This is a genomic window from Glycomyces lechevalierae (assembly GCF_027622945.1).
Classification (GTDB): domain Bacteria; phylum Actinomycetota; class Actinomycetes; order Mycobacteriales; family Micromonosporaceae; genus Glycomyces; species Glycomyces rutgersensis.
This window is the reverse complement of record NZ_JAPZVQ010000002.1, coordinates 41,214-141,839: the sequence shown is the minus strand read 5'-3', so window position 1 is coordinate 141,839 and position 100,626 is coordinate 41,214. Positions and strand designations below refer to the sequence as shown.

The 100,626-nt window shown below is 70.0% G+C and carries 80 protein-coding genes, 2 tRNA genes, 1 other RNA gene, 1 pseudogene and 1 riboswitch; of the genes and pseudogenes, 51 read left to right on the top strand and 33 right to left on the bottom strand.

What is annotated here, in order from left to right; genetic code table 11:
• Window positions 1–99: 99 nt before the first annotated feature.
• Window positions 100–2,157 carry a cellulase family glycosylhydrolase gene (locus tag O2L01_RS04270; protein WP_270120618.1) on the bottom strand — a complete coding sequence of 686 codons (2,058 nt, stop codon included), beginning with the start codon at window positions 2,155–2,157 and terminating at the stop codon, window positions 100–102.
• A 343-nt stretch (window positions 2,158–2,500) separates the two neighbouring features.
• Complete coding sequence (locus tag O2L01_RS04265; RefSeq protein ID WP_270120617.1) at window positions 2,501–3,757, bottom strand: DUF418 domain-containing protein; 1,257 nt, start codon at window positions 3,755–3,757, stop codon at window positions 2,501–2,503.
• A gap of 228 nt (window positions 3,758–3,985) precedes the next feature.
• Here O2L01_RS04265 and O2L01_RS04260 point away from each other — a divergent pair, with 228 nt between their 5' ends.
• From O2L01_RS04260 to O2L01_RS04245, 4 genes are all read left to right on the top strand, one after another.
• Window positions 3,986–4,672, top strand: coding sequence for a response regulator (locus O2L01_RS04260; RefSeq protein ID WP_270120616.1), 687 nt, complete (start codon window positions 3,986–3,988; stop codon window positions 4,670–4,672).
• Window positions 4,669–5,808, top strand: coding sequence for a sensor histidine kinase (locus O2L01_RS04255; protein WP_270120615.1), 1,140 nt, complete (start codon window positions 4,669–4,671; stop codon window positions 5,806–5,808). Before O2L01_RS04260 ends, O2L01_RS04255 begins: the two co-directional genes overlap by 4 nt.
• 297 nt (window positions 5,809–6,105) lie before the next feature.
• Window positions 6,106–6,816 carry a TetR/AcrR family transcriptional regulator gene (locus O2L01_RS04250; protein ID WP_270120614.1) on the top strand — a complete coding sequence of 237 codons (711 nt, stop codon included), beginning with the start codon at window positions 6,106–6,108 and terminating at the stop codon, window positions 6,814–6,816.
• Between the two features lie 127 nt (window positions 6,817–6,943).
• Entirely contained in the window at window positions 6,944–8,176 is a 1,233-nt protein-coding gene (locus tag O2L01_RS04245; RefSeq protein WP_270120613.1) for an alpha/beta hydrolase, read from the top strand.
• A 134-nt stretch (window positions 8,177–8,310) separates the two neighbouring features.
• Here the strand turns inward: O2L01_RS04245 and O2L01_RS04240 are convergent, their stop codons facing one another.
• Entirely contained in the window at window positions 8,311–9,195 is an 885-nt protein-coding gene (locus O2L01_RS04240; protein WP_270120612.1) for an aldo/keto reductase, read from the bottom strand.
• Window positions 9,192–9,464, bottom strand: coding sequence for a carboxymuconolactone decarboxylase family protein (locus O2L01_RS04235; RefSeq protein ID WP_270120611.1), 273 nt, complete (start codon window positions 9,462–9,464; stop codon window positions 9,192–9,194). The genes O2L01_RS04240 and O2L01_RS04235 overlap by 4 nt, the downstream gene beginning before the upstream one ends.
• A gap of 458 nt (window positions 9,465–9,922) precedes the next feature.
• Between O2L01_RS04235 and O2L01_RS04230 the strand changes: the two genes are divergently transcribed.
• Complete coding sequence (locus O2L01_RS04230; RefSeq protein WP_270120610.1) at window positions 9,923–11,218, top strand: alpha/beta hydrolase family protein; 1,296 nt, start codon at window positions 9,923–9,925, stop codon at window positions 11,216–11,218.
• A gap of 215 nt (window positions 11,219–11,433) precedes the next feature.
• Window positions 11,434–13,119 carry a serine/threonine-protein kinase gene (locus tag O2L01_RS04225; protein WP_270120609.1) on the top strand — a complete coding sequence of 562 codons (1,686 nt, stop codon included), beginning with the start codon at window positions 11,434–11,436 and terminating at the stop codon, window positions 13,117–13,119.
• Between the two features lie 46 nt (window positions 13,120–13,165).
• Here the strand turns inward: O2L01_RS04225 and O2L01_RS04220 are convergent, their stop codons facing one another.
• Both O2L01_RS04220 and O2L01_RS04215 read right to left on the bottom strand, forming a co-directional pair.
• The gene (locus tag O2L01_RS04220) at window positions 13,166–13,672 is read right to left on the bottom strand and encodes a hypothetical protein (protein WP_270120608.1); all 507 of its coding nucleotides are present in this window, start codon (window positions 13,670–13,672) and stop codon (window positions 13,166–13,168) included.
• Window positions 13,673–13,993: 321 nt separating this feature from the next.
• Window positions 13,994–15,403, bottom strand: a complete 1,410-nt coding sequence (locus O2L01_RS04215; RefSeq protein WP_270120607.1) for an MFS transporter — start codon at window positions 15,401–15,403, stop codon at window positions 13,994–13,996.
• Window positions 15,404–15,463: 60 nt separating this feature from the next.
• Here O2L01_RS04215 and O2L01_RS04210 point away from each other — a divergent pair, with 60 nt between their 5' ends.
• Window positions 15,464–16,111: a TetR/AcrR family transcriptional regulator gene (locus O2L01_RS04210; RefSeq protein WP_270120606.1), complete on the top strand. Its 648-nt coding sequence runs from the start codon at window positions 15,464–15,466 to the stop codon at window positions 16,109–16,111.
• A 3-nt stretch (window positions 16,112–16,114) separates the two neighbouring features.
• On the opposite strand, the gene O2L01_RS04205 is transcribed toward O2L01_RS04210, so the two are convergent.
• Window positions 16,115–18,886, bottom strand: coding sequence for an AfsR/SARP family transcriptional regulator (locus O2L01_RS04205; protein ID WP_270120605.1), 2,772 nt, complete (start codon window positions 18,884–18,886; stop codon window positions 16,115–16,117).
• 213 nt (window positions 18,887–19,099) lie between these two features.
• On the opposite strand from O2L01_RS04205, the gene O2L01_RS04200 reads away from it, so the two are divergent.
• The 5 genes from O2L01_RS04200 to O2L01_RS04180 all read left to right on the top strand — a co-directional run bounded on the left by O2L01_RS04200 (window position 19,100) and on the right by O2L01_RS04180 (window position 24,138).
• Window positions 19,100–19,729, top strand: coding sequence for a hypothetical protein (locus O2L01_RS04200; RefSeq protein ID WP_270120604.1), 630 nt, complete (start codon window positions 19,100–19,102; stop codon window positions 19,727–19,729).
• Between the two features lie 9 nt (window positions 19,730–19,738).
• Entirely contained in the window at window positions 19,739–20,506 is a 768-nt protein-coding gene (locus O2L01_RS04195; protein WP_270120603.1) for a P-loop NTPase family protein, read from the top strand.
• A 38-nt stretch (window positions 20,507–20,544) separates the two neighbouring features.
• Window positions 20,545–21,009 (top strand): hypothetical protein, encoded by a 465-nt coding sequence (locus O2L01_RS04190; protein WP_270120602.1) that lies wholly within the window; start codon window positions 20,545–20,547, stop codon window positions 21,007–21,009.
• 178 nt (window positions 21,010–21,187) lie between these two features.
• Complete coding sequence (locus tag O2L01_RS04185) at window positions 21,188–22,744, top strand: pectate lyase family protein (RefSeq protein WP_270120601.1); 1,557 nt, start codon at window positions 21,188–21,190, stop codon at window positions 22,742–22,744.
• 152 nt (window positions 22,745–22,896) lie between these two features.
• Window positions 22,897–24,138, top strand: a complete 1,242-nt coding sequence (locus O2L01_RS04180; protein WP_270120600.1) for a DUF2786 domain-containing protein — start codon at window positions 22,897–22,899, stop codon at window positions 24,136–24,138.
• Window positions 24,139–24,195: 57 nt separating this feature from the next.
• Here O2L01_RS04180 and O2L01_RS04175 read toward each other — a convergent pair whose 3' ends face one another.
• The 5 genes from O2L01_RS04175 to O2L01_RS04155 all read right to left on the bottom strand — a co-directional run bounded on the left by O2L01_RS04175 (window position 24,196) and on the right by O2L01_RS04155 (window position 29,726).
• Window positions 24,196–24,570 (bottom strand): hypothetical protein, encoded by a 375-nt coding sequence (locus tag O2L01_RS04175; protein WP_270120599.1) that lies wholly within the window; start codon window positions 24,568–24,570, stop codon window positions 24,196–24,198.
• A gap of 290 nt (window positions 24,571–24,860) precedes the next feature.
• Window positions 24,861–25,772, bottom strand: coding sequence for a carbohydrate ABC transporter permease (locus tag O2L01_RS04170; RefSeq protein WP_270120598.1), 912 nt, complete (start codon window positions 25,770–25,772; stop codon window positions 24,861–24,863).
• Window positions 25,772–26,755 carry an ABC transporter permease gene (locus tag O2L01_RS04165; RefSeq protein WP_270120597.1) on the bottom strand — a complete coding sequence of 328 codons (984 nt, stop codon included), beginning with the start codon at window positions 26,753–26,755 and terminating at the stop codon, window positions 25,772–25,774. The genes O2L01_RS04170 and O2L01_RS04165 overlap by 1 nt, the downstream gene beginning before the upstream one ends.
• Window positions 26,752–28,413: a twin-arginine translocation signal domain-containing protein gene (locus O2L01_RS04160; protein ID WP_270120596.1), complete on the bottom strand. Its 1,662-nt coding sequence runs from the start codon at window positions 28,411–28,413 to the stop codon at window positions 26,752–26,754. The genes O2L01_RS04165 and O2L01_RS04160 overlap by 4 nt, the downstream gene beginning before the upstream one ends.
• 305 nt (window positions 28,414–28,718) lie before the next feature.
• Window positions 28,719–29,726: a hydroxyacid dehydrogenase gene (locus O2L01_RS04155; protein ID WP_270120595.1), complete on the bottom strand. Its 1,008-nt coding sequence runs from the start codon at window positions 29,724–29,726 to the stop codon at window positions 28,719–28,721.
• Between the two features lie 369 nt (window positions 29,727–30,095).
• Between O2L01_RS04155 and O2L01_RS04150 the strand changes: the two genes are divergently transcribed.
• Together O2L01_RS04150 and O2L01_RS04145 are read left to right on the top strand one after the other, a co-directional pair.
• Window positions 30,096–33,566, top strand: a complete 3,471-nt coding sequence (locus tag O2L01_RS04150) for a putative Ig domain-containing protein (protein ID WP_270120594.1) — start codon at window positions 30,096–30,098, stop codon at window positions 33,564–33,566.
• A gap of 477 nt (window positions 33,567–34,043) precedes the next feature.
• Window positions 34,044–34,514, top strand: coding sequence for a low temperature requirement protein A (locus tag O2L01_RS04145; protein WP_270120593.1), 471 nt, complete (start codon window positions 34,044–34,046; stop codon window positions 34,512–34,514).
• Here the strand turns inward: O2L01_RS04145 and O2L01_RS04140 are convergent.
• Window positions 34,511–34,981 carry a GNAT family N-acetyltransferase gene (locus O2L01_RS04140; protein ID WP_270120592.1) on the bottom strand — a complete coding sequence of 157 codons (471 nt, stop codon included), beginning with the start codon at window positions 34,979–34,981 and terminating at the stop codon, window positions 34,511–34,513. The two genes, O2L01_RS04145 and O2L01_RS04140, sit on opposite strands and share 4 nt — an antisense overlap.
• Window positions 34,982–35,067: 86 nt before the next feature.
• On the opposite strand from O2L01_RS04140, the gene O2L01_RS04135 reads away from it, so the two are divergent.
• Window positions 35,068–36,750, top strand: coding sequence for a hypothetical protein (locus O2L01_RS04135; RefSeq protein WP_270120590.1), 1,683 nt, complete (start codon window positions 35,068–35,070; stop codon window positions 36,748–36,750).
• A 9-nt stretch (window positions 36,751–36,759) separates the two neighbouring features.
• Here O2L01_RS04135 and O2L01_RS04130 read toward each other — a convergent pair whose 3' ends face one another.
• The gene (locus O2L01_RS04130; RefSeq protein WP_270120589.1) at window positions 36,760–38,298 is read right to left on the bottom strand and encodes a peptide MFS transporter; all 1,539 of its coding nucleotides are present in this window, start codon (window positions 38,296–38,298) and stop codon (window positions 36,760–36,762) included.
• Window positions 38,299–38,473: 175 nt separating this feature from the next.
• Here O2L01_RS04130 and O2L01_RS04125 point away from each other — a divergent pair, with 175 nt between their 5' ends.
• The 6 genes from O2L01_RS04125 (at window position 38,474) to O2L01_RS04100 (ending at window position 47,351) form a co-directional block, all read left to right on the top strand.
• Complete coding sequence (locus tag O2L01_RS04125; protein ID WP_270120588.1) at window positions 38,474–39,412, top strand: hypothetical protein; 939 nt, start codon at window positions 38,474–38,476, stop codon at window positions 39,410–39,412.
• Window positions 39,413–39,670: 258 nt separating this feature from the next.
• Window positions 39,671–41,296, top strand: coding sequence for a chaperonin GroEL (gene groL, locus O2L01_RS04120; RefSeq protein ID WP_208498747.1), 1,626 nt, complete (start codon window positions 39,671–39,673; stop codon window positions 41,294–41,296).
• Between the two features lie 373 nt (window positions 41,297–41,669).
• Window positions 41,670–43,559 carry a right-handed parallel beta-helix repeat-containing protein gene (locus O2L01_RS04115; protein ID WP_270120587.1) on the top strand — a complete coding sequence of 630 codons (1,890 nt, stop codon included), beginning with the start codon at window positions 41,670–41,672 and terminating at the stop codon, window positions 43,557–43,559.
• 24 nt (window positions 43,560–43,583) lie between these two features.
• On the top strand, window positions 43,584–43,784 hold the full coding sequence (locus O2L01_RS04110) for a hypothetical protein (RefSeq protein ID WP_270120585.1): 201 nt from the start codon (window positions 43,584–43,586) through the stop codon (window positions 43,782–43,784).
• An 88-nt stretch (window positions 43,785–43,872) separates the two neighbouring features.
• Window positions 43,873–46,167, top strand: a complete 2,295-nt coding sequence (locus O2L01_RS04105) for an AAA family ATPase (RefSeq protein ID WP_270120584.1) — start codon at window positions 43,873–43,875, stop codon at window positions 46,165–46,167.
• Window positions 46,168–46,298: 131 nt separating this feature from the next.
• On the top strand, window positions 46,299–47,351 hold the full coding sequence (locus tag O2L01_RS04100; RefSeq protein ID WP_270120583.1) for a glycosyltransferase: 1,053 nt from the start codon (window positions 46,299–46,301) through the stop codon (window positions 47,349–47,351).
• Here O2L01_RS04100 and O2L01_RS04095 read toward each other — a convergent pair.
• From O2L01_RS04095 to O2L01_RS04065, 7 genes are all read right to left on the bottom strand, one after another.
• Window positions 47,348–48,370: a GNAT family N-acetyltransferase gene (locus O2L01_RS04095; RefSeq protein WP_270120582.1), complete on the bottom strand. Its 1,023-nt coding sequence runs from the start codon at window positions 48,368–48,370 to the stop codon at window positions 47,348–47,350. The genes O2L01_RS04100 and O2L01_RS04095 overlap by 4 nt on opposite strands.
• Window positions 48,371–48,769: 399 nt before the next feature.
• Window positions 48,770–50,032, bottom strand: coding sequence for a threonine synthase (gene thrC, locus O2L01_RS04090; protein ID WP_270120581.1), 1,263 nt, complete (start codon window positions 50,030–50,032; stop codon window positions 48,770–48,772).
• Window positions 50,033–50,046: 14 nt separating this feature from the next.
• Window positions 50,047–50,163, bottom strand: a riboswitch (SAM riboswitch).
• 163 nt (window positions 50,164–50,326) lie between these two features.
• The gene (folP, locus tag O2L01_RS04085) at window positions 50,327–51,124 is read right to left on the bottom strand and encodes a dihydropteroate synthase (protein WP_344469317.1); all 798 of its coding nucleotides are present in this window, start codon (window positions 51,122–51,124) and stop codon (window positions 50,327–50,329) included.
• A 95-nt stretch (window positions 51,125–51,219) separates the two neighbouring features.
• Window positions 51,220–52,323, bottom strand: a complete 1,104-nt coding sequence (locus O2L01_RS04080) for a hypothetical protein (protein WP_270120579.1) — start codon at window positions 52,321–52,323, stop codon at window positions 51,220–51,222.
• Window positions 52,324–52,376: 53 nt separating this feature from the next.
• On the bottom strand, window positions 52,377–53,267 hold the full coding sequence (locus O2L01_RS04075) for an HAD family hydrolase (RefSeq protein WP_270120578.1): 891 nt from the start codon (window positions 53,265–53,267) through the stop codon (window positions 52,377–52,379).
• Window positions 53,268–53,538: 271 nt separating this feature from the next.
• Window positions 53,539–54,618, bottom strand: a complete 1,080-nt coding sequence (locus O2L01_RS04070; RefSeq protein WP_270120577.1) for a DUF5667 domain-containing protein — start codon at window positions 54,616–54,618, stop codon at window positions 53,539–53,541.
• Window positions 54,619–55,039: 421 nt separating this feature from the next.
• The gene (locus O2L01_RS04065; protein WP_374727668.1) at window positions 55,040–55,834 is read right to left on the bottom strand and encodes an ECF subfamily RNA polymerase sigma factor, BldN family; all 795 of its coding nucleotides are present in this window, start codon (window positions 55,832–55,834) and stop codon (window positions 55,040–55,042) included.
• Window positions 55,835–56,219: 385 nt separating this feature from the next.
• On the opposite strand from O2L01_RS04065, the gene O2L01_RS04060 reads away from it, so the two are divergent.
• The 8 genes from O2L01_RS04060 (at window position 56,220) to O2L01_RS04025 (ending at window position 63,208) form a co-directional block, all read left to right on the top strand.
• Complete coding sequence (locus tag O2L01_RS04060) at window positions 56,220–56,450, top strand: glutaredoxin family protein (RefSeq protein WP_374727669.1); 231 nt, start codon at window positions 56,220–56,222, stop codon at window positions 56,448–56,450.
• A gap of 283 nt (window positions 56,451–56,733) precedes the next feature.
• Entirely contained in the window at window positions 56,734–57,465 is a 732-nt protein-coding gene (locus O2L01_RS04055; protein WP_270120574.1) for a redox-sensing transcriptional repressor Rex, read from the top strand.
• A 45-nt stretch (window positions 57,466–57,510) separates the two neighbouring features.
• Window positions 57,511–58,914: a glutamyl-tRNA reductase gene (locus O2L01_RS04050; RefSeq protein WP_270120573.1), complete on the top strand. Its 1,404-nt coding sequence runs from the start codon at window positions 57,511–57,513 to the stop codon at window positions 58,912–58,914.
• A 14-nt stretch (window positions 58,915–58,928) separates the two neighbouring features.
• The gene (hemC, locus tag O2L01_RS04045) at window positions 58,929–59,909 is read left to right on the top strand and encodes a hydroxymethylbilane synthase (RefSeq protein ID WP_270120572.1); all 981 of its coding nucleotides are present in this window, start codon (window positions 58,929–58,931) and stop codon (window positions 59,907–59,909) included.
• A complete protein-coding gene (locus O2L01_RS04040) occupies window positions 59,906–61,486 on the top strand; it encodes a bifunctional uroporphyrinogen-III C-methyltransferase/uroporphyrinogen-III synthase (RefSeq protein WP_270120571.1) in 1,581 nt (526 codons plus the stop codon). The genes hemC and O2L01_RS04040 overlap by 4 nt, the downstream gene beginning before the upstream one ends.
• Window positions 61,487–61,517: 31 nt before the next feature.
• On the top strand, window positions 61,518–62,504 hold the full coding sequence (hemB, locus tag O2L01_RS04035; protein WP_270120570.1) for a porphobilinogen synthase: 987 nt from the start codon (window positions 61,518–61,520) through the stop codon (window positions 62,502–62,504).
• A 39-nt stretch (window positions 62,505–62,543) separates the two neighbouring features.
• Window positions 62,544–62,798, top strand: coding sequence for a hypothetical protein (locus O2L01_RS04030; RefSeq protein ID WP_270120569.1), 255 nt, complete (start codon window positions 62,544–62,546; stop codon window positions 62,796–62,798).
• Window positions 62,795–63,208: a type II toxin-antitoxin system VapC family toxin gene (locus O2L01_RS04025; RefSeq protein WP_270120568.1), complete on the top strand. Its 414-nt coding sequence runs from the start codon at window positions 62,795–62,797 to the stop codon at window positions 63,206–63,208. Before O2L01_RS04030 ends, O2L01_RS04025 begins: the two co-directional genes overlap by 4 nt.
• On the opposite strand, the gene O2L01_RS04020 is transcribed toward O2L01_RS04025, so the two are convergent.
• Together O2L01_RS04020 and O2L01_RS04015 are read right to left on the bottom strand one after the other, a co-directional pair.
• Complete coding sequence (locus O2L01_RS04020) at window positions 63,205–63,372, bottom strand: FitA-like ribbon-helix-helix domain-containing protein (protein ID WP_270120567.1); 168 nt, start codon at window positions 63,370–63,372, stop codon at window positions 63,205–63,207. The genes O2L01_RS04025 and O2L01_RS04020 overlap by 4 nt on opposite strands.
• A 59-nt stretch (window positions 63,373–63,431) precedes the next feature.
• A complete protein-coding gene (locus tag O2L01_RS04015) occupies window positions 63,432–64,499 on the bottom strand; it encodes a UDP-N-acetylmuramate dehydrogenase (RefSeq protein WP_270120566.1) in 1,068 nt (355 codons plus the stop codon).
• 47 nt (window positions 64,500–64,546) lie between these two features.
• Here O2L01_RS04015 and O2L01_RS04010 point away from each other — a divergent pair, with 47 nt between their 5' ends.
• The 7 genes and pseudogenes from O2L01_RS04010 to O2L01_RS03980 form a co-directional block, all read left to right on the top strand.
• A complete protein-coding gene (locus O2L01_RS04010) occupies window positions 64,547–65,293 on the top strand; it encodes a hypothetical protein (RefSeq protein WP_270120565.1) in 747 nt (248 codons plus the stop codon).
• A gap of 229 nt (window positions 65,294–65,522) precedes the next feature.
• Window positions 65,523–66,617, top strand: a complete 1,095-nt coding sequence (locus O2L01_RS04005; protein ID WP_270120564.1) for an ABC transporter ATP-binding protein — start codon at window positions 65,523–65,525, stop codon at window positions 66,615–66,617.
• Window positions 66,618–66,764: 147 nt separating this feature from the next.
• Window positions 66,765–67,958 carry an AmmeMemoRadiSam system radical SAM enzyme gene (gene amrS, locus O2L01_RS04000; RefSeq protein WP_374727639.1) on the top strand — a complete coding sequence of 398 codons (1,194 nt, stop codon included), beginning with the start codon at window positions 66,765–66,767 and terminating at the stop codon, window positions 67,956–67,958.
• A gap of 23 nt (window positions 67,959–67,981) precedes the next feature.
• Window positions 67,982–68,788: an AmmeMemoRadiSam system protein B gene (gene amrB, locus O2L01_RS03995; RefSeq protein ID WP_270120562.1), complete on the top strand. Its 807-nt coding sequence runs from the start codon at window positions 67,982–67,984 to the stop codon at window positions 68,786–68,788.
• 138 nt (window positions 68,789–68,926) lie between these two features.
• Window positions 68,927–70,381, top strand: coding sequence for a lysine--tRNA ligase (lysS, locus tag O2L01_RS03990; RefSeq protein ID WP_344469322.1), 1,455 nt, complete (start codon window positions 68,927–68,929; stop codon window positions 70,379–70,381).
• A gap of 250 nt (window positions 70,382–70,631) precedes the next feature.
• The gene (locus tag O2L01_RS03985; protein ID WP_205326125.1) at window positions 70,632–70,988 is read left to right on the top strand and encodes a histone-like nucleoid-structuring protein Lsr2; all 357 of its coding nucleotides are present in this window, start codon (window positions 70,632–70,634) and stop codon (window positions 70,986–70,988) included.
• A 424-nt stretch (window positions 70,989–71,412) separates the two neighbouring features.
• Window positions 71,413–73,923, top strand: a pseudogene (locus O2L01_RS03980) (ATP-dependent Clp protease ATP-binding subunit); the annotation flags it as partial.
• Window positions 73,924–74,183: 260 nt separating this feature from the next.
• Here the strand turns inward: O2L01_RS03980 and O2L01_RS03975 are convergent.
• Window positions 74,184–74,271, bottom strand: a tRNA-Ser gene (locus tag O2L01_RS03975).
• A gap of 116 nt (window positions 74,272–74,387) precedes the next feature.
• On the opposite strand from O2L01_RS03975, the gene ffs reads away from it, so the two are divergent.
• An RNA gene (ffs, locus tag O2L01_RS03970) (signal recognition particle sRNA small type) lies at window positions 74,388–74,481 on the top strand.
• Window positions 74,479–74,551: transfer RNA gene (locus O2L01_RS03965), tRNA-Thr, on the top strand. The genes ffs and O2L01_RS03965 overlap by 3 nt, the downstream gene beginning before the upstream one ends.
• Window positions 74,552–74,599: 48 nt before the next feature.
• On the opposite strand, the gene O2L01_RS03960 is transcribed toward O2L01_RS03965, so the two are convergent.
• Together O2L01_RS03960 and O2L01_RS03955 are read right to left on the bottom strand one after the other, a co-directional pair.
• Complete coding sequence (locus O2L01_RS03960; protein WP_270120559.1) at window positions 74,600–75,769, bottom strand: sensor histidine kinase; 1,170 nt, start codon at window positions 75,767–75,769, stop codon at window positions 74,600–74,602.
• Window positions 75,766–76,422 (bottom strand): response regulator transcription factor, encoded by a 657-nt coding sequence (locus O2L01_RS03955; RefSeq protein WP_270120558.1) that lies wholly within the window; start codon window positions 76,420–76,422, stop codon window positions 75,766–75,768. Before O2L01_RS03955 ends, O2L01_RS03960 begins: the two co-directional genes overlap by 4 nt.
• A 129-nt stretch (window positions 76,423–76,551) precedes the next feature.
• On the opposite strand from O2L01_RS03955, the gene O2L01_RS03950 reads away from it, so the two are divergent.
• The 4 genes from O2L01_RS03950 to O2L01_RS03935 all read left to right on the top strand — a co-directional run bounded on the left by O2L01_RS03950 (window position 76,552) and on the right by O2L01_RS03935 (window position 80,433).
• A complete protein-coding gene (locus O2L01_RS03950) occupies window positions 76,552–77,124 on the top strand; it encodes a hypothetical protein (RefSeq protein ID WP_270120556.1) in 573 nt (190 codons plus the stop codon).
• A complete protein-coding gene (locus tag O2L01_RS03945; RefSeq protein ID WP_270120554.1) occupies window positions 77,124–78,212 on the top strand; it encodes a peptidoglycan-binding domain-containing protein in 1,089 nt (362 codons plus the stop codon). Before O2L01_RS03950 ends, O2L01_RS03945 begins: the two co-directional genes overlap by 1 nt.
• Complete coding sequence (locus O2L01_RS03940; protein WP_270120553.1) at window positions 78,209–78,913, top strand: ABC transporter ATP-binding protein; 705 nt, start codon at window positions 78,209–78,211, stop codon at window positions 78,911–78,913. The genes O2L01_RS03945 and O2L01_RS03940 overlap by 4 nt, the downstream gene beginning before the upstream one ends.
• A gap of 347 nt (window positions 78,914–79,260) precedes the next feature.
• The gene (locus tag O2L01_RS03935; RefSeq protein ID WP_344469263.1) at window positions 79,261–80,433 is read left to right on the top strand and encodes an ABC transporter permease; all 1,173 of its coding nucleotides are present in this window, start codon (window positions 79,261–79,263) and stop codon (window positions 80,431–80,433) included.
• A gap of 79 nt (window positions 80,434–80,512) precedes the next feature.
• Here the strand turns inward: O2L01_RS03935 and O2L01_RS03930 are convergent, their stop codons facing one another.
• Window positions 80,513–82,000, bottom strand: a complete 1,488-nt coding sequence (locus O2L01_RS03930) for an RICIN domain-containing protein (RefSeq protein ID WP_270120550.1) — start codon at window positions 81,998–82,000, stop codon at window positions 80,513–80,515.
• A gap of 238 nt (window positions 82,001–82,238) precedes the next feature.
• Here O2L01_RS03930 and O2L01_RS03925 point away from each other — a divergent pair, with 238 nt between their 5' ends.
• The 8 genes from O2L01_RS03925 to O2L01_RS03890 all read left to right on the top strand — a co-directional run bounded on the left by O2L01_RS03925 (window position 82,239) and on the right by O2L01_RS03890 (window position 91,871).
• Entirely contained in the window at window positions 82,239–84,299 is a 2,061-nt protein-coding gene (locus O2L01_RS03925) for a DNA polymerase III subunit gamma and tau (RefSeq protein ID WP_270120548.1), read from the top strand.
• Window positions 84,300–84,684: 385 nt separating this feature from the next.
• Complete coding sequence (locus O2L01_RS03920; RefSeq protein ID WP_344469324.1) at window positions 84,685–85,023, top strand: YbaB/EbfC family nucleoid-associated protein; 339 nt, start codon at window positions 84,685–84,687, stop codon at window positions 85,021–85,023.
• Between the two features lie 103 nt (window positions 85,024–85,126).
• A complete protein-coding gene (gene recR, locus O2L01_RS03915; RefSeq protein WP_270120545.1) occupies window positions 85,127–85,723 on the top strand; it encodes a recombination mediator RecR in 597 nt (198 codons plus the stop codon).
• A 287-nt stretch (window positions 85,724–86,010) separates the two neighbouring features.
• Window positions 86,011–87,753: an ABC transporter substrate-binding protein gene (locus tag O2L01_RS03910; RefSeq protein ID WP_374727640.1), complete on the top strand. Its 1,743-nt coding sequence runs from the start codon at window positions 86,011–86,013 to the stop codon at window positions 87,751–87,753.
• Window positions 87,754–87,773: 20 nt separating this feature from the next.
• Complete coding sequence (locus O2L01_RS03905) at window positions 87,774–88,781, top strand: ABC transporter permease (RefSeq protein ID WP_270120542.1); 1,008 nt, start codon at window positions 87,774–87,776, stop codon at window positions 88,779–88,781.
• A complete protein-coding gene (locus tag O2L01_RS03900) occupies window positions 88,778–89,740 on the top strand; it encodes an ABC transporter permease (RefSeq protein WP_270120541.1) in 963 nt (320 codons plus the stop codon). The genes O2L01_RS03905 and O2L01_RS03900 overlap by 4 nt, the downstream gene beginning before the upstream one ends.
• On the top strand, window positions 89,740–90,816 hold the full coding sequence (locus O2L01_RS03895) for an ABC transporter ATP-binding protein (protein ID WP_270120540.1): 1,077 nt from the start codon (window positions 89,740–89,742) through the stop codon (window positions 90,814–90,816). Before O2L01_RS03900 ends, O2L01_RS03895 begins: the two co-directional genes overlap by 1 nt.
• Window positions 90,813–91,871, top strand: a complete 1,059-nt coding sequence (locus O2L01_RS03890; RefSeq protein WP_270120539.1) for an ABC transporter ATP-binding protein — start codon at window positions 90,813–90,815, stop codon at window positions 91,869–91,871. The genes O2L01_RS03895 and O2L01_RS03890 overlap by 4 nt, the downstream gene beginning before the upstream one ends.
• A 182-nt stretch (window positions 91,872–92,053) precedes the next feature.
• On the opposite strand, the gene O2L01_RS03885 is transcribed toward O2L01_RS03890, so the two are convergent.
• Window positions 92,054–93,988, bottom strand: coding sequence for a serine/threonine-protein kinase (locus tag O2L01_RS03885; protein ID WP_270120538.1), 1,935 nt, complete (start codon window positions 93,986–93,988; stop codon window positions 92,054–92,056).
• Window positions 93,989–94,082: 94 nt separating this feature from the next.
• Entirely contained in the window at window positions 94,083–95,324 is a 1,242-nt protein-coding gene (locus tag O2L01_RS03880; protein WP_270120537.1) for a metal-dependent hydrolase family protein, read from the bottom strand.
• A gap of 179 nt (window positions 95,325–95,503) precedes the next feature.
• Here O2L01_RS03880 and O2L01_RS03875 point away from each other — a divergent pair, with 179 nt between their 5' ends.
• Window positions 95,504–96,481: a phage baseplate protein gene (locus O2L01_RS03875; RefSeq protein ID WP_270120536.1), complete on the top strand. Its 978-nt coding sequence runs from the start codon at window positions 95,504–95,506 to the stop codon at window positions 96,479–96,481.
• 13 nt (window positions 96,482–96,494) lie between these two features.
• On the opposite strand, the gene O2L01_RS03870 is transcribed toward O2L01_RS03875, so the two are convergent.
• From O2L01_RS03870 to O2L01_RS03855, 4 genes are all read right to left on the bottom strand, one after another.
• Window positions 96,495–97,217: a ComEA family DNA-binding protein gene (locus tag O2L01_RS03870; RefSeq protein ID WP_270120535.1), complete on the bottom strand. Its 723-nt coding sequence runs from the start codon at window positions 97,215–97,217 to the stop codon at window positions 96,495–96,497.
• Window positions 97,218–97,364: 147 nt separating this feature from the next.
• Window positions 97,365–98,252: a succinate--CoA ligase subunit alpha gene (gene sucD, locus O2L01_RS03865; RefSeq protein ID WP_270120534.1), complete on the bottom strand. Its 888-nt coding sequence runs from the start codon at window positions 98,250–98,252 to the stop codon at window positions 97,365–97,367.
• 4 nt (window positions 98,253–98,256) lie between these two features.
• Window positions 98,257–99,435, bottom strand: a complete 1,179-nt coding sequence (sucC, locus tag O2L01_RS03860; protein ID WP_270120533.1) for an ADP-forming succinate--CoA ligase subunit beta — start codon at window positions 99,433–99,435, stop codon at window positions 98,257–98,259.
• 648 nt (window positions 99,436–100,083) lie between these two features.
• Window positions 100,084–100,524 carry a cobalamin B12-binding domain-containing protein gene (locus O2L01_RS03855; RefSeq protein ID WP_270120532.1) on the bottom strand — a complete coding sequence of 147 codons (441 nt, stop codon included), beginning with the start codon at window positions 100,522–100,524 and terminating at the stop codon, window positions 100,084–100,086.
• Window positions 100,525–100,626 lie beyond the last annotated feature (102 nt).

The following is a 100,626-nucleotide window of genomic DNA, read 5'->3' as shown; positions in this document are numbered from 1 at the left end:
CCCCCTGCCCCCCCCCCCCCCCCCCCCCCCCCCCGCCCCCCGGGGGGGGGCGCCCCCCCCCCCCCCCCCCGGCCCCCCCCCCCCGCTCCGCTCAGGCGTCTAGGAGGCCGTTCCGGTCACGGTCGAACCGTTCTTGGTGACCGTGTAGACGACCGACTCGCCGCCCCAGAAGTGGTACGTGATCGTGACGGGTTCGCCGTCCCTGATCGCGTTCACGAACGAGGTCGGGACGGTGATCGTGCCGCCGTCGTAGTTCGGCAGCCAGCTCACATTGGACTCCTGGTACGGGGTCCAGGAGGCGGGGCCGGCGTTGGAGCCGTCGGCGTAGTGGGCCTCCATCTGCTCGATGTGGTCGCCGTTGAACTGCGTCGGGATGACGAGCGAGTTCGTCCCGGTCGCGTCCGAGAGCACGGCCTGGTCGAAGGTGATGACGTTGATGCGCCACGGGACGCCCGCGGAGAAGCGGGCCTCGATGGTGGCGTTGGTGCCGTACGCCCGGTCGCCCGCGAGGCGGGTGAGGGTAGCGGCCTTGAAGGTCAGCGTGTCGCCCGAGAGCGTGTAGTCGGTGCCCTCGACGAGCTGCGTGTTCCCGTCCCACAGGCCCTCGAACTCGAGGCCGTTGCGGTCCAGCGTCTGCGACACGTCGCCGATGGTGCCGGCCTTCTCGAGGTAGATCCGGTCGAACGAGGTCGCACCTGAGCGAGTCGTCCAGCTGGAGGAGATCCGGTCGAAGAGGTACTGGTCGTGCCACTCCAGGGTGTTGCGGTTGAGGAACTGGATCGCGTCCCAGATCATCGTCGTGAAGTGGTACTCACGGGCCTGGAACTGCAGGTCCTCGAAGAACTTCAGCATCTCCCCGTACTCGACCACCTCGGGACCGGTTACGCCGTAGTTCAGGATCGCCCACTCGCCCACGATGACCGGGATGCCGTTCGCCACGAAGGTGTCGTGCGTCCGCTGGAAGGCGCCCGCAAGGTCCGCCTGGGACTGCTCCTCGTAGGTCGGGAACCCGGCGACGTTCACGGAGAACGGCCAGAAACCGTAGTAGTGGATGGTCGCGGCGACCATGTCGTCGTTCAGGCTGTCGATCATGGCCTTGACGGGGTCCAGGCGCTCCTGCGCGGCGTTGGTGTTGAGCGTCGGCAGCACCAGGAGACGGTCGGCGTTGTTCCCGCCCGAGGCGCGGACGATGTCGTAGAAGGCTCGGTTGAGCTCTTCGTTGTAAGGGTCGCCCGCGTCGCCTTCCTTGCCCACGAACTGGGGTTCGTTGTTGCTCTCGAACGACAGGCCGTCAGGGTAGTCCTTGAACCGCTCGGCGATCTGCGTCCACATCGCCTCGAACTTGGCCATGACGTTGTCGTGGTCGTTGGGCAGCTCGTCGAGCCACATCCACGAGTCGTGGTGGAGGTTGATCATGACCTGGAGGTCGTTCTCCAGGGCCCAGTCGACGACCTGCGCGACGCGCTCCATGCGCTCGGGCGCGATCGTGTAGTCCGGTGCCGGGCCGGTGAACTCGTCCCAGGTCACGGGCAGGCGGATCGAGTTGTAGCCCTCGGCCTTGTAGGTCTGGAGCAGTTCCTCGGTGATCATCGGGTTGCCCCAGGCGGTTTCGCCGCCCAGCGCGTCGAGCGTGTTGCCGATGTTCGTGCTCGGTTCCATGGCCGCGACCTGGTCCATGGCGTTGTCCCACTCTTGCGGGCCGCCCGTGGGCGTCTCGGTGGGTTCGCCGGTGGTGCCGTCGCAGAGGCGGCCGTTGAGGCGGAACTCGGTCGGGTCGGTGTTCTCACCGGACCATGAGCCGGTGAAGCCGAAGGCGACCGAGTCGCCGGTGGCGACCTTGGCGTTGTAGCCGTGGCTCTCCGCCTTGGCGGTCTCGCCCGAGGCGGTGTGCTTCGCGTTCCACATGTTCGTGACGCGCTGGCCGTCGGGCCAGGTCCATTCGAGGCTCCAGCCGTCGGTCGCCTCACCGAGGTTGGTGATCTCGACGGCGGCGATGAAGCCGCCCGGCCATTCGCCGGTGACCTCGTACTCGACCTCGCAGCCTTGGGCCGCTTGGGCGCTGACCGCGCCCATGAGTCCGGCCGTCAACGCGCTGACGGCGGTGACGGCGATCGCGCCGAGGCGCAGTCGTCGTCTGTGGACAGTTATCGGTCTCATTCAGGACTCCTTGCCGGAAGGGGAATGCAGAGATGCGGCCGGGGGCCGGAGGCATCGAAGTATGTAGATTCCTGGACCGCTACGGAGTACGGTACGCAGACGCGTTCTACTTTGTCAACTAATGAAACCAAGCAAACGGTATCGGCGCCTATGCGGGGATCACCTAATCGACATTCGGGACGTTGTCTGGCGCAGAACGACTTTCGCTCACGGGCGCCGCCTTCGCTGCGGTGCCCGTGAGCGATAGTTAGTTCCTTATTTTGACAAAGCGAGGTCGAGTCGGACGGTCCACTGCTGGTTCGTGCCGCTTCCGCAGATCCGAACGCCTCGGCGACCCGTCTCGCTACTTGAGGTACTTCGCCGGCTTGGTGGCGAGGTTGAGCAGGTACTCGAGTGGGCCGCGTTTGAAGAAGTGCGACCAGATCGCGGCGAAGACGATCGCTCCGGTGATGAGCGTGAGCACCGGGATCCAGGAACCGCGGACGCCGCCTCCCGGCAGGGAGAACGAGGACATGACCACGAAGTGGCCGACATAGGCCGTCAGGGACATCGTGCCGACCGCGACGATCGGCGTCATCAGGCGGCGCAGGCGCGGCAGGCGGTCCATCAGGAACGTAGCGCCCACGATCACCAGGATCGCGATGCCGACGCTGCCGACGATGTCGAACGTGGTCCCGCTGTGCGGCCCGGCGACGAACAGTTCGCGGACCGACGGCTGGTACTCGAACGACCCGCTGTCCATCGGCGGTTTGGACGAGCCCGAGCCCGACCAGGACCCCGAGCCGGACGACCCGCCCTCGGCCATGCTCCGCAGCGCGCCCTTGCCGGCCAGCAGCAGCGACAGGCCGTAGGCGACCGCCGTGAGCCCGGCGCCGAGGGCGGCGAGGCGCCGCTGGTTGGCGGGGGCGGACAGGTCGACGCGTCCCAGGGCCATACCGGCGACCACGAACGCGATCCACGGGATCGTCGGGTAGAAGCCGGTGAACAGCAGGTCGATCACGCCGACGCCGCTGAGCTTCTCCAGCGGGTCGTACGCGTCCACGGCCTGCTGGACGGATCCGCTCAGCAACGGGCGCATGAGGAACGCCAGCTGTGGCCCGACGACCGCGAGCGCGGCCGCGGTGATCGCGAGTGCCTTCCCGCTCAGCTTGAGGAACAGCATCGCGATGAGGAAGTAGGCCCCGTAGAAGCCGATGATGATGACGTCGCCGTAGAACTTCGCCAAGAGCGTGCCGAAGGCGAGCAGGACGATCGCGCGGATGGCGATGCGCGCCTTGGCCTTCCGCCCGGCCAGGCCGGTCTTCGGTTCGCTGCGGCCCGCGATGAGCATCAGCGAGAAACCCGCGAGGGTCGCGAACAGGACCGACGAGTGCCCGTCGGCCATGTACCGGACCCAGCTGCCGACGCCGCTCGTGGTCGAGAGCATCGGCCCGACGTGCACGATGTACATGCCGAACACGGCCAGCGCTCGGGCCAGATCGAGCCCGAGTACGCGACCGAGGGCGCCGCCTCGCTGCGGTTGCGGTTCGGGCGGCCGCTCGCGGTCGGTGCGGACCAGTCGCAGCGTCCGCTCGCTCTGCACAGTGTCGGTGTCAGTCATGGATTCAGCTTGCGGCGGCGCGGGCGCACTCCCCATCCGGCGAAGGTCTGCCGCGCTGCGGCAGACGGCGGGAACCGATCCCTCCTAGCAGGGATCGCTCGCCCGCCGACCGACCGAAGTTCCCCCCGCCGACCGGCGGAAAACGCCGCGGAACGGCCGCGACGCAGGCGCGACGAGGCCCGGCCATGCTACGAATCGATCCGTGGAAACGACAATGGAGGAGCGGCCGTGATCCGGGTTCTGATCGTCGACGACGAGGCGCTGATCCGCAGCGGCATCGAACTCATCCTCAACGCCGCACCGGACATCGAGGTCGTCGGCGCGGTCACCGGCGCCCGCGCGGTCACCGAGGCCGAACGGCTGCACCCCGACATCGTGCTGCTCGACATCCGTATGCCCGATGTGGACGGGCTGACCGTGCTCGACCGCATCCTCTCGAAGCCGTCGCCGCCGGTGGTCGCCATGCTCACCACCTTCGACAACGACGAGTACGTCGCCGCCGCCCTCCACCGAGGCGCGGCCGGGTTCCTGCTCAAAGACACCGCCCCCGACCACCTGGCCCTGCAAGTGCGCACCCTCGCCGCCCACGGCGTGGTCCTCTCCCCGAAAGTCACCTCCACCGTCGTCGACGGCTACCTCGCGTCGACCCGCGGCCAGCCCGCCGACACCGTCCTCATCGACACCCTGACCGACCGGGAACGGGCCGTCCTCGTCCACCTCGCCGACGGACTGTCCAACACCGACATCGCCGCCCGCCTCTACCTCGGCGTCGGCACCGTCAAAGACCACGTCTCGACGATCCTCGCCAAACTCAAGGTCGCCAACCGGGTCCAAGCCGCGCTCCTGGCCGAACGCGCGGGCCTGCTCAGCGCCGTTCCCGGCAGCGCCGAGTACAACACCGTCGAGCAGCGATGACCTCGCTCATGGCCCGCATCACGGCCTGGTGGCACTCGGGCTCACGCTGGCCCGCAGTCCTCCTCGACGCCACCCTCATCGCCGTCGCCGGGGCCGACCTGGCGTTCAATCACATGCCAGGGAACTGGTGGGACGACATCGTGCTCGTGGCCGGGGTGATCGCGCTGGCCGTGCGCCGCCGGTTCCCGTTGGCGGTCTTCATCGCCACGCTCCCGATGCCGCTGCTCATGGGCCAGTCGGCGGCGTCGCTCATCGCGCTGTTCACGGTCGCGTGCGCGACCCGGAACCGGTGGCTGCTGAGCGGATGCGCCCTGGTCTACGCGGGCTTGACCATCGCCCCATGGTGGGGCGGCGGCGACATCCTGGCCGAATCGGCCTGGCCGGTGTGGGGCGTGTACTCGCTGGCACCTGCGGGCGCGGCAGTGTTTCTAGGGCAGCTGCTCCAGACCAAGCAGGAACTGAGCCGACGCCTGGAGGAGATCAGCGAGGTCCGCGAACACGAGCAGGCGCTGGCGACCCAGAAGGTGCTGGCGCAGGAGCGCGCCCACCTGGCCCGCGAAATGCACGATGTCGTCTCCCACCAGGTGAGCCTGATCGCGGTGCGGGCCGGAGCGCTCCAGGTGAGCACCCAGGAATCGGTCGCGAAGGAAGCGGCCGACACGATCCGCACGCTCGCGGCGCGCACGCTGGACGAGTTGCGGTACATGGTGAGCGTGCTGCGCGCCGGAGGCGGCGCGGGCAACGGACTCGCACCCCAGCCCACCCTCGACCAACTCGGCGAACTCGTCGACAACGCCGGCTTGCAGGCGCGCCTCGAGACGGGCCCGCTGCCCGAGCTCAGCCCCCCGCTGCAGCGGGCGATCTACCGCACCGTGCAGGAAGCGCTGACGAACGCCCGCAAACACGCCCCCGGCGCCTCGGTCCGCGTCCAAGTCGCCCAAGACGACGGCGCCGTACTGGCCGAGGTGATCAACGCGGCGCCGAATCGACCGGTGATGCCGCTGCCGAGCGCGAAGCACGGACTGATCGGCCTCAAACAGCGCGCCGAGCTACTCGGAGGAACATTCGAAGCAGGGCCGACGAACTCAGCAGGCTGGAGGGTCGCGCTGCGCGTCCCGCTGAAGGCGATGAGCTGAGCGCGATACCCACGAAAGACGTTGCTGGGCAAGGAAAAAGGGCCTTCGGTTGAAGGCCGTCCTCTCCATGCCTGGCTGTGGAGGCGGTGGCGCATGAGCGGGGAGCAGCCACGTTCGTGTATTCGGCGTATGAGAGCCAGAGCTCGAGCCCGGTCCAGGGCTCGGGCCGTCTCCTTCTGCGGCGAGCTCTCAACTCTGCGTGGAGATCGTTGGTCGGCAAGGGTGGCATGTGGAGGTGGACAGGGTCTTGTGCGCACGGTGTGCGCTAGGGTTTCTCGAGCCTGTAGGAGGTCCGCAATGTCAGCAGAGCCGTCGATCCCGTCGGTGTGGGCCCGCGAGGCCGCACGCCGAGACCCGCAGGGGCTCAGTCGGGACCGTATCGTGGCCGCGGCGCGGCGACTGCTCGACGATGAGGGTCTGGACGCGCTGAGCATGCGTTCCCTCGGTAAGCGCCTCGACGCGGGAGCCACCTCGCTGTACCGGCATGTGGCCAACAAGGATGAACTCATCGAGTTGGTCGTCGACGAGGTGTACGCCGAGGTCGAGGTGCCCGACCCGGCCGGCCGCGACGAGTGGCGCGACGGCGTGACGGCGGCGGCCCGCAGCCTGCGGGCGATGGTCCTGCGCCACCCGTGGGTCGCCGGGGTCCTGGGCCAGGTGGGCCTGGCCTATCTCGGACCGAACCTCTCGCGCGCCTCCGAGCGGATGCTCGGCCTTCTCACTGCGGCCGGTTTCGAACCGGGCGAAGCCGACCTGGCGATCAACACGGTGATGGCCTACGTGATCGGTACCGTCACCAGCGAGACCGCCTGGCTGTCACTCGTCGCGCGCAGCGGCAAGACTGAGCAGGAATTGATCGAAGGCCTTCAAGAAGTGCGGGAGCACCTGACGCAGACGCCTGCGGCGCGCGAGCACAACGATGCCGCCCGCTATCGGGACGACAGTTTCACCTTCGGGCTCGAGGTGGTCCTCGACGGCCTTGACACCCGGTTGCGCCGCAAGGCATAGCTTCCCCTCCTCATCCGCTGACGCTTTCGGGCCGCACGGAAACCGGGGCGGGTTGCGGTCGGTCTCGATCGATGGGTACAGTGTTCGCAAGACGCGAACACTGTGCGCATCTATGAAGGAGACTTCCTTGAACGCCACCCTCGACACCCACGCCCCACACACCGAAACCCCTGCCCCGCAACAGCAGTCACTCCCCCGACGCATCCTCGCCAAACTCGGGCGCGCCGCAGCCTGGACAGTCTGCGCACTCACCGTCCTGATGGGCTTGGCCTTCTTCGGCGCCCCGGTCCCGCTGGGCCCCGCCGAGGACACCGTCAGCGTCGTCGCCATGCTGGTGCCGTGGATGACGCTCCCGCTCATCCTGTTCGGCGCCGTCGCGATCGCCACCGCCGTCCTCGCCTGGCGTGCCAAGCGGCGCGCGCTCTTGGCGGCGGGCGCGCTCGCCGGACTGCTCGCGATCCTCATGATCGCCGTCCCCTACGCCGCCGCCTCCGCCGCAGCCGACGACCAGGGCATCGAACTCTCTTGGGCCGAGTACTTCGCCACTCCCGACACGGTCACCCCCGACCGCACCGAGACCTACGCAGTCATCGAGGACGAGGCGCTCGAGGTCGACGTATACCTGCCGGAGCAGTCCGCCGCGACAGTGCCCGCGATCACCTACATCCACGGCGGCGGCTGGTCCGGCGGCACCCGCGACGAGAGCGCCCCCGCACAGCAGTGGTTGGCCGACCAGGGCTTCGCGGTCTTCTCGATCGACTACCGACTCGCCTCCCCGCCGCGTTGGCAGGACGCCGTCGGCGACGTCAAGTGCGCCCTGGGCTGGATCCGCACCAACGCCGCGGAGTTCGGCGTCGACCCGTCCAACGTCTCCGTCGCGGGCGACTCGGCTGGCGGCCAACTCGCCATGATGGCCGCCTACACCGTCGGCGACGAGCAATTCCCGCCCTCCTGCGAGACCGAAGAAGCCCCGGTCGCCTCAGTCCTGAGCTGGTACGCCCCGACCGACCTCACCAACCTCGCCGACTCCGACATGCCCGCCAGCGCCGAGGGATACCTCGTCGACTACCTGGGCGGAACCCTTGAGGCCGAGACCGAGCGCTACGAAGCAGCCTCGCCGATCAACCATGTCACCGAGGGCCTGCCCCCGACCATGATCGTGCAGGGCGAAGCCGACCGCCTGGTTGCAACCACGCAAGGCGCCGCCCTTGCGGATGCACTGGAGTCCGCCGGGGTCCCGGTCACTCAACTGGACCTGCCCTGGACCCACCACGGCTTCACCGGCCAGTGGGGCGGATGGGGCTCGCAGGTCCTGCGGCCAGCGGTCACGGCCTTCCTGGACGCGCACGTCGAAGACTGATCGAATCCCAGCGGCCGAAGCGGGTTCGATGCGGTCGTCGCCGAAGCAGGCGTTGCTTCCAGGCCGGCCGAGTATTGGGCGGGCCCGGTCCGGAGATCGTCGGGCTGGGCCCATTCAACCTTCGCGTTTCGCCGTCAGGCTTCGGGGATGTCGCGTCCGAAGGTCTCGAGGGTGATCGCTTCGGGCTCGGGGCCGCCGCGGACGCCGGTGTCGAGGCCGTCGATGGTCTGCATCTGGGTGTCGGCGAGCTCGAAGTCGAAGACGTCGAAGTTCTCGGCGATCCGCTTCGGGGTCACCGATTTCGGGATGGCCGAGCGGCCCGCTTGGAGGTGCCAGCGGAGCATGACTTGGGCCGGGGTCTTCCCGACCTGGGCGGCGATCGCGGTGATGGCCGGGTCGTCGAAGGTGCTGCCGGTCCCGGTGTCGCGGTAGGAGGTGATGCCGCCGATCGGCGACCAGGCCTGGGTCAGGATGCTCTGGGCCGCATCGGCTTTCTGGACCTCGGGCTGGGAGAAGTACGGGTGGACTTCGACCTGGTTGACCGTGGGGACCACGGTCGCGCGTTCCAGGAGCCGGGCGAGGTGGTCGGGCATGAAGTTCGAGACGCCGATCGCGCGGACCTTGCCGTCGGCGAGCAGGGTCTCCAGTGCCCGGTAGGCGTCGATGGTGCGGGCGAACGCGGTCGGCAGCGGCTGGTGCAGGATGAGCAGGTCGATCTGGTCGACGCCGAGTTTCCCGGCGCTCTTGTCGAAGGCGTGCAGGGTCTGGTCGTAGCCGTAGTCGGAGATCCACACCTTGGTCTCGATGAACACCTCGTCGCGGGGCAGGCCGGAGGCGCGGAGTGCCTGGCCCACTTCGCGTTCGTTGCCGTACGCGGCGGCGGTGTCGATCAGGCGGTAGCCGACGCGCAAGGCCTCCTCCACGGACGCGGCGGTGACGTCCGGAGGCGTCTGGAAGACCCCGAATCCCAATGCGGGCATGGTCACGCCGTTGTTCAGCTTGATCGCTTCGTCGCTCATGGTGTGCTTCTCTCTCTAGTAGAAGGCGGGCTTGCCGACCGCGGCGTCGACGTGATCGTCGATCGAGTAGGTCTCGATGTGCGGTGCGCCTTCGGCCTGGCGCCCCGGTGGAGCGCCACGAGGACGGCGACGGTGATCAGGCTCCGGTCGCGCGATGAGAGGCCGGGCCGTTTCCAGGCGTCGCTGAACAGGACTTCGTCGGTCGGTTCCACCAGTTCCGGGGCGACTTCGCCCATGAGCTGCTGTGCACGGGCCGGCTCCTGGGACATGACGGCGCTCCTTCCAGGGGCCGGGCGGTCTGCGGCTCGAACCTTCGCCCACGAGAACGTGGGCGTCCGTATCGGAGGCTAGCCGCGAAACCGCGTCATGTCAGTGGAATCCGCAGGTAGAAGGGGGTACTGCTGTTACCGGTTTGGAAGCTTCACCTGGTCCTGCCTGGCAAGCGATCACGTACTGTCAGCGTGAATGATGAGGGCATGCTGACAGCCGAACTTGTGGTCGACCAGCTCGTTCCCTCGGCGCTCGCACTGTCTCCAGACGGCCGCTGGGTCGCGTACGCGGTCACGACGGTCGCGAGGGGAGTCAGCGAGATCTGGCTCGCGGGTGCCGACGGGAGTGCTCCGTCTCGAAAGTTGACCGAGGGCACTTCACCACGCTGGTCGCCCGATGGACGCTCTACTTCCTGCGCGACGGCCGGTTGTGCCGGTTCGCCGACGGCGAGCCGGAAGTGCTGGTCGCCTGGGGCGCGACGATCTCGAGCTTTCTCCCGCTTTCGGACTCGGTCCTCTTCCTCGCCGAGGACGAACTGGAGGGCGAGGGTGTCCGGGTGTGGAGCGAGAGCTTGCGCCCGACGCGGCTGCGGGTGCTCGATCTCGAGACCGACCGGATCAGGACCCTGGGGGAGGAGCACGCCGTCGCGGTCGCGCAGCGGCCGGACGGCGGGCCCCTTGCGGTCATCACATGGCCGTCGCCCGAGTTGGATCCCGGAGCGCTCGAACCGCGGCTCTCCTTGATGGATGTCGAAACCGGAGCCGTCCGCGATCTCGGCCGAGCCGGGATCGAGGCGTCGCCCCCGGTCTGGTGGCAGGGCGACGACGGCTGGCATGTCGCGTATCTCGAATACCCCGAGCTGGCCGGCGGCCTCGCGGTCTTCGATGTGACGGTGGAGTCGGGCGAGCATCGCAACCTGACGGCCGACATGGACGCCTGCCCGATCGAACTCGTCCAGGCCCCCTCCGGTGCCCCATGGGTACTGGTCGCCGAGGGCCTCGACACCAGCGTCCGCCGGCTCGGCGCCGACGACATCCTCACTGTGGCAGGCCACGCCGAATCCTTGGCGGTGCGCGGTGAGCTCGTCGCCATGATCGCGAGCACGGCCCGCCAGCCCAAGGAAGTCCACTGCGGATCGTCGACCGCTCCCCTGACCGCGATCACCGATCTGGGGCGTGAGCTCAGCGGCATTCCCTGGGGTTTGCAGGAACGCTTGGCCTACAAGGCGAGCGATGGCCTGAGCCTGGAGGAATGGGACGACATCGAGACCGGCATCGACCTGCTGGTCGCTGAAGGTGTAGCCGATCCCGATCGGCTCGGCATCGGGGGCTGGAGCCACGGCGGCTTCATGGCCGCGTGGGCCGTGGGGCAGACCGAGCGGTTCAAGGCCTCGCTGATGGGCGCCGGGATCAGCGACTGGGGCATGCTGGCGGCGACCGGTGAATTCGGTCCGTTCGAGGCCGCCCGTGGCGGCAGCGTCGGATGGGAGGGCGAGGGGCCGCATCCGCACGATCGGCTGAGCCCGGTCTCCCACGCCGCGAAGATCCGGACGCCGGTGCTGATCGTCCATGGGGAGGACGACACCAACGTTCCGCTGTCCCAAGCGGAGTACTTCCATCGGGCGCTTCGCCGGTTCGGCGTCGAGCACGAGTTCGTCGTCTACCCGGGGGAAGGCCACTCACTCCGCGAACGCGGACACCAGTTGGACCTGCTCCACCGGACGCGGGACTGGTTCGACCGCTGGCTCCGGTGACCTGTCTGCAGCGTCGACGCCGCGCGGCTTGACACGGGAGGGGTCCCGATCCGATGGGCGCCCCGCCGGATTCCCTGCGCACCGACCTGGTCAAGTCCGTCATGACGAATCCATGACGGAGCCGGATCCGACGGTGGGACCATGGGCATGGTCAGCGTCACCTCGTCGGCACTCAACCCCTGCCGTACCTGCCCCCCTTCGCGCTCGGAGGCCCCATGCCCATGCAACCGTTGTCCTCCAACGATCCTGACCAGATCGGGCCCTACCGGGTCTTCGCCGAGCTGGGACGCGGGGCGATGGGGCGGGTCCTGCTCGGCGCCGGGCCGGACGGCCGACCGGTCGCCGTCAAGGTGGTCCGCGAATGGCTGGCCGAGGAAGAGGAGTTCCGGGCCCGATTCCGTGAAGAAGTCCGCAAGTCGCGCAAGGTCTCCGGACAGTACACCGCGGCCGTGGTCAAGGCCGGGCCCAACGATCCCGTCCCCTGGCTCGCCTCGGAATTCCTGCGCGGCCCGACCCTCGGCGCGGCCATCGAGACCGCCGGCCCCCTCCCCGAAGACGCCGTTCTCCGCCTCGCCGCCGGACTCGCCTCCGCTCTCGACTCCATCCACGATGCCGACGTCATCCATCGCGACCTCAAGCCGGGCAACGTGATCCTCGCCGTGGACGGCCCCCGGGTCATCGACTTCGGCATCGCCCGCGCCGCCGACGGCGGCAGCTCCGACCTCACCCGCACCGGCGCCGTCATCGGCACGCCGGGGTTCATGTCCCCCGAACAGGCCTTGTCGGAACCGGTCACCGCCGCCTCAGACGTGTTCTCGCTCGGCGCGGTACTCGTCATGGCGTGCACCGGAGACAGTCCGTTCGCGACCTCGTCCACCTTGCGCACCTTGAACAATGTCGTCCGCGCCCAGCCCGACCTCACCGGCGTGCCCGCACGCGTCCGCGCCCTCGCCGCCCGGTGCATGGCGCTCGACCCGGACGACCGCCCCACACCGGCCGAGCTCCTGGAACTCATCGGACCGGTCGCGCCGAGGTCCAACCCCTGGCCCGAAGCCGTTGCAGCCCTGGCCGACGAGCAGCACCGCGAACTGGCGCGCCTCCTCGACAACGCCGGTGAGGCCCCAACGCTCATCGACGACGGTCCGACGCTGATCACCGATCCGAGCCGGCCCACATGGGTCGGACCGCCGGCGCCGCCGAGATCCGCGCCGCCGGTCGACGACCAAGCCGCACCGCCCAGGGTGGTCCCGCCCATCGGCAAGCGGCCGTCAACGCCTCCCGAACGCCAGAACCGGCCGTCCGCACCGCCGGTGAACCGGTTTTCCCCCCCGCCTCCGAACCCGCCCCCCGCCGGCTCGCGGCCGGATGCCGGCGCCGCGGGGATGGCGGTCTTCCTCATCCTCTGTGCCATCGCGGTCATCCTGGTGATCAGGGAGAACGTGAAGGACGACGAAGACCCGGACGATACCGGGGACATGCACGAGACGTACGTGCAGGACTGCCAGGACGCCGGCTACTCCCAAGCGGCATGCGAGACGTCCTGGTCCACCGACAGCTCATATGTGTGGACCGGGTATCTCTACGACGGGTCGACCGAAACCACTGGACTCGACGAGACGACTGAGTCCGAAGAGGATCAGTACGAGGTGTACATCGACGAATGCCAAGGCGACGGCTACTCCCAATCGGCGTGCGAGGAGTCCTGGTACGCCGACGCTTCATACACCTGGACCGGGGAGCTCCACGAAGGGTCGACCGACGCCGAGACCACGGACCCGTATGAGAGCCAGAAGGAGGCGTACCTGGAGGAATGCCAATCCTTCGGCTACACCCAATCGGAATGCGAGACGTCCTGGCTCGCCGATCCCTCGTACACCTGGACCGGGGAACTCTTCTCCTGAGCCTCCGTCGACGACCGCCCGGCGCGGACTCCACCGCGACCGGGAATCAGATCTGGCGGGACCAGGCCACCACGAACAAAGCGGTCGCGAGACAGATGAGCGCCGCGACCACCCACGGCCAACCGCCGCTCCTGGAACCGCGGTACGGGGCCGAGAGGCGGCGGTTCAGGGCTCCGATGCCCGCCACGAGCAGCAGCACCACGGCTTGGAACACCGTGGAGAGAACGAAATGGACGAGCCATGCCCCGCCGAGGGTCGGCCCGCCCCAGGCGTCGTCGTACGGCCCGTGATCGAAGACCGGGTAGAGCGCGCCGCGCGCGAAGGTGAGCGCCACGAACGCGAACAGGACCCAGCTCACGAGACCGAGGAGCAGGGCGGTGAGTCCGTGAACGATTCGCCTTGCACCGCTGGGTGCCTCGGTGATCTCGAAGGTGCCAAGGGCGAGCCGCGCGGAAGGCGCGAGCGCCAGCGCCGCACCTGCGATCGGAAGCCGTGCGGCGAGCCCGACCAGGCGGGGGAGCCGGCGAACCCCGGCACCGGGTCCAGTCGTCATAGTCGAACGATAGCCGCACTGCGCGAGTCTTGCGCGACCGCGACGAACGCCCGGGAGGCCGAACCAGCGGGCGACGAAGGCGGCGCCCTGCTTGATCTCGGGGGCGTCGTGGTTGCCGCCACTGGAGTTGGCGACGGCAGCGGCGAAGACGAGGACGGCCGGGGCGGACCTCGAGGGTGAAGCCTGCGAACTGCCGTCACGGCGTGCTCATGGATCGGTCGTGGCTTGAGTGCGGTACGCCGCGGCTTCTGTCCGGTCTGCCAGGCTCCCGGGGCGCAGGCGTGATGCTGCGGGGCCGGGCGGTCTCGGAGGACCGCGGTCTCACCCGGCCGCCCGGCGCGCCATGAGGAGGCCGCACAGGGCCAGAGCAGCAGTCATGCCGAAGACGATGAGCAGCGCCGTGTGCGTGCCCGCCCCGGCGTGCGCCGCCACGGTGATGACGCCGCCGCCGACGCCCGCCGCGAGCGCCGTCGAGAGTGCCTGCGCCAGTTGCAGGGACGAGCTGACCTCGCCCTGGCGTTCGGCCGAGGCCAGGCCCAGCGTCGCGGACGTCCCGGCGTTGAAGCCGATCCCGATGCCCAGACCGCCGATCGCCCAGCCGACGACGGCGAGCGGCGCGGGCACGGCGTCCACGAGGATCGCCGCTGCGATGACCGCGACACCGGCCAGGAGCAGCGCGAAACCGAGCCGCATGTCCCGCGCGCGGTTGGGGCGCTTCGCCTCCCAGCGGGCCTGCAGCGCCGCGCCCGCGACCCACGTGAGCGCCCCCGCCGAGAGTCCGAGGCCCGAAGCGGCGGGCGACATCCCGCGAAGCGACTGGAGCCCCAATGGAAGGAACGCCTCGCTGCCGAAGTAGACCGCGCACAGCAGGCCCCGGACCACCACGCCCGCACCGAGACCCGAGCGCGCCGTCAGCGTTCCCTCCGGCGTCACGCGCCGCAGCGCCGGGACGGCCAGAGCGAAGCCGACGACCGCGACCGCCACCGCGCCGTACGCGTTCCCGACCGCGAACGCCTGGAGCACCAGGGCCGTGCCCGCCGTCAGGACCAGCGCGCTCGCCAGCGGCGAACGCCACCAGCGCTCCGGCGTCTTCGCCTGCGCGCCTTCGGGAGCCGGGACGCGCTTGCGCAGTCCGGGCACGGTCATGAGGAACGCCAGGGCCGCGAGCGGCGGCATCAGCAGGAACACCGCGCGCCAGTCCGCCCAGTCGGCGAGGACGCCCGCGATGAACGGCCCCGCGAGGGACGGCACGGTCCACGCCGACGACACGATCGCGTACATGCGCGGCCGCAGCCGCTCCGGGTACGCGAGTCCGATGAGGACATAAGCGAGGGCCATGACCGCGCCGACGCCGAGCCCCTGCAGCACCCGCCCGGCCAGGAACAGTGCCCACGAGTCGGCCGCGCCCGCGACCGCGCAGCCCACGGCGAAGACCGCCATGCCGACGCCCAGCGGCAGCGCCGGGCCGCTGCGGTCGGCGCGGTGGCCCGCGACGACCGTGCCGACGATGTTCGCGAGCATGAGCGCCGAGAAGCCCCAGCCGTAGGCGGCGAGGCCGTCGAGTTCGCCGGCGATGACCGGCAGGATCGTCGCGACCCCCATCGACTCGAACGCGACCATGCCGACCGAGAGCAGCACGCCGACCGTCAGCGCGCGGTGCTCCCGGGCGAAGGCACCGCCTTGCGGCGCTTCGGGTTCGCTGGTGGCGAGGTCGGGTGAGGGCGAGGACATGGGGGCCTCCGTTCGATTAACGTTCCATGCCGGAACGGAACGATAATGTAGCATGGGGTCATGCCCACCGCCAACCGCGAACCGACCCACGGCGGCGACCGCACCCACGGCCGCCCCCGCGACGAGCGCATCGACGCCGCCGTCAAGACCGCCGTGCTCGCGATCCTCAACGACAAGGGCTACCGCGCGCTCACCATGGAAGAGGTCGCCGCCCGCGCCGGGACCAGCAAACCCGCGCTCCGGCGGCGCTGGCGCTCGCTGCAGCACATCGCCGTCGACGCGCTCCTCGACGCCGCCGGCTCCGCGCCCACCCCCGACACCGGTTGCACCCGTTGTGATCTCGTCGAAGGCGTCGGCACTCTCAGCCGCGCCTTCACCGGCGCGCTCGTCGGCCGCCGCGTCCTGCCCGGCCTCATCGCCGACCTCGCCCAGGACCCCGAGCTCGAGAGCGAGTTCTTCGAGCGCTTCTTCCACCCCCGCCGCGCCACCACGGCCGACGCGCTGCGCCGTGGGATCGAACGCGGCGACCTCCGCCCCGACGCCGACATCGACCTGCTCCTCGACATGCTCGGCTCGACGTTCTACTACCGCGCCCTCTTCGGCCACCTCCCGGTGAACCGCCAACTCGCCGAGGACGTCGTCGACATGGTCCTCGCCGGCGTCGCCACCGAAGCGTGGCGCAGCGAGCACTGCGACCCGCCCCGGTAGGTCTCAACCAGCGTCGAGGGCGTCCAGCCGCGTGCGGGCCTCCTTCGCGCCGGGATGGTCTAGGTCTTCGAAGATGGCAAGGGCCGCTTCCCAAGCGCTCCGGGCCGATCCGGCCGCGCCGGTCGCGTGGTGCGCGTCGCCGAGGTGGAGGAGGACTTCGGCTTCGCCCGGGCGGAAGCCGAGCTCGCGGAAGCGATTGAGGGCCTGCTCGTACTCGATGATCGCCCGGACGTGGTCGCCGAGGTGGTGGTGGGCCGTGGCGATGTCGTCGCGCACGGCCCCTTCGCTGACGGCGTCGCCGAGGGCGCGGAAGAGGTCGATCGCCCTCTCGCAGTAGGGAAGCGCTTCGGCGTACGCGCCGGTGACGACGTGGTGGTAGCCGATCGCCTGAAGGGTGCGGGCCTGGCCGACACGGTCTCCGGCCGACGCGAAGAGCGCGAGGGCGCGGCGCGTGGCGGCGAGCGCCTCGGGCAGCCGCTGCCGCCGCCGCCAGAGCCGCCCGAGGAGGTGGTGGACGTGGGCCTGGCCGCGCTCGTCGTTCTCCCTCTCGCACAACGCGAGCGCTCGCTCCAGATAGGAGTGCGCGTCGCTGTAGCGCTCTAGTCGCGCAGAGGTCTGACCGAGGTCGCGGAGGGCGCGGGCCTGCGCGGCGGTGTCGCCGAGGCGCGTCGCCGCTTCGAGCGCCCGCTCGCTGAGGTCCGCGATGTCGTGCCAGCGGCCGCGCCGGTTGAGGAAGTTGAGGAGCGTCCAGACCAGCTGCCAGCAGTGCATGTCGTGGCCGAGCGACGCGGCGCGCTCGACGGCGGCGAGGAGGCCCGGGGCCTCGGCGGCGAACCACCGCATCGCGGCCTCGCCGTCCGGGATCGACTCGGGATCGACGCCGGTCGCCTTGGCGGCCAGGGGGATCGGGTCGCGGGTCGGGTCGAGCCACCGGTCGGCGTTGAAGGCGGTGTGCAGGTAGTGGTCGAGGATCCGGCGGGCGGCCGCGTCCCGTTCGTCCGGGTCGGCGAGCTCGATCGCGAAGGCGCGCACCAGATCGTGGAAGCCGTACCTGCGCTCGGGCGTGAAGACGAGGAGGTTGGCCTCCACGAGTTCCGCGAGGGCGGCGCGAGTCTCCCGGAGATCGCGGCCCGCCGTGCTCGCGGCGGCCGGAGCGGCGCAGTCGGGGCCGGGATGCACGGCCAGCAGCCGGAGCAGCCGCGCCGCCTCGGGGGTCAACTGCCGGTGCGACCAGTGCAGGAGGGTCCTGGGGTCGGTCGCCGGGTCGGTCGCGCTGAGGCCGTCCAGGGGCGTTGCGGCGCTCGCGAGTTCGTCGGCGAGGTCGGTGAGTGCGGCTTCGGGCCGCGAGGACGCGTTCGCCGCGACCAGGGACAGGGCGAGCGGCAGGCCCGAGCAGGAGTTGATGATGCGCTGCACCGCAACGGCTTCGGCGTCGACTCGTGCGGGTCCGAGGCGGCCGGCGAGGAGTCTCCGCGCCTGCGTCTCGGCCATCGCCTCGAGCGGGACGGCCAGTGCCCCGGTCGAGGCGATGAGGCCGGTGAGGCGGTTGCGGCTGGTCACGACCACGGCGCATGCGGGCGCGCCGGGCAGCAGGGGGCGCACCTGCGCCGGGTCCCGGGCGTTGTCGAGCACCAGCAGGATGCGCTTGTCCGACAGGAGGTTGCGGAAGCGGGCGGCGCGCTGTTCCCGTCCGTTCGGGACGGCCGCGGGGGCGTCGCCGAGGGCTTCGATGAAGGCGCGCAGCACGTCGCCGGGGTCGGCGGCGGTCTCGCCCGGGCCGAAGCCGCGCAGGTCGGCGTACAGCCGCCCGTCGGGGAACGCCGCCGCGGCCTGGTGCGCCCAGTGGACGGCGAGGGCGGTCTTGCCCATGCCCGCGCTCCCGGAGACGACCGCGATCCGGGCACTCGCCGCGGAATCCGCAATGGTGTCGAGTCGGCGCAGTGCCGTTTCGCGTCCGGTGAAGACGCGCAAGTCGAAGGGCAGCAGGTCGACCGGCGTCCTCGCGGGCGCGGCGATCACCGGGGCGGCTTCGGCGGCGATGCGGCCGGTGAGGACCCGGTGGTGGACCTCCTGCAGTTCGCGGTCCGGTTCGGTGCCGAGCGTCTCGACGAGGACGGCGCGGGTGTCGCGGTAGACGGCGAGGGCCTCGCCGCGCCGGCCGGAGCGGGCGAGCGCGAGCATGAGCTGGGCGGCGAGATGTTCGCTGAGGGGCCGCTGCGCGAGGAGCGTGCGCAGATCGCCGACGAGCGCGGCGTGCGCGCCGAGGTCCATGCTGACGTCGATGCGCTGCTCGGCGACCTGGTCGAGGTGTTCCTGGAGGGCCGCGCGGATGCCGTCGAAGCGGCTGCCGGCGACGACATCCTGGTAGGCCTCGCCGCGCACGAGCGCCATCGCGCGGGCGAATTCCGTTGCGGCGTCGGCGGTCCGGCCCTCGCCGCGGGCGCGGCGGGCGCGTTCGGCGTGCCGGTCGAACTCCCAGAGGTCGAGTTCGCCGGGGTCGACCCGGAGCCGGAAGCCGTGGTCGGAGAGGACGCGCGGGGCGGCGTCGCCGGGTTCCTCGAGCACCGCGCGGAGCTTCCAGATGTAGCTGCGCAGGTTGGCCTCGGCGGAGGGGGTGGGCTCGTCCCAGACCAGCTCGATCAGGCGGGAGCGGCTCAGCGTCCGGTTCGGATCGCTGAGCAGGGCCGCCAGGACCGCGCGCTGCCGGGGCCCGCCGAGCCGCAGGCGCCGCCCGTTCGACTCCGCCTGCAGCGGGCCCAGCACCCTGAAGTGCATGGCGCACAGGTTAACAGGGAGGGTTTCCGATTCCGGCGGTGCACTGTGGGCGGCACGGTCGGTGACCAGTGCGTTCGCCTGCGTCGTGCCCCGGTTTATACGTTTCGTATGCGCCGCTTGTACAGCGCGCTCCCTACGCTGGCCGAGGCCGGTTTCATTCCCCTTGACCGGCCAGAAGGGAATGCTCCTATGTCGAGCAGATCATTGCGGCGGATGAGTTGGAGGACGACGGTGTTCGGGGCCGTCGCCTTCACGCTCATCGCGGTCACGGCGGGGGCCGCCTGGGCGGCCGTCACCGACAACATGTACCCGACGGCGAACGCGAACCTGGCCTGCCGCAGCGAAAGCGGCCCCGACGGGAACCTCTCCTGCCAGACCGACAACCGCACCCTGACGTACTACATGGACAGCGGCGGCACCAACATGCTGGAGGCGGAGGACCGCACTGTCGTCAACAGCGTCATGAACAACATCTACGAGCCGACCGACCTCTCCGTCACCCTCGACACGACGCCCGAGTTCTCCGGCAGCGCCGAGACCGACATCGTATACGAGGAGAGCGGCATCGGCGTCCCCTCGGGCTCCGACGGCGTCACCTTCTGCAACAACGCCGCCGACAGCCTCCGCTGCGACCAGCAGTACATCCGCATCCTCGGCGGCGGCAACTACGTCCAGGGCCTCACCTGCCACGAGACCGGCCACGCGGTCGGTCTGACCCACGGCCAGCAGGCCTCGCCGCAGCTGAGCAACCGCGACGAGCGGCTCGGGTGCATGGAGACGCCGGTCGACTGGGACGAACGCCTGCAGGACAACAACATCGACCACATCAACGCCACCTACTGAGGAGGAACCATGCGCACTCGCACCCGTATCGCAGCGGCGGCCGGCGTCATCGCGGCCGCCTCGGTCACCGGCATCGCCGTCGCGGCGCTCGCCGCGCCCGCACCGGACGACGCGTCCGCGCTCGATTCCGAGACGCTGCTGGCGCACGGCAGCGACCACCTGCCGAGCGTGACGGCGACCGACTGGGTCACCTACGCCGACCATGTCGTCGTCGTCGAAGCCGTCGCCGAGGAGGCGATCGATCCGTCCGAGGAAGAGCTCGAACGCGGCGAGGGCATCATCGGCCGCACGGTCACGCTCGCGATCGAGGACGTGCTCTGGTCGAGGGAGGGCGCCCCGCAGGCGGCCCCCGAGACCTGGGAGTTCTCGGCCGCCGGCTGGGTCTTCGAAGAGGGGGACCTCGAAGGCGCCATGGAGATGTCACTCACCGACTTCCCCCGCGTCGAGGTCGGCCACCAGTACGTGATGGCCATCCGCTGGGAGGAGGCCGTCTGCACGGCGGGCGGCGATGCGCTCCCCGCGCAGTGGCGCGGCCTCGGTGAGGGCTCGGAGATCCCCTTCGACGACGGCACGCTCGGCAACGGCGAATCCGAAGGGACCGTGCAGGACGCGGAGGCCTTCGCCGCCGACGTCGACGAGCACGCCGACGACGGCGTCGAAGAGCTCCTGGCGGGCGAGGGCGCCGACGCGCTCGCCGGTGTCCTGGAGAACGCGACGCCCGACACCGCCGCGCAGGCCGAGGTGCAGACCTTCGCCGCCGACAACTCATGCGAATGACCTGAAGGGACACTGTGTTGAAGGGTTTCACTGATCGCTTGCGGCGCAAGCTGAATCGCACCGCGGCTCGCGTCGCGCTGCTCGTCACGGCCGCCATGGTCGCGGTGTTCGCCGTGCCCTCGGCGGCGATGGCCGAGGCGAACTACTACGCCGACTGCGAGCTGGAGCGCGTGATCTGCGCGTACGGCACGCAGGTCGGTCTGCCGCAGGGCGAGTGCATGACGACGAGCGCCGCCTACGGCAAGACGCAGGTGTGCGTCGACTACGACGGCGACCACGTCTACGTCCGGGACGGCGACGCGGACGGCCACGGCGCGGCCGCGATCGTGTACTCGGACAACGGTGTGGCCCACCGCTGGTGCGCGAACAACAAGGGCTACGGCACCTGGGTGCACTGCAACTTCGACTGGGTGGAGGAGGGCGACCACGCCGTGGCCGGCGGGTACATCGTCCAGTACTACGTCGAGCAGATGACCCAGCTCTGGTGGTGGTCGGGCAAGTAGGCGCCGCATTGATCCGAGCCGATCGGCCCTCCGGGCCGGTCGGCTCCTCGCTGCGTCCGGAGGGCCGATCGCAAAAGTTTCTGCAATCGGTTGCACCGGAAGTCTTGACCCTGGGAAAGCCCTTTCCCTAGACTCATTGAATTATGTCGATGTCTCTACCATTAAGGAGAGCTCCCAGATGAGACGAACAGTCGCACGAAGACTCGCCGCGGTCCTCGCCACCGCCGCCGTGGTCGCCGCAGGCGTCACCCTCTCGATCAACAACGCCTCCGCGGCAACCGGCGGCGTCACCGGCTACGCCACCCAGAACGGCGGCACCACCGGCGGCCAAGGCGGCGCCACCGTCAAAGCCACCACCGGCACCCAGATCAACCAAGCGCTCTGCAACCGCGCCAGCACCAGCACGCCGATCACCATCCAGGTCGAAGGCACCATCAACCACGGCAACACCGCCGACGTCTCCGGCTCCAGCTGCGACGTCGGCAACACCCTCATCGACCTCAAAGGCGTCAGCAACGTGACGATCGTCGGCGTGGGCGGCGGCGCCGTCTTCGACCAGATCGGCATCCACATCCGCGAATCCAGCAACATCATCATCCAGAACGTCACCATCAAGAACGTCAAGAAGTCCGGCTCCCCGACCTCCAACGGCGGCGACGCCATCGGCATGGAGTCCGGCGTGCGCAACGTCTGGGTCGACCACACCACCCTCGAAGCCTCAGGCGGCGAAGCCGAAGGCTACGACGGCCTCTTCGACATGAAGAACGACACCAAGTACGTCACCCTCTCGTACAGCATCCTGCGCAACTCCGAGCGCGGCGGCCTGGTCGGATCCAGCGAGACCGACCTGACGAACAGCTTCATCACCTACCACCACAACCTCTACCAGAACCTCCACTCGCGGGTTCCCCTGCTGCGCGGCGGCACCGCCCACGTCTACAACAACCACTACACCGGCATCGTCGAATCCGGCATCAACTCCCGCGCCGGCGGCAAGGCCAAAGTGGACAACAACTACTTCGAGGACTCCAAGGACATCCTCGGCACCTTCTACACCGACGAACGCGGCACCTGGCAGACCAGCGGCAACATCCTCGACAACGTCACCTGGTCCGCCACCGGCAGCGAGAACTACCCCGCCGGACCCGCCATGACCTCCACCACCACCGTCAGCATCCCCTACAGCTACACCCTCGACAACGCCTCCTGCGTCCCCACCATCGTCGCCAAGACCGCCGGCGCCAACAAGGGCAACCAGGTCTCCGACGGCAGCTGCGGCGTCCAATCCCCCTCCGAGAACCCGACCAACCCCACCACCAGCCCGACCAACGGCCCGACTTCCCCCGGCACGAGTCCGACCACACCGCCCGGCGGAACCAACCTCAGCATCGGCGCCGGCGCCGACGGCTCCAGCAAAGCCGACGGCACCAGCTACGGCAACGCCATCGACGGCAGCATGAGCACCTACTGGTCGCCCAGCGGCACCACCGGCCGCCTCTCCGTGAAATGGAGCTCGGCCAAGACCATCGACACCGTCAACATCCGCGAAGCCGCCGGCACCGAAGGCAACATCGACAACTGGCAGCTCGTGAACAACGACACGGGCGCCGTCCTCGCCTCCGGCACCGGCGCGGGCGTGATCTCCTTCACCGCCACCTCCCTCACCAAGGTCAACTTCGTGATCACGACCGCGAGCGGCACGCCCCGGATCGCCGAATTCGAGGCCTACGCCTGACCCCCGCACCACCCCGCGCGGCGCACCGCCGCGCGGGGTGTCTCCGCCGTCACGCCGCCACCGGCTCGCGGCACTGGCCCCGTGACCTGCGACTTTGATACAGTCGATGCAGTGGTCGCGGGGCTCATCGCGTTCGCGGAATCGGGGGAACGGTGCAACAGGACGAGCTCAACGGGCTGCCGCTCGAAGGACGCGCCCGCTACGCGGTGCTCGGCGTCCTCCAGCAGGCCCAACGCGCACGCATCGACTGGGTCGACGCCGCCTCCGACCTCGAAGGCGCCTCCGACGAACCGCGCTGGCCCGCCGCCCTCGCCCTCGTCTTCGACGAACTCGGCGGCGACGCCGCCCTCCGCGCCTGGGAATGGGGCTGGATGCCCCGGGAAGCCCTGAGCGCCTTGCGGAAGTCCCTCAGCGCCGAAGCGGTGCAGGCCGGGGCCGTGATGATGCGCGGCCAGCTCGCGCAGTACCGGGACCACCAGTTGAGCGACCGCTGGAAGGTGCACCGCGAGGAGCTCGCCGCGGTCGTCTCCGATGCGGGCGTGGTGGAAGCGAGCACGGGTCTCGGACGCTGGGACCGCATCGTCCTATGGGGAGCCCTGCTCGAAGCGCTCGACTACCTCGGCGCGCTTCCGAAGATCCCGAAGGTCGAACCGCTCCCCGGCGACGTCCTCGTCAGCCACGGCCTCGGCGTCGCCGAGTCCTCCCGCGTCTACGAGAAGATCCGCGCCCTCCTCGCCAAGGCCGAGTCCACCGACTCGGACGCCGAAGCCGAGGCCTTCACCGCCAAGGCGCAGCAGCTCATCGCCCGCCACAGCATCAACGAAGCGCTCCTTTCCGAAGCGGGGCAGGGCAAACGCGAGCCCGAAGCGCTCCGCGTCATCATCGAGCGCCCCTACGAGCAGCCCAAGTCCGAGCTGCTCGCCCAGATCGCCGACGCCAACCACTGCCGCTCGGTCTACTGGCCCGACGGCGGCTTCACCACCCTCATCGGCGACCGCGCCGACCTCCGCTCGGTCGAACTCCTCTTCAACTCCCTTCTCGTGCAGGCGACTTCGGCGATGACCCGCGTCGGCTCGATCTCCGCCAAGCGCGGCAAGTCCCAGACCCGCTCCTTCCGCCAGTCCTTCCTCGCGTCCTTCGCCATGCGCATCGGCGAACGCCTCCGCGAATCCGCGGAGGACACCGAGCGCGAGTTCACCGAGGAGACCGGCACCGACCTCGTCCCCGTCATGCGCCAACGCGACGAGCGCGTCGACGCCCGCACCACCGAACTCTTCCCGCGCCTCAAGTTCGGCCGTTCCACCCGCATCACCAACTATGAGGGCCACATCGCCGGCCTCGCCGCAGCCGACGCCGCCCGCCTCACCGCCCCCGAACCCATCACCCGCCGCTGACAAAACCGCACACGACGAGGCCCCCGGCGCTTCGCGCCAGGGGCCGATGTCCAAGCCTTAGAGCCGATGCATCGGCCGGGGCCTTTGATTGCCGTGGATGAGATCGCAGTGGTCGAGCCGCCAACCATGCTGCGTCGCACGGAAGGTGAACGTCATCGCCTGGTGCGCGGTGCCGTTCTCGACCATCGCCACGATCTCGACGGAGTCGCGCGTCGGGCAGTTCGCACGGGCGACCCGCACCTGACGGAAGCGCGCCGGCACACGCCGCCGCACTCGGGTGAAGGCGGTCCACCCGGCATCGGTGGCGAGCAGCCTGGCTTCTGCAGCGGATTTGCGTCCGGTGAGGACGTTCAGGAAGAAGGTGGAGTAGGAGACGGCCTGGCGGGGCGGGAACTGGTTGGGAACGTCGCTGAAGTCATTGCGGCAGTGCATGGTTCCTCCAAGAGTCGATCGGTGGGATCGTGGGTTGGAGGAGAATCTATGCATCACTTTGGGTGAAGTCAAGCGCACCAAACGTAATCGACTTCGGCGCGATGGCGCAGTTTTGTGGACTTCGCACGAGTGGCACTCCGCCACGGCAGCCTCGTAAGCAACACGAGCGCGAGGTAACAGCGATCCGGCTGCGGAACCCTACAAAAATCAGGCAATTCGCCGCGGCGTGTCACACGGGAAGCAACAAAGAGGCCGGCCCCCGCTGAAGCGGGGGCCGGCCGGGGTGCGGTTCAGCCTTTGATGGCGCCGGTGAGGACGCCGGAGGTGAAGTAGCGCTGGAGGAACGGGTAGACGATGAGAATGGGGACCGTCGCGAGGACGATGACCGCCATCTGGAGCGTGATGCCTGGTGGCGGGGGCTGGTCGGGGGAGACGACGGCTCCGGGGATCGCCACACCGGCGAGGACGTACTGCTGCAGGACGACCTGGATGGGCCACTTCTCGCTGTCGTTGATGTAGAGGAGCGCGTTGAAGTAGGTGTTCCAGTAGCCGACCGCGTAGAACAGGCCCATCACGGCGAGGACCGGCTTCGACAGCGGGAGGACGATCTGGAGGAAGATCCGCCATTCGCCCGCGCCGTCGATCCTGGCGGCTTCGATGAGTTCCTCGGGCAGGCCTTGGAAGAAGTTCCTGATGACGATCATGTTGAAGGCCGAGATGAGGCCCGGGATGATCAGGGACCAGGTGGAGTCCAGGAGCCCGAGGTACTTGATGAGCATGAAGTTCGGGATGATGCCGGCCGAGAAGAACATGGTCGCCAGGACCATGATCAGGACGGCTTTGGCACCGGGGACTTGGCGGGTGCGGGCCAGGCCCCACGCCAGCATCGAGGTCGCGGCGAGGGAGAGCAGGGTGCCGACGACCGTGATGAACAGTGAGTTGGTGAGGCCCTGGGTGACGGTGCCGCCGTTGAAGATCGCGCGGTAGGCGTCGAGGGAGAACTCGGTCGGGAAGATGACGCCCGCCCGGGCCTGGGAGGGCGAGGCGAAGCTCATCGCGATCACGTAGACGAGCGGGTAGATCATGGTGATCACGATCAGGACGATCACGAACGCCTTGATGCCTCTGACCCATATGGACGGCGGGGCCATCCAGGGCGGGGTCCCGGCCTTGCCCGGTCGGGTCATTGTCGCTGTGGCCATTAGAAGATCCCCTCTCCGCCCATCTTCTTCGCGAGCTTGTTCGATGCGAGCACGAGGATCGTGCCGATGACGCCCTTGAGCAGGCCTGCGGCCGTGGCGATGCCCCATTGGCCGCCCATGACGCCTCTGAAGTAGACGAAGGTGTCGAGTACCTGCGCGGCGTTCGCCCCGACCATGGGCTGCTGCAACAGGAGTTGTTCGAACCCGACGGTGAGGATCGAGCCGATGTTCAAGATGAGGAGGAGGGTCGCAACGGGGACGAGTGCCGGGAGCGTGATGTGCCAGGTGCGCTGCCACGGTGTCGCGCCGTCGATCGCGGCCGCCTCGTAGCGGTCGTTCGGGATGCCGGCGATCGCGGCGAAGAAGATGATGGTGCCCCAGCCGACGTCCTTCCACATGCCTTGGGCGACAACGAGGAGCTTGAAGGTGTCGGCGTTCGTCATCGCGTCGAACCCCGGCATCCCCATGTCGCCGAGGATGCCCGCGACCAGGCCGCCGCCGCCGAGGACTTGCTGCCACACGGAGATGACGATGACCCAGGACAGGAAGTGGGGGAGGTAGACGACGGTCTGGACGAAGCGCTTGACGCGGTCGGAGATGAGCGAGTTGAGGAGGAGCGCGAGCGCGATCGGCGCGGGGAACGCGAAGACCAGTTGCAACACCGCGATGATGAGCGTGTTGCGCAGGGCCGTGAGCACTTCGGGGTCGGCCCAGATCGCGTTGAAGTTCGCGAAGCCCACCCACGGGGAGCCTTCGATCCCGCGGAACGGCGAGTACTGCTGGAACGCGACCACGTTGCCGAGCATCGGCACGTACGCGAAGACCAGGAAGAACAGCGCCCCTGGGACGATGAACGTGTAGGACCAGCGTTCGCGCCACATCCGCTGCCGCAGTGAGGGTTTGCGCGGCTTGGCGGGCGCGGGCGGCCCCGGGGCCCGCTCAGTGCGGGTCCCGGGGCCGGTCTTCTCGGCGGTCACGCTCACTTGCCCGCGTCCTTGAGCACCTGGGTGTACTCGTCCTTCACCTGGGTCCCGCCCTGCGACATGTAGTTGTCGACGAACGAGCCGAGGCCGTCGACGGAGTCGCGGCCGGTGATGACGCCGTTCTCGAAGTCGGTGAGGAGCTGCTTGAGCTGCGCGCCCTTGGTGACGAAGGTCTGCGAAGCGCCTTCGAGGCCTTCGAGCGGCCGCACGATCGAAGCCTGGGCCAGCGACTCCATGACGGTGACGAAGGAGTCGGCCCACGGCGCGGCGGCCGGGTGGATCCGGTACGAGTTGTCGCCGGAGGTGACGCCGACGTACTGGACGCCCTTCTCGATCTGGGTCTCCGCGATCGGGACCGGGATGCCGTGCTCGTCGAGCGTGTAGTGGCGGCCCTCGATGCCGTTGGCGATGAAGTTGTTCTCCTCGGAACCGTAAGGGGCCGAGAGGTAGTCGAGGACGTTGAGGATCTCGGTGAGCCGGTCCTCGTCCTCGGCCGCAGCGGCCGAGACGCAGGTGGAGCGGCCGTAGGGGATGTTGCGGACGACGAGCTGGCCGGAGCCGTCGAAGCCGGGCATGTCGAAGAAGTCGTACTTCGCGCCCGGAAGGTCCTTCTCCCACTGCGGGAGTCCGCCCGAGGAGATGGCGGAGCCGACGGCGTCGTAGCGGATCGCGGCGCCGGAGACGATGTCGGTCGCGGTGGGGGACATGGAGACCGGGTCGAAGATGCCTTCGGCCCAGGCGCGGGCGAGCCATTCGAGCATCGCCTTGTAGTTCTCGGTCTCGATCATGTGCACGAGGTCGCCGTCGGCGTTCAGCTGCCATTCGGGGCCGACCTTGAACAGCCGCTGGAACATCAGGGCCTTGTCCGGCGCGTACTGGTTGAGGCCGTACACCTTCTGGCCGCCGGGGCCTGAGCCGAGCGCCGAGACCTCCTTGAGCATGGTGAACAGCTCGTCGGCGTCCTTGGGGGCGCGGCCGATCGAGGTCTGGTCGACCAGGTCGGCGCGCATCACCGGGAGGTTGGTGAGGGCCCAGACGATCGAGGGGATCTGGTAGATGCGGCCGTCCTTGAGGCTGGCGTTCCAGATCTCCTCCTTGCGCGCGGCGAGGTTGGGCCACTTGAGGATGTTGTCGCCGGAGAAGGTCTCGGAGAGGTCGGCGAACGCGCCGTCGCGGATGCCCTGCAGGTTGACCGCGTTCTGGTCGTCGACGAAGACGAGGTCGGGGACCTCGCCGGAGGCGAGCATGGTCGCGAACTTCTCGTAGAAGACCGGCTGGGGCACGAACTGCGGCTCGAAGCTGACGCCGAGGCGCTCGTTGAGCTCCTGCCAGTAGGGGTTGTCCTCGAGCGGGGTGGCCGGGTCGCCCCAGGTGAGCTGGAAGCTGGTGACCTTGCCGCCGGAGCCGGGCTCGCGGTTCACGGACTTGAAGAAGGTCTGCACCTGCTCGGTGTAGACGTTCTCCATGCCGGGGGTCTCGGTCGAGTAGTACGGCTGGACGTCGAGCTCGGGGGCGGGCTGGTACGTCGGCATGTCGTAGTCGCCGCCGGCCGCGCCGCCCGCGTTCTCGGAGCATCCGGCGGCGGTGGTGCCGACTGCGGCTGCGGCTCCGGCCGCGCCGACGGCGCCGAGGAACTTGCGGCGAGAGAATTCGACCATGAGGGGCCTCCTTAGATCAACGTTGATACAGGGGTGAGGGATGTGTCTGCTGTGAAGGTAACGGCGGCGAGCGCTGGATCGGCCTGCCGGGTTTCTTGCCAGGTCGCCGGGGAGATAACGGTATCATCGAGCATGGAAATCAGTCAATGCTTGATGTCGCGGAATCTCGGTTCTCGGCGGATTGTGTTCGATTGCGGCGCAACGTATTCGCAGTACGATGCGATTTTGTTGCAATCCGGTGGCGGTTTCGGTGCCGCTCGAATCGGGTGGAGAACGGCAGGATAACGGTTTCTATCGCGTGTGCTTCAGGCCTGCCTCCCGAGGGTCGTCGGGTCCACCTGGTGCACGAGCGGCTCGCCGGCGGCGTACCGCTCGGCGTCCTCGACCATGAACAGCCCCATGCGGGACAGTTCGTTGCCGTGGGAGCCGGCCACGTGCGGGGTGAGGAAGACGTTCGGGAGGTCGTAGAGCGGCGAGTGCGCGGGGAGCGGCTCGGGGTGGGTCACGTCGATGACCGCCGAGAGCCGGCCGCTGAGCACTTCGGCGGTGAGCGCGTCCGTGTCGACGAGCCGGCCGCGCGCCGTGTTGACCACGACCGTGCCGTTTCGCATGAGCGCCAGGCGCTCCGCGTTGATCAGGTGCTCGGTCTCGGGCAGGTCGGGGGCGTGGACGCTGACGACGTCGGCGCCCGCCACGAGCTCGTCGAGCGGCACGAGCCGCGCACCGAGCGCGGCGGCCTCGGCCTCCTCGATGTACGGGTCGGCGAGGAGCACCGTGAAGTCGAAGGGCCGCAGGAGTTCCATGAGGCGCCGCCCGATCTTCGAGGCCCCGACGACGCCGACGGTGCGGCCGAAGTTGCCGACCTCCGGGTGGATGTAGCCGAGTGTGAAGGTGCGGTCCTTGCGGAAGTCCTCGCGGAGCTGGAAGATCCCCTTGCCCGCCATGAGGATCGAGGCGAGCGTGTACTCGGCGACGGGCAGCGCGTTCGCGCCGGATGAGCTCGAGACCAGCAGGCCCCGCTCCCACCCGGCCGGCCCGATGATCCATTTGACCGTGCCGGCCGCGTGCAGCACCGCCTTCAGGTGCGGGGCCCCGGCGAGCGTCTCGTCGTCCAGGACCGGTGTGCCCCAACTGGAGACGACGACCTCGGCTTCGGCGAGCGCGGCCTTCGCGGCGGGCTCGGTGAAATCCCGGACGATGAGCTCCGGGTCGAAGTCGAGCACGGCGGACAGGCGCCGCATGAGCGGTTCGGGGAAGAGCTGGTGCAGGAACTCGGGGCTCATGGCCAGGAGGGCGCGGGGTCGTGGTGCCACTCGGGGTCCTTCGGGGTCGCCGGATAGATATCGGTTTCTAAGTTAGATCTCAGTTCCAGGTTTGTCGAGACCTCCGCATCGACCAATCCCGATCGACTTACCGCAGAGCCCCGAAAGATCGAAGCGATCAGCCAGGTAGACAAGGTGTTCCATGAAAATAACGATTCGGTAACCCGAGAGATCGGGCCCTCAGGGGCGGCTGATCCGAACAGAGAACGTTATCTGTCTGAGCCTTGATTCTCGCTCAGGCAGCCGCTATCGTCCGCATAGACGGATTCCGATATCGAGCCGCTTCGCTGCCTCAGGCCGGGCCGCTCAGGCGTCCGCACCCTCACAGACCCGGAAGGCCCCTACGAAAGGACGCCTGCAATGACGCAAGTCGGGCAACGAAGGCGGTCGCGCCTCACAGCGCTCGCCGCCGCACTCGCCGCGGGGATCGCGGCGGTCGCCGCCGTGCCGCCGGCGGCACAGGCCGAAACATCCTACGACGGCCTGCTCACCGAGAACGTCGTCCAGATCAACGAGACCGTGAGCGATGCGGGGTTCGTCCACCCCGGCGTCGGCCTCTCGGCCGACGACCTCCGCAACGCCCAGGACATGGTCCGAACCGGCCAGGAGCCGTGGGCCTCGTACTTCGACGCGATGACGAAGACCGGCGCCGCCTCCAAGACCTACCGGGCGTCGAACTCCAAGTCCGCGAGCGAGCCCGACGTCGCCCTCGACCCGAACTTCACCCAGGTGGGCCTGCGCTATCGCGAGACCAACGACTCCTTCGGCGCGCTGACCCAGTCCCTCATGTGGGTCATGACCGGCGACGAGGTGTACCGCAAGAACGCCATCCAGGCCCTGCGCACCTGGGCGAGCATGAACCCCGACGGCTACAAGTACTTCGCCGACGCCCACATTCACACCGGCAAGCCGCTCTCGCAGTTCCTCATGGCCGCCGAGATCATCCGCGCCACCGAGCCGGCCGCGGACGACACCCCCGGCACGTACGGCGGCTATGACGTCGTGTGGAGCGCCGACGACGACGCGCGGCTGCTCGGCAACTTCGCGCAGCCCGTCGTCGACACGTTCCTCTACTCCAACGAGAAGTGGATGAACCAGCACAACTTCGGTCTCTACGGCCGCATCGCCACCGCGATCTACGCCGACGACGCCGAAGGCTACGCCAAGGGCGTCGAATGGTTCACCGTGAACTCCACGTTCGACGATTACACGAACGGCTCGATGGCGGCCCAGATGCCGGTCATCGCCGCCGACGACCCCGCCAACCCCTACGGCGAGGAGTTCGTGCAGTTGCGCGAGATGGGCCGCGACCAGGCCCACGCCGAATGCAACATCGACAATTTCGCGGCACTCGCGCGCTTCCTCAACGTGCAGGGCACCAAGGTCGACCCGGTCGACGGCACCGTCTCCACAGAGGATGACGCGGTCTCCGCGTACAACTTCCTCGGCAACCGGCTCCTCGCGGGCGCGGACGCCTTCGACGGGTACATGATGGGCGAGTACACGAAGTACATCGACGACCGCGGGACCGGCGGCGTCGTCTCCCCGGCCTACCGCGGGCGGATGTTCAACGCGCTCAACGAGTTGTACTACCAGTACAAGTACGTCGAAGGCGTGGACGTCGAGGCCGAGGCCCCGAACGTCGCACTCCTCAACGAGCGCATGGACGGCCCGCTCTACAACTACGGCACCGGAGTCAACAACTTCTGGGCCGCGGGCGACAAGAGCATCGAGTACTGGGTGGCGTTCCCGCCCGAGATCGCCGGCACCGAGCCGACACCAGTCGAGGACACCACGCTCACCTTCGGCCACTACGGCATTCCGCTCGCCGATGCTTCCGGAGACACTGGCACCGAGATCGTGACCGAGGACGACCGGACCTTCGCCCGCGCGACCGCCGACGCGGACGGGACGATGAGCGTCGTCAGCCGCGTCATGTTCCCCGGCAACAGCCGGATGGGCGTCCTCGTCCGCACCGACGGCCCGGCTGTCCTCGAGGTCCTCGACAAGGAGGAGGCCGACCCGCGCAACGAGCTCGAGCCGCAGCCGAACGTCCTCTCGCGCATCGAACTGCCTGACACGCAAGGCGAATGGCGGTACGTCACGTACCCGGCCGGCGGACTCAACACCCAGTTCTACCGGGTGAACGGCAACGGAGCCACAGTGGACCTCGACGCGCTGATGTTCAACGCGCAGACCCAGCTCACCGCGCCCGCCTTCGCGCAGGCCCGCGACCGCTACTACCTGTGGCCCGCCGCGACCTCCAGCTTCGAACTCGGCGCGACCGACAGTGGCGGCGCCCCCGCCCACACCGCCGCCGGGCTTCCCGCCGGCGCCGAGCTCGACGCCGCGACCGGCACGGTCACGTGGACGCCGACCTCGCACGACACCGGCACGCACGCCGTCCAGGTCGTCGCCGACGACGGCGACGCCATCGCCGCCCGGACCTTCGAACTCGTCGTCGCCAAGAACCGGCCCAAGATGATCGACGCGGCCGTCGCCGACGGTACCGAAGAAGACGCGGTCTACACCACCGCTTCCCTTGAGCCCTACCGGGAAGCGCTGGCCGCGGCCCGGGACGCGTCCGAGAACGGCACCGACGCCGAGTTCCGCACCGCCTTCGAGGCGCTGCTGGACGCGATCGAAGCGCTCGAACTGCTCAACCCGCAGCTCGCAGATGGCTCGTTCGACTACCGCAACGCCGTGACCCCCATCGGCCTCAGCGTCGACGCGGTGCGCAACCTCCCCAACGGCGGTGGCACCGGCGACCTGCGGACCGCGTCGTTCACCCTCGACTTCGGGACCCAGTACCGGATCGCGGCCGAGCAGTTCGGCATCCAGGCCCGGTTCTCGTTCCCGATGCGCTCGCAGGGCACCAACGTGTACGGCTCCAACGACGGGATCTCCTGGACCCTCCTCAGCGAGCGGGAGACCTCCGAGACGAACGACATGGAGACCATCCCCGTCGTCGCCGAGCACCGCGGCGAGGAGTTCCGGTACCTGAAACTCCAAGTCGACAACCCGGGCATCCCGATCGACCCGGCCTACCCGGGCATCTGGTCCATCGGGACGTTCCGCGTCTTCGGTGAACGCTCCGAGGTCCCCGGCGACATCACCGACGTCACCGTGACCTCCCCGGACGCCCTGGCGGGCAAGGTGACCGCGGGCGACAACTTCACCGTGAACTTCACCAGCGCCAAGCCGATCAGCGACGTCGCGGTCAGCGTCGGCGGCCAGGAGCTCGCCGCGACCAGCACCGACTCGCTGTCGTGGACGGCCACCGGGACCCTCGGCGACCTCACCGGCGGCGGCGCTCTCGACGTCGCCATCGACCACACCACCGCGGCCGGCGAGACCGCCGCGACCATCCACGGTCCCACCGACGGGAAACTCCTCTACGGCTCCGACGAGCGCGACCTGATCGACCTCGCCGACGCCCAAGTGGTCAAGCTCGACGGCACGGCCGACACCGCGAAGGCGACCCACGCCGCACTGATGCTCGACGGCAAACCCGCGACCACCAGCGACGTGCCCGCCGTCGACGGCCGGTTCTACCTGATCTGGGACTTCGGCGCCGGCGCCCAGGTCACCGCCGACCGGTTCGACTTCCTTGCGCGCCAGGACAACAACGGCCTGGTCCGCATGAACGACCTCGTCTTCCAGGGCTCGAACGACCTCGAGAACTGGACGACCCTCACGGATCCGACCTTCAAGACGCTCTCGTGGCAGAACCTCCCGTCCAGCGACGACGGCGGCTACCGCTACCTCCGCGTCTCCAACGGCGCCCTGATCGACATCGCCGAGCTCCGCCTCTTCGGCACGCTCGGCTAAGACCTGCTGTCCGACACCATGGGCCTCAGGCGCACCGGCGCCTGGGGCCCATGCCCGTCCCTGGGGCCAAGGCCGACGGAAATGTGCGGCTCCCCGCTCCGGGGCGCGTCGGGCGATAGCATCGGGCGGTGAACTTGTTGGGTGTGCGGGGCGGCCGGGCTGGTGTGTCCGGCCGCCCCGTGTGCCCCCGCGGCCGGGGGCGGGGGGGGGTGGCACCTGGCGGGGACCGCGCGCGGCTGGATTGCCGCGCGCGACCTTGGTATGGCGACGTTCGCGAATCCCCTTATGTCGCCGCCATCCCGCCGGTGCTCCGTCCGATGGCGTTTTTGCCATCTACTACAACACGTGGGGTAGTTGAGCGGCAACAGAAGTTTTGCGCCTGTGGATAACTTCGCGGCTGTGGAGCGACATCGCAGGTCAAGTGCCTGTGGATAACTTTGGGGGCAATGAGGTGAGGAGAGGGTGAGCCTGGGTGCCATGAGCGGCAGCATCGCGCTCGGGCTCGCGACCATCGCGGTGCTCTTGAAGCTCTACTTCGATGCCCGGGCGGCACACGCGGCCGGGGAGGGGGCGATCGCCGGGGAGTCCAGGGTCGTGCCCCTCTCTTCGTTCGCCTACACCTTGATGGTGACCGGTGTCGTGGTGGTCGCCGCCGGCGTCGTGCTCGTGCTCATCGAGCCCTGGGAGACCGCCAGCGCGACCACCATCGCCGCCGTCCTCGGTGGACCCGCGATCTTCCTCGTCGGCGACGTGGCCCTGCGCCGCGCCGTGACCGGCCGGATCGCCGCATCGCGGATCGTGGCCCTCGTCTGCCTGGCCGTGCTCGCGCTCATCGGGTTCGCGCTGCCCGCGCTCGTGCTCGCGGCCCTCGCGTTCGCGCTGCTGCTCCTGCTCCTCCTCGCCGCCTCGGGCTGGTTCCGGCTGCCGTCGCTCAGCGTCGACGACTAGCGCAGGTTCAGCCGCATCGCGGGTTCCTCGGAGACCTTGAAGCCGAGTTCCTCGTACAGGCCCTTGCCCTGCTCGGACGCGAGCAGTTCGAGGACGTGGACGTTCTGGTCGCCGAACCAGTCCAGGAGCGTCTGCGTGCAGGCTCGGCTGTAGCCGCGCTTGCGCCACTGCGGGTCGGTGACCACGTTGAAGATCCAGCCGTACCGGCCCGAAGGGTTGGCCGGGTTCGGCAGCCGCTCGTCGATCACGCCGGTCGCGCACGAGGCGAGCCTGCCCGATCCGTCCGGGGCCTCGATCACGGTGACGGCCATCGTCGGTTTCGGCTCGTCGAGGCGGCGGTGGAGGATGGCGGCGGCCTCGGCCTTCCAAGCGGTGTCGCTCATGTCGAACCAGTGCGCGAGGATGATCTCGCGCAGCCGGATGATCTCGTCGATGTCGCCGAGGTCGGCGTGGCGTGCGTTGGTCATGCCGGGAGCTTACGACCGCGCAGGGGCCTTCGCCCACCCCGTTTCGCGGGTTCCGCTGGCGCGCAGAACGTGCCATGATGTGGTCTATGTCCCACCGCCCCAAGGACCTCAGTCCCGAGCAGCTCCGCTTCCGACCGCAGGGGCCGGTGCGCTGGCTGTCGCCGCGCACGCTGATCGACACGAGCATGCGGTTCGGTCTGGCGCGGGTCTTCGGCGGGTATGTGGACAAGCGCGAGATCATCGGCGGCCGCCCGCAGGGCGTGTACAACCACGCGGACAAGGACGAGCTGTGGCTCGATTACGTGGCGGACGTGGGCGACGGGTTCAACGCCACCTATTCGATCGCGTACCTGATGGCGCAGAACCACATCGATGTCGGCGGTGAACGCCTGCCGCGCGGTTCGGTGCTCGTCATGGGCGGCGACGAGGTGTACCCGGCGGGGGACTGGCTCGAGTATGAGCAGCGGATGAAGGGCCCGTACGAGGCGGCGAATCCGGCGCATCCGGTGTCGCTGTACGCGATCCCGGGGAACCACGACTGGTTCGACGGCCTGACGGCGTTCGCCCGGCAGTTCACCGAGGGCCGTTCAGTTGGCGGGTACAAGACGGTGCAGAAGCGGTCGTATTTCGCGTTGGAGCTGCCGCACCGGTGGTGGCTGTTCGCGGTGGACGCCCAGTTCGACACGCATCTGGACCAGACGCAGATCGAGTACTTCCGGCATGCGGCGGCGCGGATGCGCCCCGGCGACCAGGTGATCCTGTGCGTGCCGCAGCCGTCGTGGCTGTGGACGGAGGACGATCCGCGCTCGTTCGACCGGATCGACCACTTCATCCGGGACGTGGTGGCCGCGACCGGCGCGCGGGTGCCGCTGGTGATCACCGGGGACCGGCACCATTACGCGCACTACGAGGAGGTCGACGGCTCGCGGCACCTGGTCACGGCCGGGGGCGGCGGGGCGTACCTGTCGCCGACGCACACGCTGCCGGAGGAGTTGACGGCGCCGCGCAAGTCGGTGCCGGAACCCGATGCGCGCGAACGGGAGTACCGGTTGACGCGGACGTACCCGTCGAAGGCGAAGTCGATGGGGTACGCGTTCGGGATCTTCGCGCGGCTGCCGTGGCTGAACAAGGGGTTCGTGGCGCTCATGGCGGTCGTGGGCCTCATCGCGACGGTGTCCATTCTGGAGGGCACAGGAACGTTCGTGGCGGTGACGGCGGTGCTCCTCGGGGCCGGGGTCGGTTTCGCGCACCCGGGCCAGGGGAGCCGCACGACCCGGCATTACATGCTCGGCGGCCTCCACGGCCTGGCGCAGGTGGCCTTGTCCTGGGGTGGGGCGCAGGTCATCAAGATGTTCGACGACGTGAGCCTGTGGACGTACCTCGCGTACCTGCCCGTTGTCGGGCTCGTGGGCACCTGGCTGGTGGGCCTCTACCTGGTGGTGGCGAACCGCTTGGGCGTCAACGCGAACGAGCTGTTCGCGGGCATGAGCGTGATCGACCAGAAGTGCTTCCTGCGGATCAAGGTCGGCGCGGACGGGGTCACGGTGTACCCGATCGGGCTGGACCGCGCGGGCCGCCGCTGGGTGGCCGATCCGCAAGGGGCGCCCACGGATTCGTGGATCAAACCGGTCGACCCGCTGAAGCCGCGCCTCATCGAGCCGGGTTTCGCGGCCCTGCATCCGGGGCCGCGCCGCGCCGAACTGCCGCCGCAGCATCCGGTGCGCCGCTTGGTGGCCCAGGCCGGCGAGTGGTTCAGCGGCCGCGGCTGAACCGCCCGTTCAGAACCCGAGCGGTTCGGCCGGGGTCTCCAGCACGGCGTTCGGGCCGTGCCCGCCGCGGCCCATGAGCCGGTGCAGGGCGGGGCCGAACACGGCGAGGACGACGGCGGTGAGGATCGCGATCCCGGCGAGGATGTAGAAGAACGCCGCCTCGCCGACCTTCGGCACGAGGAACGCGAACGCCTGCCCGCCGAGGGGCGTCCCCACTGCCGGGCCGAGGAACCACACGCCCATGATCTGCCCCTTGAGGTTCGGCGGCGCCAATTGCGTCGAGACGCTCAAGCCGACGGGCGAAACGCACAGCTCGCCGAACGTCAGCAGCAGGTACACCCAGGCCATCCAGCCGAGCCCGGCGAGCATGCCGTCGTCGGCGCGGGTCTGCAGCCAGCCGAGGAACACGTACGAGAAGCCCACGAGGAACACGCCGATCGCGAACTTGTACGCCGTCCCGAACCCCGTGCCCGCCTTGACCCAGATGACGCCGAAGATCGGCGAGAACACGAGGATGAAGATCGAGTTGAAGTTCTGCACTCCGCCGGCGGGCAGGTGGAAGCCCCACGAGTCGAGGTCCACCGAGTTCGCCGCGAACGCGGTGAGCACCGAACCCATCTGCAGGTACAGCATCCAGAACACGACCGCGGCGATGAACAGCCCCACATAGGCGCGCAGGCCCGCCTTCTCGGCGGGCGTGATGTCCTTGGCCTGGCCGAAGATGTACACGAAGTACCAGACGGCGGCCGCGATCGACAGGCCCGTGACCACCGTCGGGACGGTCGCGAGCGTGAGCGTCCCGGTCCAGGCCCAGACCGCGATCGCGATCGCGGCCAGCACGAGGGCGATCACGACGACCTTCGTGGCCCTGCGCTTCTCGGCCTCGTTGAGCGGCCGGGCCGGGCCGATCCCGGCGTGGGTCAGGCGCGGCCAGCCGCGCACGTACCAGAGCAGACCCAGGGCCATGCCGACGGCGGCGGCGCCGAAGCCGAGGTGCCAGCGGTCGTCCCCGGCGAGGTACGGGGTGATGAGGATGCCGAGGAACGCGCCGAGGTTGATGCCCATGTAGAACACGGAGAACCCGGCGTCGCGGCGGGCGTCGGTGTCGCCGTCGTAGAGCTTGCCGACCATGACCGAGATGTTCGGCTTCAGCAGGCCCGAGCCGGCCACGACCAGGAACAGGCCGAAGAACACGGTCGCGGGGTTCTCGACGGGGATGGCCATGGAGAGGTGGCCGCACATGATGATGATGCCGCCGATGAGGACGGCGCGCCGCGGGCCGAGGATGCGGTCGGCGAGCCACCCGCCGGGCAGCGCCGTCAGGTACACGAGCCCGGAGTAGAGCGAGGCGATCGGGACGGCGACGGTGTCGGAGAGTCCGAGCCCGTTCTGCGCGGTGTCCGCGACGAGGAACGTGAGCAGGATGCCCTGCAGGCCGTAGAAGCTGAACCGCTCCCACATCTCGGTGCCGAAGAGGACGGCCAGGCCGCGGGGTTGCCCGAAGAAGGTCTTCTCGCGGCCGACGGGTCGCAGTTCGCGGTGGGACATCGGCGCTCCCAAAGGTGCTCGGCTGTGCTGCCTGTTCGGCGCGACGTGCGCCGATACGCGTACGGTAGTGGCTCGGGTCCGGCCGGGCAGGGGAATGCGCGAACGTGTCATCCCGAATCGATGCGATGCAGTCGTTTGTCTGATATGCACGGTTCATTGGTTTACGATCCGCCCTATGACCGACGATCCATACTGGAACTCCGGGCGGCCGGGCGAGCCGTCGGGCCGCTTCTCCGGCGGCGACCCCCTCGTGACCGACACGTTCGAGGGCTGGTGGCACGCATCGATGGACGTCGTGCAGCGCTCCTGGCGCACGGTCGGCCTCGTGCTCCTCATCGGCGTGGTCCTGCCCCGCTGGATCCTCGGCGCGTTCAACAACACCGTGCGCACACCCGACATCGACGTGAACCGGACCGACTGGGGCACGATCGTGCGCGAGTACAGCCCGGGCGTCGCCGTCGGGATCATCGGCGCGATCCTCACCCTCGCCGTCCTCTACGTCTCCGGCTCGGCCGTGCTCGCCGCCGTGCGCACCGCCGCCGCCGAGGCCGCGGGCGGGTTCCTCGCGCTCGGCGAGGCCTTCGACTTCGGGTTCAGGCGCGGCGGCAGGTTCTTCCTGTGGCTCCTGCTCGCGTGGGTCACCATCGCCGTCGGCCTCGTCCTGTGCGTCCTGCCGGGCCTGTGGGCGATCTTCGCGCTCAGCCTCATGGCCCCCGCCGCGGTCTTCGAGGCCCGCAAGAGCCCGTACGCCCGCTCGATCCAGTTGACGCACTCGGCGTTCTGGCCCGCCTTGGGCCGCATCGTGATCGTGGTGCTCGTGGCCGTCGCCGCGAACCTCGTCATCTCGGTCGTCGGCCTGCTCCTCGCCGGCGTCTGGCACGCGGTCTTCGCGTCCTGGCTCGCGACCGTGCTCACCGTCCTCACCGAGGCGATCATGGCGCTGCTGCTGCTCGTGCCGATGATCTGGATCCTCGCCGCGTCCCTGTGCACCTACGCGTGGCTGCGCGGCCGCGCCGAATCGGTCTCCGCCACCTCCCTCTCGGCCGAGGCCGCGGGCGTCGCCGTCGACCCGGTCGACCCCGGCGAACCCGGGCATCCCATGCCCGAGCAGTAGAACGAGACGAGGCAGGCCCGGGCGCGCCCGGGCCTGCTTGCTCGTTCACGGCCCGCAAGCGTCGCCGAGGCTGCTTTTCACCACTTGTTTCGCGCCCCGGATTGGCACTCTCAAGGCGAGAGTGCTATACCTGGAGCTGGCACTCGCAGCTGGCGAGTGCTAAACGCGATGAGGTGGTCGAGCTCTACCGGGCTCACCGTCGCGGGGATGCCGCCTCACCGTCGACCACGAACGTTATCCGAAAGGAAGCCATCAACCATGGCGAAGATGATCGCATTCGACGAGGAGGCTCGCCGCGGGCTCGAGCGAGGCATGAACACGCTCGCCGAAGCCGTCAAGGTGACCCTCGGCCCGAAGGGCCGCAACGTGGTGCTCGACAAGAAGTGGGGCGCCCCGACGATCACCAACGACGGTGTGTCCGTCGCCAAGGAGATCGAGCTCGAAGACCCGTACGAGCGCATCGGCGCCGAACTGGTCAAGGAAGTCGCGAAGAAGACCGACGACGTCGCCGGTGACGGCACCACGACCGCCACGGTCCTGGCCCAGGCCCTCGTCAAGGAAGGCCTCCGCGCGGTCGCCGCCGGCGCCAACCCGATCGCCATCAAGAAGGGCATCGAGAAGGCCGTCGCCGCCGTCGTCGAGCACCTCCAGTCCACCTCCACCGAGGTCGAGACCGAGGAGCAGATCGCTTCCACCGCTTCCATCTCCGCCGGTGACGTCACGGTCGGCGCCATCATCGCCGAGGCGATGGAGAAGGTCGGCAAGGAAGGCGTCATCACCGTCGAGGAGTCGAACACCTTCGGCCTCGACCTCGAGCTCACCGAGGGCATGCGCTTCGACAAGGGCTACCTGTCCGGTTACTTCGTGACCGACCAGGACCGCATGGAGGCCGTGCTCGAGGACCCGTACATCCTCGTCGCCAACCAGAAGATCTCCGCGGTCAAGGACCTGCTCCCGACCCTGGAGAAGGTCACCCAGACCGGCAAGCCGCTCCTGATCATCGCCGAGGACGTGGACGGCGAAGCCCTCCCGACCCTCGTCGTGAACAAGATCCGCGGCATCTTCAAGTCGGCCGCCGTCAAGGCCCCCGGCTTCGGCGACCGCCGCAAGGCCATGCTCGGCGACATCGCGATCCTCACCGGCGGCCAGGTCATCTCCGAGGAGATCGGCCTCAAGCTCGAGAACACCGACCTGTCCCTGCTCGGCCAGGCCCGCAAGGTCGTCATCACCAAGGACGACACCATCATCGTCGACGGCGGCGGCGAGGAAGAGGCGATCCAGGGCCGGATCAACCAGATCCGCGCCGAGATCGACAACTCCGACTCCGACTACGACCGCGAGAAGCTGCAGGAGCGCCTGGCGCGCCTCGCTGGCGGCGTGGCCGTCATCAAGGTCGGCGCGGCCACCGAGGTCGAGCTCAAGGAGCGCAAGCACCGCGTCGAAGACGCCGTGCGCAACGCCAAGGCCGCCGTCGAAGAGGGCATCCTCGCCGGTGGCGGTACTGCTCTGGCCCAGGCCGGTGCGATCGCGTTCGACAAGATCGAGGCCGAGGGCGACGAGGCGACCGGTGTCGAGATCGTGCGCCGCTCGCTCGGTGCGCCGCTGCGCGCCATCGCCGAGAACGCCGGCCTCGAGGGCGGCGTCGTGGTGGAGAAGGTCCGCAACCTGCCCACCGGCCACGGCCTGAACGCCGCGACCGGCGAGTACGTGGACATGCTCGCCGCGGGCATCCCCGACCCGACCAAGGTCACCCGCTCGGCGCTGCAGAACGCCGCGTCGATCGCCGCGCTGTTCCTCACCACCGAGGCCGTCGTCGCCGACGCCCCGGAGAAGGAATCCGCCGGCGGCGCGCCCGACATGGGCGGCATGGGCGGCATGATGTAAGCAGCCCTTCGGGACTGCTTCCTCAGGCCGACTGAGTACTGCGAGGGAGGACCGCTCACTGTATCGTGAGTGGTTCTCCCTTTCTCTGTACTGGCCTCCAGTGCAGACGGCGTAGCCCGCTGCGCAAGCGCGGCATACCGTCCCCTCCAAGGACGGTGTGCCGCGTCTTCGCGTTCCCTCACCATTTCGGGTGACATTTTTCCTTACGACGGTAAGAACGGCGGCTTTCCGTCGGACCCCCGCGACACACTTGAACCGGGGTCGCCCCCCTGGGAGGGCGGGGGACTGCCCGGCGGCGTTCGCGGCCCGAAGCGCCTGCGCGCCAGCGCTTTCGGCCCTTCACATGCCGTTCCCGGCGGGCTACCCTGAGGCCGTGCCCCCCGCGCCGCGCCCCCAGCACCGCCTCGCGTCCGTCGTCTTCGGCGTGATCGCGTTCGCCGCGATCGCCCTGAGCTGCATGATCGGCGGCAACCTCGCCGACATCCGCGCCGAGGAAGCCCCTCCCCGCAGCGGCGGCGAGACCACCGCGCCGCCCGCCTACCGCGAAGACGGCCCCGCGCTCTACGTCTGCACCGAGAACGCCGAGGACTTCGCCGAACGCAACGAGGACATCGACCTCCGGCGCGTCGAGAACGAACGCCTCTACGAGGACTGCCTCGCCGACGGCCACCACGACCTCGCCTCCGCCGTCGCCGCCGCCGCGCCCGGCACCCGCATCCTCGTCCTCCCCGGCCGCTTCGACGTCCCCGAGACCGTCCGCCTCGACGGCGTGGACGACCTCCAGATCGAAGGCCTCGGCGACGGCCCCGACGACGTGCTCTTCTCCGGCGGCTTCGCCCTCGACACGGTCCTGGAGGCCGGCGGCGCCTCCGGCCTCTACCTGCGCAACGTGACCTTCGGCCAGGCCCGCGAAGCCGGGCTCCGCCTCGACCAGGCCGACGGCGCCGCCCTCGACGCCGTGGCCGCCACCCAGAGCGGCGGCTACGGCCTCCACATCACCCGCTCCACCGGCGTCGCGCTCACCGGCTGCCGCGCCGACCTCGCCGACGACGCCGGCATCGCGATCGAGGACTCGGACGCCACCGTCGACGACTGCGAGGCGACCGGCAGCCTCACCGGGATCCTCGTAAGCGGCTCCGGCACGGTCGGCGTCGGCGCGAACCGCGTGCACGACAACACGACCGGCATCGTCGTCACCGACACGGGTGTGGGCGCGCCGATCGACGTCCACGGCAACCTCGTGTACGCCAACAACACCGGCCACTACGACCGGCTCGGCACCGGCGCCTGCGCGGACCTCGCCGCCCGCGACTGGACCGCGGGGATCCTCTGCCCCGAGCGCACCGTCCCGCGCGGCGTCGGCATCCTCCTCGCCGACACCGCCTCCACCGGCGTCACCGGCAACCGCGTCTGGAACCAGGACGCCGCCGCCGTCGCCGCCTGGGGCACCGGCGGCGTCGAAGGCGGTCAAGGCGACGGGAACACTTTCGCGGACAACGCTTTCGGCGTCCGCGACGACGGCCAGCGCGAACGCAACCGCCTCGACCTGTGGTGGGACGGCACCGGCTCCGGCAACTGCTTCGACGAGCCGGACGCGTTCCGGACCCTCCCCGCGTCCCTGCCCGACTGCGACGGCGCGAACACGCCGTCGCGGCTCGTCGGGGATCCGTTGCGGGCCTTCAAGGTCTGGCAGTGCGGCATCGGCGACGCGGCCGCCGGGGTCCCGGCCGGCTGCGACTGGTTCGGGGCCCGGTTCACCGACCGGCTCGAGTTCCAGGCCGCGGTCGTGTTCGCGGCCGGGCTGCTGTTCCTCACGGGCGCGGGCTGGCTCGCGGCCGCCCGGACCGAGAACCCGCCGCGGGCGGGCCGGATGACGTTCTCCGCCATAGCGACCGGTGCGGGCGGGCTGCTGCTGGTGCTCGCGATCTGGTCGGGCCGGGCCGACTACGAGGCGCTGGCGATCGGCCTGTGGGGCGTCGGCTGGCTGCTGGCGGGGCGTTCGTGGCGGCAGTGCGGGATGCCGTTCTTCGGGCTGTTCACGAGTCTCATCGGCGCGGTCGCGGTGGTGGACGCGTTCGACCGGGCGGTGTGGACGCTGCCGCTCGTGCCGGTCGCCCCGGCGTGGGTCTGGCTCGCGCTCCTGCCCTTGTGGACGCTCGTGGCGTTGAGCCTCGCGTTCGGTCCGCGCCGCCGCGAGGAGGAACCGCCGCCCGTGGCGCGCACTCCGGTGACGGCGCCGTCGCACGACCGCTTCGACTGGTGACGCTCGGTCGCGTAATCTTGGCCCATGACTTGGACCTGGAAGCTCGAAGACGCCGACGGCAATGCGATCGACACCCCCGACAGCGACCTGGGCAGCCAGGGCGACGCGGAGTCGTGGCTGGGCGAGCGGTGGCGCGAGTTCGCCGACCAGGGCGCGGCGGCCGCGATCCTGCTCGAGGACGGCCGCCAGGTCTACCGCATGGAGCTCTCGCCCGCTGAAGAGTAGCGGCGCTGCAGAGTAGCGGCGGCTGCGGCGCAGCGGCCCGCCGTGCGAGAGTCGCCGTCCGCCGCCGGGCCGTAATAGGCTGGGCGGCGTGTCCGACTCTGGTTCCCTCACGCTGACCGCGACCCGCGCCAAGGCCGGGCTCGACGCCCGGCGCGGCATCGTCCGCCTCCACCCTGAAGCCCTCACGGCGCTCGGCCTGCGCGCCGGCGACGCCGTGGCGATCGCGGGGCGCCGCTCGACGGCCGCGATCGCGCTGGCCGCCGACCGGTACGCGTCGCGGCGGGCGCTGTACGCGGATGACCTGACGTTGGGGAACATCGGTGCGCGCGATGGCGATCCGGTGCGGATCGCGCCGGTGGCGCTCGCGGCGGCGGACCGGGTGGTGCTGTCGGGTCCGGCTTCGGCGGTGGCCGTGGTCGATCCTGACACGCTGCGGCTGGCGCTCCTGTCGAAGGTCGTGGGCGAGGGCGACGACGTGTCGCTGCTGCCGATCGAGCTGGGCGACGCGCAGCGCGAGCTGGTGTCGGCGACGCGGCGGACGCTGAACAACACGCTCGGGATCGGCTGGACCACGATGGTGCTCAACGTGGTCGAGGCGAGTCCGGCGAGCGCGGCGATGATCACTTCGGACACTCGTGTGGAGTGGGAGTCCGATGCCCCGGCCTCGATCGGGTCGCCGCTCGAGTCGGGCCGGGTCGCGAATCCCGGCCGCGCCCGCGCGCCGATGCCCGCTGCCTACCCGGGCGGCGAGGCCGCGCAGGTCCGTCCGCGCGCCGAGCCGCGCGAGCCGGTGCGGGCGCAGCCCGAGGCGCAGCCGGGGATCGCGCCGATCCCGTACGAGGAGCTGGCCGGGGCGAAGATCCCCGCCGAGGAGCTGCGGGAGCTGCTCGACCTCGGTTTCAACCACCGCGAGGTCCTGAAGGTGGTGGGCACGGACATGACGCTGGGCGTGCTCGTCTCGGGCCCGTCCGGCGCGGGGAAGGCCACGGTGACGCGTTCGGTCGCGGCGGCCGTGGGCGCGCGCGTCAGCGAGGTCTCGGGCCACGACCTGGCCGCCCTCGAGGCGAACGCGGCCGCGGACCGGCTCCGGGCCGCCGTCGCCTCGCTCACCGTGCCGGGCGTGCTGCTCGTGCGCGGCGTGGAGGCGATCGCCCCGGCGGGGAAGCGGACGCCGTTGGGCACCATGTTCACCCGCCTCGTCGACGAGGTCCTCGCCGAGCCGGGGGAGCACGCGGTGGTGTGCACGACCGCGCGGATCGAGGACGTCGACACGGTCCTCCGCTCGAAGCTCGAGCACGAGGTCGTCGTGCCGATGCCGGACGCCGACGCCCGCCGCGACCTGCTCGTGTACCTCACGCGCGGTATGAAAGTGGCCGAGGACGTGAAGCTCGAGAACGTCGCGCACCGCGCGCCCGGCTATGTGGCCTCCGACCTCGCGGTGATGGTCCGGGAGGCGGGCGTGCGGGCCGCGATGCGCGCCAAGGACGGCGGGGCGACCGCGTTGCAGGGCGCCGATTTCGACGGCGCGCTGGACTCGGTGCGGCCCACGAGCATGTCCGGCGACGCGGTCGAGCTCGGCGGCCTCACCCTCGCCGACGTGGGCGGCATGGAGGAACTGAAGCAGACCCTCACCGAGACCGTGCTGTGGCCGCTCACCTACCCGGACGCCTTCACCCGCTTGGGCATCGAGGCCCCGCGCGGCATCCTCCTGTATGGACCTCCCGGGTGCGGGAAGACGTACATCGTGCGGGCCGTCGCGGGCGAGGGCCACGCGAACGTGCTGAGCGTCAAGGGCTCCGAGCTGTTGAACAAGTGGGTGGGCGAGTCGGAGAAGAACGTGCGGGAGCTGTTCCGCCGGGCCCGGCAGGCCAGCCCGACCCTGATGTTCTTCGACGAGCTGGACGCGCTCGCGCCGGTGCGCGGGGGCGGGACCGACGGCGGGACCGCCGACCGCGTGGTCGCGGCGCTGCTCACCGAGCTCGACGGCGCGGAGTCGCTGCGGGACGTGGTGGTCGTGGGCGCGACGAACCGGCCGGACATGATCGATCCGGCGCTGCTGCGGCCCGGCCGGCTCGAACGGCTCGTGTACGTGCCGCCGCCGGACGCGGTCGGCCGCGCGGACATCCTGCGCGCCAACGCGAAGAACGTGCCGTTCGCGGACGACGTGGACCTCGGCGAGGTCGCCGACGAGCTGTGGCTCTACTCGGCCGCCGACTGCGCGGCGCTCGTGCGCGAGGCTGCGCTGACGGCGATGCGCGAGTCCCTCGACGCCAGTATCGTCACCGCTTCCCATGTGGCCCAGGCGATGGAGCGCGTGCGCCCCAGCCTCGACCCCGAGCAGCTCGAGTACCTGGAGCACTATGCCCGCAACCGCGAAGCGTGACCGGTCGCCGGCGTATCGTCCCCGGTGACCGGATTGTTCGCCCGGTGTTGGCGCGCCCGTTACCGGCGGGCACTAGCCTGCCCGGTGGCGCGCCGTCTCGGCCGCCGCACCGCCGTCCGGGAGGGGACCCCATGCGATTGACGCGACTGCTGCCCGCGAGGCTGCGCCGCCGGCTCCGCGCCGCCGCGCCCTCCCGGGCCTCGCACGGCCCGCTCCCGGCGTCCTCGGAGTTCCTGCACGTCATCGCCACCCGGCACGGTATCGGCGTGTTCGACGAGCAGTGGTTCGCGTACCGGCAGCTCCTCCTGGAGCATCTGACGCTCGCGTCGCTCGACGCGCAGACCCGCCGGGACTTCGTGTGGTACATCGCGATCGACCGCGAGATGCCGCCCGCAGCGCGGCGCCGCCTCGACGCGCTCGCCGCCGATCGGCCCTGGATCCACCTGGCGCCCACCGAGCTCAAACGCGACTTCGTCCCCGACCTCGTGGCCTGGACCCGCGAGGAGGCCCGCGCCCGCGGCAAGGGCTGGGCGCTCACCACCCGCCTCGACGACGACGACGCGGTCCACCGCGACCTCGTCGGCGGCCTCCACGAGCGGGCCGCCGCGTACCTCACCGAAGGCCGCGCCGCGCCCGCGGTCCTCGCGCCCACGTTGGGCTGCAACTGGGTCCCATCCGAAGCGGCCGGGCACCGCGCCTACCACCACAGCCCCTCGATCGGCCTCAGCCTCCTCGAGCCGGCCGCGCGCGCCCTCAGCGTCTACCGCCGCAACCACTCGACCCTCGCCCAGAAGCTCGTACCCCAGGGCGTGAGCGTCCGGCACCTCGACGGCGAGACCATGTGGTGGCTCTACGCCCACACCGGCCTCTCCGACCAGCAGCGCGAAGGCTCCGAGCGGATGTCCAAAGTGGCCGACCATCCGAACGCGATCGCGTTCGACGCCGAATCGCTCGCCCCGTTCGGCATCACCCCCGAGGGCCTGCGCCTGCTGCGCCGCACCCCCGAACCCGAGCCGCACGAGACCCTGCACCTGCTCAACCGGCGCGGACTCGACGTCGAGCAGGAGATCCACGACCTCCGCGAGGCCGTGTCCCGGGGCGGCGGCGGCGACGCGGCGCTGCGCGAGCAGATCGCCAAGCTCCACGCCGAGCGCCGCCGCATGCACGAGCGGCTGATCCGCTAGCGCTTCTTCTGGTAGACGTTCTCCTCGCACACCAGCCGGTACCCGACCGACTCGTTGATGGCGATCATGTGGTCGTTCGAGACGGCGTTGCCGGTCCACACGAACCGCATGCGCGGCCGCCACGACCGCACCGCCCGCTGGTTCGCGATCTTCAGCAGCGTGCCGAGCCGGTGCCCGCGGAAGCGCGGGTCGACGATCGTGTCCCCCTGGAAGCAGTCGAACTCCGAACCGGCCTCGACGATGATCTCCGTGAACCCGGCGACCTCGCCGCTCTCCCGGTGCACGGCAGCGACCTGGAGGTGCAGTTCGCCGCGCAGGCGGCGCATCTCGGACCAGCCCGCGAGGCGGTCGCGGTCGATGGCCGCCTCCTGGAGGTCCCACTCGCCCAACGGCATGTCCGTGTACATGCGGGCGTGGAGGTACGCCATGCCGTCGATGATCCGCTCCGGCGGCAGCCCCTCGAACGCGACGAGGTCGAAGTCGGCGGCCTTCGCCGCGACCTCGTCCCACAGCCGGTCGAGCGCCGCCTCGTCGACCGTGTCGAGCTCGACCGCGCGGACGGCGCAGTTCAGGGACAGCTGGTAGCCCTTGCCGACCGCGAACGCGGCGCCCTCGGTGCGCACCTCCGGCGCGCCCTCGCCCGGCGCGAGTATCCATGTCGAGAGCGCGCTCCGGCCCTCCTCGGCGGCGCGCTCCTCCACGTGGCGCAAGAGGCCCGAGCCGACCCCGCGCCGCCGCTCGTCGGGATGGACGCCCAGGTCGACGTACACGGAATGCGTGTTGTCGAGCAGCGGCATCGTGGCGTCGGCGTACCCCAGGACCCGCCCGTCGCAGACCGCGACCCAGCGTTCGCTGCGGACGTCGTTGCGGCCCACCACGCTCGCGGCGAGCGCGTGGGCCGGATTGAAGTGGCGGGTGCCGGCGTGGTCGTGGGCGTCCACGGCCCCCATGACCGCGAGGCGCGCGCGGACCTGCGCGGGATCGCCGGGGTCGACCGGCACGATGTCGAAATGCGTCATCCGCCGAGTCTCGCGCAGTGGAACGGGACAGGCAAGTGCATTGCGCGCCGATGAACGCGGAAAGGTTTGGGGGCGTGGCGATCCGGGCACCTATAGAGGAAGGTGAATGCCGCAGGCAGGGAAGCGGAGTGGTCGGGAGACCGCAGTTCCTGACACCGGCTGGCGCTGCTCGACACGTTCTAGCCCCAGGACTCGCAGTCAACCGGGTGAGTGGCGACAGGACGGCTGCGGCCTCCCGCAAGAAGAATTCTTGCCTATTCAGTGAATACGGTCAAGACCCGAACTTCGCTTCTCTTTGTCGGGTACCCGACACAAGCCTTCACAACGGTCACACTGAGTGATAATTTCAGGAGTTCGGAAAGCGTTTGACAGTCCACTTTCCAAAACTCCCGACTCCATTCAGGACTCGAGAAGTCCCGCTTCCTTCGCCGCCTTCAACGACGGCTTCACCGTGTGCGTCGGCCCGACCAGCGAGGACACTGCGTCAAGTGTCTTGAGGCCCTCACCGGTGTTGTAAATGACGGTCTCGGCCTCCGGGTCCAACTGACCCGACTCCAGGAGCTTACGGAGCGTAGCGACGACCACGCCGCCGGCCGTTTCAGCGAACACACCGGTGGTGGCAGCCAGCAGCCGCACCCCCTCGCGGATCTCGTCGTCCGTCACCTTCGCCATGCCGCCGCCCGTGGACCGGCACGCCTCGATCGCATACGGCCCGGCCGCCGGGTCGCCGATGTTGAGGCTCTTCGCGATGCCCGTGGGCTTCACCGGCGTGATCACGTCCGTGCCCTCGGCGTACGCGTCCGCGATCGGGCTGCACCCGGCCGACTGCGCGCCGAACACCCGCACCTTGCCCGGCTCGACGAGCCCGATCTCGGCCGACTCCTCGAACGCCTTGTGGATCTTGGTCAGCAGCTCGCCCGAGGCCATCGGCACCACGACCTGCTCCGGCAGCCGCCACCCGAGCTGCTCGGCCACCTCGTACCCGAGGGTCTTCGAACCCTCGGCGTAGTACGGGCGGATGTTGACGTTCACGAACGCCGTCGTCTCGAAGTCGTCCGTCTCGGTCAGCTCCGAGCACAGCCGGTTCACGTCGTCGTACGAGCCCTGCACCGCGATGAGCTGGCCGCCGTAGATCGCGGACTGCACGATCTTGCCCGGCTCCAAGTCGTGCGGGATGAACACGATCGACGGCACGCCCGCGCGGGCGGCGTGCGCGGCCACCGAGTTCGCCAGGTTGCCCGTCGAGGCGCACGCGAACCGGTCGAAGCCGAGCTTCTTCGCGGCCGAGACCGCGGTCGACACGACCCGGTCCTTGAACGAGTGGGTGGGGTTCGCCGAGTCGTCCTTCACCCAGAGCTGGCGCATGCCCAGGGCCTTCGCGAGGTTCTTCGCGTCGATGAGCGGGGTCAGACCGGGGTTGAGGCTCACCCGGTCCTCGGGGTGGACGCCGACGGGCAGCAGCGGCGCGTACCGCCAGATGTTCTGCGGGCCGGCCTCGATCTGCTCGCGCGTGACCTTCGCCAGCTCGGCCTGGTCGTAGTCGACCTCGAGCGGCCCGAAACACTGCCAACAGGCGTGCTGGGCGACCAGGTCATAGGTGGCGTTGCAGTTGCGGCAGATCAGGCCCTTGGCCGGGCTGTCTTCGAAAAGCGCATTGGACATACGAGAAGGCTCCTCCCTCATCTTCCCCGCGCAGCGGGCCGGAATTGGCACCTGCCGCCTGCCCCCGAAGGGCGGGTCGGTGGTTGCCGCAGCGTCGCAGGGCCGGACCCCTCAGCTGCTCTGGATGAAGTACGAGCCGAATGCTACGGGTGTGACAGCCGCACCCGCAACCGTTGTTCCAAGTTTCGAGATGCGCTCGCAATCCCGCCGGTCCGATCGAGGAACTGCTCCACGCCTGGTCAGGCCCCACCGCAGGTGCGGCGCGCCGCCACCGTGTTGTCGCCGATCCGTCAGCTACCGGGCCCGGCGCGTGGCCAGCCACACGGCCCGCGCGTCGGCCGTCCCGGCCACGTCGTGCACCCGCACGCCCCACGCGCCCGCCTCGAACGCCAGCAGCGAGGTCGCGAGCGTCGCGGCCTCCCGCTGCCCCACCGGGCGCGGCTTCCCGCTCTCGTCCTCCAGGAGCTTCCCGAGGTACGACTTGCGCGAGGACCCGAACAGCACCGGGTACCCCAGCGCCACGAACTCGTCCAGGTGCGCCGAGAGCCGCCAGTTGTGCTCGGCGGTCTTCGCGAACCCCAGCCCCGGGTCGAGGATCAGCTTCGACCGGTCCACACCGGAGTCCAGGGCCGCCTCGACCCGGTCCTCCAGCTCGGCCTTCACGTCGGCGACCACGTTCTCATAGTGCTGGAGCCGCTGCATGTCCGCCGAATGCCCGCGCCAGTGCATGAGCACCCACCGCACGCCCGTGTCCGCCACGACCCGCGCCATGTCCGGGTCGGCCAGGCCGCCCGACACGTCGTTGACGACGCTCGCGCCGGCCGCGATCGCCGCCGCGGCCACCGCCGCCCGGGTCGTGTCGATCGAGACGGCAAGGCCCCGTTCGGACAGCGCCGCCACCACGTCCACCACCCGCGCGATCTCGGTCGCCGGGTCCACCCGGTCCGCGCCCGGCCGCGTCGACTCCCCGCCCACGTCGATCAGGTCCGCGCCCTCGGCGGCCATCTGCTCGCCGTGCGCCACCGCGTCCCCGAAGTCGAGATAGCGGCCGCCGTCGGAGAACGAGTCGGGCGTGACATTGAGGACGCCCATGATCTCGGGCCGGGCCGGCTCCTGGGGTGCGCTGGGGTCTGACGGTGTGGTCACGGCATCGACGTTACCCGGGCCCCGTGCGCGAACGCCTCGCATTAAGCGAGGTCCGTGAGGTCCAGCACGTGCCATTCGAGCAGTTCGCCCGTCCCCGTCGACCACCACAGGCACCGCGCGTCCGCGCCCGTCTGCCCCGCGCTCGAGGCCACCAGGTACTCCTCGCCCGCTTGGAGGTCGAAGAGCGTCACCGCGGTCGCATCGCCCTGGGCCGCCTGCGACGCCGCGAGCGGCTCGAACCGGTCGACGAGCCCGACGTCCGGCGACACCGCCGACGTGAACCCCTCGGCGATCGTCACCCGGTCGCTCCCGTCTGGACGGACGAGGTCGACGCGCGACCCGTCGTCGGCGGTCACGATCAGCCGGCACCACGTCGCCGAGCACAGCGTCAGCTCGTCCGAGCCCGAGAACACCTTGACGCCCGCGCCGGTGTCGGTGCGCACCAGCTGCGCCCCGCCGAGCGAGTCGGAGCCGGCGCTGGCGAGCCACGGCCAGGCGGCGGCCTGCCACGCCCCGCGGTGCCCGACGACCTCGACCTCGCCGCCCGCGACGGGGACCGACCGGTGCTCGGTGATCAGGTTCTCGCCGCGGGCGGTCGAGAGCCAGTGCAGCCCTTCGGCGGCGAACTGGAGGTCGTAGGCACTCCCGGCGGTGATCACGTCGCCGGTGTCGGCGGTGAGCAGCGCGGCCTCGCCGGGCCTGCCGTCGGGCCCGCGTTCGGCGGTCCACAGCTCGGAGACGACCCGGCCCTGCGCGTCCGGCACGGACTGGAGCCACGCCAGACGCTCCTCGGTGGCCGCCACGGCGACCACGCCCGGGACGCCGCCGGGCTCGGCGACGACGTCGACCGTGGCGTCGCCTTCGGCGGGCTGCTCCACATAGAGCAGGTTCCCGGCCTCGTCGGTGCCGATGAGCGCATCGGTGCCAGGGGCCGAGCCGTCAGGGGCCGGGTCGAGGACGAGGAGCGGCGTCCACGCCAGGCCGTCGATCTGTCCGGGCACGTCGACCGGTTCGGCGTCCCAGGTCTCCCACACCGTCGGCGCGGTCTCCGGGACGGGCGTCGTCTCGGGCCGGTCGGGGGAGGGCCAGGCGAGCCAGGCGACGGCGAGCACCGCCGCGCCCGCGAGGGTGAGCCGCTGCGCCACGTCGTCTATGGTCGCGCCCCTTCGTGTTCCAACCGGCCCGCGGCCGGGCGCGCCTAGTCCCGTTCGCGGGACTTGTACAGGTACAGCAGTCCGGCGCCGACGCCCGCGGCGGCCGCGGTGGGCAGCGCGAGCTTCGCGGCGCGGCGCCCGCGCCGGTAGTCGAGGACGGGCCAGCCGTAGTGGCGGGCCTGGCGGGCGAGGCGCGTGTCCGGGTTGACGGCGATGGCGCGGCCCACCTTGCGGAGCATCGGCAGGTCGTTCGCCGAGTCCGAGTACGCGGTGCACTGCTCCAGGTTGAGGCCGCGCTCGGCCGCGAGCTGTTCGAGCCCGGCGGCCTTCGCGGGGCCGTGCATGAGGTCGCCGACGAGGCGGCCGGTGTAGCAGCCGTCCTCGATCTCGGCGATCGTGCCGAGCGCCCCGGTCAGGCCCAGGCGCGAGGCGAGGACCCCGGCGAGCTCGACCGGGCTGGCCGTCACGAGCCACACCTCCTGGTCGGACTCGAGGTGGCGTTCGGCGAGGCGGCGCACGGGCGCGAGGATGCGCGGGGAGATGTCGCGGTCGACGACCTCTTCGCAGAGCTTGCGCATCTCCTCGACGGGGAAGCCGGCGACGAGTTCGAGCGCGGAGGACTTCACCGAGGAGATGTGGCCGTGGTTCTCGGCCCCGAACTTGAAGCGGGCCTGCTTCCACGCGAAGCTGAGGATGTCGCGCCCGGAGAGGACGCCGTGCTTGGCGAGCGCACGGGCGAGCCAGTACGTGGACGCGCCGTGCATGAGGGTGTTGTCGACGTCGAAGAAGGCGGCGGTGGGGAGGTGGGCGAGTTCGTCGTCTCCCGGCGCGGCGGGCTCGACGACGACGGAATGGGTCAGCGCGGAGCCGCCAGCCCGCACGGTTCGTGGACGGGGTGTGGCGGAGGCGGTGGAGGAAGCCTCGATCTCAGACACTCTAAAAGCCTACAAGCCTCAGGAAGACGCCCTGTAACGCCAGGACGCGAGCCTGGTGAATTTCCAGTGTGGCCCTGGTTATATGGACACGGTTACGTGGGTTGGGAAGCGCTCGGCCGCATTGCGTCGTTTGCACGGTCCGAGCGCGGTCGGCCCGGGCGGTGGCGTCGGCGGGCCGGGACGCTTCTCGGCGCCCCGGCCCGGTACTCCACACCTTGTAACTCCCGGGTCGTCGCCGACCCGCAACGGTCGTACCCCGCAGGGTCGCCGCTCAATCGAAAAGCTTCGAGATGATGCCGCCCAGTTCGCCCAGGACGTCCTCGTCCTCGGTCTCAGCGGCGGGTTCGCCGGTCGTGGCCGGGTCGCTCGCGCCGCCCGTGGCCGGTTCCGTCTGGGGCGTTTCGCCGCCCCCGGCCGGGCTGTCGCCCGCCGTCGGCTCCGCTTCGCCCTCAGGCTCGCCCTCGGCCTCGTCGCTGCCGGTCTCGGCCGCACCGGTCGCGGCGCCGTCGGAGCCGCCCGTCTCGTCCGGGACGGTCGCGTCGACCGCGTCCTTCACACACGAGCCCGGGATCGGGCCCATGTCGTCGCTCTCGCCGCCGGCCTCGGTGCAGTCCAGCGCGCCGCGCAGCTCCACCGACCGCACCGCGGCCGCTTCGAGCACCGCGGCCAGCTCCTCGCCGGCCTCGAGCGCCTCGCCGTCGAGGTCGGCCACGAGGTCGTCGAGGACCCAGCGGTGCTCGTTGGTGAACAGGTCGATGTAGTCGAGCGGGGCCGGGTCGCCGCTCTCCACGGCGATCTCGCCGAGCAGCCGGGTGCCGCTGCGCAGCTCCCCGGTCGCGTCGCTGAGCGCGCTCGCCACCGCGGCGTCGTCCCCGACGACGTCGGCGGCCTCCTGGATGCGGGTGCGCGCGAACTCGAGGTAGAGCTGCGCGCGCCCGAGGTCGTTGCCCGCCAAGGCGAGCTGCGCCCGCTCGGTGGAGCGCTTGACGCCGTACAGCGTCTCGCCCGGCAGGGCGTCGCCCGAGGCCGCGGAGACCCCGGAGACGGCGACGGTGCCGGTGAGCAGGGCCGCGACGATCGCGAGGCGCCTGCCGCCGCGCGGGCGGCGCGGGAACATGTCCTCGGTCACGGGCGCCCGCTTGGTCTCGGGCACGACCGCGCTGGCGCGGGCCCGGGCGGTGACGCCGATGCCTTCTTCTGCGGCGACGGCCATGAGCCGCCGCCTGGTGGCGTCCTGCCAGTGCTGCGACGGCCGGCTGGCCGCCATGAGCTGCTCGCCGAGTCCGCCGAGCCGTTCGGTGACGCCGACGAGTTCGGCGAAGGCCTCCGCGGCGTCGGTGCGCGCTGACATCGGGTCAGCGCTGCGCTGGTGAGGGAGGGCGGGGTCCTCGGAGTCAAGCAGCCGTGCGAATTCCTCCGCGCGGCGGCGCTCCATAGGGTTCAAAGTCACCGGGCACACCCCCTCTCACTGCATGGATCCTGCTCCTGTACTGAGAACAACGCACGAGTAGCCCCTGAGGTTACGGTTCGCCGGGAACCTTGCGACGCGGACCACTTCGTCCGCCTCGCGGCTCGATCCCACGGCGGCAGAGGGCCGGTTGACGGCCCTGACCTGGCAGTGTCGGTCCGGCGGGGTAGGGCCCGGCGGATCGCTGATGACGGGTTCGCGGGCCGGAGCCCGCGGAGACGGGTTTTTGTCGCATTCCCGACAGCCATTGCGGCCGTCGGTGATGCAGGAGGAAGAGGTGGAAAAGGGATCGGAAACGCCTACCTCAACCTCGGAAGCCGTCCGGCAGGAGCCGCGCGAGGGTGCGCACGGCCCGGTACTGGAGCGCCTTGACCGCGCCTTCGTTCTTGCCCATGGTGCGGGCGGTCTCGGCGACGGTGAACCCCTGGAGGAACCGCAGGACGATGCACTCCTGCTGGTCGGGGTTGAGCTTCTTGACCGCGGTGAGGAGGGTGGCGTTGGTGAGCTTCTCCAGTGCGGCGGTCTCGGGCGAGGTGGTCGGGTCGGTCTCGGGGGAGTCGGTCCCCAGGACGTCGGGTTTGACGATCTCGAGCCGGTAGCGGCCCGACTTGAAGTGGTCGACGACCAGGTTCCGCGCGATCGTCACCAGCCAGGCCCCGAAGGCCCGGCCCTGCCAGCTGAAGCTGGAGATGCGCCGCAGCGCCCGGAGGAACGTCTCGGACGCGAGGTCCTCGGCCAGCTGGGCGTTGTTCACGCGGAAGTAGATGTAGCGGTAGACCGTCTCGCTGTAGCGGTCGTAGATCTCGCCGAAGGCGTTCGGGTCGCCGTCCTGGGCGCGCGCCACGAGGTCGGCGACCTCGTCGCCGTCGACCTGGTCGGTGCTCGGGTCGTGCTGGCCGGGGCCCGCGGCCTCGGCCGTCCCGCCGGCCCCCGCGCCGCCGGAGCGCACGTGGTGCTGCTCGGCGGTGCCGGTGCCGGTGTCCAGGCTCAGGACCGTCCAGACGGCCTGCCGGAGCCGTTCGAAGGTCGGGGCGGGCAGACGCGTCAGGGCCTCGACGATGGCGCTGCCGTTCAGGTAAGGGGCGAGATCGGTGAGCATTGCGGTGTGGTTCGCGTTGGACGTCACCATTGCTGGTGCAATACCGGGCACTAGTGGCCTCCTCGTGTGAGGGGTCGGGCCGAGTCATGCGATCGGGTCCCGCAGGGACTGACCCGCCTGAGTCTAGAAATCAGGAGGGCCGCCGACGCGTATTTGCGTTCGGCGTGTCGCGTTCGGTGACGGCTTGACTGCGGGCGATGTCGGCGTTCGTCCGGCACACCGACGTACCCTTCTTCGCGGGGGCGGAATCCCACCATTACCTCCCCAAATGTTGTGAGGCCCGCGTTCGCGGACCGGTTCTGGCTCAATAGTGATCGAGGAATGACGGAGGGTGTCGCACAGATTGTGCGATCTTCCGTTGCGGGGAGGGAGCAGGGTGAACAGGCTGACGCTGTTGACTACAAGGGATTGCCATCTGTGCGGCGCGGCGCGGGCCGACCTCGCGCTGGTGGCGCGCGAGACGGGCGTCGACTGGGCCGAGGTGGACGTCGCCGACGACGCTGCGTTGGCACGCGAATACGGAGACCGCCTCCCGGTGGTGCTCCTCGACGGGCGCGAGCACAGCTACTGGGACGTGGACGTGCCACGCCTCAGGCGCGACCTCGCGGCGTCCTGACCCGCCGGACGCGACGCGCCGAAAAAACTGGATTTGCGGGGTTCTCCGGTGTTTTGGGGCAAAATCACTTCAGACGGCGGCTCGCCGGGAATAAACGGGTTTCGGTACAGCTGGGCCTCGCCCAGTGTTACGGGGGTGTACCGCACCGGTCCCGCGAGCCGCCGAGTCGCGTCCCCAGGCCTGGTTAGCACCGCCTGTGCGAGCTTCCCCACGGTCCACCTCCTAAGCTGGGTTGCGCGCCGGTGAACGGCGGCGCGGAACTAGCGGACCTGGAGTTCCACCATTGACGACCACCGGCGAAGGCACCGACCACCGGGCCCCGAGCGGCCCTCCCGCTTCCGCCGCCGACCTCCCGCCGGCGACGGTCAGGCGCCTGCCCGAGTACCTGCGGGCGCTCAGCTCGCTGGGCGAGTCCGGCGTCGAGACCGTCTCCTCTGAAACCCTCGCGGCCGCCACCGGCGTCAACTCGGCGATGCTCCGCAAGGACCTCTCCCAGCTCGGCGCGTCCGGGATGCGCGGCGTCGGCTACAACGTGGCCGCGCTCGCCGCCTACATCGCGGGTGTGCTCGGACTCACGAAAGACTCCCGCGTGGCCATCATCGGCCTGGGCCACTTGGGCCAGGCCCTGGCCAGGTACCCCGGGTTCTCCGAAAGAGGGTTCGACATCGTTGGCCTCTTCGACGCCGACCCGGGCATCATTGGGAAGGACTTGGACGGGATCCGAGTGCGCGACGTGGCGCTCCTGGCGGGCGCGGTCCGTGACGAGGGCATCAACATAGGGGTCATCGCCACACCGGGCGCGGCCGCCCAACATGTGGCCGACCTCCTCGTAGATGCTGGTGTCACAAGCATTCTCAACTTCGCGCCGTGCGTGCTCGCCGTGCCGCAGGGCGTGGCGGTCCGCAAGGTCGACCTGGCCGTCGAGCTGCAGATCCTCTCCTTCCACGAACACCACAAGACCATCGGCCAGGCGAACGCAGGGGTCGGGCAGTCACGCCGGCCGCTGGAGGCGTGAACGCGGAGACGTGAACCGGAACGGCCAAGAGACGGGAACGGTGAAGTGAACCTCCTGGTAGTGGGCATCTCGCATCGCAGTGCCGCGGTGGAGACCCTGGAACGGCTCGCGGTGGGCCCCGAGGCCGCCGCCGACCTCTCGCGCGCGCTCCTGCGCGGCGGCGAGGTCCGCGAGGCCGTCGTGCTCTCCACCTGCAACCGCGTCGAGGTGTACGCGACCGCCGCCACCTTCCACGGGGGCCTGTCCGCGATCGTCGACGAGCTCCACCGCGTGTGGGGCCTGAACGAATCCGAAGCCGAGCTCGACTTCGCCTCCTGCGGGTACGTGCGCCACGGCGCCGACGCCGCCGCCCACGCCTTCCGCGTCGCCGCCGGCCTCGACTCCATGGTCGCGGGCGAGCCGCAGATCCTCGGCCAGCTCCGCGACGCGTACGAGACCGCGCGCGAGGCCGACCAGGTCGGCCGCCACCTCCACGAACTGTTCCAGCAGGCCCTGCGCGTGGGCAAGCGGATCCACGCCGAGACCGACGTGGACGCCGCTGCGCCCTCCGTGGTCAGCGCCGCCCTCGAACTCGCCGAGCGGGCCCTGGTCCGCGCCGGGTTCCCCGGCGGCGTCGCCCAGGCCCGCGCCGCCGTCGTCGGCGCCGGCGCCATGGGCAGCCTCGCCACCGCGACCCTCGCCCGCTCGGGCGTCAAGTCCCTCGCCGTCGCCAACCGCGACCGCGACAAGGCCGAGCGCCTCGCCGCCGTCTGGGACGCCGCGACCGCCCCCTACGACGACCTCGCCTCCCTTGCGGCGCAAGTGGACCTGCTCGTGTGCGCGACCTCCTCGCCCGAGCCGGTGCTGCGCGCCGCCCACCTCGCGGGCCGCACCGCGCCGCTCGTCGTCTGCGACCTCGCCCTCCCCAAGGACGTCGCCGAAGCGGTCTCGCGCCTCGACGGCGTGCACGTCGTCGACATCGCCGAGATCCAGCGCGCCGACGGCGCCGGGGCCGCTGCCGACACCCTCGCCGAGGTCGAGGCCCTGCTCGCCGAGGAGATCGCGGCCTACAACGAGAGCCTGCGCGCCGCCGCCGTCACCCCCACCGTGGCGGCCCTCCGCTCCGTCGCCGCCGACATCGTCGAGACCGAGCTCGCCCGCGTCGCCCGCCGCGGCGACTTCACCGACGACCAGCGCGCCGAGGTCGCCCGCACCGTGCACCGCGTCGTGCAGCGCCTCCTCCACGAGCCCACCGTGCGCGTGCGCGAGCTCGCCGGCCAGCCCGGCGCGCCCGACTACGCCCGCGCCCTGCGCGACCTCTTCGCGCTCGACGCCGCCGCGGTCGCCGAACCGCAGACCGGCGACCTCGCGGACGCGCTCAAGATCAACCCCGTCGCGGCCGAATCGCCCGACGGGACCCTCGGCACCGCCCCACAGCAGCCCGGAGCGCCTTCGCCGCGCCGGCCTTAGGAAGGGAAGCACCTGTGATCCGAGTCGGGACCAGGGGATCGAAGCTCGCGCTGGCACAGAGCGGGATGATCGCGGACGAGATAGCGCGCCTCACGGGGGAGCGGGTGGAGCTCGTCGAGATCAAGACCACAGGAGACGGCACGACCGTGCCCGTCGCCCAGCTCGGCGTCGGGGTCTTCGTCAACCAGCTGCGGGAAGCGCTGGAGCACGAGGAGATCGACATCGCCGTCCACTCCTACAAGGACCTGCCCACGGCCCAGCCCGAGCACCTCGTCATCGCGGTGCCCCCGCGCGCCGACCCGCGCGACGTGCTCGTCGCCTCCGGCGGCCGCACCCTCGCCGACCTGGGACCGGGCGCGCGCATCGGCACCGGCTCGCCCCGGCGCATCGCGCAGCTGAACGCCATGGGCCGCGGCTTCGAGTGCGTGCCGATCCGCGGCAACATCGACACCCGCATCGGCCGCGTCGGCGCCGACCTCGATGGAGTGATCCTCGCGGCCGCCGGCATCGGGCGCATCGGACGCCAGGCGGAGATCACGGAATACCTGGACCCGCTAGTGATGCTTCCCGCCCCCGCACAAGGGGCGTTGGCGGTCGAATGCCGCAAAGCCGACATGACATCTGCGCGGATCTCAAGTAAGCTCAACGACCGGTACGCACAGGCCGCCGTCGCCGCCGAACGCGCCCTTCTGCAAAGACTCGAAGCCGGATGCAGCGCTCCCGTCGCCGCACTCGCCGATGTCGCCGAAGGCGCCTCACCGGACGAGGTCGACCTGTATCTGCGGGGGGCCGTCGCTGCCGAGGACGGTTCCGTCGTCGAGCGGCTCTCGACCACCGCCGCTCTCCCCGACACAGGCGATGCGGGCGCCGCCGAACTGGCCGCCCGGGCCGCCGCCGTGGGGCGGGCGCTGGCCGAGGACCTCCTCGAGGTGGGTGCCGAGCAACTATTGAAGTTAGACCCAAGCTCTAGACGACTGTTGATGGAGAGAACATGACCAGTGCCCGTAAGCCGGTGGGCCGCGTGCGTTTCGTCGGGACCGGCCCAGGCGACCCGGGACTGCTGACCAAGCGCGCCCTCGACGCGATCCGCGAGGCCGACCGGGTCTACTACGACCGGTCGCTCCCGCAGTCGCTCATCGAGACCGCCAAGGAGCTCAACGGCGACGACTCGCGGATCAAGCTCATCGAGTCCTCCCCGAGCGACCAGGGCAAGCTCATGGCCGCCGCCGCCCGCGAGGGCGAGAACATCGCCCGCCTCATCGTCGGCGACGCCTACCCGAACCGGCTCGCGAAGGCCGAGATCAAGGCCGCCAGCGCCGAGCAGGCCCGCTTCGAGGTCATCCCGGGCATGAGCCACGCGCAGGCCGTCGCGGTCTACGCGGGCATGCCGCCCGGGGAGATCCGCACGGTCATCGACATCGACGACATCGCCTCCATCGAGCCGCTCATGATCGCGGACGCGATCAAGCGCGGCAGCCTCACCGTCACCGCGGACGTCTCGGACCTGTCGTCCCTGCGGGACATCCTGCTCGCGGGCGGCGTCTCGGGCGAGACCGCCGTGGCCGTCACCGGCGACGCGACCGGCGAGACCGAGTACACCACCACGTCCTCTGTGGACACGTTCGTGGAGGCGGCCCTCGGCTACGCCGGGCAGGTCGTGCTCACCATCGGCCCCGGCGTCGACGACCGCCACGAGCTCGCCTGGTGGGAGGGCCGCCCGCTCTACGGCTGGAAGGTCCTCATCCCCCGCACCAAGGAGCAGGCCGGCATCATGTCCGAGCGCCTGCGCGCCTACGGCGCCATCCCGTGCGAGGTCCCGACCATCGCCGTCGAGCCGCCCCGCACGCCCGCCCAGATGGAGCGGGCCATCAAGGGCCTCGTCGACGGCCGCTACGCCTGGATCGTCTTCACCAGCCAGAACTCGGTGAAGGCCATCTGGGAGAAGTTCAAGGAGCACGGCCTCGACGCCCGCGCCTTCGGCGGCCTCCGCATCGCCTGCATCGGCGAGGCGACCGCGAACGCCGTGCGCGAGTTCGGCATCGAGCCCGAGCTCATCCCGACCGGGCAGCAGTCCTCCGAGGGCCTGCTCGAGGTCTTCCCGCCGCACGACCCGATCCTCGACATGGTCGGCCGGGTCCTGCTGCCGCGCGCGGACATCGCGACCGAGACCCTGGTCTCAGGCCTGACCGAACGCGGCTGGGAGGTCGACGACGTCACCGCGTACCGCACCGTGCGCGCCTCGCCGCCGGCCGCGGACATCCGCGACGCCATCAAGTCCGGCGGGTTCGACGCGGTGCTGTTCACCTCGTCGTCCACCGTGCGGAACCTCGTCGGCATCGCGGGCAAGCCGCACCAGCGCACCGTCGTGGCGTGCATCGGCCCGGCGACCGCGGACACGGCGACCGAGTTCGGCCTGCGCGTGGACGCCAAGCCGGAGAACGCGTCCGTGCCGGACCTCATCGAGGCGCTGGCCGAGTACGCGATGGAGTTGAAGCAGCGTCTGGCCGAGGGTCCGATCAAGACCCGCCGGGGCCAGAAGATCCAGGGCCCGACGGCCCTGCGGTTCCGTTGAGAGCGTTGACGATTTAGAAGGAGTGGTCGCAGTGCCGAACAGCCCCGAGTTCCCGGTCATCCGTCCTCGAAGGCTGCGGCGCACTGCGGCCCTTCGCCGTCTCGTGGCCGAGACGCGCGTCCATCCGTCCGATCTGGTGCTCCCGGTGTTCGTCAAGGAGGGCTTGACGGAGCCGCTCGAGATCGCCTCGATGCCCGGGGTGTTCCAGCACTCCGTGGACTCGGTGCGCAAGCTGGCCGTCGAGGCGGCGCGGGCCGGGATCGGCGGGCTCATGCCCTTCGGCATCCCGCTGCTGCGCGACGCGATCGGTTCGGCCGCAACCGATCCGAACGGCATCCTGAACGTCACGACGCGGGCGATCCGCGAGGAGATCGGCGACGACCTCGTGGTCATCCCCGACCTGTGCCTGGACGAGTTCACCGACCACGGCCACTGCGGCGTGCTCCGCCCCGACGGCACTGTGGACAACGACGCCTCGCTGATGCGCTACGCGGAGATGGGCCTGACCCTCGCCGAATCGGGCGCGGACCTGCTCGGCGCCTCGGGGATGATGGACGGCCAGATCGGCTATGTGCGTGCGGCCCTTGACGAAGCGGGCCGCACCGACACGGGCCTCCTCGCGTACGCCGCGAAGTACGCCAGCGCGTTCTACGGCCCGTTCCGCGACGCGGTCGAGTCGCAGCTCCAGGGCGACCGCCGCACCTACCAGCAGGACAACGCGAACACCACCGAGGCGCTGCACGAGATCGACCTGGACATCCAGCAGGGCGCGGACATCGTCATGGTCAAACCGGCCCTGCCGTACCTCGACATCGTGAAGGCGGCCGCCGAACGCAGCCCGGTTCCCGTTGCGGCGTACCACATCAGCGGCGAATACGCCCAGATCGTGGCGGCAGCGGAGCGAGGCTGGATCGACCGCGACGCGGCCATCTTGGAGAGCTTGACCAGCATCAAGCGAGCAGGCGCCGGCATCATCGCCACCTACGCCGCGCTGGAAGCGGCAGCCCTCCTCCGCTAGATGAATCTAGTTCGCATCCAATGCAGCTATAATGCAGGCATGAGCGAAACCGGTACGATAGAAACCAGCGTGACGATCCGGCATGTACCGGTCGAATGGCGGGACGAACTGGCCGCTCGGGCAGCCCGCCAGCGGCAGTCATTGCAGGAGTACATGCTCACCTTGATCGAGTCCACGGTGTCGCATCCGCCCCTTGATGTGGTTCTTGAACGGGCACGCGCGCGGGTACACGCTTCAGGTTCCACCGTCACCATCGAAGACATCCTCGAATCGCGGGACGCAGATCGCCGATGACCGATGGAGACGGGCTCGTCGTCGACGCTTCAGCAGTCGCCGCGGTGCTCATCGAGCCCGGGCCGATCAGCGAATGGGCGGTCGGCCACATGCGCGGCAAGCGGCTCTTTGCGCCGGAAATGCTGCACTACGAGACGGCGAACATCCTCCGCCGCGAGGCACACAAGGGAACCATCGACGAGACGGCGGCCGCACTCGCCTTCCGCGATCTGCAGGCCATGCCAGTGCACTGCGAACCGTTCACGGTTCTGGCGAGTCGCATCTGGGAACTGCGCGGCAGTGTGACCGCATACGACGCCTCATATATCGCTGTCGCCGAATGGCGACGGGCTCCGCTGCTGACCACCGACCTTAAGTTGACGCGCAGCAACGGACCTCGCTGCGAGTTTCTCACGCCCCCGACTTCTTAACGCCGGCGCTGCAGCTCGGCAGCGATTTCGATAGCCGCCACAGCCGCCTCGCGTTCGATCAGGTCGCGGACGTATACCTCAAGTGACTGGTGCTTCGCGGTGGCGCGAGATCTCAAGCGGGCCAGCGCCTCGTCAGAGATGCCAGTGATGCGGACTGTAGGCATGCCTCGATTATCGCCGAAGCATGAGCGGCCCCGCGTGTCGAATGCTCCGTGTCGACCAGTCAGCCGAGGCTGGCGTTGACCATGACCGGTTCGGGGTGGAGGCGGATGCCGAAGTCCTCTTCGACCTTGTCGACGACTTCGGCGGCGAGGGCCAGGATCTCGGCGGCGGAGGCCCCGCCCCGGTTCGTCAAAGCAAGAGTGTGCTTTGTGGACAAGCCGGCGTTACCCCGCTTGTGGCCCTTCTCGAAACCGGCCGCGCCGATGAGCCACGCGGCCGAGACCTTGACGTTCCCGTCGGCCGTCTTCCAGTGCGGGGGTTCGCCTCCCGCCCGCTCCGCGACCTCGTGGAAGTCGGCCGCGCCGATGATCGGGTTGGTGAAGAAGGAACCGGCGCTCCAGGTGTCGTGGTCCGTCTCGTCGAGGACCATGCCCTTGCCGCGCCGCAGCTCCAGCACCTTCTCGCGGACCAGCGGCATGGGTGCCCGGTCGCCCACTTCGACGCCGAGCCGCTTCGCCAACTCCGCGTAGGCGATCGGCTGGGACTCCTCGGACGATGCGAGCCGGAAGTCGACGCTGAGCACGAGGTACCGGTCGGAGTGCTTGAAGACGCTGTGCCGGTAGGCGAACCCGCATTCGGCGGGGGTCCAGTCGCGGATCTCGTCGGCCTCGCGGTCCCAGACCTTCACGGCCGCGATGGTCTGCGCGACCTCCTGGCCGTACGCGCCCACGTTCTGGATCGGCGTCGCGCCGGCCGAGCCGGGGATGCCGCTCAGGCACTCCACCCCCGAGTACCCGTTCGCGACGGTCCACGCGGCGAACTCGTCCCACACGTGCCCGGCCTGGACCCGGACCAGCCCCTCGCCGACCTGCTCGATCCCGCCGCCGCGCAGGAGCACGACCGTGCCGTCGAAGCCCGCGTCGCCGATGACGACGTTCGAGCCGCCCCCGAGGACCAGGGTCGGCCCGGCGGCCGCGCGGATCGCCTCGACCGCCTCCGACCAGTGGCGGGTCTCGACCAGCTCGCGGGCGGGACCTCCTATTCTCAGCGTCGTGTACTCACTGAGGGATTTGCCCGGAATCGGGTCGTTGGAGGCCTGCTCGCTCGGTGTTGGGCTGGCGTGTGTCACACCGGAAAGCCTAAGCTTTACGCAGGCTACGAGGAACGGCGGTCACCATGGCTAAGCTGCGCATCACCGATTACCTCACCGAGTTGAAGACCGAGGCCGCGGGCCTGCGCTCGGCGTGCGGGCCCGAGGTCCTCGACCGCATCGCCCCCTCCCGCCCGGACACCACGGTCGGCGGGATCCTCCTCGAACTCGCCCGCGAATACCGCTGGGCCGTCGAAGCCCTCTTCACGCGCCCAGCAGAGGAGGAGGACCTGCCGCAGCCGCCACCCGTGACCGCCGAGGGCGCGGCCGTGCTCGACGTGTACGACCAGGCGCTCGCATCGGTACTCGACGCGATCGAGGCCCGCGGCGCCGACTCGCCCGCGTGGACGTGGGCGCCCGTGGAGTGGCGGGGCGAGTTCTGGCACCGGCGGGTGGCCGTGGCCACGGGCCTCGCCCGCTGGGACGTGCAGATGGCCGTGGGCGCCACCGCACCCGTCCCGGTCGCGCTCGCCGCCGAGGCCATCAGCGAGGTGTTCGAGGCGTTCCTGCCCGTCGGCGCCCGCCGCGGCGCCCACCCTGAGGCCTCCGGGCTGGTCCAGCTGTTCGCCCAGGACGCCGACGCGACCTGGTTCGTGCGCCTGCGCGGGGGCCGGGTGGCGCTGCTCGACCAGCCCGATTCGCGCACGCAGCTGCAGGCCCGCGCGGCCGGCTCCGCCTCCGACATCGCGTTGGCGCTGTGGGGAAGGCTGCCGTTCGGGATCTGCGACGTGGCCGGCGACGAGGCCCTGCTGCAGGCCCTCCGCGTGGAATAACGTTTCGGTAAACCTTGCGGGGAAACCGGACAAACGTTCGGTCGCGACTTGGCAAAGGCATTCCCCCGCGGCTAGGCTCAGCTCACGACCGCACGGTGCTGCGCATCACGCGGTCGTGATCGCAGCGCAGGGTCGCGCCGCCTCGGCGAGGTCCCGTTCTGTGATGACACCACCGCCTTTTACCACGGATCGTCTGGCACGTACCTGCCAGTGAAAGGGACCGAACATCATGGCAACAGTGACGTACGCGGGTGCCTCGCGCATCTACCCGGGCACCGAGAAGCCCGCCGTCGACAAGCTCGACATCGAGATCCAGGACGGCGAATTCCTCGTCCTCGTCGGCCCCTCCGGTTGTGGAAAGTCCACCTCCCTCCGGATGCTCGCCGGCCTCGAAGAGGTCGACGAAGGCTCGATCTTCATCAACGACACCGACGTGTCGAACCTCCCCCCGAAGTCCCGCGACATCGCGATGGTCTTCCAGAACTACGCGCTCTACCCGCACATGTCCGTCTTCGACAACATGGCGTTCGCCCTCAAGCTGCGCCGCATGCCGAAGACCGAGATCAAGCAGCGCGTGGAAGAGGCCGCGAAGCTCCTCGACCTCACCGACTACCTCGGCCGCAAGCCGAAGGCCCTCTCCGGCGGCCAGCGCCAGCGCGTCGCCATGGGCCGCGCGATCGTGCGCGAGCCCCAGGTGTTCCTCATGGACGAGCCGCTGTCGAACCTCGACGCCAAGCTCCGCGTCCAGACCCGTTCGCAGATCGCCTCGCTCCAGAAGCGCCTCGGCATCACCACCGTCTACGTCACCCACGACCAGGTCGAGGCGTTGACGATGGGCCACCGCATCGCGGTCATGAAGGACGGCCTGCTGCAGCAGTGCGACACCCCGCGCGTGCTGTACGACAAGCCGAAGAACACCTTCGTCGCGGGCTTCATCGGCTCCCCGGCCATGAACCTCAAGACCGTGTCCCTCACCGAGGCCGGCGGCCTCTTCGGCGACGTGACCCTCCCGCTCTCGCGCGAGGTCCGCGACGCCGCGACCCAGGACGGCGGCGACAAGCAGGTCACCATCGGCATCCGCCCCGAGCACTGCAAGCTCGGCACGGAGACCTCCGGCGGCATCCCGATCGAGGTCGACCTCGTCGAGGAGCTCGGCTCGGAGGCCTACGTGTACGGCCACGCCACCTACAACGGCGGCAGCGAGCGGTTCACCGTCCGCACCGAGTCGGCCAACGTCCCGCGTCTCGCCGAGACCGTGTACGTCGTCCCGGAACCGGGCCACGAGCACGTCTTCCACGCCACCACGGGCGAGCGCCTGAACTAGCGCCGCCGGGCCGGAGACCGGCCCGCAGCAATCGATTCCGGGAGGGGTCGCACCGAGCCGAATTCATGGCCCGGCGCGACCCCTTTCGCGTGCAGTCGCCTCGTGTCCGGGCCGAAACGCGGCCGCAACGGACCGGGCGCTACCGTAGTGAGTATGGCCACCCTCACTCCCCGTAGGCCTCGGGTCGAAGGGACCGACGCCTTCACCGTCGGCACCGGGTTCCACCGCGCCCTCGACGACGGGCGCCTCGAATGCACCGTCTGCCCCCGCGCCTGCCGCCTGCGCGAAGGCCAGCGCGGGCTCTGCTTCGTCCGCGCCCGCCGAGGCGACCAGATCGTCCTGACCTCGTACGGGCGCTCCTCCGGGTTCTGCATCGACCCCGTCGAGAAGAAGCCGCTCAACCACTTCCTGCCCGGCACGCCCGTGCTCTCCTTCGGCACCGCCGGATGCAACCTCGCCTGCCGCTTCTGCCAGAACTGGGACATCTCCAAGTCCCGCGAGATCGACACGCTCGCCTCGGAGGCCGAGCCCGAGACCCTCGCCACCACCGCGAAACGCCTGGGCTGCAGGTCGATCGCGTTCACCTACAATGACCCTACGGTGTTCCTCGAATACGCGGCCGACTGCGCGGACGCGGCCCGCGCGGCCGGACTCAAAGCGGTCGCCGTCTCGGCGGGGTACATCGGACCCGAAGCGCGGCGAGAGCTCTACGCGCACATGGACGCCGCGAACATCGACCTCAAGGCGTTCACCGAGGAGTTCTACCGCAAGATCGCGTTCGCTTCACTGAGGACCGTCCTCGATACACTCGAATACCTGGTGCACGAGACCGACGTCTGGACCGAGATCACCACGCTGCTCATTCCCGGGCACAACGACTCGGACGCCGAGATCGCCGCGGAATGCGCTTGGATCCGCGAACACCTCGGCCCCGACGTCCCACTGCACTTCACCGCGTTCCACCCGGACTTCAAGATGCGCGACGTGCCGCCGACCCCGGTCGCGACACTCCGCAGGGCCAGGCGGATCGCGCACGACGCGGGGCTCCGGCACGTCTACACCGGCAACGTGCACGACCCCGAAGGCCAGACCACGACCTGCGCGTCCTGTGGCGAAGCCCTCATAGTGCGTAATTGGTACCGGATTGACCGGTATGCGGTGTCGGATAGCGGACAGTGCGGTCGTTGCGGCGCGGCCGTTCCCGGGGTTTTCGACGGGCCGGCGGGAGACTGGGGTCCCAAGCGGCAACCGATCCGCATCGCCCCGCCGTCAACCAGACGAGCACCGGCACCACACGACCACGACGCGGCTCACCGACCAGGGCCGTCACACCGACCATAGGAACCACCACCGGAAGACCTGCGATGCCTTCGATCAAATCAGACACCGTACGGCCCGCTGCCGTCGCCGGACGCTTCTACCCGGCCGACCCCGGGCTGCTCCGCGCCGACATCGAGCGGCTCATCGACGCCGCCGGACCGGTGAGCGAACCGCTCGCCGCCGCCTACATCGCGCCCCACGCCGGCTACCGCTACTCCGGGCCCGTCGCCGCCGAGGTCTACGCCCGGCTCGCGGCCCACCGCGGCCGCGTCAGGCGCGTCGTCCTCGTCGGACCCAGCCACCACTACCCGCTGCGCGGGCACGCCGCCGCTCCCTACGCGCGCTGGGAGACCCCGCTCGGCGAGGTCCGCGTCGCGCCCACGCACGTGGTCGGCTCCTCGCGCCTGCCGCACGAGGCCGAGCACTCGCTCGAGGTCCAACTGCCGTTCCTGCAGGTCGCGCTCGGCCCGGACATCGAGATCACGCCCGTCGCGTTCGGCATGGGCCAGTCGCCCGACGGCGCCCGGCTCATCGCCGCGCTCCGCGAGGAGGCCGGCGAGGACTCGGTGGTGATCTGCTCCACCGACCTCTCGCACTACCACGACCAGGCCACCGCCGAACGCATCGACGCCGCGACGGCCGAGGCCATCCGCAGCCTCCGCCCGCGCGAGATCGCCCCGCAGCACGCCTGCGGCGTGTTCGCCCTGCGCGCGACCCTCGCCTGGGCCGACGCCACGGGCCGCCGCCCCCGCCAGCTCGCCCTCGCGACGTCCGCGGACACCGTGGGCGGCCCCGACCGGGTCGTCGGCTACCCGGCGTTCGCGATCGAGCGCCCGATCGTGGCCGAGTAGCGGGGCCGCCGCGGGGGCGGTGTGACCCGGCGCGATGAGGGGAAACTCGCATGCTGCGGCGCGCGGGAGACATTTACCCTTGGAGGCGTGACCGAGCACGAGCAGAACACCGACAGCGGCGACGACCTTCCCGAGCAGATGCAGATCCGGCGCGACAAGCGCGCCGCCCTCCTCGCGGAAGGCAAGGAGCCCTACGCGCTCGGCTACCCGCGCACCCACACCCTCGCCGAACTGCGCGAGCAGTTCGCCGGGCTCGCCGTCGGCGAGTCCTCCGGCGTCACCGTGGGCACCACCGGACGGGTGATCTTCGTCCGCACCGCCGGGAAGCTCGTCTTCGTGAGCCTCCGCGACGGCGACGGCACCGAGTTCCAGGTGATGCTCTCCCAGGGCAAGGTCGGCGAGGACGCGCTCGCGGACTGGAAGCGCCTGGCCGACATCGGCGACCACATCGGCGTCACCGGCGAGGTCATCACCTCCAAGCGCGGCGAGCTCTCGGTCATGGCCGACTCGTTCGCGATCACCGGCAAGGCCCTGCGGCCCCTCCCCGTGGCGCACAAGCCGCTCGCGGAGGAGACGCGGGTGCGCCAGCGCTACGTCGACCTCATCGTGCGCCCGGAGGCGCGCGCGAACGCCCGCAACCGGGCGAAGGTCGTGCGCTCGCTGCGCGACCAGCTCGACGGCCGCGACTTCGTCGAGGTCGAGACGCCGATGATGCAGGTGCAGCCGGGCGGGGCGACCGCGCGGCCGTTCGTGACGCACATGAACGCGTACGACATGGACCTGTACATGCGCATCGCGCCCGAGCTCTATCTGAAAAGGTGCGTCGTCGGCGGTATCGACCGCGTATTCGAGATCAACCGGAACTTCCGCAACGAGGGCGCCGACTCGTCGCATTCGCCGGAGTTCGCGATGCTCGAGGCCTATCAGGCCTACGGCGACTACCGCACGATCGCCGGGCTCACCAAGTCGCTCATTCAAGGCGCGGCGCGTTCGGTGTTCGGGTCCGAGACCGTGGCTCTCGCGGACGGGTCCGAGTACGATCTCGGCGGCGAGTGGACCGAGATCACGCTCTTCGGGTCCCTTTCCGAAGCGCTCGGAGAAACCGTGACCGTGGACACGCCGCTGGAGACGCTGCGCGCATACGCGGAGAAAGTCGAACTCGCGGTCGACCCCAAGTGGGGCGCCGGGAAACTCGCGGAGGAATTGTTCGAGCTGCTGGTCTCCGACCACATCGTCGCGCCGACCTTCGTGTTCGACTACCCCGAGGAGACCTCCCCGCTCACGCGCGGTCACCGCACCACTCCCGGCCTCACCGAGAAATGGGACCTGTACGTCCGCGGCTTCGAACTCGCCACCGGCTATTCGGAGCTGATCGACCCGGTCGTCCAGCGCGAGCGCCTGGAGGCCCAGGCCAGACTGGCCGCCAAGGGCGACGACGAGGCCATGGGCGTCGACGAGGACTTCCTGCGCGCGATGGAGTACGGCCTCCCGCCGCTGTGCGGGATGGGCATGGGAATCGACCGGTTGCTTATGGCGCTCACCGGACTCGGTATCCGAGAGACCATCCTCTTCCCGCTGGTGAAACCCGAATAGCAAAGGCATGGGAACCGCGCCGGATGGCCCGACCAATTCTTGGTCGACCGCTCCGGCGCGGTCCCTTTTTGCCCGGACCCGGGGAGAGTTGGACGTATTCAAGTAGCCAGGTGACCTGGACGGTAGCCGCGCATTCACAAATCAGATGCTCTACCCTCTTTCCCTTCGCTAATGGACTCGTATATGCTCTGGCACTAGCAAGACGGTTGTCCCGGCAGCGGTAGTCGCTACAGTTCGAGAGGAATTTGCCATGGCGAAGAAGACACAGGTCATCCTGATCGACGATATCGACGGCAGCAAGGCTGAGGAGACCGTCAAATTCGCTATCGACGGACAGGCCTACGAGATCGACCTCTCGGCTGGACATGCCAAGGAACTGCGCGACGCCTTGGAGAAGTTCCAGGAGGCCGGCACCCGACTCGGCCGTTACAGCCTGGGCGCTCCCCGCGGCCCCGTCCGCGGCGCCGCCGCCCCGCGCCGCCAGACTGTGGACCGCGAGCAGAACAAGGCGATCCGCGAGTGGGCCGAGCGCAGCGGCAAGCGCGTCTCGCCCCGTGGACGCATCCCGCAGGCGATCGTCGAGGAATACAACGCCGCGCACAACTAGTACGGCAGTCCCGCGAACCGACTTCCATGCCCGCTCTCCCCTGGGGAGCGGGTATTTCGCGTTCAGCGAACAGAAGGCGCAGCGCGTTCAGCGAACAGAAGGCGCAGTGCGTTGAGCGAACAGAGGCGCAGTTCGCGTTCAGCGAACGAAGGCACAGAACGCAGTGCGGACGCGTTGCACCGATGGAAGCCCGACGGGTGGGACTGTCGTACCCGTCGGGCACCATTGGATTGCCTCCGCGGTGGGCGGGTATTGCGCTCACAGCGAACCTGTTATCACCGGGAATGGTCGAAGAGGCACGCTTGTTGTCACCCACGTGGCACCCGTCGTCCGCAGACCCGGGAGATAAGGTGTACCCACAGGGTTTTGCAAGCCACGACCAGTAACGACGACAAGTAGCGGCGGACGCGAGGAGCAGAAGCGCATGTTTGAACGGTTTACGGACCGTGCCCGACGCGTGGTCGTCTTGGCTCAAGAAGAAGCCAGGATGCTCAACCACAACTACATCGGCACGGAACACATCCTGCTCGGCCTCATCCACGAGGGCGAGGGCGTGGCGGCGAAGGCCCTGGAGAGCCTGGGCATCTCCCTCGAAGGCGTCCGCCAGCAGGTCGAGGAGATCATCGGCCAGGGCCAGCAGGCCCCGTCCGGCCACATCCCCTTCACCCCGCGGGCGAAGAAGGTCCTCGAGCTGAGCCTGCGCGAAGCGCTCCAGCTCGGCCACAACTACATCGGCACCGAGCACATCCTGCTCGGGCTGATCCGCGAGGGCGAGGGCGTCGCCGCCCAGGTCCTCATCAAGCTCGGCGCGGACCTCAACCGCGTCCGCCAGCAGGTCCTGCAGCTCCTCTCGGGCTACCAGGGCAAGGAGCCCGCGGGCGCGACCGCCGGCGGCACCTCCCAGGAGGCGCAGCAGTCCGGTTCGCTCGTGCTCGACCAGTTCGGCCGCAACCTCACGCAGGCCGCCCGCGACGGCAAGCTCGACCCCGTGATCGGGCGCCAGCGCGAGATCGAACGCGTCATGCAGGTCCTCTCCCGCCGCACCAAGAACAACCCGGTGCTCATCGGCGAGCCCGGCGTCGGCAAGACCGCTGCCGTCGAGGGCCTCGCGCAGGCGATCACCAAGGGCGAGGTCCCCGAGACGCTCAAGGACAAGCAGCTGTACACGCTCGACCTCGGCGCGCTCGTCGCCGGCTCGCGCTACCGCGGCGACTTCGAGGAGCGCCTGAAGAAGGTCCTCAAGGAGATCAAGACCCGCGGCGACATCATCCTCTTCATCGACGAGATCCACACGCTCGTCGGCGCGGGGGCCGCCGAGGGCGCGATCGACGCGGCCTCGATCCTCAAGCCCATGCTGGCCCGCGGCGAGCTGCAGACCATCGGCGCGACCACCCTCGACGAGTACCGCAAGTACCTCGAGAAGGACGCCGCCCTGGAGCGCCGCTTCCAGCCGATCCAGGTGGCCGAGCCGTCCCTGGCGCACACCATCGAGATCCTCAAGGGCCTGCGCGACCGCTACGAGGCCCACCACCGCGTGTCCATCACGGACGGCGCCCTGGTGCAGGCCGCGACGCTCGCCGACCGCTACATCTCGGACCGGTTCCTGCCGGACAAGGCCATCGACCTCATCGACGAGGCGGGCGCGCGCATGCGCATCCGCCGGATGACCGCACCGCCGGACCTCCGCGAGATCGACGAGGAGATCGCCGAGACCCGGCGCCAGAAGGAGTCGGCGATCGACGCCCAGGACTTCGAGGCCGCCGCGCGCCTGCGCGACACCGAGAAGCGCCTCCACGAGAAGCGCGCCAAGCGCGAGCAGGAGTGGAAGGCCGGCGACCTGGACCAGGTCACCGAGGTCGACGAGGAGATGATCTCCGAGGTCCTCGCGAACTGGACCGGCATCCCGGTCTACAAGCTGACCGAGGAGGAGACCTCCCGCCTGCTGCGCATGGAGGAGGAGCTCCACAAGCGCATCATCGGCCAGGAGGACGCCGTCAAGGCCGTCTCCAAGGCGATCCGCCGCACCCGCGCCGGGCTCAAGGACCCCAAGCGCCCCTCCGGTTCGTTCATCTTCGCCGGCCCGTCCGGTGTGGGCAAGACCGAACTGGCGAAGGCGCTCGCGGAGTTCCTGTTCGGCTCCGAGGACTCGCTGATCCAGCTCGACATGTCCGAGTTCCACGACCGGTACACGGTGTCGCGCCTCGTCGGCGCGCCTCCCGGGTACGTCGGGTACGACGAGGGCGGGCAGCTCACCGAGAAGGTGCGCCGCAAGCCGTTCTCGGTGGTCCTGTTCGACGAGATCGAGAAGGCCCACCCGGACGTGTTCAACACGCTCCTGCAGATCCTCGAGGACGGCCGCCTCACGGACGGCCAGGGCCGCATCGTCGACTTCAAGAACACAGTGCTGATCCTGACGACGAACCTCGGCACGAAGGACGTCGGCAAGGCCGTGTCCCTGGGCTTCCAGGCGGACGCGTCCGAGGGCGGCGACTACGACCGGATGAAGGAGAAGGTCTCGGAGGAGCTGAAGAACCACTTCCGCCCCGAGTTCCTGAACCGCATCGACGACACCATCGTCTTCCCGAAGCACACGCAGGAAGCGATCGTCGCGATCGTCGACCTCATGGTCAAGCGCATCGAGGACCAGCTCGCCAACCGCGACATGGCCCTGGAGCTCACGGACGCCGCGAAGCTGTACCTGGGCCACAAGGGCTACGACCCGGTCATGGGCGCGCGGCCGCTGCGCCGCACGATCCAGCGCGAGATCGAGGACACGCTCTCGGAGAAGATCCTCTTCAACGAGTTCACGCCGGGCCAGATCGTCATCGTCGACGTCGACGGCGACCCGAAGGACGTCGAGAAGACCAACCTGACGTTCCGAGGAGCCGACAAGCCCGCGGGCGTGCCCGACACGCCCCCGGCCGAACTCGCCGGCGAACGGGCCCCCAAGAGCCCCGGAGCGGGCACCGGCACCATGCCGCCCAAGAGCCCCGGAGCGGGCCCGCGAGGCGGCCAGGTAGGCCAGGGCGGCGCCGCTTAACCGCGGAGCCACCAGAAGGCGAACAGGGGCGGGACCGAACGGTCCCGCCCCTTTCACGTGCGTCTCGAACGACCGCGAAACGGCGCCCGCCGGATGCCGCCCCGAGGCACGAGAAAAGCCGGAGCACCCGGCTCCGGCTTTCCCCATCTCGCTAGTGGCGGAGGATAGGGGATTCGAACCCCTGAGAGCTTTCACTCAACACGCTTTCCAAGCGTGCGCACTAGGCCACTATGCGAATCCTCCGCAGAGCACTTTACTGGACGCCCCGAATGCCCGCCAAGCGGGTTCCCGGACGTGACCTCGGTGACCGTTGCGGCTCGCCCGGTTCGGCGGCGGCGCGGACATGCGGTAGACTTTCGCCCGTCTCCCATGCGGCGTCATCTTGTGAACCTCCCCAGGGCCGGAAGGCAGCAAGGATAAGCGGGCTCTGTCGGGTGCGTGGGAGACCCAGCCGCCTTAGCTCAGTCGGCAGAGCGATTCACTCGTAATGAATAGGTCGACGGTTCGATTCCGTCAGGCGGCTCAAGACGAAAGGCCCCGGCGAGAGCCGGGGCCTTCTTCATGTCCGCTGTCAGTCGGCGCTGGCGGGGAGGGCCACCGTCACCGTGAGGCCGCCCTCGGGGCGGGGTGCGGCGGTCGCTTCGCCGCCGTGGGCTTTCGCTATGGCGCGCACGATGGAGAGGCCGAGGCCGGCGCCTTTGGAGGCGGTGGCGAGGCGTTCGGTGCCGAGGCGGCGGAACGGCTCGAAGAGGCCCTCGACTTCGAAGGCGGGGACGACCGGGCCCGAGTTGGCCACCTCCAGGATCGAGGCGTCGCCGTCGCGGCGGGTCGTGACGCGCACCCAGCCGTCCTCGTCGGTGTTGTAGCGGACGGCGTTCTCGACGAGGTTCTGCGCCAGCCGCTCCAGCAGGACCGGTTCGCCCCGGGTCGGGGCCTCCTCGCATGCGGCGGTCACGGCGACCGCGCCGGAAGGGGTCTGCGCGGCGACGTGCTCGGCGATGTCCGAGAGGTCCACATAGGAGCGTTCGGCGAGCTCCCGGTCGGACCGCATGAGCAGCAGCAGGCCCTCGATCAGCCGCTCGTGCCGCGTGTTCACCTCCAGCAGCGTCTCGCTCAGCAGCCGGACGTCAGAGGAAGCGCCCGGGCGGTGCGCGGCCACTTCGAGGAGCGCCCGCGTCACCGTCAACGGCGTGCGCAGTTCGTGGGAGGCGTTCGAGATGAACGCGCGCTGACCGTCGAAGGACTGGTCGAGCCGTTCGAGCATCCGGTTGAACGCCTCGGCGAGGTCCCGGAGCTCGTCGCGGGGCCCGGAGACCTTGATGCGCTGGTGGAGGCCCTTGTCGGCGGCCGGCGACTCGGCGATCTGGGCGGCCGTGTCCGTGACGCGCTGCAGCGGCCGCAGCATGCGGCCCGCGACGAGCCAGCCGAGGGCGATCGTGGCGACGCTGACGAGCAGCAGCGCCTGCGTGCCCTCGTTGCGGATGGTGTCGAGGGCGTCGTTCCAGACCTGCCCCGTGACGAGGATGCGGAAGTCCTGCGCCTTGACGAACGTGTCGTCACTGGGCACGGGGCCCGCGGTGGCGTCGGTGCGCTGGGTCCCCTGGACGATCTGCTCCGGATCGGGGATGGCCTGCTCCACGAGGCTGTACGTGAGCAGCAGTAGGAAGACCCCGCCGGCGAGGAACAGCCCGCCGTAGACGAGCGTCAGGCGGGCCCGGAGGGTCAGGCGAACGCGTCTCATTTCAGGTGGTACCCCACTCCCGGTTCGGTCAGGACCACCGGCGGGTCGCCGAGCTTGCGCCTGAGCTTGAGGATCGTCATCCGCACGGCTTGCGTGAACGGGTCCGTGTGCTCGTCCCACGCCTTCTCGAGCAGCTGCTCGGCCGAGACCGGCGCGCCGTCCGCGCGCAGCAGCTCCGCCAGGACCGCGAACTCCTTGCGGGACAACGGCACGTACCGGCCGTCCCGGAACACCTGGTGCAGATGCGTGTCCAGCGTGATCCCGCCCCGGGCGAGCACCGGCGGCGCGGCGGGCCGCGCCCGCCGCCCCAGCGCCGACACCCGGGCGGCCAGCTCCCGGAACGCGAACGGCTTCGGCAGATAGTCGTCCGCGCCGAGCGCGAGCCCCGTGACCCGGTCGTCGACATCCGAAGCGGCCGTGAGCATCAGCACCCGCGTCTCGCCGTGCCCGGCCGCGATCGTCCGGCACACCTGGTCGCCGTGCACCCCCGGCAGGTCGCGGTCGAGGACGACCACGTCGTAGTCGTTGACCCCGATCCGCTCGAGCGCCGCCGCCCCGTCGAGCGCGACGTCCACCGCGTGCGCCTCGCCGCGCAGCCACTCGGCCACGGCATCGGCGAGCAGCGGCTCGTCCTCCACCACCAGGATTCTCATGCCCCACATCATCGCCCGTCCGGTGTTGCCGCGGCATTGCCGCTTCGGCTTACGACCGCGCAATGCGCCCGCGACTGTACTGATCCTGCCTCCGGGACCTCCCCGGCGGCGACGAAAGGACGAACGTTCATGCGGCGATACACGATCGCACTCCTCCTGGGCCTCCTGGCCCTCTCCGCTGCCGCCTGCAGCGACGACAAGGACGACGACGGCGGCGTCGCCTCCGTCGACGGCACCGCCACCGAATCCGCCGCCGACGACGGCGGCGGCGGCGAGGAACTGGACGGTTTCGAGGAGGCGCTGGCCTACTCGGAGTGCATGCGCGACAACGGCATCACCGACTTCCCCGACCCCGAGCGCAACGGCGAGGGCGGCATCGGTTTGTCCCTGCCCGAGGGCACCGATCCCGAGGACGAGGACTTCAAAGCCGCCGAAGACGCCTGCAAGGACCTGATGCCCGGTCCCGAAGAGGGCGCGACCATCGACCCCGACATGTACGACGCCCTGCTCGAGTACTCCGAATGCATGCGCGAGAACGGCATCACCGCGTTCCCGGACCCGGAACCGAACGGCGGCATCATCATGAACGGCGACATGGGCTTCGACCCGCAGAGCGAGGAGTTCCAGGCCGCCGATGAAGCGTGCGCGGACCTGCGGCCCGAGCGCGGCGGCGAGCCCGGCACCGACAGCGAGGACGAGTGATGAGCCGCAAGCGCCGCAAAGGCGGCGCCGGCAAGGCGATCGCCGTGACCGCCGTCGTGGTGGCCGCCGCGGGCGCCGCCGCGGCCGCCCTCGGCTTCGACCCGCGCTCGTTCTTCGCCCCTGAGGACGCCGAGGCGACGCAGGAGACCCCGGCGACCGCCGAGGTCGTGCAGCAGACCCTCACCGAGACCGTCACCTCCTCGGGCGACCTCGGCTTCGGGGACGTCATCGGCCTCGACTGCCTCCTCAACGGCACGTTCACGTCCCTGCCGAAGGCGGGCGACGTCATCGAGCGCGGCGACGCGCTCTTCAGCGTCGACGACCGGCCGGTCACCCTCCTCTACGGCGACCTCCCCGCCTACCGGTCCCTCACCCCCGGCACCGAAGGCGCCGACGTCGAGCAGTTCGAGGAGAACCTCGCGAAGCTCGGCTACGACGGGTTCACCGTGGACGACGAGTACACGGACGCGACGGCCGACGCAGTCGAGGAATGGCAGGACGACCTCGGCCTGACCGAGACCGGCATGGTCGACCTCGGCCAGATCGCCTACGCCCCCAGTGAAGTCCGCGTCGACACCGTGGGCGTCGAGCTCGGCGACCCGGCCCAGCCGGGCTCGCCGGTCCTCGACTACACCGGCCTCGACAAGGTCGTCACCGTCGAAGTCGACCTGGAGGACCAGGAACTCGTCACCGTCGGCGAGGCGGTCCAGATCACGCTCCCCGACGGCACCGAGGCCACGGGCGTCATCGCCGACTCCGAGACCCTGGTGAGCGAGGAGGACACGCAGAGCGGCACCGAGAGCACCACGTACCTCGAGGTCACGGTCGCGGCCGACGACCCGGCCGTGTTCGACGGCCTCGACCAGGCCGCGGTCGACGTCGGCTTCGCCGGCGAGACCGCCGAGGACGTGCTCACCGTCCCGGTCGAGGCCCTGCTCGGCCTCGGCGGCGGCGGGTACGGGCTCGAGATCGCCACCGGCGACACGACCGAGATCATCGCGGTCGACACGGGCCTGTTCGCCGACGGCTCAGTGGAAGTCAGCGGTGAGGGCCTCGAAGCGGGCATGGCCGTGGTGGTGCCCTCATGACCGCGCTCGGCGAAGCGACCGCCGCGCCCGCGGCGAACGCGCCGCGGCCCGTGGTCGAACTCGACGGCGTCTCGAAGACCTACCCGGGCGGGGTCCGCGCACTGCGCGGCGTCTCCCTGCGGATCGACGCGGGGGAGATGTGCGCGATCGTCGGCCCGTCCGGGTCGGGGAAGTCGACGATGCTGCACCTGATCGGGACGCTCGACCGGCCGAGCGAGGGCACGGTCCGCATCGACGGGTTCGACGTGGCGCGGCTGCGCGACAAGCAGCTGTCCGCGCTGCGCGCCACCAGGATCGGGTTCGTGTTCCAGCAGTTCCACCTCGCCGTGGGGCAGCCGGTGCTCGACAACGTCGCGGACGGCCTGCTCTACTCGGGCCGGCGCGGGCCCGACCGGCGCACCCGTGCCGCCGAGGCCCTGGAGAAGGTCGGCCTCGGACACCGCTTGGACCACTTGCCGAACGAGCTCTCGGGCGGCGAGCGCCAGCGCGTGGCGGTCGCACGGGCGATCGTGGGCGAACCGGCGGTGCTGCTCGCCGATGAGCCGACGGGGAACCTCGACTCGGTGTCGGGCAAGGGCGTGATGGCGCTCCTGCACGAACTGCACGCGGCCGGGACCACGGTCGTGGTGATCACGCACGACCAGGACATCGCGCGGTCGCTGCCGCGGCAGGTGGCGATGCGCGACGGGGAGGTGGTCTGATGACCACGCCCCCGACGGGTCCCGATCGGAACGGTCCGCCGCCCGGCTGGCCGCCTGACCCGGCGCCGGAGGTCGAATCCGGTTCGCCTGCGCCGGACGGCGCCGCCGATCCGACTGTTCCGGCGGCGAGCGACGGCACGGCCGTGCCGTCGGCGTCGAGGCGTTCGCCAAGGGCGCCTTGGCCTCGGCGAACTGAGCCGCGACCGCCGACCGAAGCGTCCACACCGGACTCCGAACCCGCCGCGCCTGAGCAGCCCGCGAAGGGTTCGCTGAGGAGGCGTTCCCTGCGGCGGCCTGATCCCGGCGCCCGTGTCGAGCCGTCGGCGAAGTCGCTGCGGTCGGCGCGGATGCGGCCGGTGGACGTGCTGCGGGTCGGCGCGACCGGGCTGCGGACGCGTCCGCTGCGGGCGTGGCTGTCGGCGTTGGGGATCGCGATCGGGATCGCGGCGATGATCGCGGTCGTCGGGATCTCCTCGTCGAGCCGGGCCGAGCTCGACCGGCAGCTCGCGGCGCTGGGCACGAACCTGCTGACGGTCTCGCCGGGAACGTCCATGATGAGCGGCGAGGTCGGCGTGCTGCCGTACGAGGCGGTGTCGATGATCGGGCGGATCGCGCCGGTCACGCAGGTCGCGGCGGTCGGGCAGGTGCCGGAGACGAACGTGTACCGGTCCGACCGGATCCCGGAGGGCCAGAGCGGCGGCATGACGGTGTGCGCGGCCGAGCTGGCGATGCTGGAGACGGTGGGCGCGGAGCTCGCGGACGGGGTGTGGCTGAACGAGGCCACGTCCGGTTACCCGGCGGTGGTGCTCGGTGCGAGCGCCGCCGAGCAGTTGGGGATCACGGGCGCCGGCGTCGACGTCTACATCGCGGGGCAGTGGTTCTCGGTGGTGGGCGTGCTCGAGCCGGTGGTGCTCGCGCCGGAGCTCGACTTGGCCGCGCTGGTCGGCTGGGAGGCCGCGGAGGCGTATCTGGGGTTCGACGGTCACGCGACGACGGTGTACACCCGCACCGAGGACGAGTATGTGCTGGACGTGGCGGGCGTGCTCGCGGCGACGGCGGATCCGTCGGCGCCCGATGAGATGTCGGTGTCGCGGCCTTCGGATGCGCTGGAGGCGCAGCAGGCGGTGGACAGCGCGTTCACGGGGATGCTGCTGGGGCTGGGCGCGGTGGCGCTGCTCGTCGGCGGTGTCGGGGTCGCGAACACGATGGTGATCTCGGTTCTGGAGCGGCGCAGTGAGATCGGGCTGCGGCGGTCGCTGGGGGCGACGCGGGGGCAGGTGCGGGTGCAGTTCCTCGCGGAGTCGCTGCTGCTGAGTGCGCTCGGCGGTCTGGGCGGGGTGCTCATCGGGACGGTGGTGACCGTGGGTTACGCGTCCTCGCAGGGCTGGCCGGCGGTGGTGCCGTACTGGGCGAGCGTCGGCGGCGTGGGGGCGACGCTGTTCATCGGCGCGGTCGCGGGCCTGTACCCGGCGATCCGGGCGTCCCGGCTCTCACCGACGGAGGCCCTTGCGACCCAATAGGAAGGGCGGTGCCCGGTTCGAGTCGGGCACCGCCCATTGCGGCGGCCGCCTGTACCAGGGCGGCCGCCGCTTCCGGCGTCTACAGGTACTGGCGCAGGATCGGGGTCAGCAGGCCCGCGATCTTCGCGTGGCCGGCGTCGGTCGGGTGGACGTTGTCGCTGGTGTCGGTGGCCGGGTCGACCCAGCCGCGCGTGTCGACGTAGTGGACCTTCGAGTCCCCGGCGGCGTTGCGGTTGGCGACGGCGTTCTGGACCTCGGTGAGCAGCCGTTCGCGGAAGACGCCCATGGCGAGGATCTCCGCGTTCGGGTAGGACTGGCGGGCCCGTTGCAGCAGCGTGATGTAGTCGGCCTGGAACTGGGCCGCGGTCACCTTGTTGTTGGTGCCGAGGTTGATCACGACGATGTCGGTCTGGTAGCGGGAGAAGTCCCACATGTTGTTGACGTCCTGGTTGCCGGTGCGCAGGAACCAGTCCATCATGCCGCGGCAGTCGGTGGGCGAGACGCAGGCGCCGCCCTCGGCGACCTGCGCGTGCGAGGCGCCGAGTGATTCGGACGAGAGCCACGCGTAGGTCGAGAACGGCCGGTTGGCGTTCGGCTGGCCGACGGTGATGGAGTCGCCGATGTACTCGATGTGGCCGGCGGCGCGCGGGGTCGCGCTGGTCGCGCCGCCCGAGGCGAGGATGAAGCCGCCGAAGGACGGGTCGCCCGTGTAGGACCCGGCGCGTTCGCGGAAGCCGATGCGGATCTTGTGGCTGCCCGAGCTCAGGCCGGATTTGACGGTGACGTTCCCGGAGACGTTGCGCATCCACGTGTAGGCGCCGCCGTCGACCGAGTAGTACATGTCGATGGTGTTGCGCAGCTTCACGCCGATGGAGGAGCCGGTGAAGGTCGTGTCGACGTAGGCGCCGGCCCAGCCCATCGTGTACCAGGAGGCGCTGGTCTTGGTGTCCCAGCGGCCGTAGAACTGCAGATTGGGGTCGGTGAGGCTGCCGTTGCCGGCGGCGGTGCCGACGGGGACGAGCTTCCAGTGCTGCGACTCGAGGTTGTTGCGGTCGTACTGGGAGACGCGGCTCCCGGGGGTGGTGGCCCACTCCCAGTTGTCGAGGGCCTTGGCGGAGTTGCGGTTGACGAGCTCGACGCTGCCGTCGGACTGGGTGTTGACCTGCCAGTGCTGGTTGGTGCCGTCGTTAGAGGTCCACTGGACGATGTCGGCGCCGTTGTCCTTGGACTTGGCGTAGACGTCGAGGACCTGACCGGAGTGCCGGGCTTCGATCCGGTAGTAGCCGCTCCCGGCGTCCGTGAAGCGGAACTGCTGGTTGGTGGCGGTGGAGGGCGTGGCGAGGACGGCTTTGGCGCCGGTGGTGGTGGAGGAGCCTTCGATGCTGACGGCGAGGCCGGAGGCGTCGTTGACGAGCCGGTACCAGACGCCGGTCTCGACGGCGGCGGCCGGCGTGGCGGCGAGGGCGGTGAGGCCCGCGGCGGTGCAGGCGGCGACGACGGCTCCGGCGAGCCATCGGGCCCATCTGTGCCTGGCCAGCGCGCGGCGGTGCAGGGCGGGAGTGCGCAAGGGGGAACTCCTTAGATTGAAACGTTTAAATGTCTCGGTACGTGTAGAGGATACCGCTTACACGTGAGCGAGGCCACCCCTCCCAACGCCCGAAATCACCGAGTTCGCGACACCAGGCGACACCCGGACCCACCCGCTGTGCCGCCCGCACCAACTCCACCGGTCGCGCCGCCATATGTCAGAGCCACGCCGTACCCTGGCAGCAGGAACGGAAGAGCCCGGCCAGCAGGAGGAAGACGTGGCACTCGCGCTGTACCGCAAATACCGGCCGCAGACCTTCGCGGAAGTCGTCGGCCAAGAGCACGTCACCGAACCCCTCATCAACGCCATCCGCGCCGGACGCCTCAACCACGCCTACCTCTTCTCAGGCCCCCGCGGCTGCGGCAAGACCTCCAGCGCCCGCATCCTCGCCCGCTCCCTCAACTGCGCCCAAGGCCCCACCCCCGAACCCTGCGGCGAATGCCGCTCCTGCAAGGCCCTCGCCGCCGACGGCCACGGCTCCGTCGACGTCATCGAGATCGACGCCGCCAGCCACGGCGGCGTCGACGACGCCCGCGAACTGCGCGAACGCGCCGTCTTCGCCCCCGTCGACTCCCGCTTCAAGATCTACATCATCGACGAAGCCCACATGGTCACCGCCGCAGGCTTCAACGCCCTCCTCAAACTCGTCGAAGAACCCCCCGAATACGTCCTCTTCATCTTCGCCACCACCGAGCCCGACAAAGTCCTCCCCACCATCCGCTCCCGCACCCACCACTACCCCTTCCGCCTCATCGCCCCGCCCGCCATGCGCGAACTCTGCCGCAGACTCTGCGACGAAGAAGGCGCCGTCGTCGCCGACGACGTCCTCCCCCTCGTCGTGCGCGCCGGCGGCGGCTCCGCCCGCGACACCCTCTCCGTCCTCGACCAGCTCATCGCCGGCGCCGGACCCGAAGGCGTCACCTACGAACGCGCCGCCGGCCTCCTCGGCGTCACCGACGCCGGACTCCTCGACGAGATGTGCGAAGCCTTCGCCGCCGCCGACGGCCGCGCCGTCATGGAAGTCGTCGAACGCGTCGTCGAAGGCGGCCACGACCCCCGCCGCTTCGCCGGCGACCTCCTCGAACGCCTCCGCGACCTCATCGTCCTGCACCAGGTCCCCGACGCCGGCTCGACCGGCCTCGTCGACGCCCCGACCGACCAGCTCGCCAAGATGACCAGCCAGGCCACCCGCATGGGCACCTCCACGCTCACCCGCATGGCCGAGGTCATCGCCGCCGGCCTCGCCGGCATGCGCGGCGCCACCGCCCCGCGCCTCCTCCTCGAACTCGCCTGCGTCCGCGCCATCCTGCCCGGCTCCGACGAATCCATGGCCGGGCTCACCCAGCGCCTCGAAACCCTCGAGCAGCGCGCCGCCGGAGCCGCCTTCGCCGCGCCCGCACACGTCAGCGCTGTCACGAACGGCCCTGTCGCGAACGGCCCCCTCGCGACCGGCCCTGTCGCGAACGGCCCCCTCGCGACCGGCCCCGCCGCGGCCCGCGCCGCGCTGGCGAAGCCCGCCGAGCCACTCGAGGCCCCGGCGGCGCCCGTGCCGAGCGCTTCGGCCGCTCCGGCCACCTCTGCCGCGGCCCCGCCGTGGGAGGACGAAGCCGAAGCGCCGCAAGCGAACCCGCCCCAGCCCGCACCGGCCTCCGAACCGGTCGCGGCGCCCGCCGACGACTGGGCCGACGCCGAGCCCGTCCCGGCCGCCGAGCCGGCGTACGCACCCGCCGTCGACAGCGGCGGCGTGACGGCCGCGTCGATCCGGCGCCAGTGGGACCGGATCATGATGGCGGTCAAGGACAAGAAGCGCACGACCGCGGCGCTGCTGCAGGACGCGACGATCGCCGACGCCTCGGACAACGAGGTGGTGCTCGCGTTCAAGCACGCCTTCCACGCCGAGAACCTGCAGAAGGAGCCCGCGTACGGGATCGTCGTGGGCGTCTTCAACGACGTGCTCGGCGGCAGCTGGAAGATCCGGTGCGAAGTGGGGGAGGCCGGGAGCCTCCCAAAAGCGGGGACGGGAGCGGCGCCTAGCCCGGCGCCGAGTCGCCCCGCGCCCTCCGGGTCCCAGCCCGGTCAGTCCCCGAGCTCGCGCCCGCAGGGCCAGCCGTCCCGCCAGGCCCCGCCGCCCGCCGCGGAATCCTACGAGGAGCCCCCGGCCGACGACTACGACGAGCCGAGCCCCGACGACCCGGTGGCCCCGGGCGGCTTCGGCACGAGCGAGGAGCAGGCCGTGAAGCTCCTGACGACCGCCTTCAGCGCCAAGCAGATTGCCTGAGCGACCCTCGCAAAGTTATCCACAGGCCATCGACCTGGGCTAACGACCAATCAGGCTGGGGTTATCCACAGGCAGAAAACTTTTGTTGCCACTCAACTACCCCACGTGTTGTAGTAGATGGCAAAAACGCCATCGGACGGAGCACCGGCGGGATGGCGGCGACATAAGGGGATTCGCGAACGTCGCCATACCAAGATTGCGCGCGGCAATCCGGCCGCGCGTGGTCCCCGCCAGGTGCCACACCACCTCTCGCTCCCGCGGGAGAGCGCGCGGGCGGCCGGACACACCAGCCCGGCCGCCCGCCACATCACGGACGTCGCCCGAGACGGCTAGGCTGGCGGGACACCTAGGAGACCCGGAGCCGACCGCGAGGAGCGACATGGACATGTTCGCAGGAGGAGACCTGCAGAAGATGCTGCAACAGGCGCAGCAGATGCAGGCCGACATGATGCAGGCCCAGGCCGAGCTGGCCGAGTCCGAGGTCACCGCCTCCGCCGGCGGCGGCCTCGTGAGCGCCACTGTCAGCGGTGACGGTGAACTCAAAGGCGTCAAGATCGCCCCGGAGGCGGTCGACCCCGAGGACGTCGAGACCCTCGAGGACCTCATCCTCGCCGCGGTCCAGGCCGCCAACGCGGACGCCAAGCGCCTCGCCGCCGAGAAGATGGGCCCGCTCGGCGACGCCCTCGGCGGCATGACCGGCGGCCTCGGCCTCCCGGGCATGTAAGACCCCGAAACCCCCAGGGCCGCAAGGCCTCGGCGCGTCGCCGCTGTGCGACCGCGCCGCCCCCATTCATGAACACGAACGAGCCGCAGGAAAAGAGAGATCCTTGTACGACGGGGCTTTGGGCGACCTCATCGAAGAGCTGGGGCAGCTCCCGGGCATCGGGCCGAAGAGCGCCCAGCGGCTCGCCTTCCATCTGCTCGCGTCGGAGAGCGCCGATGTCGAGCGCCTCACTTCGGCGCTCGAGCGGGTCAAGGCCCAGGTGCGGTTCTGCGAGACCTGCGGCAATGTGACCGAGGCGGAGCTGTGCGGCATCTGCCGGGACCCGCGGCGGTCCGAGGCGCTCATCTGCGTCGTCGAGGAACCCAAGGACGTGCTCGCGATCGAGCGCACCGGGGAGTTCCGGGGCCGGTACCACGTGCTCGGCGGGGCGATCAATCCGCTGGAGGGCATCGGCCCGGACGACCTGCGCATCCGCCAGCTCATGGTCCGCCTCCAGAAGGGAGAGACCAAGGAGCTGATCCTCGCCACGGACCCGAACACCGAGGGCGAGGCCACCGCGACGTACCTGGCGATGCTCATCAAACCCATGGGGTTCAAGGTGACTCGTCTGGCGAGCGGGCTGCCGGTCGGCGGGGACCTGGAGTACGCGGACGAGGTGACGCTCGGCCGGGCGTTCTCGGGCCGGCGGGACGTCGACTGACCGGAGTGCCGGCGGGGACACCGGGCGTGCGGAGCCGCGGGGTCGAAGCCGTTGGGGCGCTGCGGAGTGTGATCGTAAGCGTTCTTTCCGGTGACCCCGGCTCAGGCGTAGTGATTTCGGAATGCCTTGTGGCGCAACGGGTTTCACTTCGACGTCATCCTTACGTTTTGGGTAACAATATTCGCCGAAACGGTCACGATCACATAACGCTTAACAGTGGTGTAACTCACCTGGACTTAGGCTGTCTCTACCTCCGAATACCCAACGACCGACGGGTGAGACAACCTATGCGCACGCCACCTTCCCCAATCAGGCGCGCCCTCGCCGCAGCGGCTGGCGCCGCAATGGCATTGGGCCTGTTCACCGCCTGCGGATCCGACGGCGACGGCGGCGGTGACGCCGACACCGCCGAGGACTTCGACTTCTCCTGTCCCGAGCGCACCGGCGAAGTCCCCGAAGCCGACACGGCCAAGAACGAATCGCAGCCGTTCGTGTTCGGCACCCCGGGCGACCCGACCAGCCTCGACCCGATCCTCGCCTCCGACGGCGAGACCTTCCGCGTCAACCGCCAGGTCTTCGACACGCTCCTCGACGCCGACTGCACCGACACCGTCCCCGGTCTCGCCGAGTCCTACGAGCAGAACGAGGAAGGCACCGAGTGGACGTTCCACCTGCGTGAGGGCGTCACCTTCCATGACGGGCAGGCGCTCGACGGCGCCGCGGTGTGCAAGAACTTCGACCGCTGGGCGAACTTCAAGGCGGGCTACCAGTCCCCGAACTTCACCTACTACTACTCCGCGATCTTCGGCGGCTTCGCCGAGAACGACCCGGCCATGGGCATCGAGACCGAGTCGATCTACAAGGGCTGTACCGCAGACGGCCTCGACGCGACCATCAGCCTGAGCAAGTACACCTCGAGCTTCCCCGGCGCGTTCACCCTCGAATCGCTCTCGATCATCAGCCCGGCCTCGATCGACGCCGTCGCCGACGCCGCGATCCCCACCGCCGACTCGCCGCTCCCCGAGTACACCCAGACCGTCGGCACCCTCGCCGGCACCGGGCCGTACAAGCTCGAGAGCTGGGACCACAGCTCGCAAGAGGTCGTGCTCACCCGCAACGACGACTACTTCGGCGAACCCGCCAAGGTCAAGACGGTCATCTTCAAGACCATCTCCGACGAGACCGCCCGCCGCCAGGCCCTCGAGGCCGGCGACATCGACGGCTACGACCTCGCCGCCCCGGCCGACGCCCAGGCGCTCACCGAAGCCGGCTACCAGGTCCCCGTCCGAGGCGTCTTCAACCTGCTGTACCTCACCTACACGCAGAGCCACGCCCCGCTCGAGGACCACGCCGTCCGCGAGGCCCTCTCCTACGCCATCGACCGCCAGCGCATCGTCAACTCGGTGCTCCCGGCCGGCGGCATGGTCGCGACCCAGTTCATCCCGCCGAGCCTCGACGGCTACTCCGATGACGTCGTCACGTACGACTACGACCCCGAGAAGGCCAAGCAGATGCTCGCCGACGCGGGCGCGGAGGACCTGACCCTCACGTTCTGCTACCCGACGGACGTCACCCGGCCGTACATGCCGGCGCCGAAGGACATCTTCGACATGATCTCCTCCGACCTGCAGGCCGCGGGTGTCACGGTGGAGGCCAAGCCGATCACGTGGGTCGACTACATCCCGACCACCCGTTCGGGCGACTGCCCGCTGTACCTGCTGGGCTGGACCGGCGACTTCAACGACCCGTACAACTTCCTGGGCACCTGGTTCGCCACCGAGTCCACCGAGTGGGGCTTCGATAACCCCGAGGTCTTCGACGCGATCGCCGCGGCGAACACCGAGCCTGACCAGGCGACCCGCGTGGAGCTGTGGAAGACCGCGAACGAGGCCGTGATGGAGGAGTTGCCGGGTCTGCCGATCTCGTCCTCGCCGCCGTCGATCGCGTTCGCGCCGGACGTGTACCCGCCGGACGTCTCTCCGCTGACGCGGGAGAACTTCGCGCAGGTCTACTTCACCACCGGCTCCTGACCGGACGATTACAGCCGAATATGCTGCGCTACACCGTTAAGCGCCTCCTGCAGTTGTCCGTGGCGCTCTTGGGACTCTCGCTGCTGCTGTTCGCGTGGTTCAAAGCCCTTCCGGGCGGACCCGAGAACCGGTTGCTCCCCGAGAACGCCACGGACCAGCAGCGGGAGGCGCTGCGGGCCGCCCTGGGTCTGGACGAGCCGGTCTGGACCCAGTACGGCGAGTTCCTGTCCCGGATCGTCCGCCTCGACTTCGGCTCGTCGTTGTCGAGCGGGCGTCCGATCGCGACGGAGCTCGCCGAGCGCCTGCCCGCCACCGTTGAACTCTCCTTGGCCGCCATGCTGATCGCTGTGGGGCTGGGCATTCCGCTCGGGTACCTGGCGGCGAAGCGCCGCGGTTCTTGGATCGATTTCGGCACGGTCTCCGGTTCGCTGCTGGGGACGTGCATCCCGATCTTCTTCTTGGCCGCCATGTTGAAAGTGGTGTTCGCGCAGGAGCTCGGGTGGCTGCCGACCACGTTCCGGTTGACCGCCGGGGCCGATTTCACGGAGGTGACGGGTCTGCGCGTGTTCGACGGGCTCATCACGGGTGAGTTCGGGATCGCGTGGGACGCCGTGCAGCACTTGATCCTTCCGGCGCTCGCGCTGTCGTCGATCCCGTTGGCGGTGATCGTGCGGATCACGCGGGCGAGTGTGCTCGACGTGGTGGGCGAGGATTACGTGCGGACCGCTGACGCGAAGGGCCTCAAGCCGTCGACGGTGCGGGGCCGGCACGTGATGCGGAACGCGATGCTGCCAATCGCGACGATCATCGGTCTGCTGCTGGGCAGCCTGTTCGCGGGTGCGGTGCTCACGGAGAGCGTGTTCGCGTTCGGGGGGATCGGTTCGTTCGTGTACCAGGCGACGACGGAGCGGGACTATCCGGCGCTGATGGGCTTCATCCTGGTGATCGCCGTGTTCTATGTGGTGATCAACCTGCTGGTGGACTTGTCGTACGGCCTGCTCGATCCGAGAGTGCGGGTGCGGAAATGACGATCGCGAAGATCGAGAAGCTCGACCGTCTGGTCGAGGCGACGGCGTCCGCGCGGGACGCGCGCACGGGTTCGCTGTGGCGGCAGTCGATCCGGCGGATGCGCCGGTCGCCGATGGCGATCACGGGCGCGGTCATCGTGGGCCTGTTCGTGGTCGTGGCGGTGGTGGGCCCGTGGGTCGCGCCGTATGATCCGACGGCGCAGACGTGGGGCCGTGAGGTGTTCTTGAACCAGAACATCTTCCCGGGGCCGCGGGCGGAGAACTGGTTCGGTCTGGACCATCTGGGTCGGGACATGTTCTCGCGCATGATCGTGGGGGCGCGTCAGACGCTGCTGGTGGGTGTCGTGGCGACGTTCATCGGGTTCATCGCGGGGGCGTTCATCGGCGGTGTCGCGGCGGCGGCGGGCACGTTCGGCGGCCGGTGGGGTGAGCGCTGCGAGGCGGTCATCATGCGTGCCGTGGACGTGGCGCTGGCGATTCCGATGCTGCTGCTGGCGTTGAGTGTGGCGGCGCTGCTGGGTCCGTCGCTGCGGACGGTGATGATCGCGGTGGGTGTGGCGCAGATTCCGATCTTCGCGCGGCTGCTGCGGGGTTCGATGCTGGCGCAGGCGCATTCGGATTACGTGCTGGCGGCGATCGCGATCGGTGTCCCGAAGGGGCGGATCGTGGTGTCGCATATTCTGCCGAACTCGTTGGGGCCGGTGATCGTGCAGGCGACGCTGGTGCTGGCGACGGCGATCATCGAGGCGGCCGCGTTGTCGTACCTGGGTCTGGGGAATCCGGATCCGGGGAGTCCGGAGTGGGGGACGATGCTGGCTGATGCGCAGCGGTTCCTTTCGGGCGCACCGCAGTTGGCGATCTATCCGGCGGTGGGCATCATCGTGACGGCGCTGGGCTTCACCCTGTTGGGCGAGGCCATGCGCGAATCGCTCGACCCGAGGCTGAGGAGGCAGGAATAGTGGCACTGCTCGAAGTCGAAGACCTGCGGGTCGCCTTCGGCGCGTCCACCGCCGTCGACGGCGTGTCCTTCTCGGTCGACGAGGGGAAGGTGGTCGGGCTCGTGGGCGAGTCCGGTTGCGGCAAGTCGGTGACGAGCCTGGCGATCATGGGGCTGCTGCCGAAGGGCCGGGGCCGGAGGACGCGTGAGCCGGTCCAGGCGGCCGCCGCCGAACCTGTCGACAGTGGCCTGAAAGTGGCGGCTTCGGCGCCGCAGGCGGTCGCGGCGTCGGGCGGCCGTGGCCGCCGGGGCGGCGCGGACGTGCAGGGCCGGGCCGCGTTCGACGGCACGGACCTGTTGTCGCTGTCGCCGGCCGCGATGCGCCGTCGCCGCGGCAAGGACCTCGCGATGGTCTTCCAGGACCCGCTCTCGAGTCTCAACCCGGTCGTCCCGATCGGCAGGCAGATCACGGAGGTCCTCGAGCGCCACCGGGGCCTCAAGGGCGACAAGGCGTCGAAGGAGGCCGCGAGCCTCCTCGACCGGGTCGGCATCCCGGACCCGTTGCGGCGCTTGAAGGAGTACCCGCATCAGCTCTCGGGCGGCATGCGTCAGCGCGTGCTCATCGCGATCGCGGTCGCCTGCGCCCCGAGGCTCTTGATCGCCGATGAGCCGACGACGGCCCTCGATGTGACGATCCAGGCGCAGATCCTCGAGCTCCTGAAGGACCTCGTGGAGACCGAGGGGACGGCGCTGCTGATGATCACGCACGACCTCGGCGTGGTCGCCGGGATCTGCGACGAGGTGAACGTCCTCTATTCGGGCCGGGTGGTGGAGTCCGCGCCGGTGCGCGAGCTGTTCCGCAAGCCCACGCATCCGTACACGGTGGGGCTGCTCGGTTCGATTCCACGCCTTGACCTGCCGATCCATGAGCCGCTCACGCCGATCCGCGGGTCGATCGCGGATGTGATCCGCTGGCGTGACGGCTGCGCGTTCGCGCCGCGCTGCGACAAGGTCGCGGCGCCGTGCGTGGACGGCGAGCCCGCACTGGTCGGGGCTGTGCACGCCCACCGCTGCGTGATGGCCGAGGAGGTCGCATGAGCCCTGAGCAGACGGAGCCGCACGTTCCGGCGCAGCGCACGGAGGAGCCGGACTTGTCCGGTGCCGCAACGACTCCGGCGGCGTCGCCGCTGCTGGAGGTGGAGGACTTGAAGGTCCACTTCCCGATCCGGCGCGGCATCGTCGTGGAGCGCACGGTCGGGCACGTCCAGGCGGTCGACGGCGTCGGTCTGAGCATCGACGCGGGCGGCACGTACGGCCTGGTCGGCGAGTCCGGTTGCGGCAAGACCACGTTCGGGCGGGCCGTGCTGCGCCTGGAGGAGCCGACGGCGGGCCGCGTCCGCCTCGGCGGTGACGAGGTGACGGCCCTCAAGGGGGAGCGCCTGCGCCGCTTCAGGTCGAAGATGCAGATGGTCTTCCAGGACCCGCTGGGCTCGCTGAACCCTCGGCACAATGTGGACATGCTGCTCTCGGAGCCGTTGAAGGTCCACGGGGTCGGGTCGAAGGCCGAGCGGCGCAAGCTCGCGGTCGAGACGCTCGACGCGGTGGGCCTGCCGAAGTCGGTGCTGGAGCGGTTCCCGCACGAGTTCTCGGGCGGGCAGCGCCAGCGCCTCGGCATCGCGCGGGCGCTCATGCTGCGCCCGGACCTGATCGTGTGCGACGAGCCGGTGAGCGCGTTGGACGTGTCGATCCAGGCGCAGGTGATGAACCTGCTCGACGAGCTCCAGGACGAGTTCGGGCTCACCTATCTGGTGATCGCGCACGACCTGGCCGTGGTGCGGCACCTGTCGGACCGGGTCGGGGTCATGTACCTCGGGAAGCTCGTGGAGGAGGCGGACTCGGAGACGATCTACGAGAACCCTCGCCACCCTTACACGAAGGCGCTGCTTTCGGCTGTCCCGCAACCGGACCCGGAGGTCGAGGCGACTCGCGAGCGGATCATCCTCAAGGGCGACCTGCCGTCGCCGGCGAATCCGCCGAGCGGCTGCCGCTTCCGGACCCGCTGCCCTTGGGCGGAGGACATCTGCGCGGAGGTCGAGCCGGAATGGCGTGAGGCGGCGAGCGGCCACAAGGTGGCTTGCCACTTCGATCTCTGATCGAACAGAAGGCGCAGCGATCTCTGATCGAGCAGAAGGCGCAGCGATCTCTGATCGAGCAGAAGGCGCAGCGACCTCTGATCGAGCAGAAGGCGCAGCGATCTCTGAACGGACACAAATGAAAGCGGCGCGGCCAGGGCAACAGCCTCGGCCGCGCCGCCGTCCTCTGCGCGCCGCCCGGCTCAGTCGAGCTGCCACGTCCTGACAGTCCCGTCGGCGTATCCGGTGAGAGCGATCCGGCTGTCGGGGGTCAGGAGGGACGCGAGGGCTACGGGTTCGGGGTCGCCTGCGGCCGTGAGCCGCACGCGAGCACCGGTTTCGGTGCTGGTGAGGGTGGCGTGGCCGTCTTCGATGGTGAGTATCGACCCGTCGGGCAGGAGGCGGAGGTCGTGGACCGATCCAACCGGCCCGAGCGCGACCGGTGCGCCGATGGCCTCGTAAGTCCACAGGTCGACCTGGTAGAACCGCTGGTCGGTCTCGTTGTAGACGTGTCCTCGCGGGCTGCGGCCGTCGCCCTCGGTGAACCAGAGGCCGCCGGTGCGGGCGGTCTCGGGGTCCCAGTCGGGGTGGGGCGGGACGCGGCCGACGACGCTGCCGTCGGCAGGGTGGTGGAGGGCGACGGCGCCGTCGGGTTCGGCATGCGCGACGGCGAGTTCGCCCCGGTTGGGGGCGAGGACGGCGTGGTCGATGAAACCGGGCTGGAAGATCATGCCCTGGCCCGCGGCGCCGGTGTCGAGGTCTACTGTGGCGCAGCCCATCGGGGTCATGGCGGTGAGCAAGGTCGATTGGTCGCGCTGGTGGGGCGCGTATACGGCGGCAATGGCGTCAAAGGCGCCGGTGCCGATCCTCGTGAACTCGGCAGCGGTGTCGGCGACGTATACCCCTGACGCGCGGTCGACGGCGATCACGCGTTCGCCGCCGCCGGGGGCGGGCGCGAGGAGCAGGGCGGTGACGGGGTGCTCGGTCTCGGCCGCGCCGAGGGCGGCGCCATCGGCGAGGTTCCATTGCCGCAGTTGGGTTCCAGCGGCGGTGTAGGCCACCGGTCCGTTCTCGCCTGGCAGGGCGACGATCGCTTCGATCGGTTCGTCGTGGGCAGCGATCACGAGCCCGTCGTGCCGGACGGTCGTAATAGCCGTTTCGGGCGGATCAGTGTCAGTGTCGCGATGCTGATTGAGCCAAAGGGTGAGCGCTGTCGCCCCAGCGGCGATGGGGGTGGCGATCGCCGCTGCGAGGAGGGTGCGGCGGCGCGCGTTGCGGGCGCTGGCGGGTGGCGGCCCGAGCGGTAGGGTCGTTTCCTCGTCCGGGGCGTCGCCGCGGCAGGCCGCCGCGAGGTCGGCCGCGTCGCGCCACCGCCGGGCAGGGTCTTTCTCCAGGGCCCGCATGACCGCGTTCCGGGCGCCAGCGGGGACGTCCGAGGGGAGTTCGGGCGGCGGTTTGTGCAAGTGGCCGTGGACGACCGGGGAGAGGCTGGGACCGGTGAACGGCGGCTCGCCGCTGAGGCATTCGTAGGCGACGACGCCGAGCGAGTACAGGTCGCTGGCGGGGGTCAGCGGCTCGCCGTCGATCTGCTCGGGGGAGGCGTAGGTGAGGGTGCCGAGGCGCACGTCTGGGCCGGTCAGCGCGGTCTCGTCGGGGAGCAGCGCGATGCCGAAGTCGACGAGCCGGGGGCGCGTGTCGGTGCCGACGATGATGTTGGCGGGCTTGATGTCCCGGTGGATGACCCCGGCGCTGTGGGCGGTCGCGAGCGCGTCGGCGACGTCGGCGCACAGGCGCATCGCGGTGTCCGGCGGCAGCGGGCCATCGGCCAGGACGGCGCTGAGGGGCCTGCCTTCGACGTACTCCATGACCAGGTAGGAGCGCCCGTCAGGGCCGGGGTCCTCGCCGAAGTCGTGCAGGACGGCGATGCCGGGGTGCCGGATCCGGGCGACGGCCTGGGCTTCGCGCACGAACCGCGCGTGCGCCGCTTCGGCGCTTTCGAAGCCGCTGCGGTACAGCAGTTTGATGGCGACGTCGCGGTGCAGCCCGGTGTCGAATGCCCGCCACACCTCGCCCATGCCTCCAGCGCCGATGAGCTCGTCGAGCCGGTACCGGTCGGCTATCAGCTGTCCTGCGGGCATCCTGTTTCCTCACCGGGCGGCTCGGCATGCGAAGAAGGGGTGTTTTCGGTCAAAGCTTAAACGCCCCCTCCGCGCGAGTCCAGGTTCAGCGGCGTCAGGCGGCGGCGAGGCGGTCGGCTTTGACGTTGCCGCCCTGCATGATCAGCTTCAGGTGCGTGTCGGGGTCGGTGAGGGCCGCGAGGTCGGCGAGCGGGTCGCCGTCGATGACGAGGAGGTCGGCGAGGGCGCCGGGGACGATCTGGCCGAGGCGGCCCGACTCGCCGAGGAGCCGCGCGGCGGTGACGGTGGCGGAGCGGATGACGTCGGCGGCGGGGATGACCGCGCCGCGGATCGCGAACTCCTGCAACTGGTGTCGGCGCATGCCGCCGAGCAGGTCCGAGCCGTAGCAGATGTTGACGCCGGCGCGGTGGGCGATCTCGAGTGCGCGCAGGCCCGCTTCGAGGACGATGGGGTTCTTCTCGCGGCTGGCCGCGGGGAGCCCGTAGTCGGCGCCTTCGACGGCCATGCGCTCGTAGGTCACCAAGGTGGGCACCAGGAACGCGTCGTGCTCCAAGAACAGTTCCACACTGGACTCGTCGAGGAGGTTGCCGTGCTCGATCGACCGCACCCCGGCGGCGAGGCCGCGGTTGATGGCCCGCGCGGTGTAGGCGTGCCCGGCGACGTACCGGTTGGCGGCCTCGGCCTCTTCGACGATCGCGCGGATCTCCTCGATCGAGAACTGGGTCGAGTCGATCCGGTCGGTCGGGGACGCGACGCCGCCGGAGAGCATGATCTTGACGTGGTGCGCGCCGGTGCGGAGCTGTTCCCTGGCGGCCCTGCGGACTTCGTCCACCCCGTCACAGACCGTGGAGAGGTCGGGGCAGCACTGGTGGTCCTCGCGGACGGCGCGGCCGCGCGGGCGTCCGTCGCCGTGGCCGCCGGTCTGCGAGAGGGCCTTCCCGCCGAAGTACAGGCGCGGGCCCTCGATGACGCCTTCGGCGAGGGCCTCGTGCAGGCCGAAGTCGGCGCCGCCGGGGTCGCGCACGGTGGTGAAGCCGCGGTGCAGCATCTCCCGCATCTCGTTGGCGGCCTTCAGGGCCACGTACGCGGGCGACTCGTCGGCGAGCCCGGCGAGGTTCGCGGTGTGGGCGTTGACGTGCGCGTGGCAGTCGATGAGTCCGGGCATGAGGGTCTTCCCGGCGAGGTCGAGGACGCGGGCGTCACCGGGCGTCTCGAGGTCGGGCCCGACGGCGGCGATCTCGTTGCCGCGCACCAGGACGCGCTGCCCGCGCGTGATCTCCCCGGCGGCGGTGTCGAGCACGGCGGCATTCGTGAAGAACGTACTGCCCTCGGTCATCGGCCTCTCCCAACGCGTCACGGCGGCCCAACTGGCCGCGCGGCTAGTGCCCGCCGTCAATGTACTGCGCGGCGGCGCCGACACGCCCACGGGCCTCGGTCCGGTCTTGCAACGGAGTGGGCGGACTACGGCGTACGAGTGCTTGTAGGCGTATGCCCCCGACTTGGAAGGCTCCGTTCATGACCGACCGTCCCGCTCCCCGGCTCCGGCGCCGCTCCCTGCTCTTCGGGGGCGCCGGTGCCGCCTCCGCGCTCGCCCTCGGCGCCGGCTTCCTGTGGAGTCCGCTCGCCCGGGCCGACACTCCCGGCGGCGTCTTCGACCTCGACAAGGGCGCGCAGAAGTTCCTGCGCGAGAAGGCCCTCCACCACACCACGGTGCTCCAGTCGTTCGCGTTCGACGACACCAACGAGCACCTGTACGTCCTCCAGGCCACCGGCGACGAGCTCGCGGGGAACCTCGTGCTCACCAAGCTCGACCACGCGGGCGCGAAGCTCGGGTACATGACCCTCAAGGGCTTCGGGCACGGCGTCGCGATGGGCGTCGAACTCGAAGGCTCGACCCCGTGGATCTGGACCGAGACCGACAACAACAGCGGCTCCGGCTACGGCCGCGCGGTCACCCGCTTCACGTTCGCCAACGCGAAGACCCTGACGTACGGCTCGAGTTCCCTGCCGGTCTACCGCGCCCACGCGGGGTCGACCAGCAACACCCCGAGCATCGACGCGCGCAACGGCCGCATCGCCATCCGCTACCGCTCGGGCAGCACCATGAACTACCGGGTGTTCAAGCTCGCCGACCTCAAGAACCAGCGTTTCTCACCGCTGCACACCTTCACGCAGACGGGGATCGACGACGGCGAGGTCTTGCAAGGCTGGTGCCTCCACGGCGACTACGTCTACCAGCTCACCGGCACCGCCTACACCGCCGAGTCGGGCGCGAACCCGCCGTCAGGGAAGGGGAACACGCGCCTCTCCTGTGTGGACGTGCGCACCGGGAAGCTCGTCGAGCGCCGCCGCACCGAGGCCGCGTACTCCCTCGATTACCGTGAGCCCGAAGGCATCGCGGTCCAGTCGACCTCGACCCCGCGGCTCCACATGGGCTTCGCCTCCGGCGCGGAGGGCGCGCGCAGGTTCTCGCTGTACTTCAAGCCACAGTAGACGCGAAGCCGGGCTAGGGGAGGAACAGGGCGTACTCCCGCATGTGCTTCTCGAAGCCCGGCGCGATGTCGATCTCGACGATGACCTCGTCGATGCCGTGGAAGGGCCCCAAGCGCTCCACGCGTTCGCGGACGCGCCGCGCGGTCGACTCGTTGAACCCGGGCAGTTCCCGCAGGACCTCGACCGGCGCGTGGTTGAGGTCGACGAGCCCGCCGTCGTCGACCTGCCGGGGCAGCTCGGGGCGGCCGATCCCGTTGCGCTTGGCCAGCGCCGGGTCGCCTTCGGCGAGGCGCCGGGCGTCCTCGCGGAGCCGCGCCGCCCGGTCGAGCGCGGGCGAGACCCAGTCCGGGCCGGCGACGGCCGGCTTCCGCTGCCGGGGCTGCTTCGGGGGCGAAGGCGGGCGCGTTTCCACAGGGGCCCAGACGTATCGGCGGATGGCGAACAGGTGCGCGCTCGCGCCGACCGTGGAGGCGAACAGCGACACGAACGCGAGCGCGTCGGCCCATACCGGGCTCTCGCCGACGGGGAACGGCATGATGAACGCGACGAACGCGACCAGCGAGGCCGGGTAGAGGACCAGCGGTACGGCGGTGGTCCAGGAGGGGCGCCGCCCGGCGGCGAGGGCGGTCGCGAGCGTGCCGCCGAGCACGGGGACCAGCGGCAGCAGCGCCCACCCGACCGTGGCGGCGGTGCGGGCGGGTCTGCGGCGGGCGGGGGACGGGGGCTCGTCGGGCATGCCCTGATGGTAGTGACCGCGGGCGCGCCGGGGACCGTCCGTGGCCGGTCCGGTACATCCCGGCGGCCGGATCGATACGCGCGCAACGGATATGGCGAAGGGCCGGACGGTCGACGCCGTCCGGCCCTTTGTGTTGCTCTGCGGCCCTTAGAGGTTCTCGATGACCTCGCGCATGAGGCGCGCGGTCTCGCTCGGGGTCTTGCCGACCTTGACGCCGGCGGCCTCGAGGGCTTCCTTCTTCGACTCGGCGGTGCCGGCCGAACCGGAGATGATGGCGCCCGCGTGGCCCATCGTCTTGCCTTCGGGGGCGGTGAAACCGGCGATGTAGCCGACGACCGGCTTCGTCACGTGGTTCTTGATGTACTCGGCCGCGCGCTCCTCGGCGTCGCCGCCGATCTCGCCGATCATGACGATCGCCTTGGTCTCCGGGTCCTCTTCGAACGCCTTGAGGCAGTCGATGTGGGTGGTCCCGATGACCGGGTCGCCGCCGATGCCGACGGAGGTCGAGAAGCCGAGGTCCCGCAGCTCGTACATGAGCTGGTAGGTCAGCGTGCCCGACTTGGAGACGAGGCCGATCGGCCCCGTGCCGGTGATGTCGGCCGGGGTGATGCCCGCGTTCGACTTGCCGGGGGAGGCGATGCCGGGGCAGTTCGGGCCCACGATGCGGGTCTTGTTGCCCTTGGCCTCGGCGTAGTTCCAGAAGGTCACGGAGTCGTGCACCGGGATGCCCTCGGTGATGACGATCGCGAGCTCGATCTCGGCGTCGATCGCCTCGATGACGGCGGCCTTGCAGAACGCCGGGGGCACGAACACGACGGAGGTGTTCGCGCCGGTCTCGGCGATGGCCTCGGCGACGGAGGCGAACACGGGGAGGCTCACGCCGTCCACGTCGACCTTCGTGCCGGCCTTGCGCGGGTTGACGCCGCCCACGATCTCGGTGCCGGCCTTGAGCATGCGGCGGGTGTGCTTCATGCCTTCGGAGCCGGTCATGCCCTGGACGATGACCTTGCTGTTCTCGTTGAGGAAGATCGCCATTGGACTAGGCCCCCTTGTTCGCGAGCTCGGCGGCCTTGTCGGCCGCGGCGTCCATGGTCTCGACCACGGTGATGAGCGGGTGGTTCGCGTCGGCGAGGATCTGGCGACCCTCTTCAGCGTTGTTGCCGTCGATGCGGGCGACGAGCGGCTTGGTGACGTTCTCGCCGCGGTCGGCGAGGGTCTGGAGGGCGCCGAGGATGCCTCGGGCGACCTCGTCGCAGGCGGTGATGCCGCCGAAGATGTTCACGAACACGGACTTGACCTGCGGGTCCGAGAGGACCACTTCGAGGCCGTTCGCCATGACCGCGGCAGAGGCGCCGCCGCCGATGTCGAGGAAGTTCGCGGGCTTGACGCCGCCGTGGTTCTCGCCGGCGTAGGACACGACGTCGAGGGTGGACATGACCAGGCCGGCGCCGTTGCCGATGATGCCGACGGAGCCGTCGAGCTTCACGTAGTTCAGGCCGGAGTCCTTGGCGCGCTGCTCGAGCGGGTCCACCGCCGACTTGTCCTCGAACTCGGCGTTCTCGGGGTGGCGGAAGTCCGCGTTCTCGTCCAGGGTGACCTTCGCGTCGAGCGCGAGGATCTTGCCCTCGGGCGTGCGCACGAGCGGGTTGACCTCGACGAGCGTCGCGTCCTCGGACACGAACGCGCCCCAGAGCTTGACGAACACGTCGACGAGCTGGTCGCGCAGGTCCTCGGGGAAGCCCGCCTTGGTGACGATGTCGTCCGCGATCTCCGGGGTGACGCCGACGCCGGCGTCGATCGGGAGCTTCACGACCTTCTCGGGCGCGGTGTGCGCGACCTCTTCGATCTCCATGCCGCCCGCGGTCGAGGCGATGCACAGGAAGGTGCGGTTCGCCCGGTCGAGCAGGTAGGAGAAGTAGTACTCCTCGTCGATGTCGGCGGTCACGGTGAGCATGACCTTCTCGACGGTGTGGCCCTTGATGTCCATGCCGAGGATGTTGGTGGCGTGGGTCTTGACCTCGTCGACGTTGTCGGCGAGTTTGACGCCGCCCGCCTTGCCTCGGCCGCCGACCTTCACCTGTGCTTTGACGACCACCCGGTCACCGAGGCGCTCAGCGAGCTCCACGGCCTCCTGCGTGGTGGTGGCGACGCCGCCGTCCAGTACCGGCACGTTGTGCCGGGCGAACAGTGCGCGGCCCTGGTATTCGTACAGATCCACTGTAGAGTCCGCTCCACTAGCTAGTCTTCTTTGACCGGGCCCGGCCGTCCCCGCCGGTGGGCGGGGTTCGGGTACAGGTGCCCGTAATCGCAGGGTAATCCCAGGCACGGGGCGGTTACGCCCGGCATTGCGCCGGTGTGACGAGTCAGGCTGAAAAGCCGTTGACACGGGCCCGTGCAGGGCCTTCACGGCCCGGGAGCGGAGAAGTGAGCGCCGGAGCGGGATCGCGGCGGCCGGGTGCGCCGGTTCGGGCGGCGGCGACGACCCCGGGCGGTTCGCGGAACGGGGCATAGAGGCGGGGACCGGACGCACCCCTCAGGCGTCCGGTCCCCTTAGCGGGAATCAAGCCCACCCCTCAAAGGCTTGACTCCCTTAGGCACGATGCCCTATCGCCACCCCTCAATCGACAGGGCATCGGCAGTTTGTGGCACAGCTCTACAAACCGTGCGATATTGCCGCGATCCGTACCGAGAGTGAACTCCCGGTGCCGCGGCGGTCTTTCTCAATAGCGGCCTTTCGGCCCGCTGCCGATGCGTCTTCCGCTGTATTGCACTGCGTCCGACACTATTAAGAACGAGGGCGCTCGCGGCCGGTTACGGTCTTCTCAGAGAATTTTTTGGCCAGGGCGTTTCCGCAGGTGAATGCCGGTCAGACGGCTGCGGGACGGCCCTGATCGGGTGAGGCGACACCGGGCGAGGGAACATGGTCGCGCACCCATTCGGCGATCACCTGCGTCGAGGCCCCGGGACCGAATATCGCGGCCACTCCGGCTTCGCGCAGTTCCGCCGCGTCCTGGTCGGGAATGATGCCGCCGCCGAAGACGACGATGTCGCGCGCATCCGCTTCGTCGAGTAGTCGCAGTACTCGCGGGAACAGCGTCATATGCGCGCCGGAGAGAATGCTCAGGCCGATCGCGTCCGCGTCCTCGGCGAGCGCGGTCGCCACGACCTGCTCGGGGGAGTTGTGGAGGCCGGTGTAGACGACCTCCATGCCCGCGTCGCGCAGCGCCCGCGCCACGACCTTCGCGCCCCGGTCGTGCCCGTCGAGCCCGACCTTCGCGACGACCACCCTGATCGGTGTAGCGGACATTGATGTACCTCCTCGTACAGGAGGCCGCGGCACGCACGGCGCTCTTGGCGAACCGTGCGGGGCCCGGGCGGTGGGTTACAGTGAGGGTAGGTGCGGCCCGCG

Excerpts from the sequence above, each read along its gene's own strand:
- O2L01_RS03905 (WP_270120542.1), top strand. The coding sequence starts at position 87,774 with ATGCTGCGCTACACCGTTAAGCGCCTCCTGCAGTTGTCCGTGGCGCTC.
- O2L01_RS03900 (WP_270120541.1), top strand. The coding sequence starts at position 88,778 with ATGACGATCGCGAAGATCGAGAAGCTCGACCGTCTGGTCGAGGCGACG.
- folP (WP_344469317.1), bottom strand. The coding sequence starts at position 51,124 with ATGGGCGTCCTCAATGTCACGCCCGACTCGTTCTCCGACGGCGGCCGC.
- O2L01_RS03950 (WP_270120556.1), top strand. The coding sequence starts at position 76,552 with ATGCGGCGATACACGATCGCACTCCTCCTGGGCCTCCTGGCCCTCTCC.
- O2L01_RS03875 (WP_270120536.1), top strand. The coding sequence starts at position 95,504 with ATGACCGACCGTCCCGCTCCCCGGCTCCGGCGCCGCTCCCTGCTCTTC.
- O2L01_RS04020 (WP_270120567.1), bottom strand. The coding sequence starts at position 63,372 with ATGCCTACAGTCCGCATCACTGGCATCTCTGACGAGGCGCTGGCCCGC.
- O2L01_RS04160 (WP_270120596.1), bottom strand. The coding sequence starts at position 28,413 with ATGGTCGAATTCTCTCGCCGCAAGTTCCTCGGCGCCGTCGGCGCGGCC.
- O2L01_RS03940 (WP_270120553.1), top strand. The coding sequence starts at position 78,209 with ATGACCGCGCTCGGCGAAGCGACCGCCGCGCCCGCGGCGAACGCGCCG.
- O2L01_RS03880 (WP_270120537.1), bottom strand. The coding sequence starts at position 95,324 with ATGACCGAGGGCAGTACGTTCTTCACGAATGCCGCCGTGCTCGACACC.
- O2L01_RS04220 (WP_270120608.1), bottom strand. The coding sequence starts at position 13,672 with ATGACGACTGGACCCGGTGCCGGGGTTCGCCGGCTCCCCCGCCTGGTC.
- O2L01_RS03885 (WP_270120538.1), bottom strand. The coding sequence starts at position 93,988 with ATGCCCGCAGGACAGCTGATAGCCGACCGGTACCGGCTCGACGAGCTC.
- O2L01_RS04025 (WP_270120568.1), top strand. The coding sequence starts at position 62,795 with ATGACCGATGGAGACGGGCTCGTCGTCGACGCTTCAGCAGTCGCCGCG.
- O2L01_RS04145 (WP_270120593.1), top strand. The coding sequence starts at position 34,044 with ATGAGCGGCAGCATCGCGCTCGGGCTCGCGACCATCGCGGTGCTCTTG.
- O2L01_RS04225 (WP_270120609.1), top strand. The coding sequence starts at position 11,434 with ATGCCCATGCAACCGTTGTCCTCCAACGATCCTGACCAGATCGGGCCC.
- O2L01_RS04175 (WP_270120599.1), bottom strand. The coding sequence starts at position 24,570 with ATGCACTGCCGCAATGACTTCAGCGACGTTCCCAACCAGTTCCCGCCC.
- O2L01_RS03985 (WP_205326125.1), top strand. The coding sequence starts at position 70,632 with ATGGCGAAGAAGACACAGGTCATCCTGATCGACGATATCGACGGCAGC.
- O2L01_RS03960 (WP_270120559.1), bottom strand. The coding sequence starts at position 75,769 with ATGAGACGCGTTCGCCTGACCCTCCGGGCCCGCCTGACGCTCGTCTAC.
- O2L01_RS03870 (WP_270120535.1), bottom strand. The coding sequence starts at position 97,217 with ATGCCCGACGAGCCCCCGTCCCCCGCCCGCCGCAGACCCGCCCGCACC.
- O2L01_RS03955 (WP_270120558.1), bottom strand. The coding sequence starts at position 76,422 with ATGAGAATCCTGGTGGTGGAGGACGAGCCGCTGCTCGCCGATGCCGTG.
- sucD (WP_270120534.1), bottom strand. The coding sequence starts at position 98,252 with ATGGCGATCTTCCTCAACGAGAACAGCAAGGTCATCGTCCAGGGCATG.
- O2L01_RS03855 (WP_270120532.1), bottom strand. The coding sequence starts at position 100,524 with ATGTCCGCTACACCGATCAGGGTGGTCGTCGCGAAGGTCGGGCTCGAC.
- O2L01_RS04215 (WP_270120607.1), bottom strand. The coding sequence starts at position 15,403 with ATGTCCTCGCCCTCACCCGACCTCGCCACCAGCGAACCCGAAGCGCCG.
- O2L01_RS04010 (WP_270120565.1), top strand. The coding sequence starts at position 64,547 with ATGGCTAAGCTGCGCATCACCGATTACCTCACCGAGTTGAAGACCGAG.
- O2L01_RS04030 (WP_270120569.1), top strand. The coding sequence starts at position 62,544 with ATGAGCGAAACCGGTACGATAGAAACCAGCGTGACGATCCGGCATGTA.
- O2L01_RS04095 (WP_270120582.1), bottom strand. The coding sequence starts at position 48,370 with ATGACGCATTTCGACATCGTGCCGGTCGACCCCGGCGATCCCGCGCAG.
- O2L01_RS04170 (WP_270120598.1), bottom strand. The coding sequence starts at position 25,772 with ATGGCCACAGCGACAATGACCCGACCGGGCAAGGCCGGGACCCCGCCC.
- O2L01_RS03945 (WP_270120554.1), top strand. The coding sequence starts at position 77,124 with ATGAGCCGCAAGCGCCGCAAAGGCGGCGCCGGCAAGGCGATCGCCGTG.
- O2L01_RS04205 (WP_270120605.1), bottom strand. The coding sequence starts at position 18,886 with ATGCACTTCAGGGTGCTGGGCCCGCTGCAGGCGGAGTCGAACGGGCGG.
- groL (WP_208498747.1), top strand. The coding sequence starts at position 39,671 with ATGGCGAAGATGATCGCATTCGACGAGGAGGCTCGCCGCGGGCTCGAG.
- O2L01_RS04200 (WP_270120604.1), top strand. The coding sequence starts at position 19,100 with ATGAGTTGGAGGACGACGGTGTTCGGGGCCGTCGCCTTCACGCTCATC.
- O2L01_RS04250 (WP_270120614.1), top strand. The coding sequence starts at position 6,106 with ATGTCAGCAGAGCCGTCGATCCCGTCGGTGTGGGCCCGCGAGGCCGCA.
- O2L01_RS04270 (WP_270120618.1), bottom strand. The coding sequence starts at position 2,157 with ATGAGACCGATAACTGTCCACAGACGACGACTGCGCCTCGGCGCGATC.
- O2L01_RS04185 (WP_270120601.1), top strand. The coding sequence starts at position 21,188 with ATGAGACGAACAGTCGCACGAAGACTCGCCGCGGTCCTCGCCACCGCC.
- O2L01_RS04235 (WP_270120611.1), bottom strand. The coding sequence starts at position 9,464 with ATGTCCCAGGAGCCGGCCCGTGCACAGCAGCTCATGGGCGAAGTCGCC.
- O2L01_RS04040 (WP_270120571.1), top strand. The coding sequence starts at position 59,906 with ATGACCAGTGCCCGTAAGCCGGTGGGCCGCGTGCGTTTCGTCGGGACC.
- lysS (WP_344469322.1), top strand. The coding sequence starts at position 68,927 with ATGCAGATCCGGCGCGACAAGCGCGCCGCCCTCCTCGCGGAAGGCAAG.
- O2L01_RS04005 (WP_270120564.1), top strand. The coding sequence starts at position 65,523 with ATGGCAACAGTGACGTACGCGGGTGCCTCGCGCATCTACCCGGGCACC.
- thrC (WP_270120581.1), bottom strand. The coding sequence starts at position 50,032 with ATGTCCAATGCGCTTTTCGAAGACAGCCCGGCCAAGGGCCTGATCTGC.
- O2L01_RS04195 (WP_270120603.1), top strand. The coding sequence starts at position 19,739 with ATGCGCACTCGCACCCGTATCGCAGCGGCGGCCGGCGTCATCGCGGCC.
- O2L01_RS03910 (WP_374727640.1), top strand. The coding sequence starts at position 86,011 with ATGCGCACGCCACCTTCCCCAATCAGGCGCGCCCTCGCCGCAGCGGCT.
- O2L01_RS03890 (WP_270120539.1), top strand. The coding sequence starts at position 90,813 with ATGAGCCCTGAGCAGACGGAGCCGCACGTTCCGGCGCAGCGCACGGAG.
- O2L01_RS03920 (WP_344469324.1), top strand. The coding sequence starts at position 84,685 with ATGTTCGCAGGAGGAGACCTGCAGAAGATGCTGCAACAGGCGCAGCAG.
- amrB (WP_270120562.1), top strand. The coding sequence starts at position 67,982 with ATGCCTTCGATCAAATCAGACACCGTACGGCCCGCTGCCGTCGCCGGA.
- O2L01_RS04100 (WP_270120583.1), top strand. The coding sequence starts at position 46,299 with ATGCGATTGACGCGACTGCTGCCCGCGAGGCTGCGCCGCCGGCTCCGC.
- O2L01_RS04130 (WP_270120589.1), bottom strand. The coding sequence starts at position 38,298 with ATGTCCCACCGCGAACTGCGACCCGTCGGCCGCGAGAAGACCTTCTTC.
- O2L01_RS04125 (WP_270120588.1), top strand. The coding sequence starts at position 38,474 with ATGACCGACGATCCATACTGGAACTCCGGGCGGCCGGGCGAGCCGTCG.
- O2L01_RS03935 (WP_344469263.1), top strand. The coding sequence starts at position 79,261 with ATGCGGCCGGTGGACGTGCTGCGGGTCGGCGCGACCGGGCTGCGGACG.
- O2L01_RS04240 (WP_270120612.1), bottom strand. The coding sequence starts at position 9,195 with ATGAGCGACGAAGCGATCAAGCTGAACAACGGCGTGACCATGCCCGCA.
- O2L01_RS04150 (WP_270120594.1), top strand. The coding sequence starts at position 30,096 with ATGACGCAAGTCGGGCAACGAAGGCGGTCGCGCCTCACAGCGCTCGCC.
- O2L01_RS04255 (WP_270120615.1), top strand. The coding sequence starts at position 4,669 with ATGACCTCGCTCATGGCCCGCATCACGGCCTGGTGGCACTCGGGCTCA.
- O2L01_RS04110 (WP_270120585.1), top strand. The coding sequence starts at position 43,584 with ATGACTTGGACCTGGAAGCTCGAAGACGCCGACGGCAATGCGATCGAC.
- O2L01_RS04065 (WP_374727668.1), bottom strand. The coding sequence starts at position 55,834 with ATGCTCACCGATCTCGCCCCTTACCTGAACGGCAGCGCCATCGTCGAG.
- O2L01_RS04210 (WP_270120606.1), top strand. The coding sequence starts at position 15,464 with ATGCCCACCGCCAACCGCGAACCGACCCACGGCGGCGACCGCACCCAC.
- O2L01_RS04140 (WP_270120592.1), bottom strand. The coding sequence starts at position 34,981 with ATGACCAACGCACGCCACGCCGACCTCGGCGACATCGACGAGATCATC.
- O2L01_RS04070 (WP_270120577.1), bottom strand. The coding sequence starts at position 54,618 with ATGTCAGCGCGCACCGACGCCGCGGAGGCCTTCGCCGAACTCGTCGGC.
- O2L01_RS04135 (WP_270120590.1), top strand. The coding sequence starts at position 35,068 with ATGTCCCACCGCCCCAAGGACCTCAGTCCCGAGCAGCTCCGCTTCCGA.
- O2L01_RS04265 (WP_270120617.1), bottom strand. The coding sequence starts at position 3,757 with ATGACTGACACCGACACTGTGCAGAGCGAGCGGACGCTGCGACTGGTC.